108 protein-coding genes and 6 pseudogenes (1 of these 114 cut by a window edge) are annotated in these 112,973 nt (G+C 65.9%); 49 read left to right on the forward strand and 65 right to left on the reverse strand.

From position 1 onward, the window contains the following. The 3 genes from LTT66_RS31265 to LTT66_RS31275 form a co-directional block, all read right to left on the reverse strand. Positions 1–584, reverse strand: the 5' portion of a protein-coding gene (locus LTT66_RS31265; protein ID WP_233062133.1) for an LLM class flavin-dependent oxidoreductase. The gene continues 418 nt to the left of window position 1, outside the view; the window shows 584 of its 1,002 coding nt (coding positions 1–584); the start codon lies at positions 582–584; its stop codon lies off the left edge, out of view. A gap of 19 nt (positions 585–603) precedes the next feature. Continuing rightward, a complete protein-coding gene (locus LTT66_RS31270) occupies positions 604–906 on the reverse strand; it encodes an ArsR/SmtB family transcription factor (protein WP_181720243.1) in 303 nt (100 codons plus the stop codon). Positions 907–1,132: 226 nt separating this feature from the next. After that, positions 1,133–1,336, reverse strand: a complete 204-nt coding sequence (locus tag LTT66_RS31275; protein ID WP_040871014.1) for a cold-shock protein — start codon at positions 1,334–1,336, stop codon at positions 1,133–1,135. A gap of 271 nt (positions 1,337–1,607) precedes the next feature. On the opposite strand from LTT66_RS31275, the gene LTT66_RS31280 reads away from it, so the two are divergent. The 4 genes from LTT66_RS31280 to LTT66_RS31295 all read left to right on the forward strand — a co-directional run bounded on the left by LTT66_RS31280 (position 1,608) and on the right by LTT66_RS31295 (position 4,150). Then, the gene (locus LTT66_RS31280) at positions 1,608–1,832 is read left to right on the forward strand and encodes a hypothetical protein (RefSeq protein WP_233062134.1); all 225 of its coding nucleotides are present in this window, start codon (positions 1,608–1,610) and stop codon (positions 1,830–1,832) included. A gap of 164 nt (positions 1,833–1,996) precedes the next feature. Beyond that, on the forward strand, positions 1,997–2,569 hold the full coding sequence (locus tag LTT66_RS31285; RefSeq protein WP_181720242.1) for a TetR/AcrR family transcriptional regulator: 573 nt from the start codon (positions 1,997–1,999) through the stop codon (positions 2,567–2,569). Between the two features lie 527 nt (positions 2,570–3,096). Further along, a complete protein-coding gene (locus LTT66_RS31290; protein ID WP_233062135.1) occupies positions 3,097–3,573 on the forward strand; it encodes a DUF1772 domain-containing protein in 477 nt (158 codons plus the stop codon). Positions 3,574–3,751: 178 nt separating this feature from the next. Then, a complete protein-coding gene (locus LTT66_RS31295) occupies positions 3,752–4,150 on the forward strand; it encodes a PPOX class F420-dependent oxidoreductase (RefSeq protein WP_233062136.1) in 399 nt (132 codons plus the stop codon). 445 nt (positions 4,151–4,595) lie between these two features. Here the strand turns inward: LTT66_RS31295 and LTT66_RS31300 are convergent, their stop codons facing one another. The 6 genes from LTT66_RS31300 to LTT66_RS31325 form a co-directional block, all read right to left on the reverse strand. Next, positions 4,596–5,024: a DoxX family protein gene (locus LTT66_RS31300; RefSeq protein WP_233062137.1), complete on the reverse strand. Its 429-nt coding sequence runs from the start codon at positions 5,022–5,024 to the stop codon at positions 4,596–4,598. Between the two features lie 447 nt (positions 5,025–5,471). Then, positions 5,472–6,203: an alpha/beta fold hydrolase gene (locus tag LTT66_RS31305; protein ID WP_233062138.1), complete on the reverse strand. Its 732-nt coding sequence runs from the start codon at positions 6,201–6,203 to the stop codon at positions 5,472–5,474. Between the two features lie 289 nt (positions 6,204–6,492). Continuing rightward, the gene (locus LTT66_RS31310) at positions 6,493–7,044 is read right to left on the reverse strand and encodes a dihydrofolate reductase family protein (protein WP_233062139.1); all 552 of its coding nucleotides are present in this window, start codon (positions 7,042–7,044) and stop codon (positions 6,493–6,495) included. Between the two features lie 1,344 nt (positions 7,045–8,388). After that, positions 8,389–8,565: an excalibur calcium-binding domain-containing protein gene (locus LTT66_RS31315; protein ID WP_233062140.1), complete on the reverse strand. Its 177-nt coding sequence runs from the start codon at positions 8,563–8,565 to the stop codon at positions 8,389–8,391. Then, the gene (locus LTT66_RS31320) at positions 8,540–8,752 is read right to left on the reverse strand and encodes a hypothetical protein (RefSeq protein WP_233069540.1); all 213 of its coding nucleotides are present in this window, start codon (positions 8,750–8,752) and stop codon (positions 8,540–8,542) included. The genes LTT66_RS31315 and LTT66_RS31320 overlap by 26 nt, the downstream gene beginning before the upstream one ends. Before the next feature lie 268 nt (positions 8,753–9,020). Then, entirely contained in the window at positions 9,021–9,614 is a 594-nt protein-coding gene (locus tag LTT66_RS31325) for an RDD family protein (protein WP_233062141.1), read from the reverse strand. Positions 9,615–9,913: 299 nt separating this feature from the next. Between LTT66_RS31325 and LTT66_RS31330 the strand changes: the two genes are divergently transcribed. Together LTT66_RS31330 and LTT66_RS31335 are read left to right on the forward strand one after the other, a co-directional pair. Further along, positions 9,914–10,327 carry a VOC family protein gene (locus tag LTT66_RS31330; RefSeq protein WP_195104872.1) on the forward strand — a complete coding sequence of 138 codons (414 nt, stop codon included), beginning with the start codon at positions 9,914–9,916 and terminating at the stop codon, positions 10,325–10,327. 176 nt (positions 10,328–10,503) lie between these two features. Further along, the gene (locus tag LTT66_RS31335; protein WP_233062142.1) at positions 10,504–11,097 is read left to right on the forward strand and encodes a hypothetical protein; all 594 of its coding nucleotides are present in this window, start codon (positions 10,504–10,506) and stop codon (positions 11,095–11,097) included. Positions 11,098–11,266: 169 nt separating this feature from the next. Here the strand turns inward: LTT66_RS31335 and LTT66_RS31340 are convergent, their stop codons facing one another. Together LTT66_RS31340 and LTT66_RS31345 are read right to left on the reverse strand one after the other, a co-directional pair. Further along, positions 11,267–12,001 carry a hypothetical protein gene (locus LTT66_RS31340; protein ID WP_233062143.1) on the reverse strand — a complete coding sequence of 245 codons (735 nt, stop codon included), beginning with the start codon at positions 11,999–12,001 and terminating at the stop codon, positions 11,267–11,269. A gap of 85 nt (positions 12,002–12,086) precedes the next feature. Continuing rightward, positions 12,087–13,214: an NADH:flavin oxidoreductase gene (locus LTT66_RS31345; protein ID WP_233062144.1), complete on the reverse strand. Its 1,128-nt coding sequence runs from the start codon at positions 13,212–13,214 to the stop codon at positions 12,087–12,089. A 113-nt stretch (positions 13,215–13,327) separates the two neighbouring features. On the opposite strand from LTT66_RS31345, the gene LTT66_RS31350 reads away from it, so the two are divergent. Both LTT66_RS31350 and LTT66_RS31355 read left to right on the forward strand, forming a co-directional pair. Further along, a complete protein-coding gene (locus LTT66_RS31350; protein WP_233062145.1) occupies positions 13,328–13,795 on the forward strand; it encodes a MarR family winged helix-turn-helix transcriptional regulator in 468 nt (155 codons plus the stop codon). A 191-nt stretch (positions 13,796–13,986) separates the two neighbouring features. After that, complete coding sequence (locus LTT66_RS31355; RefSeq protein WP_233062146.1) at positions 13,987–14,847, forward strand: haloalkane dehalogenase; 861 nt, start codon at positions 13,987–13,989, stop codon at positions 14,845–14,847. Positions 14,848–15,130: 283 nt separating this feature from the next. On the opposite strand, the gene LTT66_RS31360 is transcribed toward LTT66_RS31355, so the two are convergent. Next, on the reverse strand, positions 15,131–15,583 hold the full coding sequence (locus LTT66_RS31360; protein ID WP_233062147.1) for a MerR family transcriptional regulator: 453 nt from the start codon (positions 15,581–15,583) through the stop codon (positions 15,131–15,133). Continuing rightward, positions 15,580–15,930 carry a hypothetical protein gene (locus LTT66_RS31365; protein ID WP_233062148.1) on the reverse strand — a complete coding sequence of 117 codons (351 nt, stop codon included), beginning with the start codon at positions 15,928–15,930 and terminating at the stop codon, positions 15,580–15,582. Before LTT66_RS31365 ends, LTT66_RS31360 begins: the two co-directional genes overlap by 4 nt. Before the next feature lie 123 nt (positions 15,931–16,053). On the opposite strand from LTT66_RS31365, the gene LTT66_RS31370 reads away from it, so the two are divergent. Genes LTT66_RS31370 through LTT66_RS31385 form a run of 4 tightly spaced genes read left to right on the forward strand, consistent with a single transcriptional unit; the run spans position 16,054 to position 18,415 of the window. Then, a complete protein-coding gene (locus tag LTT66_RS31370) occupies positions 16,054–16,431 on the forward strand; it encodes an ArsR/SmtB family transcription factor (protein ID WP_233062149.1) in 378 nt (125 codons plus the stop codon). Beyond that, on the forward strand, positions 16,428–17,549 hold the full coding sequence (gene arsB, locus LTT66_RS31375; protein WP_269821982.1) for an ACR3 family arsenite efflux transporter: 1,122 nt from the start codon (positions 16,428–16,430) through the stop codon (positions 17,547–17,549). The genes LTT66_RS31370 and arsB overlap by 4 nt, the downstream gene beginning before the upstream one ends. 53 nt (positions 17,550–17,602) lie before the next feature. Further along, positions 17,603–17,965: an arsenate-mycothiol transferase ArsC gene (locus tag LTT66_RS31380; RefSeq protein ID WP_233069456.1), complete on the forward strand. Its 363-nt coding sequence runs from the start codon at positions 17,603–17,605 to the stop codon at positions 17,963–17,965. 15 nt (positions 17,966–17,980) lie between these two features. Beyond that, entirely contained in the window at positions 17,981–18,415 is a 435-nt protein-coding gene (locus LTT66_RS31385; RefSeq protein WP_233062150.1) for an arsenate reductase ArsC, read from the forward strand. A 48-nt stretch (positions 18,416–18,463) separates the two neighbouring features. Here LTT66_RS31385 and LTT66_RS37285 read toward each other — a convergent pair whose 3' ends face one another. Then, positions 18,464–18,760 carry a fibronectin type III-like domain-contianing protein gene (locus LTT66_RS37285; protein ID WP_332909699.1) on the reverse strand — a complete coding sequence of 99 codons (297 nt, stop codon included), beginning with the start codon at positions 18,758–18,760 and terminating at the stop codon, positions 18,464–18,466. Between the two features lie 21 nt (positions 18,761–18,781). Then, on the reverse strand, positions 18,782–19,303 hold the full coding sequence (locus tag LTT66_RS31395) for an OmpA family protein (RefSeq protein ID WP_233062151.1): 522 nt from the start codon (positions 19,301–19,303) through the stop codon (positions 18,782–18,784). Positions 19,304–19,747: 444 nt separating this feature from the next. Between LTT66_RS31395 and LTT66_RS31400 the strand changes: the two genes are divergently transcribed. Beyond that, entirely contained in the window at positions 19,748–20,626 is an 879-nt protein-coding gene (locus LTT66_RS31400) for a hypothetical protein (RefSeq protein ID WP_233062152.1), read from the forward strand. On the opposite strand, the gene LTT66_RS31405 is transcribed toward LTT66_RS31400, so the two are convergent. The 4 genes from LTT66_RS31405 to LTT66_RS31420 all read right to left on the reverse strand — a co-directional run bounded on the left by LTT66_RS31405 (position 20,590) and on the right by LTT66_RS31420 (position 24,521). Then, a complete protein-coding gene (locus LTT66_RS31405) occupies positions 20,590–21,960 on the reverse strand; it encodes a diacylglycerol/lipid kinase family protein (protein WP_233062153.1) in 1,371 nt (456 codons plus the stop codon). The genes LTT66_RS31400 and LTT66_RS31405 overlap by 37 nt on opposite strands. A gap of 3 nt (positions 21,961–21,963) precedes the next feature. Continuing rightward, positions 21,964–23,403, reverse strand: a complete 1,440-nt coding sequence (locus LTT66_RS31410; protein ID WP_408638695.1) for a DUF2252 domain-containing protein — start codon at positions 23,401–23,403, stop codon at positions 21,964–21,966. Positions 23,404–23,443: 40 nt separating this feature from the next. Then, a complete protein-coding gene (locus LTT66_RS31415; RefSeq protein WP_195104904.1) occupies positions 23,444–23,842 on the reverse strand; it encodes a DUF7144 family membrane protein in 399 nt (132 codons plus the stop codon). A gap of 142 nt (positions 23,843–23,984) precedes the next feature. Beyond that, on the reverse strand, positions 23,985–24,521 hold the full coding sequence (locus LTT66_RS31420) for a hypothetical protein (RefSeq protein WP_233062155.1): 537 nt from the start codon (positions 24,519–24,521) through the stop codon (positions 23,985–23,987). 336 nt (positions 24,522–24,857) lie between these two features. Between LTT66_RS31420 and LTT66_RS31425 the strand changes: the two genes are divergently transcribed. The 3 genes from LTT66_RS31425 (at position 24,858) to LTT66_RS31435 (ending at position 30,123) form a co-directional block, all read left to right on the forward strand. Continuing rightward, complete coding sequence (locus LTT66_RS31425) at positions 24,858–26,720, forward strand: glycoside hydrolase family 15 protein (protein WP_233062156.1); 1,863 nt, start codon at positions 24,858–24,860, stop codon at positions 26,718–26,720. Positions 26,721–26,747: 27 nt separating this feature from the next. Further along, positions 26,748–28,127, forward strand: coding sequence for an MFS transporter (locus LTT66_RS31430; RefSeq protein WP_233062157.1), 1,380 nt, complete (start codon positions 26,748–26,750; stop codon positions 28,125–28,127). Positions 28,128–28,407: 280 nt separating this feature from the next. Continuing rightward, on the forward strand, positions 28,408–30,123 hold the full coding sequence (locus tag LTT66_RS31435) for an alpha/beta hydrolase (RefSeq protein ID WP_233062158.1): 1,716 nt from the start codon (positions 28,408–28,410) through the stop codon (positions 30,121–30,123). Between the two features lie 22 nt (positions 30,124–30,145). Here the strand turns inward: LTT66_RS31435 and LTT66_RS31440 are convergent, their stop codons facing one another. The 3 genes from LTT66_RS31440 to LTT66_RS31450 form a co-directional block, all read right to left on the reverse strand. Then, positions 30,146–31,312, reverse strand: a complete 1,167-nt coding sequence (locus LTT66_RS31440) for a glutamate--cysteine ligase (RefSeq protein ID WP_233062159.1) — start codon at positions 31,310–31,312, stop codon at positions 30,146–30,148. 183 nt (positions 31,313–31,495) lie between these two features. Then, the gene (locus LTT66_RS31445) at positions 31,496–31,786 is read right to left on the reverse strand and encodes an SHOCT domain-containing protein (protein WP_233062160.1); all 291 of its coding nucleotides are present in this window, start codon (positions 31,784–31,786) and stop codon (positions 31,496–31,498) included. Between the two features lie 48 nt (positions 31,787–31,834). Next, positions 31,835–32,287 (reverse strand): DUF6325 family protein, encoded by a 453-nt coding sequence (locus LTT66_RS31450; protein WP_233069458.1) that lies wholly within the window; start codon positions 32,285–32,287, stop codon positions 31,835–31,837. Positions 32,288–32,844: 557 nt separating this feature from the next. Between LTT66_RS31450 and LTT66_RS31455 the strand changes: the two genes are divergently transcribed. Continuing rightward, positions 32,845–34,251, forward strand: coding sequence for a hypothetical protein (locus tag LTT66_RS31455; RefSeq protein WP_233062161.1), 1,407 nt, complete (start codon positions 32,845–32,847; stop codon positions 34,249–34,251). 101 nt (positions 34,252–34,352) lie between these two features. Here the strand turns inward: LTT66_RS31455 and LTT66_RS31460 are convergent. The 5 genes and pseudogenes from LTT66_RS31460 to LTT66_RS31480 all read right to left on the reverse strand — a co-directional run. Beyond that, positions 34,353–34,631 (reverse strand): annotated as a pseudogene (locus LTT66_RS31460) (DUF7144 family membrane protein); the annotation flags it as partial. Further along, positions 34,632–35,443, reverse strand: a protein-coding gene (locus LTT66_RS31465; protein WP_408638841.1) for an IS5 family transposase whose coding sequence is annotated in 2 segments (ribosomal slippage) — positions 34,632–35,107 and positions 35,107–35,443 — 813 coding nt in all. Because the reading frame shifts where the segments join, the coding sequence is not laid out codon by codon here. A gap of 289 nt (positions 35,444–35,732) precedes the next feature. Beyond that, entirely contained in the window at positions 35,733–36,749 is a 1,017-nt protein-coding gene (locus LTT66_RS31470; protein WP_233062162.1) for a hypothetical protein, read from the reverse strand. Beyond that, on the reverse strand, positions 36,746–38,080 hold the full coding sequence (locus tag LTT66_RS31475) for a Dyp-type peroxidase (protein ID WP_233062163.1): 1,335 nt from the start codon (positions 38,078–38,080) through the stop codon (positions 36,746–36,748). Before LTT66_RS31475 ends, LTT66_RS31470 begins: the two co-directional genes overlap by 4 nt. Then, positions 38,080–38,273, reverse strand: a pseudogene (locus LTT66_RS31480) (hypothetical protein); the annotation flags it as partial. The pseudogene LTT66_RS31480 and the gene LTT66_RS31475, both read right to left, overlap by 1 nt. A 580-nt stretch (positions 38,274–38,853) precedes the next feature. Here LTT66_RS31480 and LTT66_RS31485 point away from each other — a divergent pair. Next, complete coding sequence (locus LTT66_RS31485) at positions 38,854–39,264, forward strand: SHOCT domain-containing protein (RefSeq protein WP_233069459.1); 411 nt, start codon at positions 38,854–38,856, stop codon at positions 39,262–39,264. Between the two features lie 138 nt (positions 39,265–39,402). On the opposite strand, the gene LTT66_RS31490 is transcribed toward LTT66_RS31485, so the two are convergent. Beyond that, on the reverse strand, positions 39,403–40,650 hold the full coding sequence (locus LTT66_RS31490; RefSeq protein ID WP_233062164.1) for a cation:proton antiporter: 1,248 nt from the start codon (positions 40,648–40,650) through the stop codon (positions 39,403–39,405). A 646-nt stretch (positions 40,651–41,296) separates the two neighbouring features. Between LTT66_RS31490 and LTT66_RS31495 the strand changes: the two genes are divergently transcribed. After that, positions 41,297–42,118, forward strand: coding sequence for a class II glutamine amidotransferase (locus LTT66_RS31495; protein ID WP_233062165.1), 822 nt, complete (start codon positions 41,297–41,299; stop codon positions 42,116–42,118). A gap of 89 nt (positions 42,119–42,207) precedes the next feature. On the opposite strand, the gene LTT66_RS31500 is transcribed toward LTT66_RS31495, so the two are convergent. Continuing rightward, positions 42,208–42,573 (reverse strand): HPF/RaiA family ribosome-associated protein, encoded by a 366-nt coding sequence (locus LTT66_RS31500; protein ID WP_233062166.1) that lies wholly within the window; start codon positions 42,571–42,573, stop codon positions 42,208–42,210. Positions 42,574–42,829: 256 nt separating this feature from the next. On the opposite strand from LTT66_RS31500, the gene LTT66_RS31505 reads away from it, so the two are divergent. Beyond that, the gene (locus LTT66_RS31505) at positions 42,830–43,051 is read left to right on the forward strand and encodes an MFS transporter (protein WP_233069460.1); all 222 of its coding nucleotides are present in this window, start codon (positions 42,830–42,832) and stop codon (positions 43,049–43,051) included. Between the two features lie 218 nt (positions 43,052–43,269). Here LTT66_RS31505 and LTT66_RS31510 read toward each other — a convergent pair whose 3' ends face one another. After that, positions 43,270–44,160, reverse strand: a complete 891-nt coding sequence (locus LTT66_RS31510; RefSeq protein WP_233062167.1) for a LysR family transcriptional regulator — start codon at positions 44,158–44,160, stop codon at positions 43,270–43,272. Between the two features lie 124 nt (positions 44,161–44,284). Here LTT66_RS31510 and LTT66_RS31515 point away from each other — a divergent pair, with 124 nt between their 5' ends. The 3 genes from LTT66_RS31515 (at position 44,285) to LTT66_RS31525 (ending at position 47,081) form a co-directional block, all read left to right on the forward strand. Continuing rightward, a complete protein-coding gene (locus LTT66_RS31515; RefSeq protein WP_233062168.1) occupies positions 44,285–44,731 on the forward strand; it encodes a nuclear transport factor 2 family protein in 447 nt (148 codons plus the stop codon). Positions 44,732–44,827: 96 nt separating this feature from the next. Further along, a complete protein-coding gene (locus LTT66_RS31520) occupies positions 44,828–46,012 on the forward strand; it encodes an NAD(P)/FAD-dependent oxidoreductase (RefSeq protein WP_233062169.1) in 1,185 nt (394 codons plus the stop codon). A gap of 124 nt (positions 46,013–46,136) precedes the next feature. Then, the gene (locus LTT66_RS31525) at positions 46,137–47,081 is read left to right on the forward strand and encodes a sigma factor-like helix-turn-helix DNA-binding protein (protein WP_233069461.1); all 945 of its coding nucleotides are present in this window, start codon (positions 46,137–46,139) and stop codon (positions 47,079–47,081) included. 46 nt (positions 47,082–47,127) lie between these two features. Here LTT66_RS31525 and LTT66_RS31530 read toward each other — a convergent pair whose 3' ends face one another. Further along, on the reverse strand, positions 47,128–47,736 hold the full coding sequence (locus LTT66_RS31530; RefSeq protein WP_233062170.1) for a hemerythrin domain-containing protein: 609 nt from the start codon (positions 47,734–47,736) through the stop codon (positions 47,128–47,130). Positions 47,737–47,747: 11 nt separating this feature from the next. Next, a complete protein-coding gene (locus LTT66_RS31535) occupies positions 47,748–48,590 on the reverse strand; it encodes an NAD(P)H-binding protein (protein ID WP_233062171.1) in 843 nt (280 codons plus the stop codon). 95 nt (positions 48,591–48,685) lie between these two features. Here LTT66_RS31535 and LTT66_RS31540 point away from each other — a divergent pair, with 95 nt between their 5' ends. The 3 genes from LTT66_RS31540 (at position 48,686) to LTT66_RS31550 (ending at position 51,026) form a co-directional block, all read left to right on the forward strand. Beyond that, a complete protein-coding gene (locus tag LTT66_RS31540) occupies positions 48,686–49,171 on the forward strand; it encodes a MarR family transcriptional regulator (protein WP_233062172.1) in 486 nt (161 codons plus the stop codon). A 271-nt stretch (positions 49,172–49,442) separates the two neighbouring features. Continuing rightward, the gene (locus tag LTT66_RS31545; RefSeq protein ID WP_233069541.1) at positions 49,443–50,252 is read left to right on the forward strand and encodes a hypothetical protein; all 810 of its coding nucleotides are present in this window, start codon (positions 49,443–49,445) and stop codon (positions 50,250–50,252) included. Between the two features lie 78 nt (positions 50,253–50,330). After that, on the forward strand, positions 50,331–51,026 hold the full coding sequence (locus LTT66_RS31550; RefSeq protein ID WP_233062173.1) for a maleylpyruvate isomerase N-terminal domain-containing protein: 696 nt from the start codon (positions 50,331–50,333) through the stop codon (positions 51,024–51,026). Between the two features lie 421 nt (positions 51,027–51,447). Here LTT66_RS31550 and LTT66_RS31555 read toward each other — a convergent pair whose 3' ends face one another. After that, the gene (locus LTT66_RS31555; protein WP_233062174.1) at positions 51,448–53,007 is read right to left on the reverse strand and encodes an amidase; all 1,560 of its coding nucleotides are present in this window, start codon (positions 53,005–53,007) and stop codon (positions 51,448–51,450) included. Positions 53,008–53,113: 106 nt separating this feature from the next. Beyond that, on the reverse strand, positions 53,114–53,239 hold the full coding sequence (locus LTT66_RS37160; RefSeq protein ID WP_269821983.1) for a hypothetical protein: 126 nt from the start codon (positions 53,237–53,239) through the stop codon (positions 53,114–53,116). An 822-nt stretch (positions 53,240–54,061) separates the two neighbouring features. On the opposite strand from LTT66_RS37160, the gene LTT66_RS31560 reads away from it, so the two are divergent. Then, the gene (locus LTT66_RS31560; protein ID WP_233062175.1) at positions 54,062–56,227 is read left to right on the forward strand and encodes an ATP-binding protein; all 2,166 of its coding nucleotides are present in this window, start codon (positions 54,062–54,064) and stop codon (positions 56,225–56,227) included. Positions 56,228–56,735: 508 nt separating this feature from the next. On the opposite strand, the gene LTT66_RS31565 is transcribed toward LTT66_RS31560, so the two are convergent. Further along, the gene (locus LTT66_RS31565; protein WP_233062176.1) at positions 56,736–57,728 is read right to left on the reverse strand and encodes an IS481 family transposase; all 993 of its coding nucleotides are present in this window, start codon (positions 57,726–57,728) and stop codon (positions 56,736–56,738) included. A gap of 258 nt (positions 57,729–57,986) precedes the next feature. Continuing rightward, positions 57,987–58,371 (reverse strand): annotated as a pseudogene (locus LTT66_RS31570) (phenolic acid decarboxylase). A gap of 33 nt (positions 58,372–58,404) precedes the next feature. On the opposite strand from LTT66_RS31570, the gene LTT66_RS31575 reads away from it, so the two are divergent. The 3 genes from LTT66_RS31575 (at position 58,405) to LTT66_RS31580 (ending at position 60,478) form a co-directional block, all read left to right on the forward strand. Continuing rightward, positions 58,405–58,980: a MarR family winged helix-turn-helix transcriptional regulator gene (locus tag LTT66_RS31575; protein WP_233062177.1), complete on the forward strand. Its 576-nt coding sequence runs from the start codon at positions 58,405–58,407 to the stop codon at positions 58,978–58,980. A 319-nt stretch (positions 58,981–59,299) separates the two neighbouring features. Further along, positions 59,300–59,584, forward strand: a complete 285-nt coding sequence (locus LTT66_RS37540) for a hypothetical protein (protein ID WP_408638696.1) — start codon at positions 59,300–59,302, stop codon at positions 59,582–59,584. 9 nt (positions 59,585–59,593) lie between these two features. After that, entirely contained in the window at positions 59,594–60,478 is an 885-nt protein-coding gene (locus LTT66_RS31580; RefSeq protein ID WP_233062178.1) for a hypothetical protein, read from the forward strand. A gap of 738 nt (positions 60,479–61,216) precedes the next feature. Here the strand turns inward: LTT66_RS31580 and fadD11 are convergent. The 8 genes from fadD11 to LTT66_RS31620 are packed head-to-tail and all read right to left on the reverse strand — an operon-like array spanning position 61,217 to position 70,237. Beyond that, positions 61,217–63,022 carry a fatty acid--CoA ligase FadD11 gene (gene fadD11 / locus LTT66_RS31585; protein ID WP_233062179.1) on the reverse strand — a complete coding sequence of 602 codons (1,806 nt, stop codon included), beginning with the start codon at positions 63,020–63,022 and terminating at the stop codon, positions 61,217–61,219. A gap of 18 nt (positions 63,023–63,040) precedes the next feature. Beyond that, entirely contained in the window at positions 63,041–63,973 is a 933-nt protein-coding gene (locus LTT66_RS31590) for an alpha/beta hydrolase (protein ID WP_233062180.1), read from the reverse strand. Further along, positions 63,970–64,836 (reverse strand): SDR family oxidoreductase, encoded by an 867-nt coding sequence (locus LTT66_RS31595; protein WP_233062181.1) that lies wholly within the window; start codon positions 64,834–64,836, stop codon positions 63,970–63,972. The genes LTT66_RS31590 and LTT66_RS31595 overlap by 4 nt, the downstream gene beginning before the upstream one ends. After that, positions 64,836–66,299 (reverse strand): flavin-containing monooxygenase, encoded by a 1,464-nt coding sequence (locus LTT66_RS31600; protein WP_233062182.1) that lies wholly within the window; start codon positions 66,297–66,299, stop codon positions 64,836–64,838. The genes LTT66_RS31595 and LTT66_RS31600 overlap by 1 nt, the downstream gene beginning before the upstream one ends. A gap of 3 nt (positions 66,300–66,302) precedes the next feature. Then, the gene (locus tag LTT66_RS31605; protein ID WP_233062183.1) at positions 66,303–67,799 is read right to left on the reverse strand and encodes an aldehyde dehydrogenase family protein; all 1,497 of its coding nucleotides are present in this window, start codon (positions 67,797–67,799) and stop codon (positions 66,303–66,305) included. Beyond that, positions 67,796–68,305 carry an SRPBCC family protein gene (locus LTT66_RS31610; RefSeq protein WP_233062184.1) on the reverse strand — a complete coding sequence of 170 codons (510 nt, stop codon included), beginning with the start codon at positions 68,303–68,305 and terminating at the stop codon, positions 67,796–67,798. Before LTT66_RS31610 ends, LTT66_RS31605 begins: the two co-directional genes overlap by 4 nt. Positions 68,306–68,327: 22 nt before the next feature. Then, positions 68,328–69,359, reverse strand: a complete 1,032-nt coding sequence (locus LTT66_RS31615; protein ID WP_408638697.1) for a PDR/VanB family oxidoreductase — start codon at positions 69,357–69,359, stop codon at positions 68,328–68,330. After that, positions 69,356–70,237 (reverse strand): metal-dependent hydrolase, encoded by an 882-nt coding sequence (locus LTT66_RS31620; RefSeq protein WP_233062185.1) that lies wholly within the window; start codon positions 70,235–70,237, stop codon positions 69,356–69,358. The genes LTT66_RS31615 and LTT66_RS31620 overlap by 4 nt, the downstream gene beginning before the upstream one ends. 98 nt (positions 70,238–70,335) lie before the next feature. On the opposite strand from LTT66_RS31620, the gene LTT66_RS31625 reads away from it, so the two are divergent. From LTT66_RS31625 to LTT66_RS31635, 4 genes and pseudogenes are all read left to right on the forward strand, one after another. Continuing rightward, a complete protein-coding gene (locus LTT66_RS31625; RefSeq protein ID WP_233062186.1) occupies positions 70,336–70,935 on the forward strand; it encodes a TetR/AcrR family transcriptional regulator in 600 nt (199 codons plus the stop codon). A 190-nt stretch (positions 70,936–71,125) separates the two neighbouring features. After that, the gene (locus LTT66_RS31630) at positions 71,126–71,413 is read left to right on the forward strand and encodes a transposase (protein WP_233062187.1); all 288 of its coding nucleotides are present in this window, start codon (positions 71,126–71,128) and stop codon (positions 71,411–71,413) included. Between the two features lie 68 nt (positions 71,414–71,481). Continuing rightward, a pseudogene (locus tag LTT66_RS37545) lies at positions 71,482–71,655 on the forward strand (IS3 family transposase); the annotation flags it as partial. Positions 71,656–71,798: 143 nt separating this feature from the next. Next, entirely contained in the window at positions 71,799–72,077 is a 279-nt protein-coding gene (locus tag LTT66_RS31635) for an IS3 family transposase (protein ID WP_233062188.1), read from the forward strand. A gap of 162 nt (positions 72,078–72,239) precedes the next feature. On the opposite strand, the gene LTT66_RS31640 is transcribed toward LTT66_RS31635, so the two are convergent. Together LTT66_RS31640 and LTT66_RS31645 are read right to left on the reverse strand one after the other, a co-directional pair. Next, complete coding sequence (locus LTT66_RS31640) at positions 72,240–72,539, reverse strand: short-chain fatty acyl-CoA regulator family protein (RefSeq protein WP_233062189.1); 300 nt, start codon at positions 72,537–72,539, stop codon at positions 72,240–72,242. A 150-nt stretch (positions 72,540–72,689) separates the two neighbouring features. Further along, entirely contained in the window at positions 72,690–73,250 is a 561-nt protein-coding gene (locus LTT66_RS31645) for a hypothetical protein (protein WP_233062190.1), read from the reverse strand. A 2,018-nt stretch (positions 73,251–75,268) separates the two neighbouring features. Between LTT66_RS31645 and LTT66_RS31650 the strand changes: the two genes are divergently transcribed. The 4 genes from LTT66_RS31650 to LTT66_RS31665 all read left to right on the forward strand — a co-directional run bounded on the left by LTT66_RS31650 (position 75,269) and on the right by LTT66_RS31665 (position 80,555). Beyond that, complete coding sequence (locus LTT66_RS31650; protein ID WP_233062191.1) at positions 75,269–76,453, forward strand: alpha-xenorhabdolysin family binary toxin subunit A; 1,185 nt, start codon at positions 75,269–75,271, stop codon at positions 76,451–76,453. A gap of 34 nt (positions 76,454–76,487) precedes the next feature. Further along, positions 76,488–77,660 (forward strand): alpha-xenorhabdolysin family binary toxin subunit A, encoded by a 1,173-nt coding sequence (locus tag LTT66_RS31655; protein ID WP_233062192.1) that lies wholly within the window; start codon positions 76,488–76,490, stop codon positions 77,658–77,660. 9 nt (positions 77,661–77,669) lie between these two features. Beyond that, the gene (locus LTT66_RS31660; RefSeq protein ID WP_233062193.1) at positions 77,670–80,084 is read left to right on the forward strand and encodes a hypothetical protein; all 2,415 of its coding nucleotides are present in this window, start codon (positions 77,670–77,672) and stop codon (positions 80,082–80,084) included. A 186-nt stretch (positions 80,085–80,270) separates the two neighbouring features. Beyond that, a complete protein-coding gene (locus LTT66_RS31665; protein WP_233062194.1) occupies positions 80,271–80,555 on the forward strand; it encodes a hypothetical protein in 285 nt (94 codons plus the stop codon). Here the strand turns inward: LTT66_RS31665 and LTT66_RS31670 are convergent. The 3 genes from LTT66_RS31670 to LTT66_RS31680 form a co-directional block, all read right to left on the reverse strand. After that, entirely contained in the window at positions 80,531–80,899 is a 369-nt protein-coding gene (locus LTT66_RS31670; protein WP_233062195.1) for a hypothetical protein, read from the reverse strand. The two genes, LTT66_RS31665 and LTT66_RS31670, sit on opposite strands and share 25 nt — an antisense overlap. Positions 80,900–81,462: 563 nt before the next feature. Beyond that, entirely contained in the window at positions 81,463–81,843 is a 381-nt protein-coding gene (locus tag LTT66_RS31675; protein ID WP_233062196.1) for a peptidase inhibitor family I36 protein, read from the reverse strand. Positions 81,844–81,989: 146 nt separating this feature from the next. Continuing rightward, on the reverse strand, positions 81,990–82,889 hold the full coding sequence (locus tag LTT66_RS31680; protein WP_233062197.1) for an AraC family transcriptional regulator: 900 nt from the start codon (positions 82,887–82,889) through the stop codon (positions 81,990–81,992). A 42-nt stretch (positions 82,890–82,931) separates the two neighbouring features. Between LTT66_RS31680 and LTT66_RS31685 the strand changes: the two genes are divergently transcribed. Beyond that, entirely contained in the window at positions 82,932–83,360 is a 429-nt protein-coding gene (locus tag LTT66_RS31685; protein WP_233069463.1) for a recombinase family protein, read from the forward strand. Here the strand turns inward: LTT66_RS31685 and LTT66_RS31690 are convergent. The 5 genes from LTT66_RS31690 to LTT66_RS31710 all read right to left on the reverse strand — a co-directional run bounded on the left by LTT66_RS31690 (position 83,291) and on the right by LTT66_RS31710 (position 90,194). Then, positions 83,291–86,011: a helix-turn-helix transcriptional regulator gene (locus LTT66_RS31690; RefSeq protein ID WP_233062198.1), complete on the reverse strand. Its 2,721-nt coding sequence runs from the start codon at positions 86,009–86,011 to the stop codon at positions 83,291–83,293. The two genes, LTT66_RS31685 and LTT66_RS31690, sit on opposite strands and share 70 nt — an antisense overlap. A 123-nt stretch (positions 86,012–86,134) precedes the next feature. Next, positions 86,135–87,571, reverse strand: a complete 1,437-nt coding sequence (locus LTT66_RS31695; RefSeq protein WP_233062199.1) for an FAD-dependent monooxygenase — start codon at positions 87,569–87,571, stop codon at positions 86,135–86,137. 182 nt (positions 87,572–87,753) lie between these two features. Further along, positions 87,754–88,632, reverse strand: a complete 879-nt coding sequence (locus LTT66_RS31700) for an alpha/beta hydrolase (protein ID WP_233062200.1) — start codon at positions 88,630–88,632, stop codon at positions 87,754–87,756. 62 nt (positions 88,633–88,694) lie between these two features. Further along, positions 88,695–89,342, reverse strand: a complete 648-nt coding sequence (locus LTT66_RS31705; RefSeq protein WP_233062201.1) for a carboxymuconolactone decarboxylase family protein — start codon at positions 89,340–89,342, stop codon at positions 88,695–88,697. A 12-nt stretch (positions 89,343–89,354) separates the two neighbouring features. After that, positions 89,355–90,194 carry an SDR family oxidoreductase gene (locus LTT66_RS31710; protein ID WP_233062202.1) on the reverse strand — a complete coding sequence of 280 codons (840 nt, stop codon included), beginning with the start codon at positions 90,192–90,194 and terminating at the stop codon, positions 89,355–89,357. A gap of 171 nt (positions 90,195–90,365) precedes the next feature. Between LTT66_RS31710 and LTT66_RS31715 the strand changes: the two genes are divergently transcribed. The 5 genes from LTT66_RS31715 (at position 90,366) to LTT66_RS31735 (ending at position 93,277) form a co-directional block, all read left to right on the forward strand. Then, positions 90,366–90,509, forward strand: a complete 144-nt coding sequence (locus LTT66_RS31715) for a hypothetical protein (RefSeq protein WP_233062203.1) — start codon at positions 90,366–90,368, stop codon at positions 90,507–90,509. Positions 90,510–90,902: 393 nt separating this feature from the next. Then, positions 90,903–91,181, forward strand: coding sequence for a helix-turn-helix transcriptional regulator (locus LTT66_RS31720; RefSeq protein WP_233062204.1), 279 nt, complete (start codon positions 90,903–90,905; stop codon positions 91,179–91,181). Continuing rightward, positions 91,178–91,714, forward strand: a complete 537-nt coding sequence (locus tag LTT66_RS31725; RefSeq protein WP_233062205.1) for a hypothetical protein — start codon at positions 91,178–91,180, stop codon at positions 91,712–91,714. The genes LTT66_RS31720 and LTT66_RS31725 overlap by 4 nt, the downstream gene beginning before the upstream one ends. Beyond that, complete coding sequence (locus tag LTT66_RS31730) at positions 91,714–92,382, forward strand: GOLPH3/VPS74 family protein (RefSeq protein ID WP_233062206.1); 669 nt, start codon at positions 91,714–91,716, stop codon at positions 92,380–92,382. Before LTT66_RS31725 ends, LTT66_RS31730 begins: the two co-directional genes overlap by 1 nt. A gap of 346 nt (positions 92,383–92,728) precedes the next feature. Beyond that, positions 92,729–93,277 carry a hypothetical protein gene (locus tag LTT66_RS31735; protein WP_233062207.1) on the forward strand — a complete coding sequence of 183 codons (549 nt, stop codon included), beginning with the start codon at positions 92,729–92,731 and terminating at the stop codon, positions 93,275–93,277. A gap of 153 nt (positions 93,278–93,430) precedes the next feature. Here the strand turns inward: LTT66_RS31735 and LTT66_RS31740 are convergent. The 3 genes and pseudogenes from LTT66_RS31740 to LTT66_RS37550 all read right to left on the reverse strand — a co-directional run. Further along, a pseudogene (locus tag LTT66_RS31740) lies at positions 93,431–94,788 on the reverse strand (aminotransferase class V-fold PLP-dependent enzyme). Between the two features lie 130 nt (positions 94,789–94,918). Then, positions 94,919–100,075 (reverse strand): beta strand repeat-containing protein, encoded by a 5,157-nt coding sequence (locus LTT66_RS31745; RefSeq protein WP_233062208.1) that lies wholly within the window; start codon positions 100,073–100,075, stop codon positions 94,919–94,921. A 75-nt stretch (positions 100,076–100,150) separates the two neighbouring features. Next, positions 100,151–100,330: pseudogene (locus LTT66_RS37550) on the reverse strand (IPT/TIG domain-containing protein); the annotation flags it as partial. A gap of 727 nt (positions 100,331–101,057) precedes the next feature. On the opposite strand from LTT66_RS37550, the gene LTT66_RS31755 reads away from it, so the two are divergent. Further along, positions 101,058–101,315: a hypothetical protein gene (locus LTT66_RS31755; RefSeq protein ID WP_233062210.1), complete on the forward strand. Its 258-nt coding sequence runs from the start codon at positions 101,058–101,060 to the stop codon at positions 101,313–101,315. Between the two features lie 226 nt (positions 101,316–101,541). Here LTT66_RS31755 and LTT66_RS31760 read toward each other — a convergent pair whose 3' ends face one another. The 4 genes from LTT66_RS31760 to LTT66_RS31775 all read right to left on the reverse strand — a co-directional run bounded on the left by LTT66_RS31760 (position 101,542) and on the right by LTT66_RS31775 (position 105,433). Beyond that, complete coding sequence (locus LTT66_RS31760; protein ID WP_233062211.1) at positions 101,542–102,846, reverse strand: cytochrome P450; 1,305 nt, start codon at positions 102,844–102,846, stop codon at positions 101,542–101,544. A 1,274-nt stretch (positions 102,847–104,120) separates the two neighbouring features. After that, on the reverse strand, positions 104,121–104,456 hold the full coding sequence (locus tag LTT66_RS31765; protein ID WP_233062212.1) for a hypothetical protein: 336 nt from the start codon (positions 104,454–104,456) through the stop codon (positions 104,121–104,123). Next, positions 104,449–104,751, reverse strand: a complete 303-nt coding sequence (locus LTT66_RS31770) for a hypothetical protein (RefSeq protein ID WP_233062213.1) — start codon at positions 104,749–104,751, stop codon at positions 104,449–104,451. Before LTT66_RS31770 ends, LTT66_RS31765 begins: the two co-directional genes overlap by 8 nt. A gap of 247 nt (positions 104,752–104,998) precedes the next feature. Beyond that, entirely contained in the window at positions 104,999–105,433 is a 435-nt protein-coding gene (locus tag LTT66_RS31775) for a GbsR/MarR family transcriptional regulator (protein WP_408638877.1), read from the reverse strand. A 140-nt stretch (positions 105,434–105,573) separates the two neighbouring features. Between LTT66_RS31775 and LTT66_RS31780 the strand changes: the two genes are divergently transcribed. Together LTT66_RS31780 and LTT66_RS31785 are read left to right on the forward strand one after the other, a co-directional pair. Continuing rightward, positions 105,574–106,473 (forward strand): ABC transporter ATP-binding protein, encoded by a 900-nt coding sequence (locus LTT66_RS31780; protein WP_233062215.1) that lies wholly within the window; start codon positions 105,574–105,576, stop codon positions 106,471–106,473. After that, positions 106,463–107,254 carry an ABC transporter permease subunit gene (locus tag LTT66_RS31785; protein WP_233062216.1) on the forward strand — a complete coding sequence of 264 codons (792 nt, stop codon included), beginning with the start codon at positions 106,463–106,465 and terminating at the stop codon, positions 107,252–107,254. The genes LTT66_RS31780 and LTT66_RS31785 overlap by 11 nt, the downstream gene beginning before the upstream one ends. Before the next feature lie 81 nt (positions 107,255–107,335). Here the strand turns inward: LTT66_RS31785 and LTT66_RS31790 are convergent, their stop codons facing one another. Together LTT66_RS31790 and LTT66_RS31795 are read right to left on the reverse strand one after the other, a co-directional pair. Beyond that, entirely contained in the window at positions 107,336–107,734 is a 399-nt protein-coding gene (locus tag LTT66_RS31790; protein WP_233062217.1) for a hypothetical protein, read from the reverse strand. Positions 107,735–107,797: 63 nt separating this feature from the next. Continuing rightward, a complete protein-coding gene (locus LTT66_RS31795; RefSeq protein WP_233062218.1) occupies positions 107,798–108,148 on the reverse strand; it encodes a TrkA C-terminal domain-containing protein in 351 nt (116 codons plus the stop codon). Between the two features lie 603 nt (positions 108,149–108,751). On the opposite strand from LTT66_RS31795, the gene LTT66_RS31800 reads away from it, so the two are divergent. Beyond that, a complete protein-coding gene (locus tag LTT66_RS31800; protein ID WP_332909701.1) occupies positions 108,752–109,177 on the forward strand; it encodes an alpha/beta hydrolase family protein in 426 nt (141 codons plus the stop codon). Positions 109,178–109,631: 454 nt separating this feature from the next. After that, the gene (nhaA, locus tag LTT66_RS31805) at positions 109,632–110,942 is read left to right on the forward strand and encodes a Na+/H+ antiporter NhaA (RefSeq protein ID WP_233062220.1); all 1,311 of its coding nucleotides are present in this window, start codon (positions 109,632–109,634) and stop codon (positions 110,940–110,942) included. Between the two features lie 113 nt (positions 110,943–111,055). Here nhaA and LTT66_RS31810 read toward each other — a convergent pair whose 3' ends face one another. Both LTT66_RS31810 and LTT66_RS31815 read right to left on the reverse strand, forming a co-directional pair. Then, positions 111,056–111,928, reverse strand: coding sequence for a universal stress protein (locus LTT66_RS31810; protein WP_233062221.1), 873 nt, complete (start codon positions 111,926–111,928; stop codon positions 111,056–111,058). A 111-nt stretch (positions 111,929–112,039) separates the two neighbouring features. Continuing rightward, positions 112,040–112,786 carry a hypothetical protein gene (locus LTT66_RS31815; protein WP_233069542.1) on the reverse strand — a complete coding sequence of 249 codons (747 nt, stop codon included), beginning with the start codon at positions 112,784–112,786 and terminating at the stop codon, positions 112,040–112,042. Positions 112,787–112,973: the final 187 nt, after the last annotated feature.

Genomic DNA, 112,973 nt, shown 5'->3' on the forward strand with positions numbered 1-112,973 from the left:
TGCAGGGCGGCCGGTGCGAAATGAGATGCGAAGGCATACGGCAGGCCGAGCTGCGCGGCGAGCTGAGCACCGAATAGCGACGAACCCAGAATGTAGAGCGGCACAACACCTTCCGCGCGCGGAACCGCGCGCACGCCCGGCACTCGCGACTGCCCTGACAGGTAGCCCTGCAGTTCCAGCACATCCTGCGGGAAGGAGTCCGCGGACGACGGGTTACGGCGCAGCGCGTGCATGGTTTTCTGGTCGCTGCCCGGTGCGCGTCCGAGCCCGAGGTCGATCCGGCCCGGAAACAACGTTTCCAGCGTGCCGAACTGCTCCGCGATGACCAGCGGTGAGTGATTGGGCAGCATGATGCCGCCCGCGCCGAGCCGAATGGTGTCGGTATGCGCCGCGACATAGCCGATGAGAACACTCGTGGCGCTCGATGCGATGGAGGCCATGTTGTGGTGCTCGGCGTACCAGACCCGCCGGTAGCTGCTGCGTTCGGCGGCTCTTGCCAATTCGACGCTGTTGTCGAAGCTGTCACGTGGGGTCTGGCCGGGTGCGATCGATGCCAGGTCGAGGATGGACAGTGCGATGGGCATATGACGCTGCCTTTCGGATTCAGAGAACGCGATGGAGTTGTTCGGTGAAAGCGCGAATGCGGGCATCGTCGCGGCGGTAATACGTCCACTGCCCGCGCCGCGTGGCGTGGAGGAATCCGGCGCGCTGCAGGATCGCCAGATGCACCGACATGGTCGAGGCCGAGGTCCCGGCCTTCTGCTGGATGAGGCCGACGCACACACCGAGTTCGGCCGTATCCCCCTCCCGCCCAGGGAAGTTCGACTCCGGGTCCTTGAGCCACTCCAGGATGCGCAACCGGGTCTCGTTCGCCAGTGCCTTGCACTCGTCGAGCACGCTCACCATCCTTCGATATTTCGCTAATTAACGAACTTACGCCGCGAGTTCCCGTCGGGCACCATGACACTGCTCACTCGGTCGATCGTCACCCGGCAGCAACGGCGGCGGTCTGTCCCGTCGCGCAGGGGCGTGCCGCAGGTCTCGGCTGACTGGCCGCGTCGACTGCGGGGGCCAGTCCGGCCGGAAAACAAGAAAACCCGCGCCGTGGCGCGGGTTTCCGGTCTGTCAGCTGCTAGATGGCGCGGACGCTCTGAGCCTGCGGGCCCTTCTGGCCCTGCCCGATCTCGAACTCGACACGCTGCCCCTCGTCGAGGGACTTGAACCCAGAGCCGGAAATCTCGGAGTAGTGAACGAAAACGTCAGGACCGCCACCGTCTTGCGCGATGAACCCGAAGCCCTTTTCGCCGTTGAACCACTTCACACTGCCTTGTGTCATTTACTTTGTATTACTTTCTGTAGTAAGCCGAGCGATCACTTCAACAGCCCGTGCTCGCCAGCCAGCATGCCACACCCCGGCCGCTCACCACCAAATCCGTTCAAGACGGGCCGCATTCTGATGACAACCGGTAGCGACACCGTGGACGTCAGGGAGCGAACGCCCCTACTTCGCACCTCGCCCGAGCCGCCGCCGTCAGTTCGGATCCAGGTGAATTCGTGACCGAGCCTCAACCCGACAACACTGCCGCCGCCGCCTGACGCCCTCGCCGGTGGCGGTGTTCGCCGCCGGAGCCGCCATCGGGATCCTCGGTGTGTTGATCGGCTTGGGCGGGGCCGAGTTCCGGCTGCCACTGTTGATCGGCATATTCGGGTTCGCTGCCTTGCACGCGGTCATCCTGAACAAGGTGATGAGCCTGATCGTCGTGCTCACCGCTCCGAGTGAAGTGCGAGCTGGCGAGGAACGCGCTCACCTACCGGAGGTCTTCGTGGGTTGACAGCCGGGCGCAGCAGCAAAAGTTCGAAGGGTGAGCACGCGGAACACCGCGGCAAGCGCCCAGTCGAATCCGTTGTCGAGTCCAAGGATCGCGCCGAAGTCTCGTCGTACACGGGGTTTGTGTTCTAGTAACACTAGATTGTCGAGCGATGCTATAGTCGGCCTATGACGCCCCAGACGCGACGGGAACGGGAACGCGCCGAACGGCACCGGTTGATCATCGACACCGCTCGGGAACTGGCCGAGTCGCAGGGCTGGGACGCGGTGACTGTGCGCAGGCTGGCGGAACGGATCGAATACAGCCAGCCTGTGCTGTATTCGCACTTCGCGGGCAAGGACGAGATCGTCACGGCGGTCGCCGAGGAAGGCATCGCGGAGATGGCCGCGTGGAGCCGCGCGGCGTTGGAGTCCGCGGGCGGCGAGCCGCGTGCAGCGTTGGCGGCGGTGGCGCGGTCCTACCTCGACTTCGCGACCGCGCGGCCCGCGCTCTACGACGCGATGTTCCTGATGAAGGTGAACCTCGCGTTCGGCGAGAACGCCTCCCAGCCACTGCGGGACGCGTTCGCCGTCATGTTCGCCGCCTTCTCACCGTTCGCGGGCGAGCACGATCCGGAGACCTTCACCGAGGTCGGCTGGAGCGCCCTGCACGGCCTGGCGACCCTGGACCGAGGTGGACGTTTGCGGCCGGCTCAGCGGGACGCTCGCCTGGCGGTGTTGATCGACCAGTGGACCCGGTAGACCTCTGCCGAGTCCATGGTTCCCGAGCCGATGCGGCCGCTGGTCTCCCGCATGGACGCGGACGCTGTCGCGATCGCCACCAGCGCCGCCGCGTGGCAGAGTCGCTGTCGGCCTGATAGCGCCATAGCCCGTCGTCGGTCACCCTCGCGTCACTTCGCGAGGCTGCGCACCGAGGTATGCCCCGACAGCCCATCGGCGCCGGGGGTCGACGCACCGTCCGCCGCGGCGATTCCGGTGCGCCGAATCAAGTTTGGCAAGAAACGGCCATTTCTGACCCCCCGCATCGCCCGGTATGGGGCAGATGAGTGTGTCTCTGTGCGGGCGGGCTTGGTGTGTGGCAGTGATGCCGCCGCCTGAGTTGTGGGGCATCACTGGGCAGCCGGTCAGCTCACCGGCGTCAAGGCGGGAATTCCCAACGCGATCCCACGGTAGCGGTCTGAAATCTAGCAAGGCTAGACAAGATAGCAGGGCAATGCTAACGTTGCTCCAGTTTCTAACTGCGCTAGAATTTGGGAAGGGAAGCCGAAATGCTCATTGTCACCGGCCAGGTCATCGCCGCCGTCGCCGTTCTCTCCAATGCCATCGTCTATGGCACCGATGTCAGCGTGGCCGTGATCACCCGATCGGTGTACCGCAAGCTCGATGACGCCACCATGACCATGAGTGCGGGATGGGGGCACTATTACGGCGATAAGCGAATGCCGGTTATCGGTGTGGGCGGTGTGGTCACCGCCGTGCTGACGCTGCTGATCGCGCTGTCGGCCGGGCAGTTCGGCGCCGCTGTCGCGGCGGGTATCACGGTGGCGGCACTGCTCACCTGGCTCGCCTTCTACGTCCGCATCGCCAAGCCGATCAATTCCCAGCAGACCGCCGCTGCGCAGAGCGGCATCATTCCCGCCAATGCCCGTGCGCTGCAAGATAAGTGGGACAGCATTCTGAAGTACCGGGTCACCCTGCAGTTCATTGCCATTGCCGGACTGTGCGCCGCGCTGATTCTGTTCTGATCTCATAGCACGGGGTAGGCGGTGTCGTCCGTGAGTAGGTGGTCGGTGCGGTCCGCTGAACCGTCGACGCAAGACGCGCGGCAAGGGCAGGCAACAGCTTGCGCTTCCCGCACCGCAACAACTTCCGGCTGATCGCCGGGGGCACACCTGATATCGAATTTACTGAGGAGTAACTGACATGATCTTCACCATCAATGAACAGCAGTTTCTCGCGGAGGCCGGGATCGGTCGGCTGGCCACGGTGTCGCCCGACGGTGTCGTGCAGAACAACCCGACCAGCTATCGGGTGAACGCCGACGGCACGATCGACATCGGGGGCATGCGGATGCGTGCGAGTCGAAAGTACCGCAACGTCGAGGCGGGCAGCCGGGTGTCGTTCGTCATCGACCAACAGGTCTCATTGGAGCCGTACGTGATTCGCGGCATCGAGGTACGCGGCACGGCCGAGGCGCTGGATGACGAGGAGCCGCCGTTCCCACCCCAGGAACGCGCGGTCATCCGAATTCATCCCGAACGGGTCATCTCCTGGGGCATCGACGGCGGGTCCTTCGAGTTCACGAGTCGCAGCGCCGAGTAGTCAGGCATCGGGGGCGGTCCCACAAGAAGGGCCGTCATCGACCGTCCGGTCGGTCAGCGGAATGGACCGCGTCAGCGACGGAATAACCCCACCACCTCATCGACGATATCGGTGACCGACTGCGCGAGCACGGTCAAAGGATCGGGCACCGCCGCTGCGGATCGCGCCGTTCGAGGGCTTGGCCGGTCAACCTGCGCACCTACCGCACCGGCGCGAGTAGGACCGGCACCATCCGGATCACGAATTCAACCGTTCGTTACCGGTACACGAGTCGTTTATGCCCGGACGCGACGCGGGCCACCTGGTGCGGCGCCCGGGCCGGGGCGTCGCGGACCAGATGGCCGCTGGATCGATCGCCGCCAACCCGACAGGCGATCGATCCGGGAACGCACGAGCGGCGATCGGTGGGTTCGGCCACCGATCGCCGGTCGTGCTCATGGATTGGTCATCGCGACAGCGAATTACGCAGATCGGTGATGGTGGCGCGGCGCTCGTAGGCGATCCAGGCGAAGATCGCGGCCAGCACCAGCGGGAAGATCCCCATCACGGGCTTGTCGGCGATGAAAGCCTGCGTCCCGGCGGCGAGCACGGTGAGAACGGACAGGCCCGCGGCAGCAAGGGCGCTGACCCGTGGCACCATCAGCCCGATACCGCCGGCGACCTCCGCGACTCCGATGACGATGAGCAGCCCGAGGGGGATGGTCAGATTCTCGGGGGCGTTGTCCGCCAAGGTGTTCGGGATCACGAGCTTCGGCCCGCCGGAGGCGATGATGAAGAACAGGCCGAGCACGATCTGCAGGGTCCACAGGACGCGGTTGCGGACCTTGCCCGGACGGTCGGTGGAGATGGTGGCGGAGGGGTTGGCGGTGGTCATTTCTGGTCCTTCTGGTCGGTCGCGCCGGATTGGTAGCGCGTTCAACAGAGAGGACGGAGCACCGGCCGAAGACTCATCGCTGTCCGCGAGAAATTTTCGGACCCCCTGCTGTATTGCCTTTGCGCCGGATTCCGTAGAGCCGCACCACCCGGGACTCCGCGTGCAGCCAGGCCGCGCTACGTGCCCGCGGCGTGGACTGGCCTTGCAGGCGCCGGGCGCTGGTGAGCTGCGGCAGGTGGTCGCCGCCATCCAGCTCGTCGGCTTCTGGTGCTGATGGCCGCGCTCGCCGAGCAATCCCGAGAAGCGCCGTCCCGACCGGCCGGTACCGCCGACGGCAGGTACCGCCCGGTCGGGGCGGTTGTGCATCTACTGGCCACCGTCATCGAGGAAGGCCGGGAGCTGTCCTCGATGAACGGCGTCTTGGCCGACAGCTCCTATCCGCCGGCCTCACTTCAGGTGCCGGGCGAAGAACCGGTTCGCGTCGTCGCCCTCGAACTGCGGGACGCCGGTGTGCCCGCCCATATTGGCGTGCAGCGTCTTCTCCTCGGAGCCGAAGGCGTCGAACAGGTCCAGGGCCAGTTGCCGGTCGTTTCCTTCGTCGTCCCACTGCAGCAGGACCTGCAGCGGAATGGTGATCTGCCGAGCCTCCTCGAACATGGTGCGGGGCACGTAACTTCCGGCGAACAGAAGGGCGGCCGAGATGCGTGGCTCGACCACCGCCAGCCGGATGCCGATCGCGATCACCCCTCCCGAGTACCCGACCGGGCCACCGATCTCGGGCAGCGCAAGGAGGTCGTCCAAGGCGGCCCGCCATTCCGGGACCGCCTTTTCGACCAGCGGGAGGACGAGCCGGTCGACGATCTCGTCATCGACCGGCGCGCCGGCCTCCACGGCCCGGCGCAGGTCGGCGCGGGCCTGCTCGGCGGCGGCCGAACGGGGCCGGTCACCGCTGCCGGGGAGCTCGATGGTGGCCGCGGCGTAGCCCTCCGCCACGGCGTGCCGGGCACGGGCTGCCAGGCGGGGGTACATATGGCGCAGTCCGCCGGGGTGCCCGACCAGGATCAGCGGCGCCGGTACGGATGCGGACTCGGGCGTCCACAGGATGCCGGGAATCTCGCCGAGGGTGAATTCACGTTCGAGGACGCCGTCGTCGAAGCGCTGTTCGGAAATGAATTGCATGGTCGTGCCTTTCGGGAGTGCTCTCGAGCGGCGCTCCCGGACGACCTATCGCCCGACCGTGACCCCAGAGGGGAGCACCCATGTAGATACTGCGTTCACGGGTACCACCTCCTCGTTCTCTCGCACGGCCTCCGGAACGGTAGCAGTGGTCGCCGTGGTCCGCCAACGGGTTTTTGCGGAGACTCCGGGGCCGGATGCCACGGAACCACTCGCCTACTGGTCCTGACAAATGGTCAACGCGGTGGCGTCGGGCGTGCCTGGTAGCGGGGCTGCTGCGGTTGGACGGACCTCAGTCGACGAGATAGCGCAGCATCACCGCGGTGTCGAAATGCCTCGTCTCGACCAATCGGAGCCCGATGCGCTTGTCCAGCGGCGGGAACATCGGTGTGCCGCCGCCGAGCGCCACGGGCATGAGGAACAGCTGATACTCATCGATGAGCCCGTGTGGGATCAGCGAGGCCGCAAGGCTCGCGCCACCTACCTCCATGACGCCATCGCCTCCAGCCTTGAGCCTGCGGACCTCCTCGACCGCGTTCTCGCTGATCAGCTTGCTGTTCCAGTGGACCTCGGTGAGTGTGCGGGAGAAGACGACTTTCGGCTTCTCCGTCCAGAGCCTGCTGAACTCACGCTCGATGCGCGGCGCGTCCTCGGGCACGTGCGGCCAGTACTCGGCCATCAGCTCGTACAGGCGACGGCCGTGCAGCGAGATCTCGATCTGGCGGTAGCGGTCGTTGTGGAACTGGTGCAGCTCCTCGTCCGGGTTGGTCCAGTCGATGCTGCCGTCGCGGTCGTTGATGTAGCCGTCCAGGGACACGCCGAACCCGTAGATCAGTTTCCTCATAACCGGGTAGACCTCCTACACGCTCGAAACTCATCGGCGCTCAGAGGGATGGTCTCGTCGGTCAGGCAGCGTTGCAGTTCGTGTTGGTGGGATCGAAGTCCCAGAAGGTGTCAGGCCTTATTTCGTGATGGTATGTCGAGATCTGCGGCGAGTCCGCTTCGATGTCGGCGGGCCGGTGGCGGAGTGCGCGTCGGTACCGAGGTAGTCGGCCCCACGGGATGAACTATTCCCGAACCAGTTCACGCAATGCGTGTCGATTCCCGACGGTTATGTGCGGGTGTTGAGTGCGGCGACGGCCTCGCGGAGAGTCAGTGTGGCCCGGCAGGTCCGTCAACCCGCGGAGAATCGGATTCACCGCTGCGACCACTGTGCGGCTCACCTTCCGTGCCTAGTCTCTCGCCTGCACCTTTTCCGATTCGGCGCGGTTTGTTCAGGCGCCGGATGCCAGCGGCCGGAACCTCGTCAGCAGCTCGTTTCCGCCGCAACGCGTCGAGATCAACGACACTCCCAGCAGGCGCGGCACTGCCCGGATCATCCTCCGGAGCGGCGTGCCGCGCCGCGCCAGGGTCGACCGGCCACCACCCTGTCTCCCGCTGCAGTTCCGATCGCAGTACAGGCTTGGTCGGTGCGGGGTCGTAGACCGAGCCGCGTTCCGAGCGCCAACTCTTCGGGAGACGCTCGTCGGCCTCTTCCGCCACGCGCCGCGGGCGACGTGGTAGTCGGGTGACTTTCGAGGTGCCGTCTCCCGCTGGAATCTCCACAGCCTTCATTCCTTCTGCCTGCTTCCTGCGCAACCGTTCCAGCTCATCGAACCTCTTCCCGGCGGGCCCTGGCAAGGATTCCTGTCCCGGCACTTCCCGCTCCGACATCGAGCTAGCGGCCGACGAGTGCCACTGCACTCGCCGGCGCCACGACCGCTGGCACGCCGAGCTGATGTATGAACTTATTGCTGGTTGCGTCGCTCACGTCCCTATTCTCCCTCAGTGGGTATCCACTGAGCACTGAGGCCAGGCCCGCGCCGCAGCGAGACTTGTGGGAGGTAAACCGGAAGGTGTTGCTTCCGGCAGACCTTTCAGGCCGTCGCGCACGGCGATGCATACAAAGCGGGATTCGTGGCATGGAATGACCGCCGCGACGCCGTGCCACCCGAGAAGCGCAAGGGGACGGACTTCTCGATCGGGGTTGCCGCGCGGCCTCGACAGCGGTGCCGTCGCGGCGTAGGCACGGCCGGTCGTCCCGCCCGATCGAAATCAGCTGGTCGCAGTTGGCGGCATCGGCCGGAGGTCCGGACCGAAGCACTGGCAGAATCCGCCGGAGCTGGCGGACGAACCGCGCTGAGTTGCACTATTCGCAGGCAATGCCATCCTTGTCTCGGTCCAGCTCTGATCTGTAACTGGGTTCCCCGCGTCGCAGCGGCGCGGCGCCGGCGGCTTTGGCGGCGGCGCAGTTGGGGTAGTGGACGCTGGGAGCTGCTGGGCGTGGCGGCGCTGGTACGTCAGCCGCAGGAGGCTCGGGTACCACAACTGTAGGTGGGGCAGGCGCGACCGCAACTGGTGGCGGGGCGGGTGCGGTGGTCGATTGCGGTGTGGTGGGGGGAGGTGGTGCGGCAGTAGTTGTCGGCGGCGGGGTCGTAGTGCGGGTGGTCGAGGTGATCGATGCAGGGAGCGGTGTTGTGGTGGTAGGTGTCGAGGCAGTTTCGGTACCGCATGCGGTCGCTGTCAGCGCAACTGCCGCGTACGAAAGCAGGACGGCGGCATGTCGCCGGGTTGATGTCATGATTGTCTTTCCGAGCGAGGGGGTGCGTTCGAGTACCGGTATTAGTGGACCGGATTGCCGCGAACCAGATTCTTTGCTTTGTGAAGGTGCGTGGCTGCGGTGGATGCCCGCCGAGTCCGCAAGCAACGCCTCGATCCGCTTGCCGGGAGCGCACTTTCCTGCGCTCCGGTTCAGCGGTCGTGCGGCCACAACAGTGTGGCCTATGGGCGCTTTCGCATGTCCACACGGCCCGGCAGCACCATAGGAATGTCGTTCTTCCAGTCGATTTTTCGCTTGGCCGCGCGTACCACCCGGCTGCCAGTTGCCAGATCGTGCAGGGCGCGGCGTTTTCCCGCGGGAATCGCCGAGAGGAAGAAGCTCACGATGAGCGCTAGGAAGCCGAAAGCGGCGATTCCATTGAGGATGGCTGATTCGGGATACGATCCCGATAGGGACATGAAAACGAACGGCAGGAAGATGATCAGCATCCGCGAGCCTGCCGGGAGCAACTCCAGCCTTGGCCGATCCCACTCTCCAGCAGGTACTACCCGAAGTCCGAGAAGCCCTTTGCCGAGAGTCTGTCCGTCGCGCCGGATCAATAGAAAGACCTCCGATCCAACGTAGGCGATGAAATAGCACAACCACGCCGCTGATCCGTAGATCACCGCTTCGTAGGCTTCGGTTGTCAGTAAGGTGACCGGGACCAACAGAATCCCGACCGGTATTGCGACCACGAACGTAAGTAGCAGGCAGAAAGCAAGGTCGAGGAGCCTTGCGGCGAGACGTCGGAAAATTGGAGCGGATTCGTAGGGCACGTGACCTCATCTGTGAGTCTTCTCCGATGGCGAGTTACCTTCGGCGAAAGCGTCTCTGGGTACTGTGTCGAAATCGCCGAGCACTCTCGGTGTGTTACTCAACTGGTAGAGGGAGCGTGAGCCGAAAGGTCCGTCGCGGCACCCAAGCGCGAGTGGCCGCGGCCCGAATCGTGGCCTCGTAACGGACGGCGGCTTGACCGGAAGGTCGCTGATGCGCTGGCACGCCGCGATCGGGTGACAAGACTTCGCGGCCAGGTCGCCTGAACGAAGCCGGTGGTGATCATGACAAGATCTCGATCATGCCGATTGCCACCAGTTCGTTCGACCATGCCCGCTTGACAGTGACCGACATCGACAGATCCCGGGCCTTCTATGACGCCGTCTTCGGATGGCCGATCGCCTGGGAATGTCCCGCGGACGCGGACGAAGCCACCCGTGCGCGATTCGGGTTCCTCTTCGGTGGTGTGATCTACCAGATGGGTGATGCACTGCTCGGACTTCGCCCCGTCGCCAGCGACGAGTTCGACGAAGATCGAGTAGGACTCGACCACCTCGCCTTCGCCCTCGCCACTCGGTCGGATCTCGATTCGGCGGCTGCCTTGCTCGACGAACTCGGCATCGCGCACGCGGGAGTGAAAGACCTCGGTGCCATGTACATTCTGGAATTCCGCGACCCGGACAACATCGCGCTGGAATTGGTCGTACGCAAGTAGTAACCGCCCCTTCCCTCGCGTTGGCGCGGCACCGCAGGTGCCGCGCCAGGCCGGTGAGCACCTGACGACGCTGCCCGCCCGCACCGACCTGTTGCCCGGCGCGATGGTGCGCTTGCTCAGACGCGCGCTCAGCTGGCTCTGGTAGGGGCGTCGGTCCTCGGTGGCAGGATGCGGGTGTGGGTGATTATTTCGAACGTATCATCGACCTCGATGTGACCTCGGTCGACGCGAGCACGCTGGCCGAGCACATGGTGGACTGGATGGTGTCGCGGCGATGGCTGCTCCGGGAGACTTCGCGCGACGCGATGTACAGTCTCCACGCCGACGAAGGCTATGTGCCAGGCCCCGACTGGCCGCAGATCACCCATGAATGGGGCGCCGACTGGATCCCCGGCCCTGTCGCCGTCATCGTCGGCCGCCACGACCACTATCCCGGCCAGGGTGGCATCGAACCGGCCTCCGCGGTATGCCCACGCTGCCAGGCCACCACCGTGATCATCGACTACCCGCAACAATGGGAAGCCGATCCCGCTGTGTGGCAGCCGTTCTCGGACGCGATCGCCACCTGGAAACGAACAGGCACCGGCTCGGCAATCTGCCCCTCCTGCGCCACACCGAGCCCCATCACCACCTGGCAATGGGCAGACGACTTCGCCCTGGGCGCCCTCGCTTTCGACTTCTGGGGTTGGCCGCCCCTCACCGATGACTTCGTCACCGAATTCGCCACCCGACTCGGGCACCGAACCGAACACCACACCGGCAAGTTCTGAACCGAGGCTTCCGACAATCAGCTGAGCGCGGCGCGGTCGCTGTCGAGCAGGCGGGCCCCCCTCCGGCCGTGGGAGCTACCGATACCGAATTGAAGTCGGAGATATCAGCGCGAATTACTACGCACACCACCGCGCATATACGCCGTCTGACCGAGCAAGGGCGTCCGGTTCACCTTCGGATGCCGAGCGTGCCGGTCCAGGTGGCCGTGTCGAGACCGGCACGCGCGGCCAGTGCGAACATGGCGGCGAGGTCGTTGTCGGTGCGTGGTTGGGAATCGTCCTCGGGGTAGTGCTGTGCCTTCAACCGCACCATCGTGTCGGCGAAGGATCGAAGTACGGTCTCTGTGAGGGCGCCACGCTCGGCGTCATAGAGCAGTTGTTCGCACAGCTCCGGCATACCGGTGTCGGTGGCGTCGAACTCCAGTCGGTCGGCGATCTCGCCGACCGCGTCCGCCCGTGTCGTCAAAGCCGAGATGCCACAGTCGAGTCCGTCGTCGGCCAGATCGTCGGGGTAGGGCGCCCGGTGCCACGCGCCCTTATCGAACCAGTAGATACAGCCGACCATGTAGGCATCGATCAGCTCCTGCAGGTAGCGTCGCGGCAACCATTCCGGCGCTCCGGCCAGCAGGTCGATCGCGGGCTCGTACCCCTTGACCTTGCTCGATTCGTCTTCTCCGACGAGCACTGCGCGGCCGTCGCCGAACCACTTCAGCACCCACCAGGTACAACCGCAGTCGTCCCAGTGCAGGCCGTCGTCATCGATCCAGTATCCCGAACGATGCCGCTGCGGCTCGAGTTCTTCGTCGCGATCGTAGGTAGCGACCGCTACGGCCGCCCACCGGGCCCACAGCAGCCGCGCGTCCGGCAGATCATCAGGGCGCCCGGGCCGGTGTAGCTTCGCCAATGTCGTTCTCCTGATTCGAGTTCGGTGTCAGCTGCGGCAGACGATCCAGCATCGCGTATGCGCGCATTATCGCCGACCGCCCCACCTAGCTCAGCGTGTTCAGAGCCGCCGCGTCGTACGGCTTCAGCGCGTCGATCCGCCCCGCCAGGACCTTGGACGCCCACTCCGGGTCCTGGAGCAGGGCGCGCCCGACGGCGACCAAGTCGAATTCGTCGCGCTCCAGGCGATCGAGAAGGTTGTCGAGGCTGCCGAGCTCGGCGCCCTCGCCCGTGAACGCACGGAGGAAGTCGCCGTCGAGGCCGACCGAGCCGACGGTGATGGTGGGCTTGCCGGTGAGCTTCTTGGTCCAGCCCGCCAGGTTCAGGTCCGAGCCGTCGAACTCCGGGAGCCAGTAGCGACGGGTGGAGGCGTGGAAGGCGTCTACACCGGCCGCGGCGAGCGGAGCCAGGATCGCCTCCAGCTCCTGCGGAGTCCCGGCGAGCCGCGCGTTGTAGGCTTCCTGCTTCCACTGCGAGTAGCGGAAGATCACCGGGAAGCCGGGCGAGACGGCCGCCCGAACCGCGGCCACGACCTCGGCCGCGAACCTCGTACGAGCCACCGGATCACCGCCGTAGACATCGTCACGGCGGTTCGTCCGCGCCCACAGGAACTGGTCCAGGAGATAGCCGTGAGCACCGTGCAGTTCGACGCCGTCGAAGCCGATGCGCTCGGCGTCCGCCGCGGCCTCGGCAAAGGCGCCGATGACGTCGTCCAGGTCATGCTGGGTCATCGCCTTACCGAGACCCTCGGTGCCGTCGACGCGAATACCGGAGGGGCCGACGGCGGGCGCATCAGGGTAGGGCGCGTCGCCCTGGTTGCGGACCATGCCGATGTGCCACAGCTGCGGCACGATCGTGCCGCCCGCCGCGTGGACGTCCTCGACGACCTTCGCCCACCCCGCCAACTGCTCTTCACCGTGGAACCGTGGCACCCGATCACTCTGCCCGGCAGACTCGTGGCCGACGTAGGTGCCCTCGGTGACGATCAGGCCCACGCCGGCGGCGGCGCGGCGGGCGTAGTACGACCGCACGTCGTCACCGGGAATGCCGCCAGGGGAGAACATGCGCGTCATCGGTGCCATCACGATGCGGTTCGGGACGGTCAGGCCGTTCAGCGTGACGGGCCGTGACAGGGTCTCGGCCGTGCGGGACGCCTGGGACGCGGTGACGCTCACTGGATGCTCCTCGTAGTTACTTGAGAAAGTCGATGGTTGAGAACTTCAAGCAATGCGATACGGTAGAGGTAAATATTTGAGATGGTCAAGTTTCTGCGGATAGGGTGGTCCGCATGGCAGAAGCTCCCCGCGTCGACACGGCCCAGCTCATGGAGTTGCTCTCGGTGTCCCTCGGTGCCTACTACGGCGACTTCACAGCCGCAGCGGCGAGGGAGAATCTCACGGCGAGCCAGGGCAAGACGCTGACCGCGCTGCGCCGGAGACCCGTCGCAATGCGCGCCCTGGCCGAGACCTTGGTCTGCGACGCCTCCAACGTCACCGGGATCATCAACCGGCTGGAGAAGCGTGGCCTCGTGCGCCGGGAGGCCAGCACATCCGACCGGCGCGTCACCAATCTCGTCATCACGCCCGAGGGCGAGCAGGTAGTCGACAGGATCCGGGCGAGAATGCGCGCCACCCAAGACGGCCTGAACAGGCTCAGCGACCAGGACCGGGACTGTCTGTACACGCTGTTGGAACGGGTTTTCGTCACCCGGCTCGGTACCCGACCGGACTCACCTACGTCGGTCGCCGGTCGTTAGGTGCACTGACCACGGACGTTGGCAGCGGCGTGTCGGTGGCATCCTCCACATCCGGTTGGCGCGTGGGTGGAAATAGCTGAAGGTCCATTGGCCCGGCAGCGGCAGCGCCGGGAGAGCGGCTTCGGCGCAACCGGATCGGGTTCTGTGCTGAGTGGGCAGCGAATGTAGGCTCGCGCAGAGGGAGGGGCTCAATGCTGATCGACTTTGTTCCCGACGGGAAGCTGTACCCATTTGCGTCGCGCTGGTTCGACTCGTCCGTCGGCCGCGTTCACTACATCGACGAGGGGGCCGGACCAACGATCCTGTTCTGTCACGGCGCTCCGGCGTGGAGTTTCCTCTACCGCCACATCGTGAAGGCCCTGCGCCATCGGTACCGCTGTGTCGCCGTCGACTACCTGGGCTTCGGATTGTCCGAACGGCCAACGGGTTTCGGCTACACCATCGCCGAGCACACCTCGGTCCTCGGCGAGTTGATCGATCATCTGCAACTCGATGGCTTCGTCGTGATGGGACACGATTGGGGCGGACCCATCGGTCTGGGCGCGATCACCGCGCGGGCGGACCGGGTGCGAGGGATCGTACTGGGCAATACCGTGTTCTGGCCTATCGAGGCCATCGCCAACCGGGCGTTCAGCATGATCATGAGCAGCCGTCCGATGCAGCGGCGGATACTCGAACAGAACTTTCTCATCGAGCGCGTGCTACTCGCTGAACTGAAGCACACGCTCACCACGGTCGAGGCCGATCACTACCGCGCGGTGCAACCCACCGCCGAGGCCCGTCGTGGACTCGCTGCCACGCCCGGACAGATTCGTGCCGCGCGTCCCCTGCTCGAGCGACTCGCCCGAGACGTGCCTGCCCTGCTCGGCGACAAGCCGACCCTGCTGGTATGGGGAATGCGGGACATGGTCTTCCGGCCGAAGGCCGGTATCCCACGAATGCGCGCCGCCTTCGCAGATGTCGAGGTGGTCGAGTTGCCGCACGCTCGTCACTTCGTTCAGGAACACGAACCGGATGCGATCGCGGCAGCGATCGCGAAGCGTTTCTCGTAAGTGTGATCGGACGACGAGGGATTGACGCCGCAACCCGGCGGTCCTCTCCGAGCGGTCGAGCGTGGACGCGGGTCGAAATATGTAGGTGTCCCGGTCGAAGCCGGGTGCTCTGCCGCCGGTGCGCGTGCGCCGCTTCCGGTTGGTGATCTGATCCGATCGTTCCGGGGCAACCGCCTGCATATCGTCGGTGAAGAACGGATCCCATCGGGCCAGGCAGCAGCCCAGGCAGACGGCCGCGCCCAGCCCGATCGGCGCCCACCGGCGCCGCGAACCGGTGCCGGGTTCAGCAGCCACAGTCGCCTCCCGGGCTGAGCGTGTCACTGTCGTGGTCGTCGGTGAACGGCACGGGACAGCAGGGGCTTTCACTGCACGCGATCAGGTCGTCGCAGCCGGCCGCGATCGCCGCGCGCAGGGTGTCGCGCACCGCGGTCAGCTCGGCGAGCTTCGCGTCGACCTCCGCCAGCTTCACCGCCGCCCGGGCCTGCAGTCCGGCGTCGGCGCGGCGGCGCCCGAGCCCGGTGACATCCAGCAGGTCGGCGACTTCATCGAGGGTGAACCCGAGCCGTTGGGCGGCCTTGATCACCCGCAGCACCGTCAACGCCTGGTCCGGGTACAGCCGGTGTCCGCCCAACGATCGCTGCGGTTCGGCGAGCAGCCCGCGGCGCTCGTAATAGCGCAGCGTTTGAGTGTTCACCCCCGCGGCCGCGGCGAGTTGGCTGGTGCGCAACCCGGTCAACGCCGGTCCCCGCCGATCGCGACGCCCACTCGGGTCGCCAGCGCGTCGAGGACCTCGACCTGGCTGGCGGGCACCTCGATGCGCATCGCCGGCCCGTCGGTACTGGTGTCGAAGGTGAAGGCGAAGAACGAGCAGCAGCCGGACTCGCGGGCGGCCAGATCCCGGCCGACCGCCTCGGCGCCGGTCTCCAACAGCAGATCCAATCGTGTGCGCGCCGGGCGATCGGTGCGTTGCACGGACTCGGCGAAGAATCGGTCGAACTCCGCGACTCGAACCGGTTGCTCGGCGGTGGGCAGCGTGCAGGAGTCCGGCACCCAATCCCCGGAAGAAGGCGTAATCATCGTCATGACGCCACGGTAAGCCTGTACCTAGGTACAAGATGCAACCCCGAACATGGAGATTGCCCCCCCGGCAGTCTGTTCACCCGGTGTTTGCTTGCTCCCAGTATTGATATCGATCAATATAGGTCCATGTCGAAGTCGCAGCTTCCGATCGTTCCCGTGCAGTCGTGCACGGCCGCGCCGATCGTGCGTGAACCGTTGACCGCGCAGACCGCCGCCGAGCTGGCGGGGGTTTTCAAGGCGCTGTCGGACCCGATGCGGCTGCGGTTGCTGAGCACGATCGCTTCGCGCGCCGGCCAGGAAGCGTGCGTGTGCGATCTGTCCGAAGGCATCGATCTCACGCAGCCGACGATCTCCCATCACTTGAAGGTCCTGCGCGAAGCCGGACTGCTCGCCAGCGAACGCCGCGCCTCCTGGGTGTACTACCGGGTGATTCCCGAAGCGCTGCAAAGGCTTTCGGAAGTGTTGCTGGTCGAAAGTGGCGCCGCCGCGGCGGTGAACGCGTGAGCGCGGATACCGCCGTCGCGGAGAGCGGAGTTGTGGCGAAGCTGTCCACGCTGGATCGGTTCCTGCCGGTGTGGATCGGTGTCGCGATGGCCGCGGGATTGCTGCTCGGACGAATGATCCCAGGGCTCGGGGATGGGTTGAGCGCGGTGGAGATCGATGGCGTTTCGCTGCCGATCGCGATCGGGTTGTTGATCATGATGTACCCGGTGCTGGCGAAGGTGCGTTACGACCGGCTCGACATCGTGACCGGCGACCGGAAGCTGCTGGTCGGGTCGCTGGTGTTGAACTGGGTGCTCGGCCCGGCGCTGATGTTCGCCCTGGCGTGGCTGCTGCTGCCGAATCTGCCGGAGTTCCGAACCGGACTGATCATTGTCGGCCTGGCACGGTGCATCGCGATGGTCATCATCTGGAACGACCTGGCGTGCGGTGACCGCGAAGCCGCCGCCGTGCTGGTGGCGTTGAACTCGGTGTTCCAGGTGCTGATGTTCGCCGTGCTGGGCTGGTTCTACCTGTCGGTGCTGCCGGGCTGGCTCGGGTTGGAGCAGACCACGATCGACACCTCGCCATGGCAGATCGCGAAGTCAGTGCTGATCTTTCTCGGCATCCCGCTGCTGGCGGGCTATCTGACCCGCCGCTTCGGCGAACGCGCCAAGGGGCGCGACTGGTATGAATCCACGCTGCTGCCGCGGATCGGGCCGTGGGCGCTGTACGGGCTGCTGTTCACGATCGTCATCCTGTTCGCCCTGCAAGGCAAACAGATCACCTCCCAACCCCTGGACGTCGTGCGCATCGCGATCCCGCTGCTGGCCTACTTCGCCATCATGTGGGGCGGCGGCTACCTCTTCGGCGCTGTGATGGGCTTGGGCTACGAGCGCACCACCACGCTGGCGTTCACCGCGGCGGGCAACAACTTCGAACTCGCCATCGCCGTCGCCATCGCCACCTACGGCGCGACCTCCGGCCAAGCCCTCGCCGGAGTCGTCGGACCCCTGATCGAAGTCCCCGTCCTCGTCGGGCTGGTGTACGTCTCCCTGGCGCTACGCACACGCTTCCGCCCCACCACTCCGGCCGCGCCCACACTTGCCGACTCGGCGGAGGAAAAGGTGCTCGAGCGGTGAGCGCGACCCCTGCTGTGCTGTTCGTGTGCGTCAAGAACGGCGGCAAGTCCCAGATGGCCGCCGGACTGATGCGGCACGCCGCCGGGGGACGCCTCGAGGTCTACTCCGCGGGCACCGCCCCCGGCGAGAGCCTCAACGCGTTGTCGGTGCAGTCGCTGCTGGAAGTCGGCGTCGACATCCGCGAGGAAACCCCGAAACCGATCGACTCGCGGCTGCTGCGAGCGGGCGACCTCGTCGTCACCTTGGGCCGCGAAGCGCACGTCGATCCCGTCGCCGGGGTGCGGATCGTGAACTGGGACACCGATGAACCCTCCGAACGCGGCATCAACGGCATCGAACGCATGCGACTGGTCCGCGACGACATCAATACCCGTGTGCGGCACCTGCTCACCGAACTCGACATCCCCACCAGCTGAAAGGCCAACTCACTCATGGCATCCAAGCCCAGTGTGCTGTTCGTCTGCGTGCACAACGCCGGACGCTCTCAGATGGCCGCCGGATTCCTCGCCCACCTCGCCGGAGACGCGATCGAAGTCCGCTCCGCGGGCAGCGCGCCCGCCGAGTCGATCAACCCGGCTGCGGTCGAAGCCATGCGCGAGGTCGGCATCGACATCTCCGACCAGTCGCCCAAAATGCTCACCTTCGACGCGGTCGAAGCCTCCGACGTGGTCATCACCATGGGTTGTGGCGACACCTGCCCGGTCTTCCCTGGGGTCAGCTACCGGGACTGGGTGCTCGAGGACCCGGCTGGCAAGGGTGTCGAGTCGGTGCGCCCGATCCGCGATGAGATCAAGGTCCGCATCGAGGAACTCGTCGCCGAACTGCTGCCCGCACGCGCTCGAGCTGAGGGTATCGACAGCAAATGAATCCGGTGTCTACGGCCGGGTGCCTGAGAGATCGGCGGCGGTTCGAGGTCAGTCGACGTATGCGACGTGCCGAAGGTCGGTGACCGATGTTCCGACGTGCGGGGAGAAGGTGCCGGATTCAGTTGCCCAGCCGTTGTCGGTCCAGTGTTCGAAGGCTCGTTGTGGGGTGACTTCGACGGGGCGGGATTCGCCGGGCCCGAGGTTCACGGTGGCGAATCCGGCCAGCCAGCGGACAGGGCGGTCGAGCGAGCTATCCGGGTGGAAAAGGTAAGCCTGAATGACCTGTTTTCCTGCGCGGTCGCCGGTGTTGCGGACGATGATCGTGGCGACGCGAGGTAGGTGCAGCCTGGACCTGCGGTGTGGCCACTATTCGGGGACCACCGCGATCTGCGCCGCATCGACCTGAACGTCCGCCGCAGTCGGGTTGGCCTCGGCCTGAACGGTGATCCGCGCCTTATCGATGCCTTCGGACTCGAGCTGCGACGCGATGTTGTCGCCACGGGCCTTCGCCAGGGATTTGGCGGCAGCAACATTCGAATCCTGGGCGTAGGTCGTGATCTTTACCTTGGTGTCGTTCCCTTTCAGCGGGACCGCGACCGCCTTGATGGTCGCGACATCCACCGCGCTGAGATCGGAGCTGCCGCTGTCGAAGGTGATCGGCACGGCGGCAAGCGCCGCGTTGATCCCGTCCTGAACCTTTTGCTGCGCGGTGTTCAGGACCGAACTCACGACAGAGGACGCGGTCGTTGCGATGCCACTGCGCATACCGCGCGTACTTTCGCCCGGCGACGTCGTCGAATCGGATCCGCCATTGGACCCGCATCCGGCGGTCATGATCAAAACAATCGCCGTCGCGGCAATCCCGCTGACGCTTTTCCTGGATATCATCGGCCTACTCCTGCGTTCGGTGGAGAATCCCGTTTGGGTCATACGACGTGATGCTCGAAGTTCGGCACTTCCGCAGTCCCTGCCCTCATGGGTCCGCGCACGTAGGTAGATCGGCGATGTCGACAGGGTGATCCTCACCCAGGTGCACCCGTCTGGGTGTCGTTTCGCAGTCGATCGGTATATCGGCAAGGTTCAGTCGGGCTTTCCCAACAGAATTGATACAAGTCGACATCGTGCCTAGATGACGGCGTAGCGTCGATCCAACAGGATACGTGCTTCTGGTGATCCAGTCAGGCGGCGACCGATTGCGGCGAGTCGGGCATCGAGGTGGATGCGATCCTTTCGTTGATCGGGCTGCTGGTCGCGCGGGCCCGTCTGAACCGAGACCAGTCGCAAGAATCCGATCATTCCCCGGCTGAACGAGCAGAAGGACAGTGAAGCGCGGTGCGGTCGGTGAAGTTGTCTGTGGCGTTGGCCCGAGAGGTATCGCTCGCGCGAACGCACGCCGCGACCGGCTGGCTGCGAGGTACTCCGTACGGTCGCACGTTGCGCCGCGTGATCGATGGACTCGTGGAGATCCAGATCGTGGATCGGTCACTGGCGCTTGCCGCGCAGATCTTCACCTCCGTGCTGCCGGTTATCATCGCCGCGTCCGTTTTCAGTGGCTGGCACGGGGCGGCGAACACGATCAAGGACCAGTTCGGCTTCGATGCCGAATCGCTGGCCGCGGGCGGGGAATCCACACTGGCCGATCCGTCGGTGGCCGCGTTCGGTGTGGTCGGACTTCTGATGGTCCTGCTCGGCGGCACGTCGTTCGCGCGGGCGCTCGCGCGCGTCTACGAGGCGGTCTGGAAGGTGCCTGTGGTCGGTGCGCGAGACGCGTGGCGGTGGCTGGCCGCGCTGCTGGCCGTCGCTTCGGCCGCGGGCCTGGTGGGGCAGACACGCGAACTCACTCAGATCCGTTACGTGGGTGGGCCGCTGGCCCTGCTGAGCGAGCTGGCCATCTGGGCGTTTGTCTGGATGCTCGCCCCCTTCGTGCTCACCAAGGGAGCGCTGACCGGCCGTCTGCTGTGGGTGTCCGGCGTGCTCACCGCAGCCGGTTTGACCGCGGTACACCTGGTAGGCCGCTTCGCCTTGCCTCGCCTCACAGCGAACGCGAAGGAGCACTTCGGCCCGCTGGGGCTGGCGTTCACCTCGGTCAGTTGGCTTTTCCTCATGTCGGTCGTGATCGTAGGGGCGGCATCGGTCGTGAAGGGGCTCGCCCTGGACGAGACCCCTCTCGGTCGCTACCTTCGGGGCCCGAATGGCGACGACCGCGAATGACGCTGTGGGTTGCCGTGCCACGCCAGCGTTCGGAGGCGAACCCAATCGATGGTGGGTTCTGCGGGACGGACCCCTGGACGGTGGCGTGGAACCCGGACCCGCAGGGCGGCGGGCTCGATCGTGCAGCGCACCGGGGTGGAGAGCACGAGCGACTCACCGTCGACGCCGACCGGGGCGTCGGGTCCGTCGGCGTCGATGACCGCCTCGACCGTCGTGTGCTGCGCCAGTCCGCGGACGTTGGCTCGACGCAGGAGGCCGACCGCCTGGCGGGTACTGGCGACCGACACCGTCACGACACCGAGGACGCCGCGGTCGAGCCGGTCCCGGCGACCGAGGCCCACGAGGTCACTACTGCCGTAGGGGTTGTTGCTCACCAGGACTGCCTGGGGGTTTCGCACGATGACATCGGCGCCGATCCGTGCGACGAGTTGCGAACCCGAGTGCCCGGCGAGCAGGTCGGGGAGCAGCTGCAATGTCGTCCCTGCCTTGTCCTCGCGGTAGGCGGGGCTGCGCACGACCTCGGCGTAGACGCCGAACGAGGCGTTGTTCACAAACGGGCGGCCGTTGATCCAGCCGAGGTCGACGGCTAGGTCGACGCCCTCGCGCAAGGCGTCGAGCGACCGCCCGGGGTCGGTGCGGTCGAGGCCGAGATCCATCGCGAAGTGGTTGCGTGTGCCGGCGCTGATGACCAGGAACGGTAGATCGTTCTCGGCCGCGACCGCGGCCACGAGGGCCTGCGTCCCGTCTCCGCCGGCCACGCCGAGCAAGTCGGCGCCTCGTTCGACCGCCTGCCGGGCCAGGGCGGTGACATCGACCATGCCCGGCCCCTCGAGCAGGACGACTTCGGCGCCCAGTTCCTCCGCCCTTCGCCGCAGGTCGAATCTCGCTACCTTGCCGCCGCCCGAGTGCGGGTTCATGATCAGGACCGGGTGCCGAGCCGGCGTAGCGGGGACCTCCGGCATGGCGGTGTCCACGGGTCTTCCGCGCAGAGCGGCGCGCGCGCAGAGCACCGCGAGGAACGCTGCGACGTAGGACGCGACCACCTCTGCCAGCAACTGCGCGCGAACGAACAGGACCAGCACGACGATCGGCGCGAGCACCGCGATGCCCAGTGCAATCCAGCGCAGCGAACCGCGACTGCTGAGGAACCAGTACAGCGCGGCGACGGTGACGACGACGCCGCCGACCCCGACGCAGAGCACCCCCACGGTGCTCAGGATGCCTGCGGACACAACAGGTATAGCCGCCGCGAGGAACGCCGACGCGAACGCTGCCCGTGCCCACCAGCGCTGAGATCGGGTGGCTGTGTCGGAGGAGGGGCGGTTGCTGGTCATCGGTTACACCCCGAACTGGGCAGTGACGATGCCGTCGTCGATCGCCTTGCGGAGCGCGGCGTGGTCGCGTGCGTTCTGGTCGGCGTATTCCTCGGCGAACGCGGACATTGCTTCATCGAAGCCATCGTCGGAGTCGAGGTAACTCGCGATCGCGAATCGGTCGCCCGCGCGTGCGTGCGCGTGGGCGAGCACGCGTGCGCACAGGCGGCCGTACCGGGCCAGCAGGTCGGGGGACATGGTTTCGACGACAGCGGATCCTTTACCGTCGCGGAGCTGGCGGACATAGAAATCCCGCATCACTCCGTCGGTGTCGATGCCTTGCTCCCAGCCGACGAAAATATCACCGGCGGCCTGCATCAGCCGCTGACCGGCCACGACCCGTTCGCCCTGGTTGGTGAAGGTCGGGCCGTCGAGGTACCTCGCGAGGACGGATGGTTGGGCTTCCTTGGCCTGCAGGAACAGCGGGTCGTCGCTCGGCCCCCGGAGGAGGATGATCCACGCTCGGGTGCCCACGCTGCCCACACCGACGACCTTCCGTGCCGCCTGGACGTATTCGAATCGATCGAACAGGACCCGCCAGTTGGATTGCAGCGTGTCGCGGTAGTGACGGAGACGTTCGATGAGTACGCGGTCCAGCTGCTCGGCCTCGGCATCGGTGAAGATTTCCTCGATCGGGACGATCAGAGGCGGCATGCTCACGATCCTCGGCCGCCCGTCCACGACAGTGGTCAGCTTTGCCAGCGCCTGGACGCTGTCTCTGCCCCACGATTTGTCGATCGACTTCTGGATGCGTTTTCTGGTCGAGGAATCGAGGACCTCGCGCAGCTCGTCCATCTGGGTCGCGGCGTCGATGTGGGAGTACCAGACCGCCAGTTCTCCGTGTCCGGCTTGGTCGGCCATCGTTTCGCGGTACTCGGCGGCGCAGGCGCGGGTGCTTCGCCTACGTTGTTTGCCACTGTGGTTGTTGTCGTGCCCGGCGACTGCGAGGCTTGCGACCAGTCGTTTGACATCCCATTCGAACGGGCCGGGATAGGTTTCGTCGAAATCGTTGAGGTCGAAGGCAAGTTTGCGTTCCGGTGTCGCGAAAAGCCCGAAGTTGCTCAGGTGCGCGTCGCCACACAGTTGGGTATACAGGCCGGTGGTCGGGGCGTGCGACAAGTCGTCGGACATGACCAGGGCGGCGCCGCGGTAGAAGGCGAACGGCGAAGCGACCATTCGCCCGTATCGCACCGGGCCGAGTTCCGGAATCCTGGTCGCCGCCTGGATTTCGAGCAGCTCGATCGGGTCGCGGTCGCGATTGGCATCGTGCTCGGCTATGGCGCCGAACGGTGTACGGCGCCGTGCCGTCTTACCGTATTCGATGCGGTCGGCCCGCGTCCGTTCGCCGGCCACGTCAGCGCGCCCGGTGGACCGCGCAACGGAGGGATCGTTTTGCGCTGTCATGACTTGCGCGGCATCGAGTATTCACGCAGAAGCAAGTCGACTAAACGCGTTCGGGTCTCCACGTAGCGACCGCCCAGATCACAACGATGTCGAGTGCGATGATCAGTATCGACCACCAGGGGTAGTACGGCAGCCAGAGGAAGTTGGCCAGTATCGATATTGCGGCGATGACGATCGCGGAGACGCGGGCCCACCCCGCTCCGGTGAACAACGCGAAGCCGATGACCATGAGTAGCGCGCCGAGCACGATGTGAATCCAACCCCAGGTCGTGAAGTCGAACTTATATACATACTCGACACCCGTTACGAAGACCTCGTCTTCCGCCACCGCGGAGATCCCCTGGAACAACTGGAGAAGGCCCACAGTGACGAGGATGATCGCGGCCCCTATCGAGGTTCCTGCCGCGACGCCCTGTTTGACCGACGAATTCTCGGACATATTCGCTCCTATCCTCGACCGATCGAATACCGCCGATTCTCCGCCGAAAGCACGCGCCGGTGTGCTGGATCCCGGAATATGCCGTTGCCACCTGCAAGAGGCCGGGCCGACCACGCCGCCGAAATCACGTCGCCCACACGTATCAGTGGGTGAGGATCACCTTGATTCCCACGACGGTGGCGGCCGCGCAGACCAGCAGCACCGCTCCGAGCAGCGTCCAACGATTGGGCCGCTCACCGTGGAGTCGCGCGACGACGAAGACGATTCCGCCGATCCGCACCAGCATGGCCGCCTCCGCGAGCAGCTGCGCGGTGCGTGGATCGATCCACCCGATCGCCGCGGCCGCGAGGATCGCGCAGGGCAGCACCGCCGAGCTGAGGATGGGTAGGGAGTCACGCAGGTCCGCCCACCGCTCCTGTGGAGAGAGTGCATGGCTCTGGCGCACCGATTGACCGATACCTTCGGCGAAGGCGTGCGCGATGAACGTGGAGAGAGCGGTGCCGAGGACGACCCAGATGCCGACGTACTCGGCGGACGGGTCGACCGGTATGAGCGCGGCAAGGATCAGGACATTGCCGTAGATGTACGCGCTGATCCGGCTGGCCGCGTTTCGGCGGTCGAGCGGAACGTTCCGGGAAAACAGGGGCCCGTGCAAGAGCGATTGTCTGCTGCGTTCCATCAGTCCTCACAGTGTTCGTGCGCGACACCGGTCTTCACCATTGACGAATTTCGAGGGTTGTCGAGTAGTTGCTGATCCGGCCGGTAGTCGAGTGAGGTTCGATGCCGCCGTATCAAAAGTTCTTTCGAGATGCGGTTTCCGGGGCTACCGAGAATGTCAGTCCGATCGCCACAGGTTTGCCATCTGGAACAGATCTACTTCGTCAGTCTTCTCCCGTTCGCCGACGGCGCGGCGCACACTGGGGAGGACAGTGCTTCCGGAGAGGAGGTGCAGGCGCTTGGAAGGGCCAGTTCGGCCATCCGGTCATGCCCGATTCCCGGTATGAAGGAGCAACTTGTGAACGCCTACCCATCGATCGCCGAGCACGGCATCGTCGGCGATCTGCAGACTACGGCATTGGTCTCGTCTGCGGGCACGATCGACTGGTGGTGCACACCGCGGTTCGATTCACCCAGCCTCTTCGCGTCGCTGTTGGATAGCGAGCGGGGCGGGCATTGTCGCCTGGCCGCCGATGTCACGACGGAAGATATGGCTGTCCGCCAGCTGTATATGCCGGATACAGCCATCCTCGTCACTCGGTTCATGGCGCCCGAAGGGGTCGGGGAAGTCGCCGACTTCATGGAGCCGATCCGCGATTCCGCGCCCACCGACCGGCATCGACTGGTGCGCGTGGCCCGGGTGGTCCGGGGGAGTCTGCCGCTCACGCTCGATTGCCGCCCACGATTCGACTACGGACGCGCCACGCACACTCTGGAACGGCTCGGCGACCGAGCTGCGGTCTTCCACGGCCCCGGCACGGATCTGCATCTGCAGACCACCGACCCGGTGTTGCTGCATGCCGAGGACGGAGACATCACGGCCCGCTTCACGCTCTCCGAAGGGGAGACCGCCGTAATCGCGTTGACCAGCATGGCGAGCGACGGCCCGGCGCCGTCGCATCCGTCGCGGGAGGATATCACCACCGCCTTCGAACAGTGTCGGGGTTTCTGGCAGTCCTGGCTGCGTTCGTCCACCTACCGAGGCCGGTGGCGGGACATGGTCAACCGTTCGGCGATTACGCTGAAACTGCTCACCTATGCACCCAGCGGAGCGCCGATCGCCGCTGCCACGATGGGGCTGCCGGAACAAATCGGCGGTGAGCGCAACTGGGACTACCGCTACACCTGGATCCGGGATGCTTCGTTGTCGGTCCGGGCCTTGATCGATCTCGGCTTCACCGACGAGGCATTGGCTTTCCGGCGCTGGCTGCGTGACCGCCTCGAGGCCAGCGACACCGCGTCAGGTGAGCCGCTGCAGATCATGTACCGGATCGATGGTGATCCCCATTTGGACGAGGAAGTACTCGACCATCTGGAGGGCTATCGCGGTTCCGCACCAGTGCGGGTCGGGAACGCGGCGGCCGAGCAGATCCAACTCGATATCTATGGTGAGGCCGCCGACGCCCTGGCCCAATCCTCGGACATCGGTGGCATCCGGGGGTGGCGGGCCTTCGCGAACCTCACCGACTGGCTCGCCGAACACTGGGACCGGCCCGATGAGGGGATCTGGGAAACGCGCGGCGGCCAGCAGGAATTCACCTATAGCCGACTGATGACATGGGTGGCGTTCGATCGCGGAATTCGATTGGCTACCGAGTACTCGCGGCCCGCTGATGTGGCCTGCTGGACTCAGGCGCGGGACGCGGTGTTCGCCCAGATCGTCGAACGCGGCTGGAGTGCCAAGCGGCAGGCTTTCGTGCAGCACTACGCCACTGATGTGCTCGATGCGTCACTGCTGCTGATGCCGCGCATGGGATTTCTGTCGCCGCGGGATCCGGCGTGGCTGAGCACCCTTGATGCCATGGACGACGAGCTGGTCAGGGACAGTCTGGTCTACCGCTACGATCCCGAGGCATCCCCGGACGGTCTGCGCGGCGTCGAAGGCACCTTCAACCTGTGCAGCTTCCTGTATGTCGAGGCGCTCGCCCGTGCGGGCCGGGTGACCCAAGCCCGCTACGCCTTCGACAAGATGCTCACCTACGCCAATCACGTCGGGCTCTTCGCCGAGGAGATCGGCCCCTCCGGTGAGCAACTGGGCAACTTTCCTCAGGCATTCACCCACCTGGCCCTGGTCGCGGCCGCCATGGCCCTCGACGAGCAACTCGACCGGGCCGAGGCCCAGCCGACGGCGACGGCGACGGCGACGGCGACGCCAGGATAGGTCGACAGCCGGATGGCCGGTACCGGTGTGTCCAGCCCACCCCGCGGTGCGCTCGTCCCGCTGGCGCTCGCGCAGTTCATCTGTAGCTTCGCCGGTTCGAACATGAACGTGATGATCAACGACATCAGCGCCGACCTGAACACCACCCCGCAGGGCGTGCAGATCGTCATAACGATCTTCCTACTGGTCATGGCCGCGCTGATGATTCCCGGCGGCAAGCTCACCGATCGCTACGGCCGCAAACGGTGTTTCGAGCTGGGTCTGATGATCTATGGTGTCGGCGCCGTATTGAGCGCCCTCGCGCCCGGCCTGGGTGTGCTGATCCTGGGCAACTCGATCCTCGAGGGTATCGGCACCGCGATGCTGATTCCGCCCGTCTACATTCTCACAACCCTCTTGTTCACCGAAACAACCTCGCGGGCAAAGGCATTCGGCGCCATCATGGCGCTGGGTGGCATCGGCGCCGCGGCGGGCCCGCTGCTCGGCGGAATCATCACCTCGACGCTCGGCTGGCGAGCGGCATTCGTGTTCCAAGCACTGGTGGTCGCGGTCATCGTGCTGCTCGGGCGGCGCATCGTCGACCCGTTGCCGCCGGACCCGACTCGGACCTTCGACGTGGGTGGCGCGATTCTCTCGGCGGCCGGACTGATCCTGCTCGTGACAGGCATTCTGGCCGCCGACGACAACGGCTGGCTCATGCTCGCCCTGCTCCTACTCGGCGCGGTGGTTCTGCTGTGCTTCTACCTCTACATTCGTGCCCGGGAGCGATCCGGCCGCGAGCCGCTCATCTCGACCAGCCTGTTCCACAACCGCACCTCCAACCTGGGCCTGGTCACCGAGCACATTCAGTGGCTGCTGCTGATGGGAACGTCGTTCGTGGTGGCGGCGTATCTGCAGGTTGTGCGGGGATACAACGCGATCGAGACCGGCGTGATCTTCACCGCGGCCACCCTGGGACTGCTGGCGTCATCACTCGCCGCCGCCCGGCTGGCGCGGCGGCGGGCCCAGCGCACCCTCATCATGGCGGGCTTTCTGGTAACCATCGCCGGCATCGGCGTGCTGCTCGGGCTGGCCGGCCGCTTCGTGAATCCCTGGGCGTTCGCGCCCGGATTGCTGCTGATCGGTTTGGGGCTCGGCGTCATGCTGACCCCGGCGGTCAACGTCGTTCAGTCCAGCTTCGGCGAGGACCAGCAGGGCGAAATCTCCGGGCTGTCGCGCAGCGTGTCCAATCTCGGCTCCTCGCTCGGCACAGCCATCGCAGGCACCATCCTCGTCGCCGGGCTCTCCGCCCACGCCTACGCCGCCTCGATGATCGTTCTGGCTGTCATCGGAGCCGCCGGATTCCTCGCCGCAGCGTTGCTACCTCGGCAGGCAACTGCGGCTGCGGGGAGCCGTGGGGCCGGGTGAGGGAGTCACTCCGTGCACAAGCGCCGCCGCGCCGTACCGTCTGCGCCGATGCGGTCGCTCGCGCGTTGCGAGTCGCGAGGGTCGGGACGGTAGCGGTGGGAGCACGAAGCGCCGCCTGGTGCGCGTCAGAGTGTCTCCTCACGTTCGCCGGCGACGCCAAATATCCGGTCGAGTGCCCGGCGCGGTGAGATCTACCCCATCGCGCGAGCGAGCCGATGGGCAGAATTCACTTTGCCTGCAATAGGTCAGCAATTCTGATTCTGCCGCTAAGCTTGTCAGCGTGCCGACCGATGTGATCGACGGTGCAGCCGACCGTGAATCCGGTTCAGTCCGCTCGCGCGGCCATCATCGCTGGCTGCCGGACCGATATGCGTTCGGTGGATGGGTTGTCGCGGTGCTGTTCGCGTGGCTGTCGTTGACGCCCACACTTCTGCCGCGCGGCCCGTTCTTTCAGGGGTTGGTCACTGGCGTATCGGCAGCAATCGGCTATGGCATCGGGTTCCTCGGCTCGAAGTTGGTCCGCTACCTGGTGCAGCGGGAGTTGCCGGCACGGGTGAAAACTGTCGTGCGGCGGACGGCCGTGGTGATCGCGTTGGCCGGAACCGTGGTGCTACTCGTGTGGTTCGGGGACTGGCAGTCGCGGCTGCGAGAACTCATGAACGCCGCTCCCTTCCCATGGTGGGGTTACGTCCTCATGGTGGTGCTGGCGGTCGTGTTCTACGTCGGGTTGGTGGCGCTCGGGCGCCTGCTCCTCCACGCGGTGCGGTGGGTCGAACACAAGGTCAGCCGGGTGATACCGCGGCGGATCTCGGCGACGGTGATCGGAATTCTGGCGGTAGCCCTGCTGGTGGCGCTCATCAACGGGGCGGCGGTGCGCGTGATCATGTCCGGGCTCAACGATTCCTTCGCAGCACTGAACCAAGAGACCAAGGCCGGTGACGACCCGCCGGCCTCGTCGCTGCGGTCGGGCGGTCCGGGCTCGCTGGTCAGCTGGGATTCGCTCGGGCGTCAAGGGCGTGCGTTCGTCTCGCGCGGCCCGACCGTCGAAGAACTATCCGCGTTCCACGGCGGACGGCGCGCGACGGAACCGATCCGCGCCTACGCGGGGCTCGCCAGCGGTGGTGACTCGATCCGGGAGAATGCCCAGTTGGCGGCTGACGAACTCGAACGTGCCGGCGGCTTCGAGCGCGCCGTGGTCGCCGTGGCGGTGACCACCGGTACCGGGTGGATCAACGAAAGTCTCGCGTCCTCGCTGGAATACATGTACAACGGCGACACCGCCATCGTGGGGCTGCAGTATTCCTATCTGCCGAGTTGGCTGTCGTTCCTGGTGGACAAAGAGCGGGCCGGACAGGCCGGTGAGGCGCAGTTCGAGGCGGTGTACGACAAGTGGAAGAAGCTGCCGCCGGAGTCGCGTCCGAAGCTCGTCGTGACGGGGGAGAGCCTCGGCTCTTTCGGGGGCGAGAGCGCCTTCGGCGATGTCGACGATGTCGAGCTGCGGACCGATGGTGTGCTGTTCACCGGCCCGCCAAATGCCAACCGGATATGGACCGACGTCACGACGAACCGGGATCCGGGCTCCCCCGAAAGGCTGCCGGTTTACGAGCAGGGCCAGACCGTGCGTTTCGGTGCGCAAGCGCCCGCGGACCTCGCACGCCCTGATACCCCATGGGATCGGCCACGGATGGTCTACTTGCAGCACGCCTCCGATCCGATCGTCTGGTGGACTCCGGAACTTGTACTGCGCAAGCCGGATTGGCTTCGAGAGGAACGGGGCGAGGATGTGCTCGACAACACGCAGTGGTATCCCTTTGTGACGTTTCTGCAGGTCGCGGCCGATATGGCGGTGTCGACCGGCGTTCCCGACGGGCACGGACACACCTATATCGTCGACATCGCGGACGCATGGAGCGCGATACTCTCGCCCGAGGGCTGGACCGCAGCGGATAACGACCGCCTGAGAACCACGCTCGCCGGTATCGGCGGAGACGGCTGACCTAGTTGCTCCACATTTGCCGTCACCGTTCGAGCGTCGGCTCGCCGCTCGCGGTGATTCGGCATCCCTCGGTTGTCGAGTGCGTTGCCGTATCGATGACCCCCATGAGGCCGCCGACGCGTAGAGCGCGGCGCTGCCGCATCGCGCCATTGCCACCGGCGAGGACCCCAGCCATCGCATCGCGGGTGTGTGCGTAGTCGCCGGATTCCTCGAGACACGCTCGGGTGTAGGAGAGCAGACGGTTCAACTGCCGGACGACCGGTACCAGGCGCCGTGTCGCTATGTCGAATCCCGAACCCGCGAGGCCGTCGCGTGCTGCCCGCCAGCACGCCGACCGCAGCTGTCCCTGGTCGATCGGATCGGCGAGCCGACCGCTGTCCACTGCGGCCACGGCCGTGACGACCAGGGCCCGGACCAGCGTCGCCAAGAGTACGGTTTCGGCGACAGTGGCCGGAACGTCGCTGATTCGGATCTCGATCGTGGGCAAGTGCGCGGACAATCGCACGTCCCAGTAGATCATCGCGGTGTCGAGGATGCTTCCACTCTCTCGAAGCATCTCGACTGCGCCGTCATAATGGTCGGCCGACCGGAAATACGGCGGTGGCCCCGCGCTGGGCCACCGCGACCATTGAAGGTGACGCCAACTGGCGTATCCCGTGTCGGAGCCGCCGGTGATGGGGGAGTTCGCGGTCAACGCCAGTAGCGTCGGCAGCCACGGCCGCAGATGGTTGCTGACCTGAACCGCGACTTCCCGGTCGGGTACGCAGACGTGAACGTGGCAACCACAGATCACCTGTTCGGTGAGTTCTCCGAACCACTCCGCCATCCGCCGATACCGTGGTGTCTCGGTCAGGGATCCGGTCGGCGGAAGCCACAGGGGGACACCCAGGGCGAGCAGCCGGGATTCGGACCGCGCCGCCGCCTGCGCAGCCAGAAGCCGCGCCCTGCCCAACTCGTCCCGCAACGCCGGAATAGTCGTGCACACCGGGGTGGAGGTCTCGAGCTGGCACTTGGAGAGCTCCAATTGCACGTCGATGCCCGAAGCTGCGGCTGCGACAGCGGTGCTGGTCAACGAGGGCCGACCAGTGGCAGGATCGACCAGAACGAACTCTTCCTCGACGCCGACGGTGAATTGCTCGATCCCGTTACCGCACCGCGGATACGAATGCATCGACACAGCAGTTGCCATGGCGACCTCCGACTGAACAAACTTCCGACCGTCCGACCCGCCGATTCCGGTGCACTGACGTCGAACCAACACCGTTCGGAGTTCGAACTGTGATCTCGCGACGCACTCCGCACCGCATCGGCCCCACCCTGACCGAGAAGAAATTCCGTTGCCGTCGAGCAGTGGCGTGGAAACGACGTAACTTCAGGATCGGAGAATTCTGGCCTTCTCGGCTTCGAACTCGGTGTCGGTGAGCACACCTTGGGCTTTGAGCTGGGCGAGTTCCTTCAGTGCGGTGATCCGGTCCATCCCCGCACCGCCGCTCGATTGCGGTGCGGGCGCGGGTTGCGGTGCCGCATACTGCACGTCAGGAGCGTACTGCGCATCCTGCGTGGCCCACCGCTCTCCCTGCCGTCGGGAGACGCGGTTGGAGACAGCGGTCGCAGTTCCGGCGACCATGGCGGTGCGGGCTACGCCGCGAAGCAAACCGGGCATGACGCCCTCCTTGATCGGTCGAGCTGACGACACGAACTTGCGTTGCTGCTAATGGGTTTCCGTTTCGATAGCGCCGAGCGACGACAGGATGCTCTGCACTGGGATGCGTCCGGTGGCCACGAGTTCTGCGCCGTTGCGGCGCAGCGCGGACGCGAAGGGCGCCGCCCACCTGTTCTCGTAGACCAGGATCGCGGCCGAACATCCCGGCTCGAGAGCCCTGCCCGCCTCCTTGCGGTCGGCTTCGTCGAGCAGGCCCGATCCCGCCTCCGCGAAGAGGGTGATGTCGATATCCCCTTCGAGACCGACGTCTGCTATGTCGATTCCGGAGAGGGAGCCGTCGACATCCTTGCGGACGAATGCCAGGTCCAGCACTCGGATAATGCCGCGCTCGACGAGGTCGCGCAGCAACGGTAGCGCCGAACCGTTCGGAGGCCTATCTGCTGGGAATTCGATCACGAGATAGTCGACGGGACCCAGTGCGTCGATATCGGTTTCGGTCACTGTAGCCTTCTTTCTGTAACGAATAAGAGTCGTGTCAGCGACTCTCACAGAAGCTGCTTCCAGTTCACTGCGAGATCTAGTGCCGTCGATTCGATAAATCATCGGCGTCAGTGGTGCTAATCTGAGTCCTAGCGTACGCCCTGACAGTCACTAGGTCGCTGATTCCGGCCGGATCTCGAAAGCCCTGACCCTAATAGATCCGGCGTTGATCGGCACATGCTGCTTCTATGCAGAGTTCTCATGGAAAGGGACCGCCCTGGCGGTGAGGTCGCAGGTCCTTTCCCGCTGTATCCACCCCTATGGCCGACCCAGATCATCGCCCTCGCCGTCTCGGCGATCTGGTCCGTCTCGACCTCGAATCTCGAGCCCACCGCGCCCTCGGCGGGCGGCACCGCCGAGACCGGGGCGGCGCCGCCAACCCCGACCGCACGATAGCGGTTGCCGCAGTGCTCGTGGCCGACGAAGAGTAATTGCTCGGGCACGGTGGACAACCGGCACCGTCGTTTCAGTGGATGCCGGACCACTGCCCGTACTCGTTCGCGAAGTGAGGGGTACCGATGACTCCCGAGGACACGCCCGGCGGCAAGTTGAGCGCCGACGAACGCGCCGAACTCGAACGGCTGCGGGCAGAAGTGGCCGCACTGCGGGCTGAGGGCCCCGCCGCGGCGCCGCCGGTACGCCGACCAACCCGGCATGCGTGGCGGTGGACCACGGTGGCGATCTTGACGGTGCTGGTCGCCGTTTTGGCGATCACCACGGTGGTGTCGCGGTACGTGCGCGGTGAGGTTCTCGACACCGACCGGTACTTGAGCACGGTGGCGCCGCTGGGCTCGAATCCGACACTGCAGACCGAGGTTTCCACCACGATCACCGACGAGATCTTCGCCCGCGTCGACATCCAGGGCCTCACCGCGGACGCGCTGGCCGCCCTCACCGACGCCGTCCCCGCGACCGCGAACCGGCCGCGGGTGGATCGCGCGGTCGAAGGGTTGGCGCCGGTGATCACCCAGCAGGCCCGCGGCTTCGTCAACGACACCGTGCAGTCATTCGTGCGCAGCGACCAATTCGAGGACCTGTGGCTGCAAGCCAACCGCGCGGCCCACACCGCCTTGGTGGCCGCGGCGACCGGGCACGTCGGCCCAGAGTCGGTGACCGTCGACGAGAACGGCACCGTAACCCTCTCCCTGCGCACGGTGATCGAGAACGTCAAAGCCCGGCTGCTCGATCGCGGCTTCACCTTCGCCGAGAAAATCCCCGCGGTCGACAAACAATTCGTTCTATTCCGATCCCCGGAACTCGTGCGGGCGCAACAGGCGGTCGACAGACTCGACAAAGCTTCGGCAGTGTTGCCGTGGGTGACGATCGCGGCCGCGGTAGCCGCGATCGCCGCGGCACCACCGGGGCGTCGACGCCGCGCCCTGGCCTTCGTCGGACTCGCCATCGCGGTGGGCATGCTCATCCTGGCCATCGCGCTGATCGTCGCCCGGGCACTGTATCTGGACAAGATTCCACCTGACGTGCTGTCACCGGACGCTGCCACGGCCATCATCGACACGGTGCTGGTGCCGCTGCGAACCGCGTTGCGCGGGGTCGCCGTGCTCGGCCTGGCGATCGCGCTGGGGGCTTACCTGACCGGCAGCTCTACCTCGGCCATCGCGGTGCGCCGTGGGTTCGAACACGGCATGGACGCGGTGCAGCACGTGCGGCGATCGCGTCCACCGAACCCGGTAGAAGCCGGGGCTTTCCGTGCCCGCGCCGCGCTGCGCTGGGTGATCATCGGTATCGCCGCGCTCCTACTGATGTTCTGGCGCTACCCCACCGGACTGGTGGTGGTGTGGATCGCCCTCGGTGCGCTGCTTGCGCTGCTCGCGCTGGAACTCTTGATCCGACCGGCCCGCGCTTGGCGGGACGAGTCCGAGATGAACAACGATGCGGGGACACGGCCGAGGCCGGTCGGCGCATAACTGGCGACCGGACGCCCACACCGACGCTGCTCGTCCTCGCCCTCCAAGTGCGGGGTTCGGCGAGCCCTCGGCCCTCCATGTCGGGGCCGAGGGCTGGGAGTTCAGACGCGGCGGGGATGCCACGTCGTCACGGCCCAGATCACGACGACGTTCAAGGCGATTACCACGATCGACCACCATGGGTAGTAGGGCAGCCACAGGAAGTTCGCGAGGATGGACAGCGCTGCGAGGAACACAGCGATCACTCTCGCCCACATGGCTCCGGACATGAGTCCGGCCGCCGCGATCACCAGCAGGATCCCGAGAATCAGATGGATCCAACCCCAGGTGGTGGTGTTGAACTGGTAGGTATATCCGGACGTGGCCACTAAGACCGTGTCTCATGTCGCTGATTTCGCTTTGGCCAGTTTCTTGTAGCAGGTCAGCGCGGCGGCAAGCGTCAGGAAGCCCAGGAAGTGGGTTCCTTTGCGGTCGTAGCGCAGGTTGAGCCGGTGGTAGCCGGTCAGCCACGAGATGGTTCTCTCGATCACCCAGCGGTGACGGCCAAGTCGTTCGGTGGACTCGATGCCTCTGCGGGCGATGCGCACCGACATGCCGCGGTGGCGAACCCACCGCCGCAGTTCGGGCTGGTCGTAGGCTTTGTCGGCGTGCAGTTTGTCCGGCCGGCGCCGCCGCGGGCCGCGGCGCGACCTCACCGCGGGGATCGCTTTCACCAAGGGTTTCAACGCTTGCGAGTCGTGCACGTTGGCCCCTGAAACCGCCACGGCCAGCGGAATACCCGCCGCATCGGACAACACGTGCAACTTCGAGCCGGGCTTGCCGCGGTCGACCGGGCTCGGACCGGTCATGTCGCCCCCTTTTTCGCTCGCACCGACGCCGCGTCGATCACCGCTCGCGACCAGTCGATCAAGCCTTGGTTGCCCAGCTCATCGAGCACGGCGCGGTGTAGCCGCCGCCAGACACCGGCCCTGGTCCACACGCTGAATCGACGATGAGCTGTCGGCACCGTCACCCCGAACGACGCAGGCAGCATCCGCCACGCGCAACCGCTGGTCAGCACGTACACCACCGCAGTGAACACCGCTCGCTGGTCGACCGGCGCGGTCCCGCCGCCCTGCGTGCGAGGGCTGAACTTCGGCAGCAGCGGCTCGGCCAACTCCCACAGCTCATCAGGAACCAGCCGCCTGGACAACTCATCGACCACGACGAGACATCATGCAACACAACACATCCCGATACACCGGATCGGGAGTCAGAGCGACATGAGACACGATCTAAAACCTCATCCTTACTGATGGCGGAGATTCCTTCCAAGATCGATAGGATGCCGACTGCCATCAGCAGGATGGCGGCGCCGATGGATGTACCGGCCGCGACCGCCTGCCCGACGGAGCGCTGTTCGGTTGCTGACATGGTGAATCGCCTCTCATCATTTCGTGCGGTATTCGGGTGTTTGCCTCGGCTGGGTGTTTGATGCGGTGTCACTTCATGAGTGCGACATTGCGCCAGAAGTTGAGGAGGCTTTCGGTTCCTCCGAACAGGGTGGTGAAGTTGGTCGAGTCGACTATGACGATGTCGCCGGCGCGCCGGTCGGTGGGCGGCAACCAGATAAGGGTGTTGAATTCGGTATTGCCCTCGGCGGTGAAGGGGTGGGGCCGGTCGAGGTCGATGGGCTGGCGGGCGAGCAGCCGCACGGATTCGCTTGCGGGTGCGGTGAGGTGATAGTGCGGGAGGTGGGGGTGGAAGTTGAACGTGGTGACATTCTCCAGCAGATGCAAGGCGTCGAGGTCGCGAAATGTGGTCAATGGCGCAATGGATTTCGTGTCTTGGACGACGGCGGGACGGAGCCCGTACATGTTGTGCACCGGAATGTCGAAGGCTCTCATCAGTGAGCGGGTGTAGGCGCTGAAGCGTTGTTGGCGTGGTGTCAGTTTGTCGCCGTGGTGGTCGTATTCGACTTGGCGTTGCTGGAGGTCGTCGGTGCAGCCGACGTCGTGGTGTGGCGCCAGGAGCAGACAGGTGTCTTCGCGTCGTAGCCAGTCATCGATGGCTGCGATCTCCTCGGGGGAGGCTGCTGCCTGACCGAGTACGTGGTCGAGGCCGAAGACCATGAGGGTGTCGGTGTCGGCGAGGATTCGTTCGTCGATGGGTAGTTCGAACCCCGCTTGATCAATGCGCTGGAAGACTGCGACAGGATGGCCGGTGGCCTCTGCGGCGACCTGCTGGAAGGTGAGCGTGGAGCGGTGGAACAGCTCCAGCGTCCCCGCGATGCCTTGCAGGAAGTGGGCGGTGTCGTATTCGGGTGTCTCGTAGGCCGGCCAGGTGGCCTGGCGCACTTCGGTCATGGTGGAGAAGCGGTTGTCCAGCGCGGCGGGGTCGCGCTGGGCTTCCCAGGGGTAGCTCCAAGTCCAGTAGATGCTCAATCGGCGTCTGCCGGGAGTGTAGGTGCGTGGCAGCTGGGATTGGTTGTAGGTGCGTGCCCGGGCGATCGTGCTCATGGCGCTACCTCGTTGTCGGTGAGAGTGCAGAGGTAACGCAGGGCGCTGAGACCGGGCAAGAAGAAGTACGCGCCACCCCTGAGGGTTGTGAACGCCGGTAATCCCTTGATCGTTTTGCGAATCGGGCGTTTGGGGATTTTGTATTCCAGGGTTCCGTCTTGATTGCCGATGATCGGGTCGCGCTCGTTGCCGAGTTCGTGGAAGCTTTTGTCGTTGATCCACACGTTCTGGGCGAACTCGAATTGACGCACCAGGCTCGCACATAGCACAAAGGCCGCGATTCCGCGCTCGGCGCCGTCCTCGGCAACGCCTTCCGGGAGGTGCGGTCCGTAGGTGGCGCCGCGGCGGATCAGGCGCCTGCGTTGCATATTCACCGCGGTGTCGCGGGGATTCAGCCTGCGTATGTGCGAACCCAGTGGCGCCGCATAGCCGTAGGGGTCCATCTCTTTGTAGTTGAAATCATTGTTGCGCTGCATGTCAGCACCGAGCTCGGGATCGTCCTCCTCGGGGGCGAGCACCAAGGGAGCGCCGCTTCGCCAACGACCCATCAGTTTCGCGGCCAGCAACTCTCGCTCCTCAGCGGTGTCGGCGTGCTCGGCCAGGAAATCGCGAAACCGCCCAACGTGTTCCTGTAGGCGCCGGTAGACCAGGTAGCTGCCGTTGCGCGACAACACCTCCGGTTGTGGCAGTCCGGCCGGAGGGCCGTCCTCGTCGGGATATCCCAGGATGAACTCCCCAGCTTTGATCGGGGCGCCCGTGCCCGGCGTCGGCTGTTCACCGGAGCCTTCTATCACCGGCTGCGACAACCGGTCGCGGTAGCCGAAATGGTCGTGCGCGTACTCCAGGGGCGGAACGGCCGCAACGTCCAGCGCCGAGAGCACCGTTACTCCCGCGCAGCGAGCGACCAGTTGGTCGTGCGCTTGGATGCAGCGAATACGTTCGGCGTCGTCGCGGGCGAACAGTATGGCGATCGCGTGCAGCCCGTCGCGGGCCAATCCACCGACCCAGTGGTCGGGATGATCGAGCCCGATGTCACCGAGGATGTCCGCCCGTGCCGGCATGCCTTGCCGGAACTCGTCGGGAAACGTCGCCAACGACTGATCGGGCACGCCGAGTGCGCGCAGACCGGTCCAGGTGAACGCGATTGTCACCCATCGGCGGTCGGTGCTCACGCGGCGCTGCGCGTCAGCCGCCGAGGCGACGCGGTCGACCATAGCCGACAGCCACGCTCGCCCACCGTCGCCACTGTCGAACGACAGGAACTCGTAGCGTCCGGTCAGCGCGGGGACGCGAGTCAGCACGATATGCTGGATGTCGTCGATTTCGAGCATCAACGGACCTCGTGGTTGCTACTGCATTTGGTCGACCTGTCGGAGCACGCCGCCTTCACGCGCTGTGGTTCTTGGTCTCTTCCGCGGTCACACAGGGGTACTCGCCGTACTCAAGGAAGCTCGGGAATTGATGCTCCCGGAAGAACTTGACCACCGCGTCGGTATCGGTCTTCCAGTCCTCGGGGAACCCCTTCCAGGACTTCCTTCGGAATGGTCATCGCTGTCGGACTGGACCGATCCCCATTGCCTGTGGTCATTGTCCACCTCCGTCTCCAGCTGAGTGTGGCTCCAGCGGCACGGTCACGAAGAGTTGGTCCGATAGCGGCCGATTTGTCACGGGATTCGCACACGCGTGCACCGCCGCTGACGGCGTGACGGCTGGTATCGACAGCCGGTGCAGAGGAGGCCCGGATACCGCAGACCGCCTCGCGGCGGTACTCACGCGCCGAGTTTAGCAGGCGACCCCTCCGCGATAATGCTCGTTGCCGGTGTTTACTCGACACTTCTACAGCCGAACTCTGCCTCACGACATAGGCTCGTTACCCATATACGATATGCTCGATTTCTCGTCGAGTCCGGCACGAAGACGTATCGCGCTCACTTCATGCCGGACTCCCAAGCTGTCGCCCAAGCGGATGCGGAAGTGGGCACTCGCAAAGAAAACAAAAGTTCGCTTTTCTATCGAGGGGCCGACCGGCGGTCCGATTTACTCCGCGGTCGGACTCCACGGCCGGCAACGACACGGGAAAGATCCTCCCGAGGAGGTTCACAACATGGATTCGTTTTGGGATTACGTGTGGTACACGATCCTGGTGTTCGCCTTCGTGGCGTATCTGATCGTGCTGTTCCAGATTCTCGGGGATCTGTTCCGCGATCACACCGTCTCCGGCGTCGCCAAAGCCGTGTGGGTGATTGCCCTGGTGGTGTTCCCGTACCTGACGGCGCTGGTGTACCTGATCGTCCGCGGACGGGGCATGGCGGTGCGCGGCCAGCAGATGCAGGCCGAGGCGAAGCAGGCCACCGATCAGTACATCCGGCAGGTCGCCGGCAAGTCTCCCGCCGACAGCATCGCCGATGCCAAGGCACTTCGCGACTCCGGTGTCATCAATGACGCGGAATTCGAGCAACTGAAGGCTCAGGCGTTGGGGCGTCCAGCTTCGGCACCCAACGCGACTACCGGCTAGTGACGCGGCGGCCGTAGGGTCTCGCGCCGCTGCGACAGCTCGCGGCCAACGCGAAGCATGAAAGCCGCTTGCCTTGGGGAACCGGCTGGTTCGGGCGACGGCAACGAGACCGACAGCGCCCGGCGTTGGGCACGTTGGTCAGTATGTTGCGTCTGGTGCCGGATGGTCGTCGACTGGTGGGTTGCGGTGTACCCAGGTCGCGTAACGCTGGGCCAAGGGTGCGGCGGTGAGGCCGTGGGTCAAGACCGAGAGCCCGATCGTGACGACGGCGGTGGCGAGGAGCAGATTCTGGTGGGGTAGTTCTTGGTGTTCTTCCAGGATCAGGATTACGAAGACGATGGTGGCCAGCCCACGGGGGCCGAACCAGCCGACGAAGGCGATGGTTGGGATACGGGCGTGTGTGCCGAGCATCGACAATCCGACGGGGAGTATCCGGACCGCGGTCAGGCTCAGCACGGCGTACCCGAACACGCTCCAGGACAGATGCCCGAGGGCCGGACCGAGCAGCACGGCACCGAACACGATGAAGGTCACGGCATTGAACAGGTCACCGGCGTCGTCGAGTAGGTCGGCCGGTACATCGCCGTTCAGGTTGTGGCGACAGATCCTCCCGAAGGCTAGGCCGCCGACGAAGGCGGCGATGAAACCCGACCCGCCGACCGGTACGGCGACGGTGTAGGCGAGCGCGGAGGCGGCGAGGGGAACGATCTGCGTCCATGCCCGGTCGATCGTATGGTGCCGCTCGGCAGCGACCAGAATTGCGGCGGCGATTGTCCCGGCACCGACACCGGCCGCGATGCCGTACCCGACTTGTTCGCCGACCAACCGAGCGGCAGCGCCATGGCCGATGGCGCCCGCTTCGGTCTGGGCGAGTGCCAGCACGATCAGGAACAAGGGCACGCAGATTCCGTCGTTGAGGCCGCTTTCGACGTTCAACCCTTGCCGCACTCGCCAGGGTAGGACCGGCAGCGTGACCACGGCCTGCCCGAGGGCAGCGTCGGTGGGGGCGAGGACGACCGCAAGCAGCAGCGCTTCGGCCCAGGTGAGCTCGCCCAGCACGATGAGCGCCGCACCGAACCCGGCCACGATCGTCAATGGCAGACCGATGCCGAGCAACCGGGCCGGCAAGGAGATCGCGGCCCGGAGCACGGTCAGGTCCACTTGCGAGGCGTCGGAGAACAACACCAGCGCGAGCGTGATCTCGGCAAGGAGTTTGACGGTCTCGGCGGTTGTTTCCACCTCGATCAGCCCCATCGCTGTGCTTCCGAGTACGAGACCACCAGCGGTGAAGATGATCGGTGCGGTGATCGGCGTACCCGAGATACGCCCGGAGATCGCCGCGAAAGCGAGCAGCATCGCAGCGATCGCGGGTAGTGCCCACGTCACTGTGACATCGCCTCACCCCTGTTCGGTGAACCTCGCCGGATGTCCAGATGTTGTCGAGATAAGACAGCAGTGGCTGCCTGGACGCAGAACCGCGAAGGCTCCTTCACCGCGAGGACTCTGGATTCCGTCGCCATCGCAGATGTCTTCCGGTTCGACGAGGCGCCATGGATCTCGGTCGATCCGTAGGTACCGAGGTCGGACCACTCCTACCCGAACCAGGGCGGTGTGGAACTTCGATCGACAACAGACTGCTCCGGCGCCGGGTGTGCGCGCATCACCCGCAACAGGTGATGGCGGTAGAGGGACGAAGCGCGATGGCCTGCCCGCACTCGACGGTCGCGCCCCTGCTTCTCGCCGGATCCCTCGCCGTGTTCCCCGGTATTTCGGCGTTGTCCGAGGACGATGATTTCGTTATGGGCCCGAAGTGCATCGACCAGTTCGACCTCGCCACGTGGGCACCCAACTCGGCGAGCCCGAGCCTCAGGGCGTTCTGACCGAGGCAGAATTCAACGCGCAGGCCACTTCAGCCAGAACTAGTGATTCCCGGCAATCTTCATACTCGTGACCGAGCGGATACGGTTTCTCGGCGAGCGAGGTCTAGCGCGGATAGTGTCGATGCTGTTTGAATTGTTGTATGTGCCGGTGGATGGCGTATTCGGGTGAGCCGATTCTTGTCGAGGATCTGTTGTTCCGCCCTGAACATTCCCTGATCGATCAGAGTCTGCACTCGCGTCTGGGAGAGACCACCACCAATGGTGACGGCTTCGGTGTCGGCTGGTACGGCGAGGGCGCTGAACCGGCGGTCTATAAGGGCATCGAACCGGCCTGGAACGACAGCAACCTACGGGAGATCGCCGGTCAGGTACGAACACCGATGTTGCTCTCCCACGTGCGATCCTCGACCGGGACCGCGGTGCAACGCAGCAATTGTCATCCGTTTCGGCACGGGAAATGGTTGTGGGTGCACAACGGCGTCCTCCGCGGCTTCCGTGAGATCAGGCGCGACCTGTTGATGGCCGTCGACCCGGTACTCTTCTCCGACATCGAGGGTTCTACGGACACGGAAGCCTTGTTCTACCTTGCGCTGACGTTCGGTCTCGTCGATGACCCCTTCGAGGGTGTCGCCCGCGCGGTCGGCTTCGTCGAAGACGTCGGACGCGCGAACGGGGTCGAGCATCCGGTTCAGATGACCGTCGCAACCACCGACGGCGAATTTCTCTGGGTTTTCCGGTATTCCAGCGAGCGGCAAACGCGGTCATTGTTCTTCTCCACCGAGCTCTCCCAGCTGCGCGCACTGCACCCCGAAATCGAGGTCCTACGCGAACTGGGCGGCGAAACCCGCTTCGTGGTGTCCGAGCCCCTGCGCGACCTCGAGGGCGCGTGGAACGAAGTGCCGGAATCGTCGGCGGCGGTGGTGGGACCCGGCACCGCCGCGATCCGGCCCTTCGCGCCGGTCACACCGGTCTGACGTCCTACGGTCACGTGCGCCCAGATTCCTGAACCGAGTCAATAGATCGATGGGCCACCCCGAGCACCGAACAGCCCGGGGCTGCTGACTCAGTTCGTGTGCGGGAGGTTCTTGTGCGGGTGCCTGATGGAGTCGCCACCCTTTGTCTCGTGCAGCCGGCCGAACCGGCTGGCAAGCAGATGCGCCATGCTCTCGGCCGCGCCCCGGCAGGCGTCATCGATCGTCGCGGCGTTGTGGGTCACCGCGACCGGCTGCTGACCGGTTGGACGAGCCTGCAGCACGCATCGCTTGTCGTCAGGTCCGCCTTTGCCCGCGTTCTGGTCACTGAGGTGGGCTTCCACGCTGGTGATCTGGTCGCTGAAGCGCTCGAGCGTCGACGCGATCTCTCCCTCGACGTGCCGGATCAGCTTTTCGCCGCTGTCGATGTTGCTGTCGGTGTTGATCTGAATCTGCATGTGCGCATCCGTTCCGGTAGGTGGCAACTGTTACTCGGACGGAGGCGGATGGTGTTCGTCGTCGACTCCGCCGCCGTAGCCTGCTCCGCGTGTACCCCGATACTCACCGTAATCCCCGATGATCATCGGACCGAGCGGTCTGGGTCGCCCAAATGTTGATCGTCAGCCTCGGCTGTTGGATCCAGCGGCACGAATTCCCTGAACGAGCCCCGAACCGCCACAGACTCGGTAGACCGGAACGCAGTTCTCGGTGTCGATGTGCGGTGCCACCACCTCGCTCACGTGGATCGCCGACGCCTACACCGTGGCACTGGCTGCCCTGGTACTACCGCTCGGCGAGCTCGGTGGCAAGTACGGCCGCCGGAACGTACTCGTCGCGGGCACCATCGTGTTCGCCGCAGGTTCGGCCGCCGCGGCATTCGCCGACTCGACCACCACCCTGATCGCGTGGCGCGTGGTCAGGGGGCCACCGCCATAGCGGATCCCGCACCTGTCACCGTCTTCGACGGCAACCTGCGCTTCGATGAACAGACCATCGACGAAATGAGCAGCCAATCGCAGGCGGCACGCGAGCGGATCGCCGCATTGCGAACATATGGACCGGCGGCCGCGGAAATCACAGCGATGGTGGCACTGGCTCTCGGTGTCTGGCGACTGACGGCATCGCGCCGACGCGCTGTGCGGTGAGCCGTTGGTTCACAGTTGGATTGGGCCGAAGTCGGCGGCGGTACGGGCCAGGGCGCGGATCGCGGCGCTGTCGGCGGTGGAGCGCCAAATCAGGGCCCATTGCAGTTCGGGGGCGTCGGGCATGGGCAGGAAAGCGATGCCTGGGGGGTTGTTGTAGCGGGCCGCGAGCTCGCCCAGCGGGTGGACGCACTGGCCGGACGCGACCAGGGAAAGTATCTCGTGGAAGGTCCGCGCGATCGGCCCGCGTGGGATGCGACGGCCCTGCGGTGTATGAGTGGGGACCATGGACGCAACCCAGTAGTCGGGGGCATCGGGACCGAAGTCGACAACACGGTTGTCGGCGAGATCTTCCAGGGACGCGAAGCCGCGTTGGGCCAGTGGATGGTCGGTGGCGACCGCCAGTAAGCGGCGGCCGGTGAGCACGGTGGGGCCGACGGTGAGGTCGGGTTCGAGGACGGGTAGCCACAGCACGTTCACATCGTGTTCCCCGCTGCGGAGCGCGTTGAACGGGTCGGCGCCGTTGACCTCGCCGAACGTGACGCCGCTACCCGGATAGCGGGTGCGGAACGTCTCGAACAGGGGCCGCAGTTCGTGGCCGGCGTGCCCGAACACTCCGATCTTGAGGGTCTGGCCTGCGCTGAGCCCGGCGCCTTCGGCGCGGGCGAGTGCGGCTTGGAGCAGGTCGTGGACTTGCTGCAGGTCTTCGCGCAGGCGCCGGCCGACCGGTGTCAGCTGCACGCGGCGACTGGTGCGTTCGAACAGTGCCGTGCCGATGCGTCGTTCTTGTGTGCGGATGGCCTGGCTGACGCGGGCCTGGGACACGTGCAGGCGTTCGGCGGTGCGGCCGAAGTGCAATTCCTCGGCCAGCGTCAGGAAGATCTCGATATCGCGCAGCTCCACGAATAACTCCAGAGTTATCAATCAGTCCACGAAGCTTACGTTGATCGGTGGTCGGTCTGCCGCGAAGCTGAGTTTGTCACCGCGGCACAAGCCCCGGTGGACAGACCGACAGAGAGGCCACCCGATGAGCAACCCGCTGGTGATCGCGGACCGGGTCGAGATCACCGCCCTGTGTGGCGAGGTCACCGACGCGGTGATGATGCGTGACTTCGACCGTGTCGCATCTCTGTTCACACCCGAGGCGGTGTTGCGGTGGCCGCACATCGACAAGGAGTTCGTCGGGCGGCACGAGATCCGCACGGGGATCGAGTGGGGGCAAGGACTGTGGGAGTTCTTCGTCCAGAACGTCCACCCCGGCTTCCTCCGGCTCGACGGTGACACCGCTGTCGGTCGTGTCTACATCGAGGAGTTCGGCCGCATGCTCGACGGTTGCTCGCACCGCAACTACGCGCTCTACCACGACCGCTACCAGCGAACCCCGGACGGGTGGAGGCTCAGCGAACGCGTATACGAGGTCCGCTACCTCGACTCGACACCATTGCCCGGTGCGCCGCTGGCCACCCGCTACTGAAATCGAAAGTCCTCGACCCCGCCTCACCGGCAGTCACAGGGACGGGGCACACGGTGTCCTGTGCCCGAAATCCTCACACAACGAAGGAAAGACAACATGAACAAGTACGAAGTCGTCGTAGTCGGTGGCGGATACGCCGGCGTGATGGCCGCCAATCGCCTGACGCAGCGCGACGACGTCAGGGTGACCGTGATCAACCCCCGCCCGGTCTTCGTCCCGCGGCTGCGGCTGCACCAGTTGGTGGGCGAAACCCACGAGGCGGTCGTCGAGTACCAGGACATCCTGGCCGAGGGTGTGGAGCTGGTGGTCGACAGCGTGCAGCGGATCGACGCGGCCGAACGCACGGTGATACTGACCGACGGCGGCACGATCGGCTACGACTACCTGATCTACGCGGTGGGCAGCGGCACCCCTACGCCGCGGGTGCCCGGTGCGCCCGAGTTCGCTCACCCGGTAGCGACTTTGGAGGCGGCACAGCGGTTGCGGTCGGTACTCCTCGACACGCCCATGACGGCCGCGGTGACGGTGATCGGGGGCGGCCCGACCGGAGTCGAGACCGCCGCCGAGCTGGCCGAGCAAGGGCGCGTGGTCACCTTGGTCTGCGGTGACGTCCTCGTTCCGTACCTGCATCCCAAGGCACGGCGCACAGCCCACAAGTACCTCGCCAAGCTGGGAGTGACCGTCATCGAGGGCTCCGAGGCGGCCGTCACCGCGGTGACCCGGGAGGCCGTGCAGCTCGGCGATGGCCGGACGCTGACGAGTGACGTGACGATCTGGACGGCGGGCTTCGGGGTGCCCGATCTGGCCGAACGTAGCGGGCTGCGCACCGATGCCGCCGGGCGTCTGCTCACCGACGAGACCCTGACCAGCGTCGACGACGAACGCATTGTCGCGGCGGGCGACTCCTCGGCACCGTCGAATCTGCCGTTCCGGATGAGCGCCTACGTCGCCTATTGCCTGGGCGCGCACGCCGCCGACACCTTGCTGCACCGGATCTCGGGTGAGCAGCCCTCGGCGATCGACCTGTCGTTCATCGCCATGTGCCTCAGCTTCGGCCGGGAAGCCGGGATCTACCAGCTCGGTCATAAGAACGAGACCGGCATGCGGCTCTACTTCAGCGGGTCCATGGGCAAGAAGCTGAAGGAAATCGCCTGCGAAGCAAGCATCAAGCACCTGGCGACCGAGGCACGCAAGCCCGGCTCACACCGCTGGTTGAAAGACGGCAAGCACCGGCCGGCGCTGCTGGCCCAGCGCGAGAACACGACTGTATCGGTCGGGTAGGGCACCGAAAGCCGTCATCTCCCCGGCGGTGGTGACTCGGCCACCCTGTGCGGCGATTCCTGTGGACGCGGACGCCACACAGGGTGGCCGGGTGCCGGACCTGACGACAACCGGAGAGGACTACATGAACACCACCCCCGACGCCGGTGGGCGGCAGGTCGCGGACCGCAACGGTGGTGACCCCGCCGTCATCGAGTCGACCGAAACGTTTCTCGCGCACCGTAACCTGCTCTTCACCGTCGCCTACGAAATGCTCGGATCCACCGCCGCTGCCGAAAACGTCCTGCAGGAAACCTGGCTGTGCTGGCGCAACATCAACTCCGGCCAGGTCAGCGACCCGCTCGCCTACCTGATTCGGACCCTCACCCGCCGGTCCCTGCACCGGCTGTGGTCGATGAAACGCCGCGGGGAATCCTCCGCCGGCCCGTGGCTGCCCGAGCCGCTGCCGACCACTGCGGACAACGCCCACCATGTCGAACTCGCCGAGCGCATGTCGAGGGCATTGCTGCTGGTCCTCGAGACACTCTCGCCGACCGAGCGCGCTGTGTACGTCCTGCGTGAGGCGTTCGACCTCGGTTACGACGAGATCGCCGACGCGGTCGGCGCCACCACTGCCGTGGCCCGTCAGATCGCGTATCGCGCCCGCCGCCATGTCACCGTCCGCCGCCCGCATCGGGTGGTCTCCGCGGACCGGGCCCGTGAGGCGGCGGAATCGTTGCGGCGTGCACTCGAAACCGGAGAGCCGCAGGTCCTGCTCGAGGTCCTCGCTCCCAACGTCGTCCTCGTCTGTGACGGTGGCGGCGTCGAACGGGCCGCGATACGGCCGGTCACCGGCGCCGACAAGGTAGCCCGCTTCATCGTCGGCGGGCTCGGTACGAGTGCGGCATCGCTCACCGGCGAACCCGTCACCGTCAACGGCACCGCGGCGTTGGCGATTCATGTCGACGGTGAACTCGACGGCGTCCTGGCGATCGGTATCGACGGAGACCGCATCACCGGCCTCTACTTCGTCCGCAACCTCGCCGAACCGGCCCATAGGGAATCCGAAACCCTCCTGAGCTTGTGGTGAACCACCGGATTCACCCACATCAGGTTGTGCGGGCATCAGGTCTCGGTCAGTGCTTCCACAACTCCCGCCGGCGGTATCGGCGTTCCCAGAACAGCGTGTTGATCGCCGCGACCGGGCCGGGCATGGCGGCCAGGAAGTGTTGGCGCTGTTCGGGTGTAGTCGAGTCGAGGACCCAAGGGACGTAGGCCGCCGCGCCGGAGGGGCCTTGTTTTCGGGCCATCGCGCCGCGAAATGCGTTCCAGTCCCTGGGCGTCAGGACGTCGTCGATGAGGGGGAGGGCGGCGGTTTCCTCGTGGGCCATGTGGTCGGTGAGGATGCGCGTCAGAGTGTGGACGTGTTCGGCGAGGTCTGCGGAGTGGGTGCGCAGCGCCTTGTCGACGGCGTGCAGGGCGGGGTCGAGGGAGGCGTGTTCGGCTTCCACGTCGGCCATGAGGGCGGTGTCGGTGGGGCGGTCGGTCAGGCGCGCCAGCACCGGGGGCCAGAGGGCGGCGTCTTCGACGGTGTGATGGACGTGGAGTTGGCGGGTGAAGTTCGCCCAGCCGGCGTGGACGCCGGGGGCGTCGGCGCGGCCGGCCGCGGCGGCGGTGGACAGGCGGGTCAGGTCGCGGCGGAAGGCGTCGTGGGTGGCGTACATGATGGTGAAGTCGATGGACATGATCGACCCTTTCAGCGGGTGAAGGCGGCGGCGTGTTCGGCGGCCCAGGTGGCGAAATCGAGGGCGGGGCGGCCGAGTAGCTCGGCGACGGCGCCGGTGGTGGGCCCTGGGACGCGGGCGTAATCGGACAGTGAGCCGAGCAGCCGGGCCGCGACCTCGTCGGGCAGTCCCTGTGCCCTCATTCCGGCGCGCACCTGGTCGGCGGTGAGTTCGAGGAACGACAGGTCGCGGCCGGTGAGTTCGCCCAGGAGGCGAACCTTGTCGTACTGGGTCAGCGATTCGGGGCCGGTCAGCAGGTAGTGGCGGCCCCCGTGGCCGTCCTCGGTCAGCGCGCGGACCGCGACGGCGGCGATATCGCGCTCGTGGATAGGCGAGGTGGCGGCCTTGCCGTACGCGCCGCGTACCACGTCGCCGGCGCGCAGTTGCGGTACCCAGGCCAAGGTGTTGGCGTCGAAATCCGCGCAGCGCAACGATGTCCACGCCAGCCCCGATGCTTCGGCCGCAGCCTCCAATGCCCGGAATCCGGCCATGAACCGCGGCTCCCCGGCGGGGTACTCGATCGTCGACGCGGAGATCACGACTACCCGGCGCGCTCCGTGATCGGCTGCGGCGGAGAGGATTTCCGGTGCCGAGGCGATGACGGCACGCGAGCTCAGCAACACCCCCTCGACGTCGTCCCAGGTTTCGGGGGGAATGCTCGGCACTGAGGGATCGGCCCCCACCACAACTGTTCCCCTCGGCATCCGTGCCTGTCCGGGGTCCCGGGTCACGGCGGTGACGGCCGCGCCGGTCGCCCGTAGCTGCGTGACGACTTCCCGGCCGATCGTTCCGGTGGCTCCGATGATGACGAACATGGTTGACCTTCTCTTCCCCGGTGGGTCGCCGATACGGCCCTACCGAATGTCGTAAGATATGAAAGTCATATTATTTAATTTGGTTTGGAGATGATATGGATTTCGTAGAAAACATGGGTGATGCTCGTCACCGACGACGGCTGACCGCCCGCGTCAAGGGCTCGCTACGCGATGTGCGCAGCCAATTGGCGCTGCTCAACCGGCAGGTCGGCACCCAGCTCGACCTCAAGGACATCGACTTCGACTGCCTGGACCTGATCAACAGCAATGGCCCGCTGAGCCCCAGCGCCTTGGCGAAACAGGCCGGTATCCACCCCGCGACGCTCACCGGGATCCTGGACCGCCTGGAACGCGCGGGCTGGATCATGCGCGAACGCGCCACCGGTGACCGCCGCGCGGTCCTCGTCCGCTCCCGCCCCGAGCGGCTCGGCGAGGTCTACGGCCTGCTGTCGGGAATGAACACCGCCGTCGACAACCTGTGCGCCGACTACACCCCCGACCAACTCGGACTACTGGCCGATTTCCTCGACCGCGTCATCATCGCCGGTCGCGAGGCCGTCGAGGGTCTCGCCACGGATTGACGTGACCCACACGGTATGGCGATTGATATCCAGGACGGTCTGCGCGAGAAGTAGCGACCGGGCGAGTCGAGCGGACAGTAGGGGAGGGCGCCGACGACCGACGGTGACTCGAATACGATCGGGTCGACATCGACGGGGTGCCCGTTGCAGAACCGGGGAGGCTGAGGGGATGACCGATTCGCGGCACCGACCTGATGATCGGCCGACGCCGGAAATCGCCGAATCTGCTGTGCGACACTCTGATTCGCGAGTCGGTGGCAGCGTCCCGTACATGTCTCCGCCCGGGGCCACTTCCGGTCACCCCGCTACCGGGTACGGCCCACCTGGTCCCGGATACGGGCGGCCACCGTACCCACCGCGGACCGGCAGCGGCAGGACGGGTCTGATCGCTGCCGGTGTTCTCGCGCTGGCGGTAGCGCTGGGTCTCGGTGTAGTGATCGGTGTCGTCGTCGGCGACCCAGGCAGTGAGTCCGCCGCCGGCCCGACCACGTCCAGAACCTCGGCCTCGTCCACTGCGGCTCCGACCACGACGTCCCACCGGAACCCGGCGCCGGGAATCTATTCGATCGGTGGCATCACCAACGCCTGCGATCTTGTCGATCCCACGCCGCTGCACAGGTGGTCGTCCACCCCGAGGGAAGCCCCCCAACATCGCGAATACCCGCCGAACAACTTCGACGGCGGCAACCTGTACTGCGCCATCCGCTACACCAGCCCCTCGACCGTCCCCGACGATGCCACCGTCGACGAAGCCGGCATCGGTCTGCAGGCCCAGTTCACCGGCGCCGACGCCGCCCCCGCCTACGACCGTTGGAAACAGACCGACACCAGCGCCACCGGATCGGGGCGGGCCTCGGGTGAGGTCACCGGAATCGGCACCCAGGGCTACTGGCATACCGCGACCACGGACACCGGCAACGGAATGACCCACATCGTGGCCGCGCAGGACAGCAATGTCTCGGTGCGAATAGAAGTCGCCGTCCTGCGCGCGAAGGGCGAACCCCCGGTGAACCGGGAGGAACTCGCGACGATCGCCGAGAACCAAGCCCGCAAAGCACTGGATGGACTGAAGAAGACTTAGGAATGTGCGCTATCTGGTGCTTACCCGGCCCCACTGGGCTACGCACCGCGCATCTTCTCCGATGGAGCAATGTTGATCATGAACCCTGAACAGCCTCACGCCGACACCGCCGGTGACGACGTTGTGCTGCAGGCGTTCCGCGCGGAGAGCGCGCGACTGTCCGAGGTGCTCGGGGAGCTGACCGAGGCGCAATTCGCCCTTGCGACTCCGCCATGGAATGTCGCCGAATTGGCGGTGCACATCACCTCCGCCGTCTCCCGTGTCGTGGCGGGCCTCGCCGCGCCCGCGCCTCCTCGAGTGGACATCGCCGCCGCCGACTATTACCGGCCGACGATCTTCGACGACGTTGCCAATGCCGAGCGGGTGCGCATGGCTCAACGCGACGCCGCCACTTATCCGAACGCGACCGCGATCGCCGCGGCATTCGACGACACTTGGCGGCAGACCGACACAGCGATATCGGAGCAACCCGCCGATCGCCTGATCACCACCCGATGGGGTGACGGGATCCTGTTGCGCGAGTTCATGATCACCCGTGTGGTGGAAGTGGTTCTGCACGGCCTCGACATCGCCATCGCACTCGGTGTGTCGGCATGGACTGCACCAGAATCCGCTGCGGTCGTGGGCGACTTCTTGCGGATCGAGCCCGCCATTACCCACCTGGGTTGGGACCGCCGGACTGCGTTGGCCAAAGCCAGCGGCCGCGCCGCGCTGTCCACCAGAGAGTCGGCCGAACTCGCGCGCCTGAATATCACCTGGAGACGGTTCGGCTAGTACTGCGGCGAGTACATTTCGGCCCCGATGCCGAGCCGACGGTGCCACTGAGTCGCCTGAGCCCGGCACCTGCTGAACGTCGCATTGCAAGGACCGCGCAGTCCGCGAAGCTGCACCTTGAATCGGAATCTTGTCCGGCTGATTTGTGGGCGGCTAGCGTCCGCGGGTTTCCCGCTGGTGTTCGCGCGAGAGCGCAGGCTTACCGCCCGGCACGGGTAATGCCGGTGCCGGGTGTCGGCGCCTGCCGGTCCGCCATCCGACCGTCGGCCATGTTCCACTACGACGGCAAGAAAGACGTCGATGGAGGCGATGCGGGCGCTCGAGCGGCGCCTCCCGAACGTCGTTTACAACCGGATGCTCGCTGACCAGCGGCAAGCCCGGGAGGGCACTCGGGAACGACTACTGACTCCAGCATGACCGACTAAGGAGGAGCCAACTTCGGTGCCCGGAAGCCGCCGATCTTCTGCTCGAGCAGTTCGGCCAGCCGCAACGTGGTGCGGTCCTCGAACATCGGACCGATGAGTTGCACTCCCACCGGCAGACCTTCAGGGGACCGGCCCGCTGGGATGGCGGTGGCGGGCAGGCCGGGCATGGTGGCCACACCGGCCCAGACGAGCTGGTCGAAGTACGGGTACTCGACGCCGTCGATATCGATGTGCCGGTTCTCCAGACCTCCGTTGTGATCGTGCGGGAACGCGGTAGTGGGCGTGATGGGGCACACCACGGCATCGAACTGTGCGAAGAGTTGCCGCCAGCCGTGGCGGTGGAGTTCGCGACGGTTGTTCGCCTCGACCCAGTCGCGGTGGCTGAGCACCATGCCGCGCAGCCGCGCCGCATCGAGACTGCGGTCGTCCGTGTTCAGGGCGGCGGCGTGGGTCTGCAGGTGTTCGTACACGTCGACGGGAATACTTGCGGCGGCGTTCGACAGCATCAGCAGCATGTAGAGCGTCGCCGCTTCGGTCGGATCGGGCAGCAGCGGACTGCGCCGTTCGACGCGGGCGCCCTCGTCGACGAGCGCCTCGGCGACCCGGTCGACGCCCGCCCGCACCGCCGATCCGGTCGGAATGAGCGGATGGTCCTCGATGATCAGGGCACGGAAGTCCGACAGCCGCTCGTGGCGCGCGGGCGGCAGCGCGACGTCGTAGGCGAGGCCGTGGGTCAGCGGGTCCGGTCCGGCCATCACGTCGAGCAGCAGCGTGAGGTCGCGGGCGGTGCGCGCCATCGGGCCGACGACGGCGAGGTCGAGGTCGACCGGCAAGGCGGGTGCGGGCGGCGCGACCATGCCGCGGGTCGGCGCCAGCCCGAGTGTGGGCTTGTGCGCGTAGACACCGCAGAAATGCGCGGGGGTGCGCAGCGAACCGGCGAGGTCTGAGCCGATGGACAGCGCGCCGAATCCGGCCGCCAGGGCGGCCGCCGAACCGCCGGACGACCCACCCGACGTGCGGCCGTGATCCCACGGATTGTTTGTGGTGCCGTAGATCTCGTTGAAGCTCTGGATATCTCGCAGCATCAACGGCACATTGGTCTTACCGAGCAGCACCGCGCCGGCGGCCTTCAGCCGCGACACCTGTACCGCGTCCTCGGCAGGCACATAGTCCCGCTGCGCCGACATGCCCCAGGTCGTAGGCAGCCCGGCGATGTTGTAGCACTCCTTTACCGTCACCGGAATACCGAGCAACGGCCGATCCTCACCGCGGGCACGCGCCTGGTCGGCACGACGCGCGGCGGCCCGCGCATTATCGAAGTCCGGTACACAGATCGCGTTGATCACCTTATCGTCGCGCTCGATACGGGCGATCGCCTCATCGGTCAGTTCCACCGAGGTCACCGCCCCGACACGCAAGGCAACCGCGAGTTCTTCGGCCGACTGAAAATTCCACTCCATGAATCCGACGCTATTGGCCTGCTGCAGAGGACATAAAATGCTTCTTCGCACAACGGGAAAGCCGAACGGACCATCTGTACCGGTGAAGTCACGCACTCGTTCTGCCATCGAGGGCGGCACACCCCAGGTCACAGCGTCGGCAGCGGGCCAACTCCACTAGCGCAGGGCATGAAAGGCCGCTTCACACAACCGGACAGATATCTCAATACTCATCATGTTCCTCCCCGGCCACGGACACTCGCGCGTACTTCGCGAGGCTGCGCACCGACGTATGCCCGGACAGGTTCACCAGTACCGGCGTGTACGCGCCCTTCTCCGATGAACGCATTCTCTGCAAATTTGCAGAGGATGCATGACAAAACGTGTCCGGAGGCGGTATCGACCACTACGCACACGTGCTTCATCGACGACAGGTACTGGCCGTGGGTGTGAGTGCCCGACTGCCGTGTCCGTCCGGTCGAGTTGGTGCGCCATCGGTGGTCGCCCCCACACCGAAGGTGTTCCGAGCCGACGACCGGATCGGAGTGTCCTTCTGCCTCGCCCGGACGGCTTGCGGCTACATCTCCTATGGGAAAACGGTCGGCGAAAGGGCACGAACGCTCGCGTGGTGGGCTGACCACTAAGGCGCAACTGGCCACCGGCGGTCACCGCCGCCGCTTGGCCCTGCTGGTAGCACCGCTCACTCCGTCGGCTTACCGATGCTGCCGGCGGTGCCCGAGTAGGTGAGCGTGCCGCGCCTGGAAGGCGGGGCACCTCGATGTACCCCGAAAGTGGTGATCGCCGATAGGGCGTACTCGGCCGCAGTGAACCGGAGCCCGCTACGGCGCGGGCGTATCCGGGCGGTGGGCCCTGAACGGAACGACCAGCGCGCCAACCGCAAATGCCAGGGCGCCTCGGCGGTAGTGTTCGATGCCGGGGCCTACAAGCGCTGCACTGTAGCGAGTTCGCGCTCGATAGGGCCGAACGCGGGATGCGCCGGGCTCGCCGCACCGGTTAGGATTCACATGTCATGGGGCAGCGCAGGCCCGTATGCGGAGCCGGTAATCTGCCGTCGGCGGTCACGAGTTTTGTGGGTCGACAGCGGGAGATTCGTGAGGTCCGGGCACTGCTGGCGACTGCCCGATTGGTCACTCTGACCGGAGTGGGTGGGGTGGGGAAGACTCGCCTGGCCACGGAGGTAGCCGCTGCGTCCGGCCGCTCGTTTCCGGACGGGGCGTGGTTGGTCGACCTGGCTGCCGTGGATGATCCGCAACGGGTGGCGCGTGCGGTGGTGACCAGTCTCGGAATGCCGGATCTGTCGCACCGGACAGCGGAGCAGCAGATCGTGGAGCGCCTCGCCGACCGGCAGGTGCTGCTCGTCCTGGACAACTGCGAGCACCTGCTGGACGGCTGCCGTTTGCTGTGCCACCACCTGCTGCGTGCCTGCCCGGGGCTGCGGATCTTGACCACCAGCCGCGAACTGCTCGGCGAAGCGGGCGAGCACGTCTATCCGGTCAGCCCGCTGTCGGTGCCTGCTTCGGATGAGTCCGTCACACCCGTGGCGATGGCGGGTTTCGACGCTCCGATGCTGCTCATGGAGCGTGCTCGGGCGGTGCGTCCGGACTTCACGGTCACCGAGCGTAATGCGGGCACGGTGGTGCGGGTGTGTGAGCGACTGGACGGGATCCCGCTCGCGATCGAGCTGGCCGCGTCCCGGCTGCGATCACTGCCGTTGCAAGCGATTCTGGACCGGCTCGAGGATCGGTTCGCGTTGTTGACGGGGGGTGCGCGAGCTGCGCTGCCACGACAGCGAACTCTGCGTGCGCTGATCGACTGGAGCTATGAGCTGTGCTCGCCGACCGAACAGCTGCTGTGGGCGCGACTTTCGGTGTTCGTCGGAGGATTCACCCTGCATGCCGCGGAGGACGTTTGCGCAGGTCATGATCTGCCGCGTGCGCAGGTGCTGGACCTGATCGATCATCTCGTCGCGCAATCGGTCGTCGTGCTTGTGCCGGCCGAGGACCAGACGCGTTATCGGTTGCTGGAGACGATCCGTGAGTATGGATGGCAGCGGGTGACCGAGCGTGGCGAGGGCTCCGCGCTGCGTGACCGGCACCGCGACTACTATCTCGCGTTCGCTGAGCGGATCGCCGGACAGTGGAACGGGCCCGGCCAGGAGACCGGCCTTGCCCTGTTGCGCGCCGACCGGGGGAACCTCGGAGGGGCGTTGGAATGGGCGACCAACAGTCCGGCGAGTTCCCGCGAGGCGCTGTTCTTGGTCACGGCACTGCGCTATCACTGGTGCGCCGATGGATTCCTCGGCTCCGGGCGACGCTGGATCGACCGCGCCCTACGGCTTGCCGCGGACTCGGATGCCGGGCGGATCTCCGCACTGTGGGTAGCCGGATGGGTGATGGTTCTGCAGGGCGACCTCGACGCAGCCGAGGCGGTGCTCGATGAATGCGCGGTGCTCGCGGCAGAAGCCGGAGACCGCCGTGCGCTCGGCTGGGCCAGTAGCCTGCGCGCCACTGCGGCGGGCTTCCGTGGAGATCTCGCCGCTGCTGTGGCAGGTTTCGAACGAGTGATCGAGAGTTTCTCCGAGGATGACGAGCTGGTCCGGATGACACTCTTCCAGCTCGCGGTCGCCTATACGCACGGGCATGATCCGAGAGCATGCGCGACGGCTCGCCGAGCGATAGAGCTGGCAGACCGGTGCGGCGAGCAGTGGACGAAGTCGTACGCGGTGTGGGCACTCGGCTACGACCAGCTGGTCCGGGGCGACTATGACCAGGCGATGGCTTCGGCTCACGCCGCCCTCGAGATCCAGCGCGAATTCAACGACCATGTCGGTACAGCGCTGATGATCGAGCTACTGGCCTGGACCGCGGCCGCCCGCGGCGAGCATCGTCATGCGGCCCGACTGCTAGGAGCGATCCACGCGATGTGGCGGCGAATCGGTACCTCGATCGCAACGTTCGGGCCTCACATGTCCGACCAGCACACAGCGTGTGAGCATGTCGTGAGCGATGCGCTTTCTGAGGCGGTGGTGCATGCGGAACGGGTGCGTGGCGAAGGACTCGATCACGGCCAGGCGATCGCCTACGCCCTCGATCGGAGTGCGTGCGGCCCGCAACCTGCGACGGTGCAAGCGGGCGTGCTGACAGCACGTGAGCGGCAGGTCGCCGAGCTACTCGCACAGGGTCTGAGTAACCGGCGGATCGCCGAGCGACTCGTGGTGTCGCCTCGAACGGTCGACCGGCACGTCGAGAACATCCTCTGCAAACTCGGCTTCTCTTCTCGCGCGCAGGTCGCCGCCTGGACGGCGCGTCCGCGTTGACCCTGCTGTTCGGGCGCACCCGGTTGGCGCTCACGAGCCCTTGCCACCGGCTTCTCACCAACGAGATCGGTGCCGGACCGGGTTGTCGTTGCGGCGGCATATGACGCTGCAGGCGTCCGCGAACTGCGCAAATGGGTATCGAGTGGGTGTTTTCACCCATGCCGCGCAGTGCTGGATCTGTGATGCTCGTCAGATCGTGACGAGCAGGAGGTCGGCTTTGACAGCATTCGACATCGCCGCGAAGTACCGTCGGCAGCCGAATGGGGGCCGGAGATGAATGACGTCCGTCGAACCGAGGCAGAGGGCCTAGGCGTCACGTGGCGCTTGCTTCAGGACCATTTGATTTCGATTCTCGCGGTGCATAGCGCCTACGACGCATCGCCGATCGTCTCCTTCGGCCCCGATACTTATCCGGATCTCGTGCAAGCACGAGAACTTTTTCCAGAATTGACGAGGTTGTGGGACGCGGTGCGCCACGAATTCTGGGCAAGACTCATTCCGCCACCACCTAGATGTACTGACCTGAGAGGTTAGGAACGCGGCTGGCTGGTGGGTGTCCGCCGAGTGCGGTGTGGCCGCGGTGGTGATTGTAGGTGTGTAGCCAGTCGGGGAAGGTGTTGCGGCGTTCGGTTTCGGTGCGGTAGGGGCGGGCGTAGGCCCATTCCTCGAGCAGGGTGCGGTTGAAGCGTTCGACCTTGCCGTTGGTTTGTGGCCGGTAGGGGCGGGTGCGTTTGTGGGTGATGCCGGTCTCGATGAGGGTGTCGCGCCAGAGTTGGGATTTGTAGCAGGAGCCGTTGTCGGTGAGCACCCGCCGGACAGTGATTCCGTGGGTGTGGAAGTAGTTGCGTGCGCGTCGCCAGAACGCGACAGCGGTTTCCTTGCGCTCGTCGCTCAGGATCTCTGAGTAGGCCAGGCGGGAGTGGTCATCGACAGCATTGTGCAAATAGCTGTTGCCGACATGGCTGCTTCCATTGCGGCGCAATACTTTTCCGGGTGTGCGCGCGCGGTTGCGTCCGCCGGTGCGGCGGCCCACGGCGCGGTGTCCGCCGCCGTCGGGAATGTTGCCCAGTTTCTTGATGTCAACATGCACCAGGTCGCCGGGTTCAGGGTGTTCGTAGCGGCGGATCACCCGGCCGGTGGCGCGATCGAGCCACCGCAGCCGTGCCAGCCGATAGCGGGCCAGGACCCGATGCACGGTGGCCGGGTGCAGGCCGAGCAGGTAGGCGATCCGGGCCGGTCCCCACCGGCGCAGAAGGCGGAGTTTGATGATGCGCCGCTCGGTGCGCACCGGGGTTCGTCGCGGACTGCGGTGCGGGCGGCTGGATCGATCGGCCATACCGGCAGCGCCGTCGGTCCGATAGCGGTCGGCCCACCGTTTCGCCGTGGTCGCTGAGACCTGGAATCGTTCGGCGGCTCGCCTCAAAGGCCAACCGTCCTCAACGACACAACGAGCAAGCCGCAGTCGGCCCAGTTCTGACAACGGGGCATTACGGTGGGACACGAAGACCTCCGATTGGTGAATGCGTTCCTAGACAGCTCGCACTTCACCCGGAGGTCTTCGCCATGTCAGCCCGACACGCCGTCACCAACCTCTGTGGTCAGTACACCTAGATCGGCGCAATCAAGGCGATAGGCGTGTAGAACTCGCGGGCGCCGCGGCCACCCACTCACCTGAGTGCCGCTGCCTATCAAGCGGCGACGGCGCCGTCAGTGCGGCCGATCGGGCGACGAGTGCCCCGGCGATGCTTGGCGTTCGGCGTCAGTTGACTCGGTCCGCGTAACCGGGCGGCAATTCACTGGGGGAGCAGGCGATGACGGTGTCATCGTTCTCGCCGACATGTTCATACCACGTGATGGTGGCGAGTTCGCTGACCACATGGATCGGATAGGTCGGGCCTCGGTCACGATAGGAGGTCATCCGGTCGAGGAAGTCGTTTGGAACAGCACTGTTCGCTGAGGGTGGTCGTGCACCCACCGTGGGAAGAAGATGACGCCGTGCAGAAGGCGCTGCGCGGGTGAGATGTTCACGGCGACGGAGGTGCCGGTCGGCGGTAGTCGATGGTGTGGGGGTTCTTCACGTACATCTCGTACCGCCATCCGTTGTCATAGCGGTAGATGAATCGGTGCCCCACCAGGCCGGCCAACTCGGCCCTCGATGCCTCGTGATGCTCCCTGGGGTGGCCGGGGCGGCGAACACCCGCGGTGCAAATACTTTTGTTGCAAAAGTAATCGCGGCCGCCCGTCTGATGCAAGGGCACAATGAGGTCATGGATGCCATCGCCGTCCGGGCTCGATTGATGCCGGAGCCCGATTTCGAGGCTCAGCTCAGTGCCCTGCTCGGGCCGTTGCGACGTGCGGTGCTGCACCGCACGCGCGCCGCCGAAGGTTTGCCGGACCTGCCGGAACCTCAAATCGAATTACTGCGGTTACTGGTGACCGCCGGCGGCCTGACGTCCACCCGCGCCGCGAGCGAACTCCGGATGGCGCCGTCGACGATCAGCAACCTTGTCAAGACGATGGCAGAAGCGGGACTGGTCGATCGCAAGCCGCTGCCTTCCGATCGGCGCGGCGCGATACTGATGGCCTCTGCTCGGGCGCGGCAGTTGCTCGACCGGTACGACCGTGCCAGCGCCGCGATGCTACGCGAAGCCCTCGACGGCCTCCCGGCCTCCGATCGACCCGCGATCGAGTCCGCGCTGCCCGCGTTGCAGCGGTTGCTGGCCCTTTTGACGAGTGGTCCCGACGCCGAGTAGCTGCCGCGATCCAATTCGTCCAATCCCTCCCGCGCTCGACGTCCGCTCTGTAACTTGCTTTTGTCACAAAAGTAACTTGTTTCCGGATCGGCGCCTCCGTGGCGATGTGTCAGGCGTTGACCTCAGGTGTGCAGGAGTGTTCTCATGCCGGTCAGCGTCGCGCTATCCCAGCGTGTGCGCCCGCTACGGTGGTTGGTCGTTGTAGTGGCCTTCGTCTTCGGGGTTCTCGACTGCACCGCGACCGGCATAAGGCGGCGCCGACGAAGGTCCGGCTACGAGCGTTTCCGGTGGAGTGATCCGCGGTGCGCGCGTCGATGGGGTGGTCGAGTATCTCGGAGTCCCGTTCGCGGCCTCCACCGGGGGCGTCAACCGTTTCGCGCCGCCGAAGCCCGCCCCGTCATGGGCGGGTGAGCTCGCGGCCACCGCGCGAGCCGGCGAACACGATCTTCGAGTACCTCGAGATCTTGCACAACCGTCGACGCCGTCAAACAGCCCTCGGTGTGCGCACCCCGATCGGGTGCGAAATGATGGATCCTCGAACGGCTACACAGTCCGACGGAGCTCACGCCAGAGGCGGAGCTGCCCGACGGGCGTGGCTCACTAGGCTGGCTGGGTGGAGTTCACAACGGATTTCGAGCGTGGTGGGTGGCTGCTGGCGCGCGTCGGTGAGCACGGGGTCGGCGGCGTCGCTGGTACCGGCTTCGAGGCTTATGCGCGGATCCTGCACCCGGTCGAGGCGACCCGCCGCGACGACACGGTCACCGATGAGTGGGGCAATCCCGAGATCGTGGAGGAGGCGATGTGGCCGTGGGCCGAGGTCGCCGTGCGCAACGGCAGAGTGATGCATCCGCTGGTGCAGTGGCGCAACCTCACCGACGATGAAGACGAAGCGGCGATGTCGTTCGACGACGGCTGGGAAGTCGGCCAGACCGTCGAGGGGTGGTTCGACCCGAGCCTGCTGGCCGCGCTCACTGTCCACCTTCGCGCAGCCACCGAGACACCGGAAGAGGTGACGGCTGGAGTGTGGAATGGATTCGGCGAACTGAACACATCCTCGGGTGCGGTGTTCGTCGCGTCCACCGACGGCGATCCGCGCAACCTCGAGCGCGAGCGAGCTCGAATCGACGCCGAGCTGGCTGCCTCGGTCGCGCCGCAGGTCAGACGGGCGGTCGAGGCAGGGCCTTTCCTCCAGTGGCCGGGACGCGACTTCATGCTGTTCGACACCAGTCTCTCCGAACTCGCCGACCCCCGCTGGGTGCATGCGGCAGGCCTGGGATGGACGACCGACTTCCCCGGAGTGACGCCCCAGCTGCTCTGGCCCGCCGACCACGCATGGGTCGTGGCCAGCGAGATCGACTTCGACTCCACGATCGTCGCCGGCTCACGGACGCTGATCGACGCGGTTGTGGCCGACGATCGTTTCGAGGCCTTCGAGATCACCGAGGTATCGGATCTGAGCTGGGACGGCGACACAATCAACCCCGCGCCGCAGGACTGAGATGTCGGCGAGAGCTCGACCAGGGCGTGCAACCGAGGTCCACGACGATCTCACGAACAGGGCGGCAGTAGTCATGGACTCGGCGGCCGCACGCCTCGAGACGGCTCAGTAGTCCGCGCGAGGAGCAGTGATCGGACGGCGACCGATGATTGCACCCACGCGGACACCCGCGGTCCACTTGTCGAGCTCACGACCTCCGCGCGCCCAGCCGGGGGCCGGAACGTGTCGGTGAGACGGAATATGTTGTTGCGCAGGCGGATCCTACATACCTCGACCGTGCTCGAGGATGCGACCGCCGATGGCGTCGAGGAACACGTCGACGCCATCGGGGCCAGCTCGGTCAATCGCAGGTCGATGTCGTCGCGCTTGTAATCGATGGCCGCGTCCAATCCGGCCCGGTCGGTGATCAACGAACACTTGGGGCTGCTGCACGGATAGGTGACATCGATCTGGCTTGCCGTGAGGCGGGCCTGGAAGGATGTCATCGTGCCCAAGCCCTATCCCCGCGAGTTCCGTGACGGCAGTCTACGACGGTTCCCCAGGGGAATGGATGCAGGGTCCGGACGTTCCGATTGCGCCTCGCGACAGTGCTCGAACTTCGTCCGACGAGGGCGAGCCGACGGCCCCGCACTGGCCGTGTTGACGCCTGGCGCAACGATACACAGCACCTTCGCGCGTCACCCTTGCCGACACTGTGCCGTGCCGAATCCTTCGGGGGCACAGTGCAACACCGGCAGGTCAGAATTGCTGGGGCTCATGCACCCCTGGTGCGATCTCCTGTTTGTACAGGTCGGCGATATCGGAAAGGTACTTCTCGGCAATGACTTTCCGCTTGAGCTTCATGGTGAGGGTGACTTCGTCACCACCGGCTTCCCAGAAGACCGGGAGCACACGGAACCGTTTGATCTGCTCCACGCGCGAAAGCCGCTGATTGCCCGCGGCAACCCCGGCCGCGATCGTCTGCACGACGGTGGGATCGGCGGCCAAGGTGGCCGCGGACGCGTCGGGAAGTCCGTGTTGACGCGCGTAAGGTTCGGCGATTTCGACGTCGAGGACGATCAGCGCTGTGTTGTAGGGGCGCGCGTCGCCGATGACCGCGATGGCCCCGACGAGCGGTGTGCTGGCCTTGATGGTGTTCTCGATGTTCGCCGGTGACATGTTCTTCCCGGCGGCATTGATGATCAGTTCCTTCTTGCGATCGACGATCTTCAGGTAACCGTCGGCGTCGATCTCCACGATGTCACCGGTGTGCAGCCAGCCGTCCGCGTCGATCGCCTCGCTGGTTTGCTCGGGCAGGCCGCGGTAACCCTTCATGACCAGTGGACCGCGCACATGCAGTTCGCCGTCGGCCGCGCGGCGGGATTCCATGCCGGGCAGCAGTTTTCCGACGGTCCCCAGCTTGGCGTCGTCAGGATGGCTGACACTGCAGATGCACGACAACTCGGACATGCCCCAGATCTCCGCGATCGGGATGCCCAGTCCGGCGAAGAACGCCAGGGTCTGCGCCGGAATCGGCGCCGCACCCGACAGCGCCCAGCGCAGCCGATCGAATCCGAGGGCGGCGCGCAGGCCGCTCAGCACCATCTCGTCGGCCAGCTTCCACTCGGCAGCCAGCTCGCTGGGTACCGGCTCGCCGGCCAGCTGGTGCTTGCTGCGCTCGCCGGCCACCCCCAGCGCCCACTCCATGGCCTTGCGACGGGTCCCGTCCTGCTCGCCGGCCACCTTGAATTCTATGGCGGCCTTCAGCTTTTCCCACACCCTCGGCACTGCTCCCCAGATTGTCGGGCGCAGATCGGTGAGCGCGGCCGCGATCTTGCTCGCGTCTGACACACACGTCACCTGGGTACCCAGCACTTCCTGGACGTACAGGGCGGTGAGCCGGTCGGCGATGTGGGCGGTCGGCATGAACGAGGTGATGGTGTCACCGAATTCGAAATGCAGCACGCTGTCGATGCCGTACACCTGGAACAGGAGGTTGGCGTGGGTGGTTTCCACACCCTTGGGGTTGCCGGTGGTGCCCGAGGTGTAGATCAGAGTCGCGACGTCGCCGGGCTGGACCGCTCGCCAGGACGCGTCGAAGTCGAAGTCGGCTGTGCCGGAACCGATCAGCTGATCGATCGACAGTGTGCCCGCCGGTGCGTCGTCGACGCAGATCACGTGGTCGAGTTCGACTCCGCTGTCCCGCAGGCGCGGTAGGAATTGTGGTTCGCAGATCACTACGCGGGCACGGGCATTGCCGAGAACGTAGGCGAGCTGCTCGGCGGGCAGCGTGTTGTACACCGAGAACGATGTCGCGCCGAGGTGTTGCGCGCCGACCTCGAGGGGATAGAAGTCGATGCGGTTGGTCAGCATCAGCGCCACGGTGTCACCGCGCCGGACGCCGAGTCGGGCGAGCCCGGCGGCCACCTCACGAACCTGGCGTGCGTAGTCCCGCCAGGTGAGGGTGCGGGCATTGCCGGGAGTGCGCAGTGCGATCGCGTCGGGATCGATCGACGCGGTGTGCTGGAACGCTGCGGGCAGCGTGTCGAAGCGAGCAGGGCTCACTGAACTGGCCTTTCTGAATCAACTGGCGGCGGTCGAGGGTTCGAGGATCGAGGTGACAAATCGGCCTGCCGCGCGGTAGGCGAAGCGGGATTCGGGGATGAGCGCCGGCAGAGCCTGGAAGACGTGCATCTGGTCGGGCCAGACCTGCAGCTCGCAGTGTGCGCCCGCTGCCGTCCAACGGTTCGCCAGCGTCGTGGCGTCGTTGCTGAAGAACTCGGTGTCGCTGGTGTGGATCAGCGCGGGCGGAAGCGACATCCCGGGTTCGGGCCGTAATTCCAGTGGCAGGTCGGTGAACTGCGCGATGGCGTGGCGCGACATCGGCACCGTCAACAAGCCGTCGAGCGTGGCGTTGGCATGGCCGGTGGCGAGCGTGAGGCTCAGATCGGTCATGGGGGAGAACAGGACCAGTGCGCCGGGCTGCGGCACCGCCGACTGTCCGATGGCGAGTATCAGGTCCGCGGCCAGGAAACCTCCGGCCGAGTCACCCGCGACGATCACCTGCTCGGGACGGTAGCCCTGCTTCAGCAGCCACCGGTAGCCGCGCGCGACATCCAACGGTGCTGCGGGATATGGATGTTCGGGTGCCAGGCGGTAGCCGAGGGTGAAGACCGGCATCCGGGTCGCGGTGGATATTCGTGCGGCAACGCCGCGATAACCCGCCGCGGACCCGGCCACGAATCCACCACCGTGGATATACAGCACGACGTGGTCGGTGCGGGTGGCGCGCGGGCCGTACACCCATTCGCCCCGAACCGGCCCGTGCACGACCCGGATCGCGGTGCCGCGCAGAGTGGGCGCCGCGGCCCGCAAGGTGCGGTCGATCAGGGGCCGGATCGCGGCCAGGGTCGTCGGGTTCACCGGCGCGAGCGCACCGAGCCGCCGGATGGTGTGCGTCGACAAGCGCCGCACCGCGCGGGCCCGGAAAGATCCGCGCTCGACGAGGGCGGTCATCGGCGCGCCTCGATGGTGCGAAGCACCTCGTGCACGGACGAACTCGCCGCGAGGCGGTTGTCGAGAACGACGTTGACCACACCCCGCAGCAGCGCGTAGGGCTCCCAGCCGGCGGGTGCGATCGTGCGCGGGGCACGCCGCGCGATGCCGTCTACGATGCTGCGCGCGGCCTGTTTCGCGGTGATCCGCACCCGTAGCGGCCAAGGCAGCATGGCGTCGAGCCGACGGCCCAGCTCGTCGGTATCGAGCATGTCGTGGGTCATGGCGGTCTCGACAATGCCGAAGTAGGCGATGCCGGCGCTCGCACCCACGGCAGCGAGTTCGACCCGTAAGGCGCGCCCGAGCTGTTCCACCGCGGCCTTGCTGACCATGTACGGCGAACCGCCCATCCCAGGGGCGAACGCGGCACACGAGGAGACGACCACGACATGACCTTTGGCCTGGACGATGTGATCGAGTGCGGGGTGCACGGTATTGAAAACCCCGGTGAGATTGATGCCGACGACCCGGTCGAAGTCGGCCGGATCCAGCGTGCGCACCGTGGCGGGAACGGGAGTGACACCGGCATTGGCGACCACGACGTCGAGGCGGCCGAACCGCTGCACCACCTCCGCCACGACCTGTTCCATCCGCGTACGGTCGGCGACATCGGCGGCGATCGGATACGCGGGGGAGCCGAGCAGGGATGCCGTTGCACGCGCCGTGATCTCATCGATGTCGCAGACAACTACGGTCGCGCCCCGGGCGTGCAGGAGGTTCGCGAGTTCGCGGCCGATGCCCTGTCCGGCGCCGGTGATCAGCACGACCTTTCCGCTGACGTCGTAACTCGAGCCAGCGAACCGGCTCAGCGGATTGCGTGTCATCAGAGCACCTCGTAGGCTTCGGCGTCGAACCGTTCGGTGCGCTTGCGATATTCGAAGCTCCAGCTCGGATACAGCCCGGCGTTGCCGCCCTCGGCGGTGGTGTAGTAGCTCTCGCAGCCGCCGGTGAGCCAGACGGTTTCGGCGCTGCGCCGCCGCATCTCCTCGACGAACCTTTCCTGGACGATGGGTCGCAGCTCGACCCGCCTCGCGCCCCGGGTGCGCAGCGTCGACAGGGCGTCGACGATGTAGGCGATCTGCGACTCGATCATGAAGATGGCGGACTGATTGCCGGCCGCGCCGAACGGCCCGAGCGTGCAGAAGAAGTTCGGGAAGCCCGCGACGGCCGCGCCGAGGTAGGTCTGCGGCTGCTTGTGATACAGATCGGCGATGGACAGGTTCTCGCGGCCGACGATCCGTTCGTATGCGGTCGGGATGGAGGTGAATCCGGTGCCGTAGATGATGGTGTCCGCCGGAATCTCCACCCCGGCCCGAGTCAGGATCGAGTGCGGCCGGACCTCTTCGATGCCGTCGGTCACGACGTCGACGTTGTCCTGATCCAGCGCGGGCAGGTAGGCATCGGAGAAGATGGCCCGTTTGCAGCCGATTATGTAGTCCGGCGTGACTCGCGCACGTAACGCCTCGTCGCGGATCTGGCGGCGCAGCTGGAAGCGGCCGAGCAGTTCGAACGGGTGCCGGAATCGATTGTCCACGAAGCCGACCAGGCCGAAGCTTTCGATCAGGGTGTACCAGGTGCCGCGAACTGCCTTCTGGGTCAGGGGAACCCGACGCAACAGCAGGCGTTCCAGCGCCCGCGTCCGGCGATCCATCCGCGGCACGATCCAGGGGGCAGACCGCTGAAAGACGGTCAGCGACGCGACCTTCGGCTGAATCTCGGGCACGAACTGAACGGCCGACGCTCCGGTGCCGATCACGGCTACCCGTTCGCCGGACAGGTCGTGGTCGTGGTCCCAGTGCAGCGAATGGAAGGCCTTGCCTTCGAAAGTGTCCAGGCCCGGCAGATCCGGGTACTTCGCTTCGGCGAAGATCCCGGCGGCGGAGATGAAGTAGTCGGCGGTGAGGGGCCCGCGCGAGGTTTCGACCCGCCAGACCGATGCTGCTTCGTCCCATCGCGCGCCGAGGAGTTCGGTGCTCAGCCGAATATGGCGCACCACATCGTGTTTCGTCGCTACCGAGCGAATGTAGTCCAGAATTTCGCGTTGGCCGCCGTAGGTACGCGACCAATCCGGGTTCGGTGCGAAGGAGTAGCTGTACAGCTGCGAGGGCACATCGCACGCACAGCCCGGGTAGGTATTGGCCTGCCAGGTGCCGCCGAGGTCTTCGGCGCGTTCGATCAGCACGAGGTCGTCGAATCCGGCCGCGCGCAGCTTGATAGCCAGGCCGATCCCACCGAAGCCCGCGCCGAGAATGACGATCTGCCGGTGCTCGATGTCGTGTGCGGTCATGGGTCAGCCGATCCTTCCGTGCAGTGCCGCGGTCAGCACATCGACCACGAAGTCCACGCGTGCACTGCGCCTGAACGTCGTGAGCGCCAGCGGGGAGGGAAAACGCTGCCGCGTGGTCGCTTTGGCATAGGTGAATTCGCGCAGGCCATCTGGGCCGTGCACGCGGCCGAATCCGGACGCCCCGACTCCGCCCAGCGGAAGTGCCGGGACGGTGGCGTGAGCGACGAAGGCGTTGATGGAGGTAGCGCCGCTGTTGATCCGGTCCGCGATCGCCACGCCGTCGCGCCGGGCGAAAACAGTGGCGCCGAGGCCGTATTCGCTCGCGTTGACCCGTTCGACGGCCTCGTCCATGTCGGCCACGCGGGCGACGGTGAGTGTCGGCCCGAAGGTCTCCTCAACCACGGCGGCGGCATCCTCGGGGACATCGACCAGGATGGTCGGCTGCACGAACTGACCGCTGATCGATTCGGAGCCGCCGAGTAGCGCGCGCCCGCCGCGGGCGATCGCGTCGTCCAGGTGCCGGCGGATCACCTCGAGTTGCTTGGGCATGGTGATCGGGCCGATCTGCGCCGTGCCGGTTCCGGCGCGCAGGTCACCGGCCAGAGTGCGGAGTTTGCCGAGGAATTCGTCGTAAATGGCCGTGTGGACATATACCCGCTCGACACCGAGACAGGTTTGGCCCGCATTGGACATACCGCCCCAGATCGCCGCGTCGGCCGCGGCGTCGAGGTCGGCGTCCGCGTCGACGATCAGCGCGTCCTTGCCGCCGCACTCCATCAGGACGGGGGTGAGGTGCTCGGCGCACGCGGCAAGAACACGTTTTCCGGTCTCGGTAGATCCGGTGAATCCGATCTTGCCGACCCGGCTGCGGCACAGTGCCGCGCCTGTCTCGCCCGCCCCGGTGACCACCTGTAACACCGGTCTCGCCGGCAGCACCCGGGTGAATGCTTCGGCGAGCCAGAGCCCGACCCCCGGGGTGTACTCGCTCGGTTTGAACACCACCGCGTTGCCTGCGGCGAGCGCGAACGAGATCGAACTCAGCGGCGTGAATACCGGATAGTTCCAGGGCCCGATGATGCCGACGACGCCGAACGGACGGTACTCGACACTGGACGCCTGGTTGAGGGTGAGCAAGCTCGATCCCACCGCACGGCGGCCGAGCACGCGCTGAGCATTGCGCGCCGCCCATTTCAGGTGCTCGAGCGCCATCACGATCTCGAGCTTGGCATCGGAGATCGGCTTGCCCATCTCCTGATGCATGAGGCGCGCGAGATCGTCACGGCCGCGCGTGATCTCGGCCCGCCAGCGGTCCAGCACCCGCCCGCGGTCGGCGAAACCCAATGCGGCCCAATCGGCCGCGGCTTCCTGAGCGCGCGCGACCGCGGCCTCGACCTGCGCCGGAGTCCGGTTCGGGTACCGGCCGACGACCAGGCCGGACGCCGGGTTACACACCTCGAACATGCTGTCCTGCGCGGCGGGCTGCGTCTCGGTGGCAGTCATCGACCGGCCTCCTGCGCCGTAGTGGGGACCGCCCGGCGGATCCCGCGGGCAATCGATTTCGTGACGAAGTGGTTGACCGGGCTCGCTGCGGCCAGCAGCGGGCGCAGCAAGGGGTTGCCTTCGAGCGCGAACGTCCAGATCAGCCGTGTCCCGTCGGGGGTCGGCTGTAGGGCGATGTCCTCGGCGAACCGCTTCAAGCCCGGAATCGAGGCGGCGTCGACGGTGAAGGTCATATGTGAGCCTTCCTCCCAGCGGTAGAACCGTTCCTCCAGGCGCGCGACACCGCCGAGGGTGACCACGCGGGTGGTGCCGACACCGAACGGCCGGGGCGAGGTCCAGCGAGCCGCGGTGATCAGCGGCGACCAGGACACGAGGGCATCGTCGGAGGTCAATGCCGCCCAGACGCGCTGCGGCGGTTGTGAGATGTCGACGAAATGGGTGTAGCGGCGGGCGGCGCCGGCGAGGAATGCGTCGTCGGAGTTCGCCAGCACGAAGCGTGCAGTCATAAGACCGGATTGCCTTTCACGGTCAGAGATCGAGGACGAGAGGTCCGTCGGTGGAACGGGAGACACAGGTCAACATGTGGTCGGGGCGTTCGGTGTCGCTGAGCAACCGGTCGCGGTGGTCGATGTCGCCGGAGAGCACGCGGGTCTTGCACGTGCCGCAGAACCCTTGACGGCAGGAGTACAGCACGTCGGGCTTGACCCGGCGGAGTGCTTCGAGAGCCGTTTCCTGGCTGCCGACCCGGACATCGACCCCGGTTCGCGCCAAAGTCAGGTCGAACTCGCGGCCGTCGGTCACCGGCAGCGCGGAGAAGCGCTCGGTATGCAGCGATGCGGTGGGATTGAGCCGGAACAGGTGTTGCTGCGCGGCCTCCAGCACCGGGGGCGGCCCGCAAACATATACGGCCGCACCAGGTTCCGCTTGGGCGAGGATGGCGGGGACATCGGGTGCGCCGTATTCGTCGTCGGGACGGATGTCGGTGTCGAGCGGTAGTTCGCTCAGGAACGGCATGGTCGACCGGGAGCGCCCCAGATACACCAGTCGCCCACGTTCACCGGTCTCCCTGACCATCGGCAGGATGGGGGTGATCCCGATGCCAGCGGCGAGGAACAGGTAGGACGGCGCGTTCTCGATATAAGTGAACGCATTGCGCGGCCCCCGAATTCGCAGCGCGTCGCCCGGTTGCATCGCATGCACTTCCAGTGATCCGCCGTCTCCGTCGGCGATGCGGCGCACGGCGATGCGGTAGCGCCGCCGATCCCGGGGATCCCCGCACAACGAATACTGCCGCTGTCGTCCCGACGGCAGAAACACATCGAGATGCGAACCCGGCCGCCATGACGGCAGGGGCTGTTCGTCCCGGCCCACCAGAGTGAGCGACGCGACGTCATCGGCCTCGGCGCGCACTGACTCGACCACGGTGTCGAGCTCGAATCCGTTGAATCGCACCGGCTTCGGGCGGGAGAGCGCGGGGGTTGTGAACACCTTCTTGTAGATGTCCATGGCGACGCCGAACGCTCGAAGGCTCGGCGTGGCGGCGTCGTCGGTGCTGGTCATGCGCGCGCCGCCGGAGAGTGCGCGAGATAGCGCAGCGCGCTGTCCATCGACCCCAGCTGTGAGGGATGGAAACTCGGCCGCAGGTAACGCGGCATTTCCGTGAAGAAGGTCGTGAAACTGGGAATCACCCCCCGCACGGTCGCGCTCACGAACTGCGCACCCCAGAATCTGCCTTTGTTCGTACTGGGGTCTTTGCGATACAGGTACGCCGTGGAGATCACGAAGAGCGGCAGGAGTAATACGGTGGCGAGCAATCCCGTGCGAGCCCGACGCGCGTAACCGCCGTCGAGGTACATGTAGGCGTCGAAGACGACGCTGCGGTGTTCGACCTCCTCCGCGCCGTGCCAGCGGACCAGATCCAGCATCGTCGGGTGCATGCCGGCGGCTTCGAGGGCCTCGGCCTCGAGCAGCCACTCGCCGATCACCGCGGTGAAATGCTCCATGCCCGCGAACAGGCCGAGACGCTCTTTGAGCCACTGCTCCTTGGCCCTGCCGCTGAGGTCGTGATCGCCCAGGACCCGGTCAACCAGCCAGGCGACCTTGCTTACGTAGGACTCGACGTCCAGACCGAGCGACTGCAGGTGCTTACGGGCACCCTCATGGCTACTGGCATGCGTCGACTCCTGGCCGATGAATCCGGTCACCTCTTCACGCAGGCGTTCATCCTTGATGAAGGGGAGGGCCTCGGCCAAGCAGGCCGCCATCGCCCGTTCGCCTTCGGGCAGCACCAGGTGCATCACGTTGGTGACGTGTGTCGCGACGACCTCGCCCGGGATGTAGTGCATCGGCACCGAGGAGAAGTCGAAGTGGACGTCACGGGCGTGGATCGCGTGGGCCTCGTCCTGATAGGAGCGCTTCGTTGCACTGTGATCAGCCATACAGCCAACCGTACATCGCCACATTTCTTATGGCAATGTTGCAGCGACAAATCGACTTGCAATGTTGCAATGATGGTGATCGGTGCTAGCGTCGAGGTGTGTCCACCACTGCCGCCACCTCGGAAAACACAGCCGAAACCATCGAGGAACGGATCCTCGAAGCAGCCCTCATCCAGTTCGGGCAGGTGGGCGTGAAGAAGACGACCATCGAGGACATCGCCCGCAAGGCCGGTGTCGACCGGGTGACCGTCTATCGGCGCGTCGGCGCCCGGGACGATGTCGTGCGCGCGGTCACCGAGCGGGAGGTGCGCAAGTTGCTCGCCGAACTCGGCGAACTCCCGGCCCGGCACGACACCCTGGAGGGCTTGGTTGTCGACGTGTTCGCCACCGTCCTCACCCGCTGGCGCACCCATCCACTGGTGCAACGGATGCTGACCCTCGAGCCCGACCGACTACTCCCGCAGCTCACCACCGAGGGCGGCGCCTTCTTCATGATGTCGGTCGCCGCGACGACCGAGGTCCTGCGAAACGCGATGCGCGAGAAGGGCTTCCCCGAGGTTCCCGACCTGGACGTACGCGTCGAGGTCGTCTGCCGTATCGTGCACTCGCTGATCCTGCAACCGATCGGCGCCATCGACCTGGACTCGGGGCTCACCGCGTTCGCCCGCGACTACATCAGGCCGATCATCACCGACTAGTTCGAACAATCCATCGTTCTCGTGGTCGGCAACCAACCAGTTCGCGTCGGCCTTCTGGAGCAGCGGAGGGCAGGGTTCGACGCCGCGGCTGAATAGGGCATCCATGAGGCCGGTCTCGCGGGCCTGAGATCGCCCCGGTTTCCCGGACGCCGATGGTGAGGCGAGATACTCGCCTCCGAGAGGAGTCTGGATGCCTGCAGCACACCCGCCGGAGTTCCGGCAGCGCGCGATCGAGCTCGCCCGTACCAGTGACAAGTCGGTTGGACGGGTCGCCAAGAACTTGGGTATCTCGGAATCGTGCCTGCGGAACTGGCTCGCCCGCGCCGAGGTCGACGAAGGCAAGCGTGAGGGCGTGAGCAGTGCCGAACGTAAGGAACTGGCCGAGTTGCGGCGTAAGAACCGGCAGCTCGAACTGGAAAACGAGGTCCTGCGCAAAGCGGCAGCCTGCTTCGCCCGGGAGAACGTCCTCCCAAAATAGTGTTCCCGGTGGTCGCCGAGCTGGCCGAGGCCGGCGTGCCCGTCACGGTGTCGTGCCGTGCCCTGGGCGTGTCGACCTCCGGGTACTACGAATGGAAACAGCGTGGCCTTTCGGCGCGAGCACGCGCTGATGCCGAGCTGACCGCGACTATCACCGAGATCCACACCGCCTCACGCGGCACCTACGGCGCTCCACGAGTGCATGCCGGGCTGCGGCTGGGCCTCGGTATCCAAACCGGCCGCAAACGGCTAGCCCGGCTCATGCGCTGCGCCGGATTGCAGGGCGTGTTCCGGCGGCGACGCGGGTGCACGGTCACCGATCCGCTGGCCGATCCGCACCCGGGCCTGGTCAACCGGCGGTTCACAGCCGACGGCCCGGACCGGTTGTGGTGCATGGACAATACACCAGCTGGGCCTTCGGCCAGCGTATCCGCACCGCGGGGCTGCTCGGTTCGATGGGAACGATCGGGGATTGCTTCGACAACAGCATGGTCGAAAGCTTCTTCGGCACAATGCAACTCGAACTACTCGATATGCGCCATCGGCCAACCCGGCAGGAACTGGCCAACGCGATATTCGACTACATCGAAGCGTTCTACAACCCGATCCGGCGGCACTCCAGAATAGGAATGCTCAGCCCCGTACAGTATGAACGTACAGTATGAACGGGCTCACACCGCCACCGAACTGGCTGCGTAGCCATTACACCGAACTCGTCCGGGAAACTGGGGCAACCTCACTGGATGTGCGCGTAGGGGTCCGCGGCCACTGCCGAATATGCGGTGGTGGTCGCCGACCCTGGCGTACGGTGGGAGGCGGCCGGGTGATCAGTTCCGGTCGTCCGCGGGAATGTCGGCAGGGGTGGAGGGGATGTTGGCTGCCCGGTTGCCGTCGACGCGGTTAGCGCGTCCGAGCTGCGGGAACGCCCGCTGTGCGCAGTCGTGACGCTCGTGAACCTTGCAGCCGCCGCCGATCGGGACCGCGGTGGCGTTGTGGTGCAGCGGCAGCCCCGGCGAATGCACCAGCTTCTCGGCGTAGGCGATGTCGCGGCCGAGGCCGATCGCGAAATCGCGTTTGGCGGAGATGAATCCGGGGGTGCTCTCGTCGGTGGTACAAGCCAGCCACATGAACGATATCCGGCAAGGGCGGACGTTGGCTGGGTGGGATACCCGTCGCAGCGCTCCGGCGGGACTGGTCGGGCGACCCCGGCCGCTCCGCAGCTATGCGATATCGGCGACTCCGCAGTTCCCTGCGCCTTGCGCCAGTTGTCAGGGCGGTTACTGCATCTGATCCAGCATGTCAGAGAACGCGGCTTTGAGTCGCAGCGCCTTTTTGATCTCATCCGATGTCACGTACGGGTATTCGCCGTACTCGACGAAGCTCGGGACGTGGTGAGTGCGCACGAACTCGACAAACTTTTCGGGGCGTTCCTTCCAATCCTCTGGGAATCCTTCCAGATTCTCGAAGGTGGTAGCGATACCCGATTGACTGAACAGCATCACCGCATCCTCGGTGTACTTGTCGAAGTCGGTGTCGAAGATGCCCTGATACTGGAAGTACGTTGCGCCCTCGATCTCGAAGAGTTGCCATTTCAGGTAGTGCAGTTTCAGCGGCGCCAGCACCCACGGATCAGCAGTTACCGCAGCCTCCAATGCTTTGCCGTGCTCGCGGATGGCGTCCTCGCGTCCGGGAATGACTTTTGCGATGATCGTAAACCCATAGCAGGCCGGGGTTCTGGGGAAGATCGGGCCGTATCGACCGCGCTCGAGTTCGAAGTATCCGTCCTTGGGGATAGCCATCATCGCTGGTTTCGACCAGTCGCCGTTACCAGTCGCCATGATCACTCCATTCTGTGATTTCGAACTCGAAGCGAAACCTCAGTGCCCGTGCCGTGCAGGTGGCGGGCAGGCCAGATCGAACCCGCCGTCGCGGAAAGCCTTCGACGTGTACCGCAAAAATGGTGGTGAGCTGTTGAACCCGCGTAACACAAAACTCGTGTGGACTGCGTTGAGGTTGCCGACTCGCTGGACTCGTCCGACTGATCCTCGGTCACGATCGTTAATCTTCTGCATACTCGCACGCCACGTGCTGGTCATCATACGCGGTCCGGCCCGCTGGTCGGATCATCAGACTCGCAGGCCGTAGACTCACGCCATACAGCCCAGGTTCGCACTGGAAGACCTCCTGGGAACCAGGTCTCCGCCGAGTTTCGGTGAACACTCCTCCAGGCAACATGCCGAAAGCCGCTCTACCCAGTGCGGTGTGGTGCTGCGCCGAATCCAGCATCACACCGCACTGGCAGGGCCTGCCCAGAACACCCACACGCAGACGATCGGCAACGATAGTCACTGTCGTGGCCATGATCGGTGTACTGGCGTATCTGGGATGTTCTCGCAGTGGATCACTTGCAGTCGCTGACCTCACGACTGGCAACGCGATGGTCCCACAAGGGTGGCAAACGACACGCTTCCCGCGCAGGATCCCACCGCTGCTTCCGGTGCCGAAATATCCGAAGTTGGCGGCACGCGGATACGTCGTCGCCTGCGCGGTCAGCCAGACCCGGGCGTGATCACCGTCGAGCGCGCACGGACCCGCAACCCTGCGGCGATCCGACCCGGCATCTCCCCGGTTTCGGCGCGGCTGCCGCGGGCAACGATGTCGACCGAGCGCCAGGCGCGGGCGGGTGCGGTTTAGCAGCGGCGGACCCTGTACACCGCCCACCGGCAGCGATCCAACTCCGCCTCCGCCAAGATGAGGACGTCGTGGGCGCCGTCGCGGCGCAGCCGATCGGCCAACGATTTGCCTGGCCCGAACAGCCCACCGGCCATCAGAACCCGCTGTCCGGTCCGCAGAGTCGCGCCGCGCCACGACCGGAAGGAACAGGTAGCCGTCCGCCGCCACGGATGACTCGCTCTCGGGCGCATGGGTGATGCGCAGCAGTCCCTGGCTGGGCTCGATCGACACCGGTTGACCAACTTGCCACCCGAGGCTTTTGATCACCGATCGGCCACCGAACCGTCCCGCGCGAATCACCGGCGGTTGCAATACGAAACATGCGGCATGCCAACCACTTCGAAGCATCCTGTTGAATGCGGTGAAGATCAAGACTACTGACGTCCCATCACCACATCCATACCGCTGCCGCTGCTTTCGAGCGGTATCTGCGCATATTTGCAGATCGACGCTGCCCGAATGCCCCGCGGGCCGAAAAAGAATGCATCCTCTGCAAATTTTCGGAGAATGCATGACAAAAGTGCCCGGAGGGCGTATCGCCCACGCCCTGTCTGCTGCTCGACGGCCGGGTCCGATCCGGGGCGCGCCGATTGTGCATCTGCACTTGCAGGCGGAGTCATCAGGGAAGAAACCACCCCGAGGGATCTGTCGCCGGCCCAGGACGTGACGCCCTTCTTCGACGGCGCGCGAGAACGAAGCCGGCCATTCGAAACTCTGCCCATTGCAGACCTCAGGTCTGAAAATGGCTGCGGCCGCAGACCGTGGAATAGTAGCGGAGTCGTTAGGGGCGATCATGTCGACACGACACGTACTTGCGGCGCAAACTGAGTGGAGCCAGGACAGGGCTCTCAGCAAAGGGCACAAGTCGAATCAGCATCCGCGTGCGCGCGCGATCGCGTACCGCCGCAGACCTGGTGCCACTGTCGGCCGCGAAATCTACGAACCTGGTGAGGCTCGAGTTCGGAAACCATCTTCCCCATCGCACCCGCCGATCGGTCGACTGGTCGCGCATTGCGTTGCGGGCATGTTGATACCGATGCTCTGACTACAGTCGGTGCCCGAAAGCGACAGAGGACATCCGCTGGTGCTATCCGGTCGGTTTCCCTCAACAAGGAGGTCATCGATGACCAGTTTGGATATCGGACCCGGAGAGTTGTCCGAGCCCGGCGTGCAGGGCGGGCCGAATTTCATTCTCAGCCGGCCCGAGTGGATCAAGATCCAGGTCTTCGTCCAGGATGCGCTCGTCCTTCCGACGACGCAGTCCGAGTTCAGGAATTCATTGGGCCCGGGCGCGCCCAATGACCTGTCCGACTTCACCAAACTGATCAATGTCTATCGGCTGATCAATGATGACGGCAAGAATTGGCGTGACTCTATCTATCCCAAGGCGATCAGCGTGGCCAGCAACATCCTTCAGTACGGCAGGGACAAGGTCCCGGTCTACTACCCGCCCATCAAGGACCTGGCGCAACGGCTGATGAACAATCCGAACGATCAGCAGGCGAAGAACGACTTGAAGTCGGTTCTCAAGACGTTGCGGGGCGAGGCCGACAAGCAGGTACAGTGGGCGCGCTTGGTCTCGAGCACGACTTTCCAGTTCGCGTATGACATCGAAACCGACAAAACAACGCTGGTGGGGACGGACGGCAATGGTGGCCTGGTCGCGTACTACGACAAGAAATACGGTCGAGCCAGCCAGGCCGTCGCCGACGTCACGAAGGAGATCGCCGACGAGAAGACTGTGCTGAAGGCGGCGAACGACGAGTACAACCACGATGTGGTGGTGGCGTCGACAACGCCGGCCTACGCGTGGCTGGGATTGCCCGGGTTCATCGCCGGAGCGGTCGTGGCCGGTGAATACGGCGCTCGCGCTGTCGAGGCCCTGAAACGAGTGAAAGCCGCCAAGGCGCAGATCAACAAGCTGGAAGCCGAGTTGGCCGCCGACGCGAATCTGATGAACGCCGCTCGGTCCGCTCAGCAGAGTTCCTCGACGATCGCGCAGGACATCACAGCGGTTCTCCCGGTGGTCCAGAAGATCGAGGGAGTATGGGGGGCTTTGTTCGACGACCTCGGGTACATCCTCGACTTGATCGACAACAACATCGCTCAGGTCCCCCCGATCATCATGGACCTGGGCGTCGACGCGGCCATCGCCAAGTGGGCCGCGGTGGCCCAGGAGGCCGAGAAATTCCTCAGGAACGCCCACGTCAGCGAGCAGCCCGACGGTTTCGAGCAGTGGACCGTGGAGGGATGGCGGCTGGCGACCCTCATCACGCCGAACCGCGTCCTCGCAGGCGCGCTCCGGTGACTGTCACTGCAACCACCTGGAAGGAGATTCTGCGATGGCGGAGTTGAATATCGGGCCCCGGGAACTGGCAGACCCGGGCGAGCAGGGCGGGCCGGCGTTTACGCTGAGCCGGGCCGAGTGGGTCAGAATCCAGGCCTACGTTCAGGAGGCCCTTGTTCTCCCGACAACCGAGACCCAGTTCCGGAACAACTTGGGCTCGGGCGCGCCCAGCGACCTGTCCGACTTCACCAAGTTGATCGACGCCTACCAGGAGATCAACAAGCACGTCACGACGTGGCGCGAGACGATCTATCCTGCCACGATCAGCCTGGCCAGCGACATCAACGATTACGGTTCGAACAAAGCGCCCATCTATTACCCGCCCATCAAGGACCTGGCGCAAAAACTGATGGACAACCCGAACGACCAGCAGGCGAAAGACAAGCTGAAGGCGATTCTGGACGTGTTGAAGAAGGACGCCGACACGCGGGTGCAGAAAGCGACCGCAGTCACCGCCCAAATCCATCAGTTCGCGAAGGACACCGAGACGGACAAGACGACGATGGTGGGGACGGGCGGTGACGGTGGCCTCGTCGCGTACTACAACGACAAGTACGGCAAAGCCAGCAAGGACGTCGCCGAGGTCACGAAGCAGATCGCCGACGCGAAGGCCGTACTGAAGGCAGCGAACGACGAGTACAACCACGATGTCGTGGTGGCCGCGACGACGCCGACCTACGCGTGGCTGGGACTGCCCGGCTTCATCGCGGCATCAGTCGTGGCAGGCGTCTACGGCAGTCGCGCCGTGGAGGCCCTGCACAGGATCAATGCCGCCAAGGACCTCATCAATTCGCTGGAGGCGAAGTACGCCGCCTACGCGAACCTGATGCACGCCGTCGAATCCGCCAAGGACAGCTCCACGACGATCGGGCAGGACCTCACCGCGGTGCTGCCGGTAATCCAGAAGATCGAGGGCGTTTGGGGGGCCATCTCGAGCGACCTCGAGACGATCCGGACGATGATCGACAAGAACATCGAGCAGGTTCCCCCGCTCATCATGGACCTGGGCGTCGACGCGGCCATCCGTAAGTGGGCCGCGGTGGCCGAGGAGGCCGACAGCTTCCGCATGAATGCCTACGTCACTGAGCAGCAGCGCAACCAGTGGACGGTGGAGGCATGGCGGCTGGAGACCCTTATCACGCCGAACCTCGTCCTGGCGGGCGTGTAGGACCGCGCCATGAATGTCGTTGCGGCGCAGTCCTACGATTGGCGCACGCTCTACGGTGACATCGAACAGCAGGGCAACGTGCCCTGCTGTTCGGCCACCGTGATCGACGCCACCTACGCGGTGTTCCGGGCCATGTACCTCGACCTGGGCGAGGTACAGACCGCGTTGCACAACTCGGGTTTCGATCCTGTCCTGGTGACGCTGGTAGCCGACGTCGTGAACGTACCTGCCGGAATCTCGTGGCAGCTGAAGCGCACTGTTCTGTGGATCCAGGCGCGACGGATGCAGAGCGATGAGCCGTTCACCGTGACCCTCGATTACCGAAACGATCACGGTGCCCGATTCGTGCTCTTCTGCGACGAGCTGGCAGGCAGCGTGCAGGGTCAGGCTGTGGTCGCCTCCCAGCAGACCATCGCTCTACCCGTCATCGATGCTCCACCGCCCTCCGGCGGCGTGCTGATCAAGTATGTCGAGGGCAGTGGTCCGGTCCAAAGCCCTCTGGACCGGGCCCAGGGGGTCGCGGCCCTGTCTGCCCCGGACTACTTCCAACAGGCACTGCGCACCGAGTTCGTGTTCGCCTCGCTGCTCTACGACACCCATCCGGACCTGGCGCTACGCCAGCTGACATGGCTGAAGAACTGGTCGGGCTACAACATCGAGCTGCTGGGCGTGCTCCTGCGCAGCTCCTCGCTGCTGGCACTGCTCACCGCGCAGTTGAACGCGGAATCCGATGGGACAGTCTTCGTCCCGTATCTGAGTCGTCAGGTCTACACCGACCTCGCGAAGGCCTTCGTCGCCGAAGCCAAACAGTACGAGGCCGACTACCAGGCCCTCAGCACCCAGACCGTCGTCACCGACAACTTCATCCAGCTCGCCAAGACGCTGCTGGCGAACAAGACCTACGAGACCCAATACGCCACTCAACTACTGGCTCAGGCGAAAGACAACTTCGACAACGCCAGCGCCGCGGTCGCCGCCGCGCAGCAACGGCTGACGGCGGCTCAGGACACTGCCGAGGAGACCCAGATCGACTTCGAGGAGATCGGCGTACCCGAATGGAAGAATCAACAGATCCTCGAGGCGATCATCGACCTCAGCACCGCGGTCATCACCTTCGGCGTCGGGATCGGCGCCATGTTCGTCGGCGACCCTGCCGTAGGCGCCGCCGCCGCGGGCAGCGCGATCGAGGGAGCGGAGGCGGTGGAAGCCGCCGCCCAGGCCGGCAGTGACATCGCGAACCTGGCCGCGAGCCTCAAAAACTGCATGGACGAGCTCAAAAAAATCGCGGAGGCACTGAAAAAGGTCTACGACCTGTCGAAGGAGATCGTCGACGCCGTCGAGAACTTCCACGACGCCGAGGAATACGCCGCCAAGCTACGGGACATGAACCTCGACACCGGCGGGGCGGATCTCACCGCGACCTTCCAGTGGCGGATCTACCAGCAAAACACCGACGCCATGCTCGCCGATCCGGTCCAGAAAGGCATCCGCTACGCACGCGAGCTCGAACTAGCCGTCGACGCCGTCGCCATCCACGGGCAGGAATTGGCTGCCGCCCAAGCGGCCGCGGTCGCGGCCGGCCAGCAGTACGCCGCGGTCAGCCTGCAAAAACAATTGGCCGAACAGGAACAGCAGCAACTGCAGCAGTACCTGGACTCCCTGGTCCACGGCGAGGCTCCCCTAGCAGCGCTGATGCAGCAGCTGTACCAGCGCTACCTCGACACCAAGAGCTCACTGTTCACCGCCCTACAGGGCTACCGCGCCTCGTACTTCTACTGGGCACTGGCACCCTCGGTAGTCCGCCCACGCATCCTCGACAGCATCGGCGAACTCGATGCCGGACTGACGAACCTGACAAGCATCACCATGGACTCCGCGACTGCGCTGGAACACTTCTCCCCGCCGCCGCAGATCCTGGCCGACAAGAGATACACCATCGACAGCACAAACGCCCCCGACGTCCTCGCCCAATTCAAGAAGACAGGGACCGCCCGCTTCGAGGTACCCCTGGACACCGACGAGTTCGCCGGTTTCGGCCGAGTCCGGCTCACCCGCGTCCGGATATGGGTGGACAAAGCCGCACCGCGAAACGGCAGCTCGATCAACCTGACCCTCGGCAACCAAGGCAACTACCTCGATCGCTATCGAGGGAAAACGTATCAATTCACTTCCAAGCCTTTGGCTCTCGACTTCGAGTACCGGGTCACCGCCAAGAAGAACGGACCACCCGACTGGAGCTTCGACGACGGAACTTACGGTTACGTCGAAGTCGACGGCGCCCTCGACCAGGAGGTGAGCTACGCCTACTTCGAACCGACACCCTTCGCCGGATGGTGCATCATGGTCGACCTGTCGACAACCGACTTGTCGAACGCGACTTCGATCACCATGCAGTTCTCCGGCTCGATAATCCACGACGCGTGACAAACCACCGCCGAGCAGGCCCGCGTCGATGCTGGTCTCGGTGCTGGCAGCAGTTCCGGAGCGCACGCGGCGGACACTATGTGGCGCAGGCCCGCTCCGAACTCCGCGCCGACCGCGGCTTGCTGGGTTTCCTCCTGGCCCGCCGCCGTCGCAAGGACCTCGAGCCGGGACCGGACAAACGAACCGATGGCCGCGGAGTTCGAGACACCGGTGCTGACCGCACCGGAGAAAGAGGCCGAAATCATCTGCCGCGGAGTCGAGCACGGCAAATCTCGGACCCTGGTCGGTCCCGACGCCTACCTGTGCGATGCCCTGGCGCGGATGAAGTCGCCCCGGGCGATCGACCGCGCAGGACCTGCGCGTGGTGCTGGGGGCCAGAAGCACCGCCCCGGCACCGCGCGCTCTCTTTGGTCAGTGGCCTGGAAGGCCTGGGGGACGGCGGGCGCCTACCGCGTGCGGGACGACGGATAGAGCTCCGGCCGGGGCAGCGGGTCCGGCCGGAACGCCACGAAGTGCGAGGAGTCGGTGCCTTTGTCGGCCGCGCGTTTGTTCATGTCCTGGGGACTCGTGCTCGGCCAGGCGCCGGTGCTCAGGCGCTGGTCCATCGCCTTGATCGATGCGACCACCTCGTCCGTGGTGAAGTTGCAGTGCCCCGGGGCGGACACGTAGGTCTGCCTGAGCAGCGCGGCATCACCGTTGGTGCGCACCTTTGCGGCGTAGGGCGATTCCAGGCTGGTGAAGACGGCGTCGTCCCCGGTAGTGTGCACGGTCAGGATCGGCATCCGCGGGGAGCCGGTAGGGGCGTATTCGTTCATCTTGGCAATTGCCTGCGGGGCGCTGGGTTCGACCCGTGGGGCGGCCTGGAGCGCGCCCAGGTAGGTCGAGGGTCTCGAACTGGTGGTTGGACCAGATGTGGCGCGAGTGTTCCTCGGGTAGGGCTGGGTGATTGGCTCGGCCGTGTGGACACGGGTGGATCGTGTGTCTGGATCGTAAGGCGCCCAGCTGGGGGGGTTCCTGTGGTCGCGAAGTTCGCCATAGGTCCCCATGATTCGACGAGTTCGGGCATCTTCTGACCGATTGCGTCGGTTGCGTTGATCAGCGCGTGCGGGGGATACGGGCCAGCTCATCGACAGTGGCTTGGCCGCGGAGATCGCGGCGGCAAGTCGTGGCGAGAAGTAGGTACCGGGGACGCTCTGGGCTATCGCGCGACGGAACAGCCCGCTGGCCGTCGGCATTGCAAGCAGCGCCGCGATGCAGCCCAAGCACTGCGTACGGCCCGTATCCGGGCGTCGAATAGCCGCAGGATCGAATCCGCCGACAGACAGTAAACCCTCCCGGCTGCGCACCGGGAGGGTTTACCGAGTATTGCCGTGCAACCTCAGCCGCAGACCCACAGGGCATCGGCCTTGTTGTCACCGTCGGCGGGCACATTGCCCTTGCTGTTGTCGGGGACCGAGACGAGCAGTTGCCACTCCTGACCGGTCCAGTTGTAGACGCCGACGGTCTTTCCGGTGCGGTTCCAGTACGAGCTCAGTCGGTCTCCATTTCCCTCGTTGCCGATGTCGTGCAACAGACAGTTGTTGTCGACCTGCACGAACATGCCGGTGCCGTTGCGGTGGTCGTAGCCGCAGAACAATCCGCCCGGGCAGTCGTAGGCCGCCGACGCCGGCGCCGGCGCGAGGGCTGCGCCGTACCCGGCGACCGCGAGGGTGGCCGCCGCCGCGACGCTGAGACGGCGAAACAGTGTGAGTGAGGACATGATTGACCCTTCGAAGCCGATGGGATCGAGTATCGGTGCGGCGGAAATCCGCCGCACTAATAATGGGTGGACCGGACCGCCCGCGACTATCCACCTCGCGCGAGTTCTGTCCGGGCTGCGCGGCAGGCTCGGCGCTGCGCGGCGGGTCAGGCGCGCAGCGTCACCGACGGCGCCACACCCCATCGCCGCCGGTACAGGGCCGAAAAACGGCCCAGATGCCAGAACCCCCAGTCCGCGGCCACCGCGGCGACCGTGGTCATGGTGGGGTCCGCGGCGGCCAGCGCGGAGTGCACGCCCACCAGCCGGGCTTCACGCAATCGCGCCGTCGGTGTGGTGTCGAGGTATCGCCGGAAGCCCTCCTGCAGGCTCCGCACCGAAAGTCCCACTGCCTCTGCGATATCGGTGACAGTGAGCATTTCGTGCGCATGGTCGGTGATGAGTTGTTCGGCGAGGCGGATGGGACGCGGCATCGACTTTCCGGGGGCGCCGTCGAGCAGGAGTTCGGTGTAGCTGTTCGGCTGGGCCAGCAGGAATTGGGACATCATCAGCTGCTCGACCTGCGACCGCAGGCGCGGATCCAAGAACAGGCCGGGGCCTTCGGCGTCGGTCTGCAGCATGCGCAGCGATTCGAACCAGGTCCGGGCGGCCGGTGACCGCAATTGCATGGCGATGGCCATCCGCAGCGGACGATCCGGCGGCCGGCCCAGCATCCGCCGCAAATGGTCGTCCAACGCGGCACGGTCGAATCGGACAAGGAGTTGCCTGCTGCTCTCGTGCCAGTTCATATCCAGGGGCGCGTCCGGGTCCGGAACCGAGGCCACCGCCGGGTCGGAGGCAATATCCGCGGTCCCGTTGAGCACTCGGGCCCACCCGGCCAGCGGTATTTGAACCAGGCGGAAGGTTTCGATGGGTTCGGTCCGGATCCGAACCTGAACCCCGTAATGCTTGTAGACCAGGCCCACATCGCCGTACCGGACCACATTGCAGCTGGCCTCCATGGAGGAGGCACCCGGGTCGAGCCGGTGCTCACGCAGAATGCCGCTCATCCCCGCCCGGGCCACCTCGGGGTCAGCGGTCCGAAAATAGCGATGCGCCGAGAGCGGTTCAACGAACATTCCGACTGCCCTCCAAGCAGCAGGCACCGCGCGAACGGGCCTGGATCAGTGGATGTCGAAGGTATTGTCCGTCGACACTTGCGGGCACACAATCGGTTTCGCATTCCGAATCGCCTCACCACTGAGAGGATTTCGTGCCCGTCGGCTTATGACCGCGATCGCAATTGTCACCGCTCGGCAGTCGCCTGGTCGAAGAGCGCGGTGCGCTCGATCCTGACCAACCCCCGCTACACCGGCTACGAGGTTGGAACAAGCAGCGCAAGCAAGAAACCCTTATCGACGTCGACGACGTCGACCTTGGACATCACACCCCGGCTCAGCTGGCTGGAGCGTCACAACACCAGCTTGGCCAGCTCCGCGCGCGAGGCGACGCCCAGCTTGGGGAACACCTTGTACAGGTGATAGGCCACCGTGCGCGGGCTCACGAACAGTTGCGCGCCTATTTCGCGGTTGGATGCCCCCGTGGCGGCCAGCCGAACCACCTGGAGTTCCTGCGGGGTCAGCACGTCGAGCGGATCGCCGGCACGGGAGTGGTCGGGCATGGAAAGCCCGGTCGCGCGCAGTTCGGCGGCAGCGCGGTCCGACCAGACGGCCGCGCCGAGCCGGTCGAAGGTCTCCATGGCGGCGTGGAGTTGCGGGCGAGCCTCGGCGCGGCGCCTATTGCGGCGCAACCACTCTCCATATACTAGGCGAGTACGTGCTTCGTCGAAGGGCTGCCGGTGTTGGGCGTGCAGCGCCAAGGACTGCTCGAAGAGCTCCCCGGCCGCGTTGTCCGGGGCCAGCAGCGCACGTGCCCGATGCAGAATGGCGAGTGCCGCCGCCTGGCCCGTGCTCTCGACCCATTCGGCGAGGGGGCGCAGCCGATCGTGGCCCCGTCGCGAATCGCCCAACCGGATTGCGGCTTCGATGTAGTCCGGCCACGCATACCACCACAGGAAGGCGTGGCGGGTGGGACCGGTCATCGCCTGGTCCACCCGATCGAGCACCGCATCGGAGCGGCCCAGCCCGAGATCGAGGATCACCCGCGCGTACTCGGCCCAGCAGGCCGCCGGCATCCACGCACGGTGGTCCGCGTCCTGAATCGCCTGCTCCGCCAAGGCAATACATTCGGCTTCCGCCCCGGCGACCGCGGACAGCCAGGCGTGCACGGCCGCCAGGTAGCCGCGCCACATCGGCTGGCCGACATCTGATGCCAAGGTCATGCCCGCGGTCGCTGTGGCCCGCGCGGAGGGGTGCTGTCCGTTCAGGAGCTGGGCGATGGCGAGGAGCGTCATGGCCTGGGGCATGCGTCCTAGTCGCCCTTCGGCCCGGCATTCCTCGACGAGCCCGGTCGCGCGATCGAGCATGCCGTACGCGCCGGCGCGGGCCAGGTCCTGAAACGCGATGAGGTAACGCAACTCCGACGGTAGGTGACCGGCCGGAATCACGAAGTCGGCCGCCGTCGCGGGCTTGCCTTCGACGAGCAGGCGCAGCGCGCGGTTGGCCGCGCGCACCATGGCAGGCAGCCCCGCACTGTCCGGGCACATCTCCTCGGAGCGGCGAGCCAGCGCGAGCTGATCCGGGTGTGTGGCGCTTGCCCAGGCGTAGTAGCCCGACAGTGCGATCAGCGACAGCCTGGCCGGCATATCGTCCGCCGCCTCGGCCCCTTCGTGCATGAGCCGCACGGCCGCCAACGGCCGAGCGGATCGGAGTTCCAGTTTCGCGCGTACGTAGGCGAGCTGTGCCAGGACATCGCCCGTTGGTGTCGCCGCCTCGGCCCGGTCCCGTGCCCTGTCGACCAGTTCACCCGCGCGCTGCCACAGTCCGGCTTCGGTCGCGGCTTCGGCCGCGGCCGTCCACCGTCGGACGGCCTCAGCGGGATCTGTGGACAGCTCGGCCGCACGCGCGTACGTGGCCGACACCGCCGCCTGACCACCGCGTTGCCGCGCACGCAGCGCCAGCCTTTCGAGCTTCCCGGCCAATTCCTCGTCCGGCTGGAGGGCGACGGCAGCGAGATGCCAGGCGCGCCGGTCGGCGTCGACCGCCGCGGCCAGCGCCCGGTGCGCGGCCATCCGGGTGGCGATGTCGCAGGCCAGCAGCACCGCGGTACGTACCAGCGGATGCCGGAAGGTGACGCCGTCCGGGCCCACCCCGACCAGGCCCGCCCGCTCGGCCACCGCGAAGTCCTCCAGCGAAGCGCCGAGCAGGCCGATCGTGTGCGTGAGCACGTCCAACTCGTCGATGTTCTCCAAGACCGCCACCAGCATGCAGGACCGAGTGTCGTCCGGGAGCTCTGCGATCCGCGCGCGGAACCCCATCAGTACCCGGTCCGTCACGGACTGTGCCGCACTAGGAGAGAACGGCGGTAGGACCAGAGCGCCCTTGCGTTGCTCGCGGGTGAGCATGCGGGGCAGTTCGATCAGGGCGAGCGGATTTCCCATCGCCTCGACGACGATCTGGTCACGTACGGCGGGTGGCAGATCCGGGGCTTCGTCCTCGAGGAGCTTGCGGGCAGCCTCGTCGTCCAGGCAACCTGGTCGCAACTCGGGCAAATCCCGTGCGGGACAATCTTCCCCGGAACACCAGTCGTTCCTCGAGGCGAACAGTACGGCGACGGGCTCGGTATGCAGGCGGCGCGCGGCGAACAGCAGGGCGTCGGAGGATTCGCCGTCCAGCCATTGCGTGTCGTCGACCAGGCACACCACCGGGCTCGCCACCGACAGCTCCACCAGCAGGCTGAGCGTCGCGAGCCCGACGAGGAATCGGTCACCGTGCACGACGTCACCCAGACCCAGGGCGGCGCGCAACGCATTCGCCTGCTGCGACGGCAATGCCTCCACCTGATCGAGCACCGGGCGCAGCAGTCGATGCAGGGCAGCGAACGGCAGATCGGCCTCAGACTCGACACCGGCCACCCGCAATACCCGTGCCCCGGCCGTTGCGGCCGCGTATTCCAGGAGAGCCGACTTGCCGACGCCCGCCTCGCCACGGATCACCAAAGCGCCGGACCGGCCCTTCAGCAGCCCGTCTATGGCCGACTGCTCCGCTTGCCGGCCGAACAGCATGGATCCCATCCAACAACGCCTATCCCTCGTGCCGCACGGAACACGGCACGGTTCAGATTAGCGTGATGGTGGCCGGCGTTCTCGACGCCGGATGGGTGGTCAGCTCCGCACGGGTGGGACGGGGGCCGCAGGTCAGGTCCAGTTATCCAGTGCCGCCTTGCATTCGGCCACGTCCTGACGGTCGCCGGCCCAGGCCACATAGCCGTCCGGGCGGACCAGCATCGCCGGATGCGCCGGATCGACGGGCCTGGCGACACGCACGCGGTCAACCCAACCCTCCTGCGCCACTTCAACATTGGCGACGAGTACGAACTGCCCACCCCGCAGCGCCTCGTACAGCCGCACCGGTGTGCCCTGCAGCGGAGTATCGCCGACCCGACTACCGACGAGGCGATGCGCACCCTCGGGGCGTGGGTAGGCGAACCCGATACCCGAGATCGACCCCGCCGCCTTGCGCGCGATCGGGGGTAGTTCGAGTGCCGTTCCCGCGACGACATTGCGGGCCAGCTGACCGATCCGCGATTCCAGCATGGCGCCGCGAATGATCGCGCCGCTGCTGCGCAGCACTTCCCGTCCTACCGGGTGCCGTTCGGCGTGATAACTGTCCAGCAGCCCGTCCGGGGCCCAGCCCTGGATGGCCGCAGCGAGTTTCCAGCCCAGATTGGCGGCGTCCTGCAGCCCGGTGTTCATGCCTTGACCACCTGCGGGCGAGTGCACGTGCGCGGCGTCACCGGCCAGGAACACCCGGCCGACTCGATACGACTCCACCTGCCGTTCGTCGCTGTGGAATCGCGACATCCAGCGCGGGTCGTGCATCCCGTAATCGGAGCCGAGCGCGCGGCGGGCCACCTCCCGCAGCTCATCCAGTTCCACGGGTTCGGTGTCGGGCAGCTGATTGCGGCGGTTCCAGGCGAAGACGCGGTACCAGCCGTCACCGAACGGGGCGATGAAGGCGAAACAGTCCCCGACACCGTTGACGGCCAGCACATCCTCCGGCGCAGTGGTGAGCCGGACATCGGCCAGCATGATCGACTTCAGGACCGACCTGCCCGGGAATTCCAGGCCCAGCGCTTCCCGGACCCGGCTATGGTAACCGTCGGCGCCGACCAGATAATCCGCGCGTACTCGCTGCTCCGAATCCTCCTGCCGCACAGTCGCGTCCACGCCTTCGGCGGTCTGTGTGAACTCGGTCAGCACCGCCCCTGCTGCCAGATTCGCGCCGAGTTCCGTTGCCCGACGACGCAATACGTTCTCGACGTGGGTCTGTGGCACGATGAGCAGGTACGGGAATCGGCTGTCGAGCAACCCTGCCAGATCTATGCTCACCGACCCGAACAGTCTGAGTTCGCCTACCTTCGCGCCCGCAGCCACGACCTCGTCGGCAATCCCGCGCGCGTCGAGCTGTTCGAGGGTCCGGGCGTGCACGCCGAAGGCGCGTGTCAGGTCCGACCCGTGCTGATGCCGTTCCACCAGGGTGACGGCCACCCCCGCCCGGGCCAGGTCACCGGCCAGCAGCAGCCCGGTAGGGCCGCCGCCGACGACAAGTACATCGGTTTGCTCAGGAATCACATTGTGCTCCAATCAAAGTAGTTTGTTGTATGTCCTACGAGCGCGGCGCCGCACTCGAGATTGCGAGACTGTCCGTCGTTCCGCGTGCCCGGCCCGATGAAGCCGTTCCCGTCTCCCTGTCCTGGCCGGAATCCGTTCTTCAGGTTCGTGATGCGGCGTGTGGAGCGCTCATGTGTCGCCCGTCATGCCGTTGTGGATGCGCGGCGGTAGAAGTCGATCTGGTCGGCGACTACACGGTCCCGGAACTCGGTGTTGGTGTAAAAAGTGAAGTGGGTGCCGGGATAGACGCGGAGTTCGCCGTGGGGGGCTCGGCGGGTCAGCTCACGGCTGTTTTCCAGGGGTGTTTCTCGGTCCTCGGCGGCGACGCAGACCAGTAGCGGGCAGGACAGTCGGGCGGCGGACTCGGCGGGCCGATAGCGCATCATCTGCAGTAGAGCTCTGGGGGCTACGGTATTGCGCCACAACGTGTTCTGATCATCACCGGTCAGAGCCTGGATATGTTGTTCGGCCTCGGGGCTCGCAGTCACGGCGAGCTCTCCAGGGTGGCCCACCATGGGGATGTAGTAGGGGCGAAGGCCCAGCTTGCCGCGGAGTGCGTCCCAGAGGATCGCGGTGAGCAGCTTCAGTGTGTCGGCGGTCGATCGGCCCTCGACCTTCTTCGGGAATCCGTTGAACGGGATTTGCGCCACGATGGCCGCGATGCGGGGATCGCTGGCGGCCACGGTGATTACGTGGGCGCCGCCCAGCGAATTGCCCCACAGCAGCACCCTGCCGGGATCGACCCGTTGATGTTCTCTAGCGAAGTCCACAGCGGCCGCGATATCGGCAAGCTGGGCGTCGATATCGGGGAGCTGGCGCGGTTCGCCATCGCTCTCTCCGAATCCTCGGTAATCGAAGACCAGCGCCGCGAAGCCCGCGGCGGCGAAGCGCTCGGCGTAATCGAAGAGGCGGTCCATCGTTCCGCTGAAGCCGTGGCACAGCACCACGCACGGCACCGGTCCGGATTCGGCGGGCAAGTAAAGGTAGCCGACGCACTTAACGCCGACAACGGTGAACGACACCCTGGTTCGCATGCAGATCATCTCCACGGCTGTAGACCGGCTGCCGGTAGCCGGCGATTGGTTCAGGAAAGAAGTTCGCGTGCGGCGGCCCAGGCTCGGGCCAGCCCGAACTCGGCCAGCCCACGGAGCAGGTCGCGGAAGGTCTCCTCGGTGGCCCCGGCTGCCCTCGCCAGCTCGGCGTGCAGGCGCATCGATTCGCCCAGCGTCTGGTAGAAGATGTCCACGGCCAGGCACGCGATTGCCCGCTCCCGGACGCTGAGGTGCGGGCGGGCCCAGCGCTGGGCCAATTGGTCCTCGGTGAAGGCGGCCAGTCCGGGGTCCACATCCTCCAGTGCACGGACGGTACGGTCCAGCGCATCGGTCAGCGGCACTGGCGCGACCAGATCGACGTCCTGCGCTTCGGGTAGGCCGAGTTCGCGCAATCGCTGAAAGGCTGAGACGACGACGGGGTAGCCGACATACGAGGCGAGGTGGCGGTAGAGCTCCCTGATGGCCTCGGGTTCAACGCCGTTGGTGAGGGCCATCCGCACATGGATGCTCAGGGGCAGGTCCAGGTGCGGGTGGCACAGGTCGGAAGTCAAACAGACGAAGGCTTTCTCGCGCGCCGTCAGATGCATCAGGCCCCATAGGTTCTCGCCCGCGCCGACGGCAAGCTGGGCGAAGACGGGGTCGAGGGCGGTCAGCGCGTCGGCTCCGGAGAGTTGGGTCATGATGTACCTCGTTCACGACAGGCCCAGCGCGCGCAGGCGCAGGGCATCGAGGGTGTACTGGGGGACGACGCGGCCGAGCGTGCTCATCAACCGCGACTTCTTGCCGACCGGATATCGGGCGCGCGGCTTGCGTGCGGTCAGCGCGTGCAGCACGGCCCGGGCGATCACGTCGGGGCTCGAGCCGGTGCGTTCCTCTGCGAGACTGCTGGCGACCATGGTCCGATAGGCCGCGCCGTACAGCCGCTTGCCTTCGGGTCCGAGAGAATCCACGCGGGGTTCGACCTCGTCCTCGAGTTTGTCGACGGCGTCGGTTCGGGTAGCTCCGGGTTCGATGAGGACTGTGTGCACGCCAGAGGCTTTCAGCTCCATGCGCAGGGCGTCGTTGATCGAGCGGATGGCGTGCTTGGAGGAACAGAGCGGCCCGCCGAAGGGCAGGGTAATCCAACTACCCACCGAGCCGACGGTGACCACTCGGCCGTGTGAGATCCGCAGCATCGGCAGCATGGCCTGGGTGACGGCGATCTGGCCGAACACATTGACCTCGTACTGCCGACGCCACTCGTCCAGCGGAACGAACTCGACCGGTCCGGTCACGCCGATTCCGGCGTTGTTGACAAGCGCGTCGAGGCGGCCCAGACCTTCAGCGACCTCGGCGATCCGGGCCGGATCGGTGACGTCGAGCTGGAGCGGGATGACGGTCTTGCCCAGCGCCTGCCCGTCGGCCTCCTTACGGACGCCGGCGTAGACGGTGAAGCCCTCGTGGGCCAGCAGCAACACGGTGGCCCGTCCGATGCCAGTGGAAGCTCCGGTCACCAGCACGGTCGCTGAACGCGGTTCGGATCGTTTCGCCATAGTCCGACGCTACGAAGTTCGCGGTAGCCGTCGCGTCCGTCAGATGACTGGTATGCGCCCCCGCTCGTATCGGTCAGGTGACGCAGGCCCGTCGCTACGCGGGGCCTGCAACCCGGCGCCAAGCCAGCGACGATCCCACTGCCGATTCCCGAAGGATTCACCGCCTACCCGGTGCGCGATCGGCCGCTGTCTTTCCGCGACGTCTCGCCTGCCGAGTTCGATCGCGTCGGCGGCCGGGAAGCTGTCGTCGATGTGCAGAAGATCGACAATCGGGTCGGCCTCACCGGTGCAGCGAGCCGCAGCCGGCATGCATGAGATCGCCCCGGACCCGGCCACACCGAACTTGCGTCGGCTCGACCAACGGCGTTATAAGCAAATCCAATTCGACAACAACGAACACGCCCACGCCCGATACACGGCGGCGAGAGGAGATGCACTCGGCGCACCGAGAGCTGTCGCCACCGGTGCACCCCTGTGGTGGACCGGTGCGCCTTCGCCGCCGAGGGCGTCAGGGTGAGGCTTGGTGTCTGGCCGACACCGTCCTCAGTGGCCTGGCGGCCCAAAAACGCGTCCGGCGGGAAAATGCTGGTCAGGGACCATACGCGAGCATCACGCGACGCCGCGCGGCTATCGACGCCTGCATGCTTCAGCGTCAGCGGGCTGCTTCCACCGTTGACGAACTGTTGGGTTAATGCAACAATTCGTTGTATGAGTCCGGTGAGGCGTGGGAAGAATCTTCCCATTTACAACCGCATCGGCGTGTTACGTGCCGAGCGGAGAATGAGCCGGGCCCAGCTCGCCGAGGCGATCGAGGTGAATCCGCAGACGGTCGGGGCGCTGGAACGGGGCGATCACTATCCGAGCCTCGATCTGGCGCTGCGGATCTGCGATGTGTTCGGGCTGCCGGTCGAGGCAGTGTTCTCGCGGGAGGAATTCGCACCGCTGTCCACGGCGGTCTACCGGAACGAGGGAGGGGATATTCGATGACGCACCCGAATCTGCTGGAGCGCTATCAGGCTCGCCGGACACGCCGGTTCGAGTTCCACGCCGAGCGCTGGGCCCACATGTTGCCGCGGTGGCGGACACGTCGCCGCCGCCGGCTGCTGGTGGTGGCCCTCGCGACGATGTTCCTGGCCCTGGCGGTCGTCGCAGTGCTGATCGCGTGCGGTCTGGAGCGGGGACCCCTGCTGTGGGCGCCGGTGTGCCTGGCGTTCCTTCCGCTGTGGATATCGCTGCAGATCGTCTCGGGACGCCAAGCCGACGCGCCCGTCGGCGCCCTGGACGAATGGGAGATCGAGCAGCGCAACGCGGCTCGCTCGGTGGGGCTCACCCTCACACAGACGCTGGCGATGATTCCCGCGATCTGGCTGATCGTCGTGGGCGGGTTCACCGACCTCGACAATATCCAGGCGGCCTACGCCGGCGGGGTGATGCTGCTGACCGCGCTGCTCGTCGGCGGCTGCACCCCGACGATGATCCTGGCCTGGACGCGGCCCGACGCGGAACCAGAGCACGAGTGATGAACCTGCTCGCCGGAGACCTGACGCTACTGCTCCTCGACGAACGTACCGGGCACTCGATGGCCGACAGCACCCGTACCCCAAGGGTTCTCGCCGGAGCCGTGCTGCTGGACCTGATCGACGCCGGGGCAATCCGGCTGGCCGGGCCGGGCGACGCGGCGAAACCGGGCCGGATCGTGGTGAGCGCGAACAAGAGTGCCGATCCGATACTGGGCGAAGCGCTCGCCAGGATCGAGGCGGCGCGTCCGATGAAACCCCGAGTTGCGATTGAGAAACTGTCGAAGGGGTTGCGGCCGAAGGTGTTGCATCGGCTGGCGGACGAGGGCCTGGTACGCGTCGAACACCACCGGGCACTGGGTATCTTTCCCCGTACCGCCTGGATGCCGAGGGGGCACCGCAAGGTACTCCGGGACCGGCTGACACCGCCGTTCGCACACCCTGACGCCCCTGTCGACCCTCGCGCCGCCGCCTTGATCTCGTTGCTGTCGGCGGCCGGCGCTGCGCCGAAAATCTTCCCCGACCACGACCGTCGAGTGGTGACGCAGCGGGCCAAGGAGATCGCCGCCGGGGACTGGGCTTCGAAGGCGGCCAGGGACGCGGTGCAGGCGGTCGACGCGGCGCTCACCGCCGCCGTCGTGGTGAGTGCCGTGGCGGCGGGCTCAGCATAGGTCTCCGGGGCACAGGGACCGAGGCCGCGGCAACCTGAGCGTCGACCGGACAAATCGACGCTCAGGTTGCGCGAAACAGCGTCCGCAGCGCACAGATAAGTCGACAGTCGAATACGCGGCGGCGGGTCGCCGGAAGGGCCTTCGCGCGATCGAATTCGTACCGCTCGAGGAAGCCGTCGGGCACGCTCGCGCGTAGCCACGGCCGTTACTCCTCCGAATCGTCGGCAGTACCCAGGGTGCCGGTTGTCCGCGCAACGCCGCTGTGCGTCGGGGAACCTGATTCGGGGTCGTTAGCTGATTAATGTCTGGAACGGACTCAGCTGAGCAGGAACGACCAAGGAGACGCATGCTCATCCGATATCGTCTGGCCGGAGCCGTTGTTCTCACAAGCGCGTCGCTCGGGCTCATCCCGTTCGCCGCACCGGGCATCGCCGCACCGCCCGGTGCCAGCACCGCGGATCCGATCATCATCTGTACCGAAAACGGCACAGTCAACTGGGCGGGTTCCGGGTCGGGCGAGACGCCGTCGAAGGTGGAATGGACGGCCACCACCGAATTCACCGACTGCAGGGGACCCGCGGTCGACCAGGGCGAGCCGTACCCCGTCAGCATGGACGAGGAGGGCACTGAAGTCGCCTCGTGCGACGGGAAGGTCAACGTTCATCAGGGCACGGGCACCATCACCTGGTCCGATGGCAGCACCAGCAGGATCAGCAGCAAGTCCGCGGGCAACCAGAGCAAGTCCAAGGGGTCCGGTCCTGCCACCTTCCCGATCCTCATCGAGTCCGGCACCTACGCTGGGCATACCGCGTCGGATGACAACACAGTGAGCACCGAGCAGTCCTGCCCCGGCGTGACCGAGGCGTCGCTCACCGGCACATTCACCGTCAACTGACTTTCCGAGACAGGTACGAGCGCCGCCGAGCCCGGGCTCGGCGGCGTTTGCCATGCGGTATCCAGGGCCGCATTACTCGAGTGCGACCCTCGGCAGCGGCGGTCCTGCACCCACTCGGCTGAGGCTGCAACCGACCTGCTCGGCTAGGTCGGCTCAGCGCGATACGGCGACGATTTCCGCCCACTCGCTCAACAGCGTCCACGCGGTGGCCACATGTTCCTGGCGGGTGGCGGTGCCGCCGACCGCCAACCGGAGTGCGAACACCCCGCGAACCTCGGTGTTTGACAGGAAAACTCGTCCTGTCGCGTTGACCGCGTCCAACAGTGCCCTATTCGCCTCGTCACCGCAGCGCAATCGGAAACAGACCAGCGATAGTGGATGCGGTGCAAGCACTTCGAAACGATCGTCCGCGCCGACCCACGTGGCGAACTGCTGGGCCAGTGCCACACTGTGCCGGATATGTTCGCGCAGCCCGGTCGCGCCGTACCAGCGGATCACCGCCCATAGTTTCAACGCCCGGAACCGACGTCCCGCCGGCACCTGCCAATCCCGGTAGTCCACTACCGCACCCGATTCGCTCGCACCGTTGCGCAGGTATTCCGGCAACACCGACAGCGCACCGGTCAGCGCACCACGATCGGCGACGTAGCAGGCGTCGAAGTCCAGCGCGGTGAGCAGCCATTTGTGCGGATTGGTCGCATAGGAATCGGCGAACTCGGCCACACCCGCGTGGATCCAACGCAGCTCCGGACATATCGCGGCGACACCCGCGTACGCCGCGTCCACATGCAGCCAGGCACCGTATTCGCGGCAGACCGGACCGATGAGCTGCACCGGATCGACCGCACCGGTGGACGTCGTGCCGCCGTCGCCGTCACCAGAACGGGGGTTCGGCTGCGGGCCACATCGTGTTCCATCGCCGCCCGCAGCGCCTTCGGGTCCATCGACAGGTCGGCACGGGTGGCGATGAAACGCACGGCCGAGGAGCCGAGACCCGTGATGCGCGCGATTTTTTCGCATCCACAGTTGGCTTCGGTCGATGTGTAGACGACATAGCGGCCACGGTCGATACCGTCACGAGCGACCTGCCCATCCGAGGCTCGGTGCAGCGCCGCGAGCAGCGTGACGAGCATCGCGCTGGAGGCGGCGTCCTGAACCACACCGCCACCGCCGCCCGCGAAGGTGAAGCGTTCGGGCAGGCCGATCAACCCGGCAAGCCAGTCCAGTACATGCTGTTCCAACTCGGTACAGGCCGGCCCGGTCTGCCAGAGCATCCCCTGCACACCCAATCCGGAGGCCAGCAGATCGGCCAGCGCCGCAGGACCAGACGCACCCGTCGGGTAGTAGGCGAAGAAACCCGGATGCTGCCAATGCGTCAAGCCGGGCACGATAATTCGATCCATATCGTCGAGCAGAGCGGCGAACGGCTCGCCGACCTCGGGCGGGGACGGCGGCAGTTGGGCGCGCACCGCACCAGGGGTCACCGTCGACAGCACCGGCAGCGACTCCACCCGCTCCCACCGGTACGATCCTGGAGCGGAGAGTTCGACCGCTGCTGGTGCGGTTCGGTGAACAGCGCGATGGGTCGCAACGAAACTGGGCCGCCGGCAGTAGTTGCCGACGGCCCAGCCGGATCAGCCGTTAAGCATAGATGAAGCTGATTCCGTTACTCGTTCCTCCTGGGGTTGTGGTGGTGATTTGCACGGTTCCGGTCCCGGCGGGTGAGACTGCCGTGATCTGGGTGGGCGAGTCGACGGTGAACGAGGTCGCCGGTGTGGCACCGAAGTTCACCGCTGTAGCTCCGGTCAGGTCGGTGCCGGTGATGACGACGGTTGTTCCGCCGGCCTCCGGTCCGGTGTTGGGTGCCGCTGCGGTGAGCGCGGGCGCCGGGGTGTAGGTGAAGGCCAACCCGTTACTGGTTCCGCCCGAAGTGACGGCGGTGACTTGCACAGTGCCAGTTCCGGCGGGCGAGACTGCCGTGATCTGGGTGGGCGAGTCGACGGTGAACGAGGTCGCCGGTGTGGCACCGAAGTTCACCGCTGTAGCTCCCGTCAGGTCGGTGCCGGTGACGACCACTGTCGTACCGCCAGTTTCCGCACCCGAGGTGGGTGCGAGTGTGGTGAGCGCGGGCGCCGGGGTGTAGGTGAAGGCCAACCCGTTACTGGTTCCGCCCGAAGTGACGGCGGTGACTTGCACAGTGCCAGTTCCGGCGGGCGAGACTGCCGTGATCTGGGTGGGCGAGTCGACGGTGAACGAGGTCGCCGGTGTGGCACCGAAGTTCACCGCTGTAGCTCCCGTCAGGTCGGTGCCGGTGACGACCACTGTCGTACCGCCAGTTTCCGCACCCGAGGTGGGTGCGAGTGTGGTGAGCGCGGGCGCCGCGATGAAGGTGAACGCGACGCCGTTGCTGGTTCCACCCGCTGTCGTAGTGGTGATTTGCACGGTCCCGGTCCCCGCCGGGGAGACGGCGGTGATCTGGGTGGGCGAGTCGACGGTGAACGAGGCTGCCGGTGTGGCACCGAAGTTCACCGCTGTGGCTCCGGTCAGGTCGGTGCCGGTGACGACCACGGTCGTGCCGCCTGCCGCCGGGCCAGTGCTGGGTGCCGCCGTGGTCAGGGCGGGAGCCGCGATGTAGGTGTACGCGACGCCGTTGCTGGTTCCACCCGCGGTGGTGACGGTGACCTGCACGGTTCCGGTCCCGGCCGGGGCGACTGCCGTGACCTGGGTGGCGGAGTTGACGGTGAACGACGTGGCCGGTGTGGCACCGAAGTTCACCGCTGTTACTCCGGTCAGTGCCGTGCCTGTGAGGACCACTGTCGTGCCGCCGGCTTCCGGCCCCTGATTCGGGGCCGCCGTGGTCAGGGTGGGCACGTCGACGAAGATGAAGGGGACGCCACCGGTGGTTCCACCTGGGGTGGTGACGGTGACCTGCACGATCCCGGTTCCCGCCGGGGAGACGGCGGTGATCTGGGTGGCGGAGTCGACGGTGAACGAGGTAGCCGGAGTGGCACCGAAGCTCACCGCGGTGGCTCCCGTCAGGTTCGTGCCCGTGAGCACGACTGTCGTACCGCCCGATACCGAGCCCTGAGTCGGCGCCGCGGTGGTCAGGGTGGGTGTCGCGAAGTAAGTGAACGCAACGCCGTTACTGGTTCCACCCGCGGTCGTGACAGTGACCTGCACGGTCCCGGTTCCCGCCGGGGAGACGGCCGTGATCTGGGTGTCGGAGTCGACGATGAACGAGGTCGCCGGTGTGGCACCGAAGTTCACCGCGGAGGCAGTGGACAGCCCCGTCCCGGTGAGAGTGACTATCGTGCCGCCCGATTCCGGGCCCTGATTCGGTACCACCGTGGTGAGGGTTGGGGCCGGAACGTAGGTGTAGGCGAGGCCATTACTGGTTCCACCCGGTGACGTGGCGGTGACCTGCACGGTTCCTGTCCCGGCGGGGGCGACCGCCGTGACCTGGGTGGCGGAGTCGACGGTGAACGACGCTGCCGGTGTCGCGCCGAAGTTCACCGCGGTTGTTCCGGTCAAACCCGTGCCCGTGAGGACGACCGTCGTGCCGCCCGCCGCGGGGCCCACATTCGGTGCCAGCGAGGTGAGGGCCGGTACCGGGATGAAGGTGAAGGCGACGCCGCTGCTGGTCCCGCCCGGTGTGGTGACGGTGAGTTGCACGGTTCCCGTCCCGGCCGGGGAGACGGCAGTGATCTGGGTGGCGGAGTCGACGGTGAACGACACTGCCGGTGTCGCGCCGAAGTTGACCGCCGTGGCTCCGGTCAGACCCGTTCCGGTGATGATGACTGTCGTGCCGCCGGTTGCCGGGCCGGTATTCGGCACCGCCGTGGTGACGGTGGGTATCGGAATGTAGGTGAAGGCAAGGCCGTTGGTCGTTCCGCCCGCGGTGGTGGCGGTGACCTGCACGGTCCCGGTCCCAGCGGGGGAGACGGCAGTGATCTGGGTGGCGGAGTCGACGGTGAACGAGGTCGCCGGGGCGGCACCGAAGTTCACCGCTGTAGCTCCGGACAGACCGGTGCCGGTGAGCACGACCGTCGTTCCACCTGCTTCCACGCCGGAATTCGGTACCAGTGTGGTGAGGGCGGGCACCGCCACATAGGTGTAGGCGACACCGTTGGTGGTTCCTCCGGGCGTGGTGGCCGTGACCTGTACCGTCCCGGTCCCAGCAGGGGCGACCGCTGTGATCTGGGTAGCCGAGTCGACGGTGAACGAGGTCGCCGGGGTGGCACCGAAGTTCACCGCTGTAGCTCCGGTCAGACCCGTGCCGGTGAGCACGACGGTTGTGCCGCCGGTCACCGGCCCTGCGCTCGGAACCACTGTGGTCAGGGTTGGCACCGCGACATAGGTGAAGGAGACACCATTGCTGGTTCCGCCCGCTGTCGTGGCGGTGACCTGAACGGTTCCGGTCCCGGCCGGGGTGACCGCGGTGATCTGGGTGTCGGAGTTCACGGTGAACGAGGTTGCCGGGGTGGCACCGAAGTTCACCGCTGTAGCTCCGGTCAGACCGGTGCCGGTGAGCACGACCGTCGTGCCGCCGGTCACCGGCCCGGCGTTCGGCACCACCGTGGTGAGTGCGGGCACCGCGACATAGGCGAAGCCGACGCCGTTACTGGTTCCGCCCGCTGTCGTGGCGGTGACCTGCACCGTTCCGGTCCCCGCCGGGGAGACGGCGGTGATCTGGGTGTCGGAGTTCACGGTGAACGAGGTTGCCGGGGTGGCACCGAAGTTCACCGCTGTAGCTCCGGTCAGACCGGTGCCGGTGAGCACGACCGTCGTGCCGCCGGTCACCGGCCCGACGTTCGGCACCGCTGTCGTCAGGGTGGGTACCGCGACGAAGGTGAACGCGAGGCCGTTGCTGGTTCCACCCGGGGTGGTGGCGGTGACCTGCACCGTTCCCGTCCCGGCCGGGGAGACGGCGGTGATCTGGGTGGCGGAGTCGACGGTGAACGACGCTGCCGGTGTCGCGCCGAAGTTCACCGCGGTGGTTCCGGTCAGATTCGTTCCGGTGAGGACGACCGTCGTGCCGCCGGTTGTCGGGCCGATATTCGGTACCAGCGAGGTGAGGGCGGGCACCGGGATGAAGGTGTACGCGACGCCGTTGCTGGTTCCACCCGCAGTGGTCACCGTCAGTTGCACGGTTCCCGTCCCGGCGGGCGAGACGGCCGTGATCTGAGTATCGGAGTTGACGGTGAACGAGGCCGCCGGGGTGGCACCGAAGTTCACCGCTGTTGCTCCGGTCAGACCCGATCCGGTGATCACTACTGTCGTGCCGCCGGTCGCCGAGCCCGCATTCGGCACCACCGTGGTGATGGCTGGTACCGGGATGTAGGTGAAGGCCAAGCCGTTGGTGGTTCCGCCGGGCGTGGTGGCGGTCACCTGCACCGTCCCGGTCCCGGCCGGAGACACGGCCGTGATCTGGGTATCGGAGTTGACGGTGAACGATGTTGCCGGCGTGGCACCGAAGTTCACCGCGCTGGTTCCGGTCAGTCCCGTACCGGTGAGCACGACGGTTGTGCCACCGGTCACCGGTCCTACGTTCGGCACCAGGGTGGTGAGTGTGGGCACCGCGACATAGGTGAAGGCGACACCATTGCTGGTTCCGCCCGCCGTGGTTACGGTGACCTGCACCGTCCCGGTCCCGGCCGGGGTGACTGCGGTGATCTGCGTGTCGGAGTTGACGACGAACGACGCTGCCGGGGTGGCACCGAAGTTCACTGCCGTAGCTCCCGTGAGTCCTGTTCCGGTGAGAACGACCGTAGTCCCTCCGGTCACCGGCCCGGCGTTGGGCACCACCGTCGACAAGGTGGGGACCGCGACGTACGTGAAGCCGACGCCGTTGCTGGTTCCACCTGGTCCGGTTGCGGTGATCTGTACCGTCCCAGCCGCACCTGCCGGAGCCACCGCGGTGATCTGGGTAGCCGAGTTGACCGTGAACGATGTCGCCGGTGTGGCACCGAAATTGACCGCCGTCGTTCCGGTCAGATTCGTTCCGGTGAGCACGACCGTGGTGCCGCCGCTCACCGGACCGACATTCGGCACCGCTGTCGTCAAGGTGGGCACCCCGACGTAGGTGAGGGGGACGCCGTTGGTGGTTCCTCCGGCGGTGGTAACGGTGACCTGCACGGTACCCGTCCCTGCGGGAACGACCGCCGTGATCTGCGTATCGGAGTTGACGACGAACGACGTCGCCGGTGTGGCACCGAAGTTCACTGCGGTGGCCGTGGACAAGCCGGTTCCGGTGAGCACCACTGTCGTCCCGCCGGTCACGGGGGCGGTATTGGGCGAGACGCTGGTCAGGCTGGGAACTCCGGCGTAGGTGTAGGAGACGCCGTTGCTGGTTCCGCCCGAGCCGGTGACGGTGACTTGGACCGTGCCGGATCCCGGAGGCGCGATGGCGGTGATCTGGGTGGGGGAATTGACGGTGAAAATGGTTGCGTTGTTGCCGAACCGCACTGTCAATGGACCGGTGAACCCGCTGCCGGTGATGACGACGCTGTTGCCACCCGAGGCGGGGCCCGCGGTCGGGGAGATCGAGGTGATGGTCGGCACCACGACGTAGACGAAGGTGACCGGGTTGCTGGTACCGCCCGGCCCGGTGACGGTGATCGACACGATCCCCGACCCGGGAGGCGAGACCGCGGTGATCTGATTGTCCGAGTTGACCGTGAACGAAGTCGCCGGTGTGGCACCGAAATTCACCGAGGTGACACCGGTCAGACCCGACCCGGTGAGCGTGACCGTCGTCCCGCCCGCGGTGGACCCTTGGCTCGGGGTGACGCTGCTCAACGAGGGAACCGCGACATAGGTGAAGGGAACCCCGTTGCTGGTGCCAGTCGTCGAGGTGGTAACGGTGACCAACACCGTCCCGGACAAATTGGCAGGAGCGATCGCCGTAATCTGCGTGGGCGAGTTCACCGTGAAAGAGGTCGCCACATTGCCGAACTTCACGCTCGTGACAATAGGGACGAACCCGGTACCCGTGATCGTCACAGTCGTATTGGCGGGCCCTGATGTGGGGGAGATGGAAGTGATGGTAGGCATGGTGCTGCCTCCTCGTTGCCGTGGTGATTTCTCTTCTGCACCGGGGGGTGCCCGACTCGCTCAATGGCCCGGCTACTTCCATTAACATTCCTGAACCAGCACTTGGGCAACAAGTCTCGAATCCGATTTCGTCCGTTTTCGGATCGACGACAAAGGTGACGACAGTGGATCATCCCGTAATCCGCCGGTTCACGAGGAAACTGGCCGCCATCCGCGCACGCAGCTTCGGTCTCATCCCCGCCGAAGAGACATCTCGGCAAGGCTCTACGGGCGGCACCACGATCCGTCGCTGAGATCAAAGCCAGTTCGGTTCCAGTACCTGCCTCGGTCAATGCGGTTTCCCTGCAATAACAACCGGCTGCGCGATTACGCCCTCCTGGCGAACTTGACCGGTTCCACCACCCCGGCTTCCGTGGTCGAAGGTTGCCAGGGCCCACCTGTGCCAGGTCGTCGCGACCCGCGCTGCAGCGGCAGATATCGCTGATGTCAAGCGCATGGACGCGGTGCAGGTGCAGGAGAAGCTCGGGCTCTCTCTCCCGACGAGGACTTCATCCTCACGGTGTGGCAATACCGGATGATGCAGCGCGACATCGCCGCATCGAAGGGCAAGCACATTCCCTCCAAGCGCGAAATTCGCAACTCCTTCCGTGACAGAGCGGTTGCGGCCATCATGTAGCGCAACCAGAAGGACTGGTCTCCCGCTGTTGCGGAGGTTGTCGACCAGATCTTGGTGGAGGGCGAGTCTCCGAATCTCGGGGCGCTCGAATCCGCTGAGCCAGAGATCTTCTCGGTCGTGGCGAGAAGGTCATGCGCTCTGCTTCTGCTCATCGACTTGTATGGCTTCGAGCGGTGGGTCGAGGGCAAGTGGGAGAAGGCCGTCCGCGCTGAGGCTCTCATCGCAGCTCATAGATCAATGGATCCACTACATCCCGAAGACCTCCATGCTATGGAAACCGCATACAAGGACGCGATCAAGAAGCTGTGAAAGGCGAGTAACCGGAGCAAGTACGCGCTCCTCGGCGGGGCTGGCCTCGGACTCGGCGTCCTGACCGGCGGTCTCGCCGCACCAGTAATCGCGGGAGCACGTGTTCGGTGAAGGCAATCGACATGTATTGCCCTGGTCGATTCTGCCGGAGTCCCGGGGACTGCCGCTCCGCGTCGACGCGGCGAACCCCCTGTTCCGGCCGGCGAACACACGCCGCAGGTGCCGGTCAGCCGATGGGCTGGTGGCTGCGGACGCGCGGACCGGTGTGTGCTGGAAGGTGCTCGTAACCGTGCAGGGTGAACAGCGGCCGCCGGGTGGGCGGATCGGTCAATCGCAGATCCGGAAACGTGTCGAACAGTGCGCGCAGGGCATGCGCCGCTTCCATACGGGCCAGAGCGGCGCCCAGGCATACATGGGTACCGCTGCTGAAGGACAGATGATCCTTGGCGTTGTCGCGGGTGATGTCGAAATCGGCCGGGTCGGTGAACACGGCGGGGTCGCGGTTCGCGCCGGCCAGCGACAGCACCACGGTCGACCCCTCGCGTAACCGGATACCGCCGATCTCCAGCGCTGTCCGGGTGGTGCGAGCGGTGGTCTGCACCGGCGGATCGATCCGGAGGATCTCCTCCACAGCGTTGGGCCACAGTTCCGGCTCGGCACGTAACCGGTCTAACTGATCGGGGTGGCGGAGCAGCCAGATGATGCCCTTGCCGATCAGGTTGACGGTGGTCTCGAAGCCCGCGGCCATCAGCAGGGTCGCCGACGCGCACAGTTCGTAGGTGGAAAGATCGCCCGCGGTGACCAGGCTGCTGAGAATATCGTCGCCGGGTTCGGCGCGGAGGCGCTCGACGTGCTCGACGAGGTACCGGTGCAACCGCTCCGAGGATTCCATCGCCCGCTGGTGTGTCCGCCAGGAGATCCCGAGGTCGAGCAACGGACTGATGTCGTCGCCCCAGCGCAGGAACATCTCGCGGTCGGAGTCCGGGAAGCCGAGCATCTCGGAAATGATGGCGATCGGCACCTGTCCCGCGTACCGCGCCACCAGATCGGTGGGGCCGTCGTCGGGGAGCTCCGCGAGCAGTTCCTCGGTGACCGTCTCGATCCTGTCGCGCAGCCGGGCCACGGCACGCGGGGTGAAGGCCGCGGAGACCGGTTTGCGCATCCGGGTGTGCTCGGACTGGTCGATCACCAGCATCGACGGCGGATCCACCGGATTCGGTGGGAGGGGGCGACGCTCCAGCGCGCGCAGCACGGGCCGCGGTATACCGAACACGGTTGGTATACCGACACGGAAACGGTTGTCGCGCAGTATCTCCCGGACCAAATCGTGATCGAAGGTGATCCACACCGGAAGGGCGCGGTGCAACCCACCTTCCCCGCGCATCTCCTCGATCAGAGCGTACGGATTTTCGATACCCTCGGCGCCGCCGATCAACCGAGCGAACAGATCACCACGACGGAGCAATATCGTATTGAACAGGCGGATCAACCCGTGATTGTTGACCCAGCGATACACATAATGCGGTTTCATCGAGCCCCTCCATCATCGAACCGTCGCGTCTCTTTGGGCGTAACGAATATCACAGATCTCGCGGAACCCGACGGAGTGGCATCTCGAGACCTGCCGTGGTGGGAGGCGTGGCCTTCAGAACGTGCGGGTCACCCGTTCGGTCTCCACGCGCCGATCCCGCAGTGCCGGATCGGGATTGGTCACCTGTATCAGCGATGCCCGGCCGCGGCGCCTGTGGTACGCGGGGGTTGGAGGACCTGCCCACCGTTCGGCCGCCACGCGCGGCCCCTCGTGGTACGCCCGAAACCACTGACGCTTACATCCGACTCACAACCAGCATCGATGCGACTCCCAGCTCCAGATGGCGGCTGCCCGGCGCGAGGCCAGCTGTTTTTGGGGAGTCCCCCGGTGGGGTTGGCGGGTGTTCCCCGGTATTCCTGCCGGACCCCGAAGCGGGGCCAGATCAACGGTGAACGAGAGTCGTTCATTAGTGAGTACAGTTAGTGCCTCGTCAAGCAACGTTGGGCGTGTAATCGGTGCTGATGCCCTGCCCCGGCGACAAAGCCCCACACGGGCACAGCGCCCAACAATCGGAAACCACGGAGCTTTCGGCTGCGCGTGCGTTAATTCGCTCACCCGCGCGCGGGAAAAGGTATCCCGGGCGTGTCGTGCGTCTGTCGATCGCTGCCCAGATCAGTCGAATCGCAGGTTGGCCGAATACCTGCCGAGAACGTTCGGTCAGTGGTGAACAGCTCACGACACCGATCGACAGCCTCGCTATTCCTCCAGCTCAGATGCCCAGGCCCGGCGTTCGTCTGGAAACCCTTGATGATGAATCCGGTGATACCGGCTCGCCGTGTTGTCGCGTACCGGCCAGTCGGCGAAGCGCGACAGAACCTGCGCGGCCGACAGCTCTGGGCACACAAGGTCGCCCTTCCCGGGTGCTCCCACGCTCGCAGCGGTCGGTCCGACCTGGCGCAGTTGTTCGGTCGAGAGTCATGCCAGCTGGTAGAGCCATTCGCGCAGTTGCAGAGGCCGCGGTCGCGATCTTGGATGTCGACCGGGCTCCACGTCTCGGACGCCGCTCAACCGGACTTGGCCACCAGGCGAGTCCGGTCCGAGGTGGCGGCGCTGAACTGTGTTCAGAGCAGGACAGTGGCGAAGTTCAAGGACTTTCTCGGTGTCCGGCGGCACTCTGCGAGCAGACGCTCGCTGACAGTGAGCGGCTCCAAGCCAGGCGAGGTTCACACGAAACCGGTCATCCCGACTGGTCGACGTCGACCGCTGAACTCGGCTCAGGATGCCTTGCGGTGCTCGTCGTTCTCGTGCTGAGCGATCACGGCCAGGAGTTCGCGCACCCACGCCGGCCGCTGCTCGCAGGTTCCGGCCTCGGCGACGTCGCGTTCGATCAGCGAGCGGATGTAGGCCGACTGCGACATGCCGAGGTTCGCGGCGCGGCGCTTGCACGCCTGATCGAGGTCCCGGGTCAGCTTCACCGACCGGGGGATGAGGACCGGTTCAGTGCCCGGGCCGGTCTCGATCGGCGGGGTGACCGGTTCATCGGTGAACTCGAGACGCTCGGTCATCGCCGCTACTTCGGCGGGGCTCATGGTCAAGAACGGATCAGTCATTGCGGGTCGCCTCCCACTTCTCGAAGTCCGCAGCCTGGTCGGCGGTCAGGTATGCGGCGCTGTACACCTCGATGTCGCGACCGAGACGACGGGCGAAGACCGACAACGGTGTGCCGTCGTCGGCGCGGCCCCAGATCACCAAGGACCTCAGCCCGGTCGCCGGGTCGGCGGCCGTCCGTAGCCAGACCGGCCGAGTGCCCTTCATCCACGTATCCACGAAGTCGAAGACGTCGTCCGGATCGACCCCTGTTCGCGCCAGCACCTGGGCGAGTGCCCGGTACCACTCGATCGCCACATACTCAGACTACCGTAGAGACTACGCGCGGGCGAGCTTCCGGGGTCCGCTCCAGCACCGGGTGCGCAGAGACGGTCGCCATCCGCGACCCCGGAGTCGAGGCATTCTGCTGAGAAGTGCGCTACCGGCAGTGCTGAACCGTGGTGCGGCTGAACTCCGTCACCGGGCTTGCGAGTACACGACTCGATCACCGTTCCCGACCACGCGACGGGGCGGCCTTATCGCCCCTGGCCCGGTGGATCCGAGACTAGCTGAGCTTATGGCGGTGAAGCTCGGCCGAGTCGTGTTCGGCGGCGTATTGCTCGCGCCAGCGCTCGATGAGGGGGACCAGTTCGTTGGTCATGTAGGTATAGAAGTCCTGCATTTCGTGCAAGCGCGCCGCGGTGGCGGTGTCTGGCGCGGCGGCGTCGATGCCTTCTTGGGCGGCGTCACGCATGGTCGCCAGCATCGTGTTCTGTTGCGACATCAATGCCGCCCAGGCTCCTGCGCGGAAACGGTAATGGTCGCGTCGGCTGCCGGGAGCGGGGACGCGTTCGATCAAGCCGACGGGGATGAGTTGTTTGATCGCGGTGGAGACCGCGCCGGAGCTGATCGACAACTCGGCGCACAGGTCCGCAGCGGTCATCGTGTCTTGTTCGGTGTAGAGCAGGGCAGTCATCACGCGTGCGGTGGTGCGTTGCATCCCGCCGCCGTCGGACAAGGTCAAGGCCAGCTTCTCCGCGGCGGCCCGCAATCGCTCGTTGGTTCCCACGCCCGAAGCTTATCAAACCTCAGATAGTTCGGAATATTTACAAATCTCTGAATGTTCGTTAGCGTCGAGCCATGGTGAATGTGATCGAGCTGCAAGGGCTCACCAAGAGCTACGGCTCGCGGCGCGGGCTGGTAGATCTGTCTCTGGAGGTCGGCCAAGGCGAGGTCTTCGGCTTTCTCGGCCCGAACGGGGCCGGTAAGTCGACGACTATCCGGCTGCTGCTGGATCTGATCCGGCCAACGGCGGGTAGTGCTCGCGTGCTGGGTCTGGATCCTCGGCGGGACGCGGTGCGGTTACACGCGGAGATCGGGTATCTCGCAGGTGATTTCGTTGTTCCAGGACGGCAACGGGTGGGGGCGATGTTGCGGTTTCTGGCGGCGCTGCGCGGTGGAGTGACACCGCAGCGGATCGATGCGCTGTGTGAGCGCTTGGAATTGGACCAGAATGCACAGGTCAGCAGTTTGTCCAAGGGGAACCGGCAAAAACTCGGTCTGGTCCAGGCGTTCATGCATTCCCCGCAGCTGCTGATCCTGGACGAGCCGACCTCGGGTCTGGATCCGATCGGCCAGCAGATCTTCCTGGAGATGGTCGCCGAGGCCGCCGGCAACGGGCAGACGGTGTTCATGTCCAGCCACATCATGAGCGAGGTGGAGGCGGTCGCCGACCGGGTCGGCATCATCCGCGAAGGTCGGCTGGTCGCGCTGAACACCGTGGCCGGGCTACGGGCCAATACCGTGCGCGATGTGGAGGTCACTTTCGCCGAGCCGGTGACCATCGGAGAGTTCGCCGCCTTGCCCGCTGTCCGCGACGTCCAGGTGGACGGCACCGTCCTGCGTTGCCAGGTCACCGGAAGCCCGGACGCACTGCTGCTGGCCATGGTCGCCCACCGCGTGACGGGGTTGCTGGTCACCGAACCCGCCCTCGAGGACCTGTTCCACGGCTACTACACCGGAGAATCCGATGCTGCCTGACATCTACACCCAGACTCTCATCGACAACCGTCGCTCGCTGATCGCCTGGTCGGTCGGCACGGCCGCGGTCGGCCTGATGTACGCCGGGTTCTACCCTCAGGTATCCGCGGGCGGTATGGCCGATGCGGTCGGTAGCTACCCGGAGGCGATGCGCAAGGCGTTGCGGTTGAACGATATGACCTCCGCGGCAGGCTATCTCGGTTCGAGCGTGTTCGGCCTGCTGCTGCCGCTGCTGGCGATGTGCTTCGGAGTGACCTTCGGCGCCCGCGCGATCGCCGGCGATGAGGAATCCGGGTATCTGGATCTGCTGCTGGCGTATCCGGTCAGCCGCACCGGGCTGGCACTGCAACGATTCGCCGCCCTGGCCACTGGTGCCGTGGCGATCGGGGTGACGGTCTTGCTGGGGATGGTGGCGATTCGCTCGTCAGCCGATCTCGATTCGATCAGCATCGGCGAGTTCGCCGCCCAAAGCCTCAACCTGGTACTGCTGGCAATCGTTTTCGGCGCCTTGGCGATCGGGGTCGGCGCCGTGACCGGAAGGCGCGGCCCGGTCCTCGCCGGAACCGCGGGCGTCGGAGTGCTCGCCTACGCCGCCAACAGCCTCGCCGGTGTCATCGGCGCCGACTGGCTGAAGTATCTCTCGCCGTTCCACTACTACATCGGCGGAGAACCGCTGCGCAACGGGATCCAATGGACCGACGCCACAGTCCTGAGTGTGATCTCGGTGGTCCTGATCGGGGCCGGGCTCCTTCGTTTCAACCAGCGCGACCTGGCCAACTGACCCCGCGCGAGGGCGTCGCCGCACCGCGGCGCCCTCGGCGCCCTGCGATGGCGAAACGACTGCGAGGAAGCATGCGGAGCTTCACACATCCTTGATCTCCTCGAGCGGGTAGCCGGCCACGACAGTGACCGCGATCGAGTTGACGGCCAGCAACGCAAGCGCTGGTAGCGGGATGTGGCGTGCCGCGTCGAGGGCGATAAATGCGGCGTAGCCGATCGGTGGCAGGCACAGTGTCGCGGCGAGGGTGCCGTAGACGGCGACGAGGGAGTTGGCTTTTCTCCTGCGGTCGGGGTCGGTTACGACATGGTCGGAGATGTCCGCCCCATAGCCCTCGGCGCGGCTGGTAGCAACGCCTCGGTAGCCCTTCGAGGCCATGTATGCACAGGCCAGGAACATGCCACCGAATATCAGTCCGACGACGAACGCCTGCACGGCCCACCCCCGACATTCCTCGAATGCCGAGTCCTTCCCGACCGCCACCGGCTCGAGTCTATGGCGGTGCGCACGGCCACACCGTTGATTACGCGTCCCGGTAGGGATCTGTCAGGTCAGGTCGGCGAAGCGCTCGACCTCTTCGATGCGGCCGGACACGATCAACTGGTCGCCTTCGGCTACGACGGTATCGGCGGTGGCGTAGGTGAATTGTCCGCCGCGGTGTTTGATCGCGACCACGGTGATGTCGAAATGCTGTCGCAGTGCGCTGGCTGTGAGTGTTTTTCCGATCGCGGCCTTCGGTGCGACGGTCTTGGCCATGGCGTAGTCGGCGTCGAACTCGTCGTGATGCACCCCCAACTGCTCGGCGAGTTTGCGGATCGTCGGCTTGGGATCCGACTCCCGGTACAACCGGACCGCGCGAGCCCTCAACTCGTCGGGGTACTTCCTCGGTGCTGCCACAGATGACTCCTTCCGGTCCTATCGGACCACACATCGGAGCCCTCCGGAAAACGGGGGAATCTCATCGGCGAGAAACCCAGGTCCAGTCAAGATGTGGACTCCGGTGGGTGCACAATCAGCTCCTGATCGCCGTATGGCTCAACCCACGATCAGGGTCGAGTTGCCGACCAGACTTCCCGGCGCACCACTAGTAAAGATGCCGTAAACCTGCGCCCGAAGCAAATGGCATCCCGTCGGTCGAGGCGGGCGCTGGCGGCGACGTCCGACAGTGACCGATGGGGCCCGACACCGAGGAGGGCCCGAGAATGCTATGCGGGCTGATACCCGAGTAGATGACCAGCGTCGGCGGGTTTCATTGCCCGTGATAAGAAAATTGCCATGTCATGGTCGGCTCTTGTACACCACCGAACGAACCCCTCCTGGAGGATCACGCAGGAGACTTCGGGGTGACGGAGCCGGACGCGATGACTCGAGAAACTCCACAGCCGGCACCCGGGCCTGTGGGCGCGCGCAGTACTACCGCAGTCCCGCGTCGGTAACCTGCTGGACCTGCAGCGGGTCCACCTGGGCGGGTATTCCGCCGGCGGACACCTGGCCGCCTGGATCTGCGGCCGGCGCGGCGCAGCGTCGGTGAAGACCGCCAGCACACCTCCAGAGATACGTATCCGCAGCGTCACCCTCATGGCCGCCGTGCTGGACCTGGAGTTCGCCGTGTCCAACGGGCGTGATGGGTTTGTGCGGAAACTGCTGGGCGGCTCACCCAGCGAGGTGCCCGACCGCTATGACTTCGCCTCACCCATCGCTCACCTGCCGACCGGCCTGCGCGTCACCGCCGTGCACGGCGACACCGACCGCGTGGTAGCCCTCGAGCACAGCCGCCGCTACGTCAGCGCGGCGACTCGCGCCGGCAATGCCGCCGAACTGCGTGTGCTGCCCGGCACCGGCCACGCCGAGTTCACCGACGCCACCTCACCGGCCTGGGCCATCGCCCGAACCGCGATACTCGACCACGTCCAGTACCAACGCTGAGCCGTGGGAACCAGTACGCGCTGACACACGACTGTGCTGACACGGCACCGGACCTCGAGCTGGGCAGCCGGGGTGGCGCATCTCAGTGGTTGTCGCGCGATCGACGGAACTGGGTCGGTTTGCGTGTCTGGGTGTCTATACGGCATCTTTACAGGCGGAGCGCCGGGAAGTCTGGTCGGCAAACCCGGCCCGGGTTCGGGTTCGGGTTCGGGCCGACCAGTGATGGGCGCACCATGATGCTGCAGCGAGCGAGAGCCATACGACGCCGAACCTCGGGTCCGAGGATGTCGGGTGGCGTCTCTGATCCCGGTCCACCGGCGAACGCTGCCCACGTGTGCAGTACCTGTGGTCCTGCCTGTGCTGCTGTAGGTCCCCGCCGCGGTATGGGGCTGCGGCCGGTTGCCCAGTGGCGCGGACGTGCCGCCGCAGGAATTCAGGACAGGCGAACTTCGAAGTGACTGCCCCCGAGTCCCGGCTACGTTTGTTTGCGCGTGGTTCCTGGCCTGAGACGCGGCGGGTCGCGGCGATCTTGCGGACCGAGACCGCTGGTGGCGTCCTGCTGATCGTGGCTGCGGCCATCGGCTTGATCTGGGCCAATACGCCGTGGTCGGATGCGTACGAGAGGCTGCGCGACTTTCAGCTCGGTCCCGAAAGCCTGCATTTGCATCTTCCGTTGGAAGCGTGGGCGGCCGACGGGCTGCTCGCGGTGTTCTTCTTTGTGGTCGGACTCGAGCTCAAACGCGAGTTCGTGGCCGGTGATCTGCGGGATCCGCGGCGTGCTGCGCTGCCCGTGGTGGCGGCTGTCGGAGGAATGGCCGGCCCCGCCCTGATCTTCATCGCGTTCAACCTCGGCAACGACGGCGCGGTGAACGGATGGGCGATTCCCACCGCTACCGATATCGCGTTCGCCCTCGCTGTCCTCGCGGTCGTCAGTTCGCATCTGCCGACGGCGTTACGGACCTTCCTGCTCACCCTCGCGGTGGTCGATGATCTGCTCGCGGTGACCGTGATCGCGATCTTCTACACCGACGAACTACACCTGCCCTACCTCGGGCTCGCGACCATCCCACTGGTCGCGTTCGCCGCCGCGGTGCAACGCAGGATCCGCTCGTTCTGGATCCTGGCGCCACTTGCCTTGCTCACCTGGTGGCTGGTCCACCAGTCCGGCGTCCACGCCACCGTCGCCGGGGTACTGCTCGGATTCACCGTTCCCGTGCTCCACAAACCCCGCGACGACGATCCGCGAAACCCGGCACGCCGAGGACTCGCCGAACAGTTCGAGCACCGCCTGCGGCCGATCTCCGCCGCCGTCGCGGTGCCGGTGTTCGCGTTCCTGGCCGCAGGGGTCACCATCGGGGGGCTGAGCGGGCTGGTCGAATCCCTCGCCGACCGGGTCACACTCGGTATCGCCGTCGGGCTGGTATGCGGAAAAGCGTTCGGCATCCTCGCCACCACTTATTTGACCGCGAAGCTCACCCGCGCCGAACTCGATACCGACCTGCGCTGGATCGACGTGGCCGGGGTCGCGCTGCTGGGTGGGATCGGATTCACCGTGTCGCTGCTCATCGGCGAACTCGCCTTCGCAGGCGAACCGCTGCGGGAGGATCACGTCCGCATCGGGGTACTCATCGGCACTCTCACCGCCGCACTCCTGGCGGCGGTGGTGTTGCGACTACGCAACCGGACCTACCGGCGCATCGCAGAAACAGACTTCCGCGACGACGACAACGACGGAATACCCGACGTCTACCAGCACCACCCATAGCGGCGGGAGGGGCAGCTTGCTGCGACGATGCTCGCGGGCGTTCACTACCCGACATGTTCGCTCTCGCCCGAGCCCGTGCCCGGTGTGTCGGACTGTGGTGCGTACGAGGGCGGTCATTGTCGACATGGAGCGATGAGGACCGGGATGCGGCTGGCTTGCAGTACCGCTTGACTGACCGAACCGAGCGTAGCGCCGGTAATTCCGCCACGTCCACGGCTACCGAGTACGACCAGTTGCGCGTGCCGGGACGCTTCCTGCAGCCGCTGCGTCGGGCGGCCTTCGATGACGACTCGATCTACGCAGACATCCGGATACTTGTCGGTGAAGCTCGCCAGGGCTTCGTCGAGAACCGCCTCGGCTCGCTGCTGCGCTGTGTTGGGCGGCGTGGTCGCCCCATTTCGTGCGGACCATGTCGTTACCGCCACCAGCCCTACGTTCCTGCTCGTCGCTTCGTCGAATGCGATCGCGACCGCGCGAGTGCTACAGCGCGAACCGTCTACGCCCACCAGTACCGGAAGGTGGGACGACGGCGGCATTGTCGCCGCGGCAGCCGGTATGACAGCGACCGGACAGTCGGCGTGCCTGATCAGACCGACGCCGACGGACCCGAATAACACGCGCTCCAACGGATCCAAACCTCGAGCGCCGATGACGAGCAACTGGGCCGCTGCTGAGCGAGCAGCCAAGGCCGCTACTGGTGACGGTAGGTCGAGAAAGGTCGCAACCTCGACACCGGCGGGGAAACTATCCAACTCGCTCACGATTCTTCGCCCGCGGCCCAGGACGGACTCACCGATCTCACGGAATGCGTTGATATCGAACAGCAAAGAGCCGATTACCGGCAGGGCGTGCACCGGTACACCGATGGCATGCACAAGATGCAGTGGCGCCTCCCGGCGCGCCGCCATCGCCGCACCCCAGCGGATGGCAGCAAGCGACGCGGGAGAGCCGTCGACACCGACAACGATAGGACGACGCACGGTCACAGATTGTGGCCTTTCGAAGCGGGACGAGACGCGCGGTAGGCAGGGTAGCTACTCATCGGCTGTTCGGCTTGGCGCTACCTTGATACCGATCAATGTGGGCGTACGTCGAAATCACGGTGTCGATCGTTCCAGGGTCGCCGACCGTGGAGGGGAACGGCTTACCGCTGCAACCCTTCCTTCCCGGTACATCGGCCCTCGCACAACCGGCGGGATGGCTGTGTCGGTAGATCGGCTCGCTGAGCTTTGGCGGTGACGCGTGATCGCTGACGCGTGGCTCTTACCTATCAGCAGGGGTTCGCTGTCGGATTCGTTTCCCAGGTGCGGTGTCCCGCTGCGCCGCAATCTGTACAGCGCGGCGAGTCCGAGGGCGCTGCCGATGGTGAGGGCGAGCGCCCCGAGCGCCGGCGAGGCGCTGGGCGGGGGTTGTTCGCCGTGCCAGTTCCGCTCCGCGTAGGGCGACACCGAGACCACCGTGGGGAGATAGAGCGCGGCAATCGCCAGCGCGCCGCTCGAGGTCTCGTGTGGGCGCGCCACGCCACAGCAGTAGCCCGCAGTCAGTGCGATCACGATACTGATCGCCACGAAGCCTGCGCGGCTGGCATCTGCAGCGCCGGTGAGAGCGAAGATCGTGATATCTGTGATGAGTGTGATGGCTGTCGCCGCCGAGGGGGCACGGTTGCCTACGGCTATGCCGACTCCGGCCACAGCGATCAACACCGCCACCGCCCAGCCAGGGCGGGGGGCGTAACCGATTGCGTCGGCTGCGGCGGTGAGGCTTTCCGCCAGGTACACCCCGACGCCGTCGCGGCCGGGTAGCAGCACGGCTGCGACGGTCGCACTGATGATCGTCGCAGCCACGACTATCCCGATATGCACCGCGTGACTGTCGGCTGGGGCGTTGCTGAACTGTCGGCGAGCCACTCGGTGGCCGACAGCACGACCACTGCCAGCACGATCGCTGCGAGGATCGGCGCCAACGGCAACTCGCCATGTATCCATGGTGGCCCAGGCTCCCCGGCCGGCGCCCGATTTCGCAGCGTGGCAA

The organism is Nocardia gipuzkoensis (assembly GCF_021183645.1).
GTDB lineage: Bacteria > Actinomycetota > Actinomycetes > Mycobacteriales > Mycobacteriaceae > Nocardia > Nocardia abscessus.

Bases quoted from the DNA above. Each gene is read 5' to 3' on its own strand.
- LTT66_RS31270 (WP_181720243.1), bottom strand. From the start codon at position 906: ATGGTGAGCGTGCTCGACGAGTGCAAGGCACTGGCGAACGAGACCCGG.
- LTT66_RS31275 (WP_040871014.1), bottom strand. From the start codon at position 1,336: ATGACACAAGGCAGTGTGAAGTGGTTCAACGGCGAAAAGGGCTTCGGG.
- LTT66_RS31285 (WP_181720242.1), top strand. From the start codon at position 1,997: ATGACGCCCCAGACGCGACGGGAACGGGAACGCGCCGAACGGCACCGG.
- LTT66_RS31290 (WP_233062135.1), top strand. From the start codon at position 3,097: ATGCTCATTGTCACCGGCCAGGTCATCGCCGCCGTCGCCGTTCTCTCC.
- LTT66_RS31295 (WP_233062136.1), top strand. From the start codon at position 3,752: ATGATCTTCACCATCAATGAACAGCAGTTTCTCGCGGAGGCCGGGATC.
- LTT66_RS31300 (WP_233062137.1), bottom strand. From the start codon at position 5,024: ATGACCACCGCCAACCCCTCCGCCACCATCTCCACCGACCGTCCGGGC.
- LTT66_RS31305 (WP_233062138.1), bottom strand. From the start codon at position 6,203: ATGCAATTCATTTCCGAACAGCGCTTCGACGACGGCGTCCTCGAACGT.
- LTT66_RS31310 (WP_233062139.1), bottom strand. From the start codon at position 7,044: ATGAGGAAACTGATCTACGGGTTCGGCGTGTCCCTGGACGGCTACATC.
- LTT66_RS31320 (WP_233069540.1), bottom strand. From the start codon at position 8,752: ATGCGGTACCGAAACTGCCTCGACACCTACCACCACAACACCGCTCCC.
- LTT66_RS31330 (WP_195104872.1), top strand. From the start codon at position 9,914: ATGCCGATTGCCACCAGTTCGTTCGACCATGCCCGCTTGACAGTGACC.
- LTT66_RS31350 (WP_233062145.1), top strand. From the start codon at position 13,328: ATGGCAGAAGCTCCCCGCGTCGACACGGCCCAGCTCATGGAGTTGCTC.
- LTT66_RS31355 (WP_233062146.1), top strand. From the start codon at position 13,987: ATGCTGATCGACTTTGTTCCCGACGGGAAGCTGTACCCATTTGCGTCG.
- LTT66_RS31365 (WP_233062148.1), bottom strand. From the start codon at position 15,930: ATGACGATGATTACGCCTTCTTCCGGGGATTGGGTGCCGGACTCCTGC.
- LTT66_RS31370 (WP_233062149.1), top strand. From the start codon at position 16,054: ATGTCGAAGTCGCAGCTTCCGATCGTTCCCGTGCAGTCGTGCACGGCC.
- LTT66_RS31380 (WP_233069456.1), top strand. From the start codon at position 17,603: ATGGCCGCCGGACTGATGCGGCACGCCGCCGGGGGACGCCTCGAGGTC.
- LTT66_RS31385 (WP_233062150.1), top strand. From the start codon at position 17,981: ATGGCATCCAAGCCCAGTGTGCTGTTCGTCTGCGTGCACAACGCCGGA.
- LTT66_RS31395 (WP_233062151.1), bottom strand. From the start codon at position 19,303: ATGATATCCAGGAAAAGCGTCAGCGGGATTGCCGCGACGGCGATTGTT.
- LTT66_RS31405 (WP_233062153.1), bottom strand. From the start codon at position 21,960: ATGACCAGCAACCGCCCCTCCTCCGACACAGCCACCCGATCTCAGCGC.
- LTT66_RS31410 (WP_408638695.1), bottom strand. From the start codon at position 23,403: ATGACAGCGCAAAACGATCCCTCCGTTGCGCGGTCCACCGGGCGCGCT.
- LTT66_RS31415 (WP_195104904.1), bottom strand. From the start codon at position 23,842: ATGTCCGAGAATTCGTCGGTCAAACAGGGCGTCGCGGCAGGAACCTCG.
- LTT66_RS31420 (WP_233062155.1), bottom strand. From the start codon at position 24,521: ATGGAACGCAGCAGACAATCGCTCTTGCACGGGCCCCTGTTTTCCCGG.
- LTT66_RS31440 (WP_233062159.1), bottom strand. From the start codon at position 31,312: ATGGCAACTGCTGTGTCGATGCATTCGTATCCGCGGTGCGGTAACGGG.
- LTT66_RS31445 (WP_233062160.1), bottom strand. From the start codon at position 31,786: ATGCCCGGTTTGCTTCGCGGCGTAGCCCGCACCGCCATGGTCGCCGGA.
- LTT66_RS31455 (WP_233062161.1), top strand. From the start codon at position 32,845: ATGACTCCCGAGGACACGCCCGGCGGCAAGTTGAGCGCCGACGAACGC.
- LTT66_RS31470 (WP_233062162.1), bottom strand. From the start codon at position 36,749: ATGAGCACGATCGCCCGGGCACGCACCTACAACCAATCCCAGCTGCCA.
- LTT66_RS31475 (WP_233062163.1), bottom strand. From the start codon at position 38,080: ATGCTCGAAATCGACGACATCCAGCATATCGTGCTGACTCGCGTCCCC.
- LTT66_RS31485 (WP_233069459.1), top strand. From the start codon at position 38,854: ATGGATTCGTTTTGGGATTACGTGTGGTACACGATCCTGGTGTTCGCC.
- LTT66_RS31495 (WP_233062165.1), top strand. From the start codon at position 41,297: ATGGCGTATTCGGGTGAGCCGATTCTTGTCGAGGATCTGTTGTTCCGC.
- LTT66_RS31500 (WP_233062166.1), bottom strand. From the start codon at position 42,573: ATGCAGATTCAGATCAACACCGACAGCAACATCGACAGCGGCGAAAAG.
- LTT66_RS31505 (WP_233069460.1), top strand. From the start codon at position 42,830: ATGTGCGGTGCCACCACCTCGCTCACGTGGATCGCCGACGCCTACACC.
- LTT66_RS31515 (WP_233062168.1), top strand. From the start codon at position 44,285: ATGAGCAACCCGCTGGTGATCGCGGACCGGGTCGAGATCACCGCCCTG.
- LTT66_RS31520 (WP_233062169.1), top strand. From the start codon at position 44,828: ATGAACAAGTACGAAGTCGTCGTAGTCGGTGGCGGATACGCCGGCGTG.
- LTT66_RS31525 (WP_233069461.1), top strand. From the start codon at position 46,137: ATGAACACCACCCCCGACGCCGGTGGGCGGCAGGTCGCGGACCGCAAC.
- LTT66_RS31530 (WP_233062170.1), bottom strand. From the start codon at position 47,736: ATGTCCATCGACTTCACCATCATGTACGCCACCCACGACGCCTTCCGC.
- LTT66_RS31535 (WP_233062171.1), bottom strand. From the start codon at position 48,590: ATGTTCGTCATCATCGGAGCCACCGGAACGATCGGCCGGGAAGTCGTC.
- LTT66_RS31540 (WP_233062172.1), top strand. From the start codon at position 48,686: ATGGATTTCGTAGAAAACATGGGTGATGCTCGTCACCGACGACGGCTG.
- LTT66_RS31545 (WP_233069541.1), top strand. From the start codon at position 49,443: ATGTCTCCGCCCGGGGCCACTTCCGGTCACCCCGCTACCGGGTACGGC.
- LTT66_RS31550 (WP_233062173.1), top strand. From the start codon at position 50,331: ATGAACCCTGAACAGCCTCACGCCGACACCGCCGGTGACGACGTTGTG.
- LTT66_RS37160 (WP_269821983.1), bottom strand. From the start codon at position 53,239: ATGCGTTCATCGGAGAAGGGCGCGTACACGCCGGTACTGGTGAACCTG.
- LTT66_RS31590 (WP_233062180.1), bottom strand. From the start codon at position 63,973: ATGACCGCCCTCGTCGAGCGCGGATCTTTCCGGGCCCGCGCGGTGCGG.
- LTT66_RS31595 (WP_233062181.1), bottom strand. From the start codon at position 64,836: ATGACACGCAATCCGCTGAGCCGGTTCGCTGGCTCGAGTTACGACGTC.
- LTT66_RS31600 (WP_233062182.1), bottom strand. From the start codon at position 66,299: ATGACCGCACACGACATCGAGCACCGGCAGATCGTCATTCTCGGCGCG.
- LTT66_RS31605 (WP_233062183.1), bottom strand. From the start codon at position 67,799: ATGACTGCCACCGAGACGCAGCCCGCCGCGCAGGACAGCATGTTCGAG.
- LTT66_RS31610 (WP_233062184.1), bottom strand. From the start codon at position 68,305: ATGACTGCACGCTTCGTGCTGGCGAACTCCGACGACGCATTCCTCGCC.
- LTT66_RS31615 (WP_408638697.1), bottom strand. From the start codon at position 69,359: ATGACCAGCACCGACGACGCCGCCACGCCGAGCCTTCGAGCGTTCGGC.
- LTT66_RS31620 (WP_233062185.1), bottom strand. From the start codon at position 70,237: ATGGCTGATCACAGTGCAACGAAGCGCTCCTATCAGGACGAGGCCCAC.
- LTT66_RS31630 (WP_233062187.1), top strand. From the start codon at position 71,126: ATGCCTGCAGCACACCCGCCGGAGTTCCGGCAGCGCGCGATCGAGCTC.
- LTT66_RS31640 (WP_233062189.1), bottom strand. From the start codon at position 72,539: ATGTGGCTGGCTTGTACCACCGACGAGAGCACCCCCGGATTCATCTCC.
- LTT66_RS31645 (WP_233062190.1), bottom strand. From the start codon at position 73,250: ATGGCGACTGGTAACGGCGACTGGTCGAAACCAGCGATGATGGCTATC.
- LTT66_RS31650 (WP_233062191.1), top strand. From the start codon at position 75,269: ATGACCAGTTTGGATATCGGACCCGGAGAGTTGTCCGAGCCCGGCGTG.
- LTT66_RS31655 (WP_233062192.1), top strand. From the start codon at position 76,488: ATGGCGGAGTTGAATATCGGGCCCCGGGAACTGGCAGACCCGGGCGAG.
- LTT66_RS31660 (WP_233062193.1), top strand. From the start codon at position 77,670: ATGAATGTCGTTGCGGCGCAGTCCTACGATTGGCGCACGCTCTACGGT.
- LTT66_RS31665 (WP_233062194.1), top strand. From the start codon at position 80,271: ATGGCCGCGGAGTTCGAGACACCGGTGCTGACCGCACCGGAGAAAGAG.
- LTT66_RS31670 (WP_233062195.1), bottom strand. From the start codon at position 80,899: ATGAACGAATACGCCCCTACCGGCTCCCCGCGGATGCCGATCCTGACC.
- LTT66_RS31675 (WP_233062196.1), bottom strand. From the start codon at position 81,843: ATGTCCTCACTCACACTGTTTCGCCGTCTCAGCGTCGCGGCGGCGGCC.
- LTT66_RS31680 (WP_233062197.1), bottom strand. From the start codon at position 82,889: ATGAGCGGCATTCTGCGTGAGCACCGGCTCGACCCGGGTGCCTCCTCC.
- LTT66_RS31685 (WP_233069463.1), top strand. From the start codon at position 82,932: ATGCGCCGAGAGCGGTTCAACGAACATTCCGACTGCCCTCCAAGCAGC.
- LTT66_RS31690 (WP_233062198.1), bottom strand. From the start codon at position 86,011: ATGGGATCCATGCTGTTCGGCCGGCAAGCGGAGCAGTCGGCCATAGAC.
- LTT66_RS31705 (WP_233062201.1), bottom strand. From the start codon at position 89,342: ATGACCCAACTCTCCGGAGCCGACGCGCTGACCGCCCTCGACCCCGTC.
- LTT66_RS31710 (WP_233062202.1), bottom strand. From the start codon at position 90,194: ATGGCGAAACGATCCGAACCGCGTTCAGCGACCGTGCTGGTGACCGGA.
- LTT66_RS31720 (WP_233062204.1), top strand. From the start codon at position 90,903: ATGAGTCCGGTGAGGCGTGGGAAGAATCTTCCCATTTACAACCGCATC.
- LTT66_RS31725 (WP_233062205.1), top strand. From the start codon at position 91,178: ATGACGCACCCGAATCTGCTGGAGCGCTATCAGGCTCGCCGGACACGC.
- LTT66_RS31730 (WP_233062206.1), top strand. From the start codon at position 91,714: ATGAACCTGCTCGCCGGAGACCTGACGCTACTGCTCCTCGACGAACGT.
- LTT66_RS31735 (WP_233062207.1), top strand. From the start codon at position 92,729: ATGCTCATCCGATATCGTCTGGCCGGAGCCGTTGTTCTCACAAGCGCG.
- LTT66_RS31760 (WP_233062211.1), bottom strand. From the start codon at position 102,846: ATGAAACCGCATTATGTGTATCGCTGGGTCAACAATCACGGGTTGATC.
- LTT66_RS31765 (WP_233062212.1), bottom strand. From the start codon at position 104,456: ATGACTGATCCGTTCTTGACCATGAGCCCCGCCGAAGTAGCGGCGATG.
- LTT66_RS31775 (WP_408638877.1), bottom strand. From the start codon at position 105,433: ATGCAACGCACCACCGCACGCGTGATGACTGCCCTGCTCTACACCGAA.
- LTT66_RS31780 (WP_233062215.1), top strand. From the start codon at position 105,574: ATGGTGAATGTGATCGAGCTGCAAGGGCTCACCAAGAGCTACGGCTCG.
- LTT66_RS31785 (WP_233062216.1), top strand. From the start codon at position 106,463: ATGCTGCCTGACATCTACACCCAGACTCTCATCGACAACCGTCGCTCG.